Below are 115,343 nucleotides of genomic sequence, written 5' to 3' on the forward strand. Positions count from 1 at the left end.
GCACCGGGCAGTTGAATCTGTTGCTCAACACCGTCTACGACCTCGATACCACGCGACGCGCGGCCGACTACGAAGCCGCGGCCAACCAGTTGCTGGCTCGGCAGAAACGCCGGGCGCTGGTGATCGTGGTGAGTAACCTGCGGGATGAGGACGATGAGGCGCTGCTGACTGCGGTCAAACGCATCAGCCGGCAACACCGGGTACTGGTCGCCAGCCTGCGCGAAGAAGTACTCGACCAACTGCGCCTCTCGCCGGTGCAAACCCTGCCCGAAGCGCTGGCCTACAGCGGCACCGTCGACTACCTCAATCAACGCGACGAACTGCATGACCGCCTGAACGCCCATGGGTTGTCGGTACTGGATACGCGCCCCTCGGAGTTGGGCGCCGCTCTGGTGACACGTTACCTGGGCTGGAAAAAAGCCGGCGTTCTGTGAAAACAGCGCACACCCCGGCTTGGGTCGCCACACCCAAGCCGGGGCGACTGCGCGCTATGTCTAAGCGGACGCCTGTAAGGGGTCAAAGCTGAAATACTGCAGCAAGGCATTGATCAGTTGGCCGTATTCGACAGGCGCCTCAGCCACGCTGAAACCCGAGTCGTAATGCTGGGGATTGATGTCCTCGTGACTCCATAAACAGGTCGCGGTGAAATCAACTGCCTGGAAATCACCGTCGACCGTGGGAATCTTCAAGCGCAGCTCGAACGCCACGTCGACCATCATCGGCAATTGACTGATCAACATCAGTCCTTCTGCAGATACGTTACCCAAGTAACCAATGGGCTTATCCGTAAGCCGGTTGAACACTTGCAGGAAACAAGACAATTGATGCCGCTCAATTCGTCGGTCGGTAAACATGATGATATCGCCATCCATTGGCCATAACTCTGGCCGCGCCAGTGATTCGGAACGGGCTAAACACCCCCGCTCTCCCTGGAGATCGGTGTGACAACAGCTAGCGCTTTGCCACTCTACAGCCTGCCAATCCCAAGTGTTCCATCCGCTTGGACACAAACTTGTACAAACGGACATTCAAAGAATAGCTTAAGACTGGCAACGGGCCAGCTATGCAACGATAAATAGCATCACAACGACGCCGGACGTGGCTGCGCAACGCTCGCCCCGGAGTAGTGCCCCAGTTGTTGCAGGGTGTCGAGACGCGCACGGGCCCGGTAGGCGTACTCGCTGGACGGGTACTGGTTGATGATGAACTGATAGGTTTGCACCGCGTCGACGAACAGCTTCTGTCGCTCCAAACACTGCCCGCGCAACATCGAGACCTCCGGCTGCACATAGCGCCGGGTGCGACTTTCCCGGTCGACCTGGGACAATTCCAGGGTCACGCGCTCGCAGTCACCAACCCCGTACGCACGGTAGGCGTTGTTCAAATGGTGGTCCATCGACCAACGGGTACAGCCGACAACACTGACGGCCAGGGCAGCAATGAGCAAAATTCGCATGAGGGTTCTCCTGTCTTGTGCAGTGTATCGACCCCTCGTCAAAAATCTTCAAGGTTGTTCAGCTATTCAACCGGAGCGAAAAGCGAATCGCCGATAAGTAGTGCAAACGAACAATGACTACAACCAAAGAGCATAGTAGCCTTCCTCAGCGCTTGAACTCAGGAGTCTGTGCATGTCCGTCCGTCGTACCAAAATCGTCGCCACCCTTGGCCCGGCCAGTAACTCGCCGGAAGTCCTCGAACAGCTGATTCTGGCTGGTTTGGACGTTGCCCGTCTGAACTTCTCCCACGGCACCCCGGACGAGCACAAGGCTCGCGCCAAGCTGGTGCGCGACCTGGCCGCCAAACACGGTCGCTTCGTCGCATTGCTGGGTGACCTGCAAGGCCCGAAAATCCGCATCGCCAGATTCACCGACAAACGGATCGAGCTGAAGATCGGTGACACGTTCACCTTCTCCACCAGCCACCCGCTGACCGACGGCAACCAGCACGTCGTGGGTATCGACTACCCGGACCTGGTCAAGGATTGCGGCGTCGGCGACGAACTGCTGCTGGACGACGGTCGCGTGGTCATGCGAGTCGACACCGCCAGCGTCACCGAGCTGAACTGCACCGTGATCATCGGCGGCCCGCTGTCGGATCACAAAGGTATCAACCGTCGCGGTGGTGGCCTGACGGCGCCGGCCCTGACCGAAAAAGACAAGGCCGACATCAAGCTCGCCGCCGAAATGGAAGTGGACTACCTTGCGGTGTCCTTCCCACGCGACGCTGCCGACATGGAATACGCGCGCAAACTGCGCGACGAAGCCGGTGGTACTGCCTGGCTGGTGGCGAAGATCGAACGCGCCGAAGCCGTGGCCGATGACGAAACCCTCGACGGCCTGATCAAAGCGTCCGACGCGGTGATGGTTGCCCGTGGCGACCTGGGCGTGGAAATCGGTGATGCCGAGCTGATCGGTATCCAGAAAAAAATCATCCTGCACGCACGCCGCCACAATAAAGCGGTGATCGTGGCGACCCAGATGATGGAGTCGATGATCCAGAACCCGATGCCGACCCGCGCCGAAGTGTCCGACGTGGCCAACGCCGTGCTCGACTACACCGACGCCGTGATGCTCTCGGCTGAAAGTGCCGCTGGCCCGTACCCGCTGGAAGCCGTCCAGGCCATGGCGCGTATCTGCATCGGTGCCGAAAAGCACCCGACCAGCAAGACCTCCAGCCACCGCATCGGCAAAGTGTTCGAAAGCTGCGACCAGAGCATCGCCCTTGCCGCCATGTACACCGCCAACCACTTCCCTGGCGTCAAAGCGATCATCGCCCTGACCGAAAGTGGCTACACGCCGTTGATCATGTCGCGTATCCGCTCCTCGATACCGATCTACGCGTTCTCCCCGCACCGCGAAACCCAGGCCCGCGCGGCGTTGTTCCGTGGTGTCTACACCGTACCGTTCGACCCGGCGTCGTTGCCGCCTGAGCAAGTCAGCCAGGCTGCCATCGACGAACTGCTCAAGCGTGGCGTGGTGGAGAAAGGCGACTGGGTCATCCTGACCAAGGGCGACAGCTACCACACCATCGGCGGCACCAACGGCATGAAGATCCTGCACGTTGGCGACCCAATGGTCTGAGTGATCTGCTGAAAAAACAAAGCCCCGCCCTGTGAATGGCGGGGCTTTTTGCTTTGCGGCTCACAGTGATGGGCTTGCCTGTGGAAACGTCATCAGCACCCGCTGATCGACCTGGGCAGGAACACATCAGCCAACAGTTGATTGCGCGGCAGCCCCGCCAGGAACAGGCGCTTGGAGAACGCCTCGACGCTGGCCGGATGCCCGCAGAGCAAGGCCAGTGTTTGCCGGGAAACCAGCCGCAGTTGCGCCAAGGCCGGGGTCAACTGCGCCGCCGTCCACAGCTCCACCGTCAGGTTCGGATGGCGCTCGGCCAGCGCTGCCAGGGGCTCGGCCAAGTAGTGACCGCTGGCATCGTGGGCCAGGTGAATCAAGCGGATCGCGCCTTGGTGGTCCTGGCGCAACGCCTCACGCAACACGCCCCACAACGGGCCCAGGCCGGTGCCGGACGCCAACAGCCACAGCGGCCGGGTTTGCCAGTCGGGGTCGTACTGCAAAGCGCCACCGCGCAGTTCGCCCAGGCGCAGACGGTCACCGACGCGCAACTGTCGAGCGGCATCGCTGAATGCGCCGGGCTGACGGCAGTCGAGATGAAACTCCAGGAACGGATCTTCCTCAGGCAGGCTGGCCAAGGAATACGGGCGCGCCACCGGCCCCGCCCACAACACCAGATGCTGCCCGGCCCGGTAGCGCAGGCCGCGCTCCGGTTGCAGGCGCAGGCGCAGCACATGCGTGCTCAACCACTCCACGCCGACCACCGCGGCCGGCACGCCGTCACGGCTCGGGTCAAACGCTTCGACGTGCAGGTCCGCCGTCACCCGGCACTGGCAGGCCAGGCGCCAGCCGTTCTCGCGTTGCGCCGGGCTGAGGGCGTCGGGCTGCTGATCCTCGACCTCGCCCCGGCAATGCACCAGGCACGCATGGCAACTGCCGGCGCGGCAACTGTAGGGCACGGCAACGCCGGCCTGGTTCAGGGCATCCAACAGGTTGCTGCCGGTGGAGACCGACCAGTGGCGTTCGCCGACGTACAGTTCAGGCATACAAGGTCTCGGATCAAAAAAGCCTACACAGGGAATCACGCCCGGCAGAGTTTGACCATAGTCGGGTGTATCGGCCACCGTGCCGGGTTATACTGCCGCGCCTTTTTAGCGTCGCGCCAGCATCACTCGGCGTGCCTTGGAAAGGTGGTTTCAGCCGACCGATACACCCCACTGAAGCCACCTTTATTGAATGTTCCCTTATAGAGGAGCGCGACTCATGACCGTGATCAAGCAAGACGACCTGATTCAGAGCGTTGCCGACGCCCTGCAATTCATTTCCTACTACCACCCCGTTGACTTCATCCAGGCAATGCACGAAGCCTACCTGCGCGAAGAATCGCCGGCTGCCCGTGACTCCATCGCCCAGATCCTGATCAACTCGCGCATGTGCGCCACCGGCCACCGCCCGATCTGCCAGGACACCGGTATCGTCACCGTGTTCGTGCGCGTAGGCATGGACGTGCGCTGGGACGGCGCCACCATGGGCCTGGACGACATGATCAACGAAGGCGTGCGTCGCGCCTACAACCTGCCGGAAAACGTCCTGCGTGCTTCGATCCTCGCCGACCCGGCGGGCGCGCGTAAAAACACCAAGGACAACACCCCGGCGGTGATCCACTACTCCATCGTCCCGGGTAACACCGTGGAAGTGGACGTGGCCGCCAAGGGCGGTGGTTCCGAGAACAAGTCGAAAATGGCCATGCTCAACCCGTCCGACTCGATCGTCGACTGGGTGCTCAAGACCGTTCCGACCATGGGCGCCGGCTGGTGCCCACCGGGCATGCTCGGCATCGGCATCGGCGGCACCGCCGAGAAAGCCGCCGTGATGGCCAAGGAAGTGTTGATGGAATCCATCGACATCCACGAGCTGAAAAAGCGTGGCCCTTCCAACCGTATCGAAGAGATGCGCCTGGAGCTGTTCGAGAAGGTCAACCAACTGGGCATCGGCGCCCAGGGCCTGGGTGGCCTGACCACCGTGCTCGACGTGAAGATCATGGATTACCCGACCCACGCCGCCTCCCTGCCGGTGTGCATGATCCCCAACTGCGCCGCCACCCGTCACGCGCACTTCGTGCTCGACGGTTCGGGCCCGGCATCGCTGGAAGCGCCACCGCTGGACGCCTACCCGGAAATCGTCTGGGAAGCCGGCCCGTCGGCCCGTCGCGTCAACCTCGACACCCTGACCCCGGAAGACGTGCAGAGCTGGAAGCCGGGCGAAACCGTGTTGCTCAACGGCAAGATGCTGACTGGTCGCGACGCGGCGCACAAGCGCATGGTCGAGATGCTGAACAGGGGCGAAACCCTGCCGGTGGACCTCAAGGGTCGCTTCATCTACTACGTCGGCCCGGTTGATCCGGTGCGCGACGAAGTGGTTGGCCCTGCCGGCCCGACCACCGCGACGCGGATGGACAAGTTCACCCGTCAGATCCTCGAACAAACCGGCCTGCTGGGCATGATCGGCAAATCCGAGCGCGGCCCGACCGCCATCGAAGCGATCAAGGACTACAAGGCCGTGTACCTGATGGCCGTAGGCGGTGCTGCTTACCTGGTGGCGCAAGCCATCAAGAAGTCGCGCGTGGTGGCTTTCGCCGAACTGGGCATGGAAGCGATCTACGAGTTCGAAGTGAAAGATATGCCGGTCACCGTTGCGGTGGACAGCAAAGGCGAATCCGTCCACATCACCGGTCCTGCCATCTGGCAGAAAAAGATCAGTGAAAGCCTGGCGGTAGAAGTGCAGTAAGCGCTTCTTCGCACCGATAAAGGCGACTGCGGCTACACAGCCCAGTCGCCTTTTTTATCGCGCATGCTATGGTGCTCCCCCCTAATTGCAGCTGTTCATCTCCGTATGATCGCGATCCCTCGCCCCCTGCGCCTGACGTTCTACTCCCTGTTGATCATCGCCGGTGCGGTGCTGGCCGCTGCCCTGGCCACCCGCCATGCCGAACGCCAGGCCCTGGTGGACGATGCCGCCCGTGCCAATCAGCAATTAGCGCTGTACGCCAACTCGCTGCACACCCTGATCGAACGCTACCGCGCCCTGCCCGCCGTGCTGGCACTGGACTCGGAAATGATCAGCGCGTTGAAAGGCCCGCTGGATGCCGCGACCCAGGACCTGCTCAACCGTAAACTGGAACGTATCAACAGCGCCGCGCAGTCCTCCACATTGGAACTGATGGACCGCACCGGCCTGGCCGTGGCCGCGAGCAACTGGAAGCTGCCGAGCAGTTACGTCGGGCACAATTATGCGTTCCGGCCTTATTTCAGGCAGACCCTGAGCCAGGGCACCGGGCGCTTTTATGCGGTCGGGGTGACCACCGGCGTGCCGGGGTATTTCCTATCCAGCGCGGTGCTCGATGAACACGAGCAGTTCCTCGGCGCGATGGTGGTCAAACTGGAGTTCCCCGAACTCGAGCGCGAATGGGCCCAGGGCAACGACCTGCTGCTGGTCAGCGATGCACGCGGCATTGTGTTTATCGCCAACCAGCCGGGCTGGCGTTATCGCAACCTGCGCCCGCTGTCGGCCAGCGACCTCGCCGAACTCACGGCCACCCGCCAGTACGACAAGAAACAGCTGCAATCGCTGGAGACCCAGACCCTGCAGCGTTTCGACGAAAACAGCCACCTGATGCGCGTCAACGGCCCCGACGGCAACGCCCGGTACATCTGGGAATCCCTGCCGCTGAAGGGCGAAGGCTGGACCTTGCACCTGCTGCGCAAACCCCAGTTCGCCTTCGAAGACCAACGCAACGCCGGCCTCGCCGCCGCCGGTTCGTGGCTGGCGCTGGTGTTCCTGGTGCTGTTCCTGACCCAGCGCTGGCGCCTGGCCCGTATGCGCCAGCGCAGCCGCGAAGAGCTCGAACAGCTTGTCGAGGAGCGCACCCAGGCCCTGCGCACGGCCCAGGACGGTTTGGTGCAATCGGCCAAGCTGGCGGCGCTGGGGCAGATGTCTGCCGCCCTCGCCCATGAAATCAACCAGCCGCTGACCGCGCAGCGCATGCAATTGGCGACCCTGCGCCTGCTGCTCGACCATGGCCGCGTGGAAGATGCCTACAAGGCGCTCACACCACTGGACGACATGCTCACCCGCATGGCCGCGCTGACCGGCCACCTCAAGACCTTCGCCCGCAAAAGCCCCAGCGGCCTGCGCGAGCGCCTCGACCTGGCCAGTGTGGTCGACCAGGCCCTGCAACTGCTCGACGCGCGCCTGCGCGATGAAGGCATCGGCACCGTGCTGGACCTGACCCGCCCCGCCTGGGTCCGTGGCGACGCGATCCGCCTGGAACAAGTACTGATCAACCTGTTACGCAATGCCCTCGACGCCATGGCCAACAAGCCGCGCAAACGCCTGGAAATCCGCCTGCACGCCGATGAGCAACTGTGGCAACTGACCGTCAGCGACAGCGGCGGCGGCATCGCCGAAGAACACCTGAACAGCGTGTTCGACCCGTTCTTCACCACCAAGCCCGTGGGTGATGGACTCGGCTTGGGGCTGGCGGTGTCCTACGCTATCGTGCATGAACTGGGTGGACGCCTGTGCGTCGCTAACCGTGGCGACGGCGCGGTATTTACCCTGACCCTGCCTATCGCGCTGGAGACGCCGGAGCTATGTTGAATGCGGTGATTGTGGTCGATGACGAAGCCAGCATTCGCACAGCCGTTGAGCAATGGTTGAGCCTGTCGGGATTTGACGTGCAATTGTTCAGTCGCGCCGAGGCCTGCCTGGCGCAACTGCCCAAGGACTTTCCCGGGGTGGTGTTGAGCGACGTGCGTATGCCCGGCCTCAGCGGTCTGGAACTGCTGGCCGAAGTGCGGCGGCGCGACGCCGACTTACCGGTGATCCTGCTGACCGGCCATGGCGATGTGCCGATGGCCGTCGAGGCCATGCGCGACGGGGCCTACGACTTCCTGGAAAAACCCTTCAGCCCCGAAGCCCTGCTCAACAGCCTGCGTCGCGCCCTCGATAAACGTGGGCTGATCCTGGAAAACCGCCGCCTGCATCAACAGGCCGATCATCGGACACAACTGGAAAACAGCCTGTTGGGCGTGTCCCGCAGCATGCAGAACCTGCGCCGCCAGGTGCTCGACCTGGCGACGTTGCCGGTCAATGTGCTGATCCGCGGCGAGACCGGCAGCGGCAAGGAACTGGTCGCCCGCTGCCTGCACGACTTCGGCCCGCGGGCGAAGAAAGCCTTTGTCGCGCTCAATTGCGCGGCAATCCCCGAGCAGCTGTTTGAAGCCGAGCTGTTCGGCCACGAGAGCGGCGCGTTTACCGGCGCTCAGGGCAAGCGTATCGGCAAGCTGGAATACGCCCACGGCGGCACGCTGTTTCTGGATGAAATCGAAAGCATGCCCCTGGCCCAGCAAGTCAAATTGCTGCGGGTGTTGCAGGAGCAGAAGTTGGAGCGACTGGGCTCCAATCAGAGCATCCACGTCGATCTGCGCATCATCGCTGCGACCAAACCGGACCTGTTGGAAGAAGCCCGCGCCGGACGTTTTCGCGAAGACCTGGCCTATCGGCTGAACGTCGCACAACTGCGCCTGCCGCCCCTGCGCGAGCGCCGTGAAGATATACCGCTGCTGTTCGATCACTTTGCGCAAAGCGCCGCCGAACGCCTGGGCCGCACCGTTGAACCGCTGAGTGGCGCGCAACTGGGGCGCCTGCTCAGCCATGACTGGCCGGGCAACGTGCGCGAACTGGCCAACGTCGCCGAACGCCAGGTGCTGGGGCTGGGCGAACCGGAGCCCGAAGGCATCGAGGCCGGGCAATCATTGGCGGCGCAACAGGAAGCCTTCGAAGCCCACTGCCTGAAAGCCGCACTGACCCGACACAAAGGCGATATCAAGGCGGTACTGGCCGAGCTGCAACTGCCCCGGCGCACCTTCAACGAGAAAATGCAGCGGCATGGGTTGGTGCGCGAGATGTTTCTCTAGGGCGTTCTTTGTGGTGTTTTCAAAGACGCCATCGCGGGCACGCCATAAGCGGATTTCCGCTCACCCACCCCAGAACCATCGGCGGCTTTCCGCTCAAAAAAAGCTGCAAACCCTTCTAGATCGGGCCTTCCCCCACCTGGCACAGCTCCTGCTATAGCCCCAGTCAGGCTGTGCTCAGGCACGCTCCATAAAAACAACTATCTGAAGGTTCCTTCAATGGATAACTCCAATACTTTGCCTCTGGGGTCGGCGGCCGCGCCGGCGAAAGAACGCACCACCACCAGCCGCATCAAATCGATCTTCAGCGGATCGGTCGGCAACATGGTCGAGTGGTACGACTGGTACGTCTACGCGGCGTTCTCGCTGTACTTCGCCAAAGCCTTCTTCCCGAAAGGCGACACCACCGCCCAACTGCTCAACACCGCTGCGATCTTCGCCGTGGGCTTCCTGATGCGCCCGATCGGCGGCTGGCTGATGGGCCTGTATGCCGACCGCGCCGGTCGCAAGGCCGCGTTGATGGCCTCGGTGCTGCTGATGTGCTTCGGCTCGCTGATCATCGCCCTGAGCCCGGGTTATGAAACCATCGGCGTCGGCGCACCGATCCTGCTGGTGTTCGCCCGTCTGCTGCAAGGCTTGTCGGTGGGTGGCGAATACGGCACCTCGGCCACTTACCTGAGTGAAATGGCGACCAAGGAGCGTCGCGGTTTCTTCTCCAGCTTCCAGTACGTGACCCTGATCTCCGGCCAGCTCATAGCCCTGGCGGTGCTGATCGTGCTGCAACAAGTGCTCACCACCGAGCAACTCTACGATTGGGGCTGGCGTATCCCGTTCGCCATCGGCGCCCTGTGTGCAGTGGTCGCGCTGTACCTGCGTCGCGGCATGGAAGAAACCGAGTCGTTCACCAAGAAGGAAAAAGCCAAGGAAAGCGCAATGCGTACCTTGATGCGCCACCCCAAGGAACTGATGACCGTGGTCGGCCTGACCATGGGCGGCACCCTGGCCTTCTACACCTACACCACCTACATGCAGAAGTACCTGGTGAACACCGTCGGCATGAGCATTTCCGACTCCACCACCATCTCGGCGGCGACGCTGTTTCTGTTCATGTGCCTGCAACCCCTGGTCGGTACGCTGTCGGACAAAGTCGGCCGCCGTCCGATCCTGATCGCCTTCGGCATTCTCGGCACGCTGTTCACCGTGCCGATCCTGACCACCCTGCACACCATCCAGACCTGGTGGGGCGCGTTCTTCCTGATCATGGCGGCGCTGATCATCGTCAGCGGCTACACCTCGATCAACGCGGTGGTGAAGGCTGAGCTGTTCCCCACCGAAATCCGCGCGCTGGGCGTGGGCCTGCCGTATGCGCTGACCGTATCGATCTTCGGCGGCACCGCTGAATACATCGCGCTGTGGTTCAAGAGCATCGGCATGGAAACCGGCTACTACTGGTACGTGACCGCATGTATCGCGGTGTCGTTGGTGGTCTACGTGACCATGAAAGACACCCGCAAGCATTCGCGGATCACCACAAACTAACCGCCGAACGCAGTCACGAATGTGGGAGGGGGCTCGCTCCCGATCGCGGTGTATCAGTCAACTTGTCTCAAGCTGACCCACCGCCATCGGGAGCAAGCCCCCTCTCACATGTGGAACCAGGACAACTCTGGGCCGACTTATAGGGGGTGTCGACCGCGCGCGCAGACTGAACGGGACGCTGTGAAAAATAGGTGGGCGCTGAATGAAAATTCCATAGGGTCGATGGAAATTCGCCGCCATGGCTTGCACTATGACGGCCTCCCAGAAAAGCGCAGCAGGAACCCCAGCCATGTCTGACGACAGCTACTACTACGAACCCGCCAAGGGCCACGGCCTGCCCCATGACCCGTTCAACGCCATCGTCGGCCCGCGACCGATCGGTTGGATTTCGTCCCACGACAGTGAGGGCCACCTGAACCTGGCGCCCTACAGTTTCTTCAATGCGTTCAACTACATTCCGCCGATCATCGGGTTTTCCAGTGTCGGGCGCAAAGACAGCCTGAACAACATCGAACAGACCGGCGAGTTTGTGTGGAACCTGGCCACCCGTCCGTTGGCCGAGCAGATGAACCAGAGCTGTGCCGCCGTGCCGCCGCAGGTGAATGAGTTCGAGTTGTCCGGCCTGACGCCGGTGGCCTCGAAGATCGTCGGCGTGCCGCGGGTGGGCGAGAGCCCGGTGGCGTTCGAGTGCAAGGTCACGCAGATCATTCAGCTGCAGCGCGCCGACCATGTGCTGGTACCCAGCTGGCTGGTGCTGGGCGAGGTGGTCGCGGTGCATATTGCCAAGTGGTTGCTCAAGGATGGGATCTACGACACCGCCGCCGCCGAGCCGATCCTGCGTGGCGGCGGCCCGGCGGATTACTTCCAACTGGGCCCCGAAGCGCTGTTCAAAATGTATCGCCCAGGCGCCACCCAAGCCTGACTGCAATGCAATAAAAATGTGGGAGGGGGCTTGCCCCCGATAGCGGTGTTTCAGCTACAGATAGGCTGACTGACACACCTCCATCGGGGGCAAGCCCCCTCCCACATTAGATCAGCGGCGTGCGTTAGTTTGTGGCAGTTGCCCAGGTCAACTGACCTTCTGCGTCGACGTCGGTCAACAACTCAAGGTGCAGCGTCGCCGCATCATCGGCATCGGATGCCGTCTTGAACTTCTGTCCATCGAGGATCTTGTGAAACTGCGGTGCGCCCATGCCATCGAGTGCCTTGACGGCGACGGCGGCGCTGTAGCCCCCTTCGCCCGGTACTACGGCGGAAACGGCTTCGTGGTGGGCAAATTGTTTACGTGCCATGTTGCAGGTCCTGGCCAATGGAAAGTCGGCCATTCTAAACCCTAACCGGCGAGTTGCAGGTACTCGCCGTAAGCATTGGCGGCGGATGCATCGGTGAAGGTCTGGAAGTCCATGCTGCGCACGACTGCGTCGTTCAACAGCTCGGTGAAGATCATCAGGGCTGGCGAGTTGAAGTAGGCACTCATCGCCTGCTCGCTGCTCCAGAGGCCCGAGACCAGCCAGACATCGGGGTCGACCTGGGAATGCTGCAACGAAAATTGCAGGCAACCCTGAGCCTGACGGCCCGGTTCGATCAAACTGCTCAAACGAGCACCGAGTTCGGTGCTGCAGCCGCTACGGGCGCGGATAAAGGCCATATGGCTCGCGGGAATGGGGGTGGACATGTTCGACTCTCCCGTTGAGAAGTGATGCTCGGCAAGCACTGTGAGGGTGTGTTGCCACAGGATCAAAGATAACGGCGCGGGTCGAGGCGCGGTTAGTCGATTCCTGCCGGCTTATTGCACAATCCTGCGAAAAGCGTAGACAGGACGATTGCCCGCCGGTTTTATTCCACTGGCAAACGCCTTGTTTCAGGGACGTGACAGCCGCCGCGCTTGCCTGATTCACGCAGCTTCGCAGGATCAGGCAAGGATTGTGCAGAATCGACATAACACGGTTTGCACCGCCACCGCTAAGCTGAGCCCATCAAAGAAGCCTGCAGAGGACGCCCTATGTCGTCGCCCGAACCTAAGCCCGTGCCCCTCGATGCCGAGATGGAAAAACAGCGCGCCGAACTGGCCAGCATCGTGCGTCGGCATACCTGGGAAGACGGCTCCTACGGTACGGCGATCACGTCACTGTTCCTGAACCGCCACAACACCCCGCGCGACTTCAGCCCGGTGCTGGTGGAGCCCGCCTTGTGCATCCTGGCCAATGGCCGCAAGGAAGTGCGCCTGGCCGATGAAATCTTCGCCTATGACCCGCTCAATTACCTGGTGTTTTCGGTGTCGATGCCCGTGGCCGGGCGGATCATCGATGCCACCGAGCAAGACCCTAACCTGTCGATCCGCATCAACATCGACCCGGCGCAGCTCACCGCCCTGATCGCAGAAGCCGGGCCGATGGGCGTGCCATCGCGCCCGACTGCGCGTGGGATGTACGTCGACCGCCTCGACAACCAACTGCTCGACGCCGTACTGCGCTTGACGCGCTTGCTCGATTCGCCCAAAGACATTGCGATGCTGGCGCCGTTGATCAGCCGTGAAATTCTCTACCGCTTGTTACGTGGGCCGCAGGGCTATCGGCTGTATGAAATTGCCGTAGCCAACAGTCAGAGTCATCGGGTCAGCCAGGCGATCAAATGGCTCAATGGCAACTACGAACAACCGCTGCGCATCGATGACCTGGCCAGGGAAGTGAACCTGAGCGTCTCGACCTTGCACCACCGCTTCAAGGCCATCACCGCGATGAGCCCGCTGCAATACCAGAAGCAGTTGCGCTTGCAGGAGGCGCGGCGGCTGATGCTTGCCGAAGGGCTGGAAGCCTCGGCGGCGGGGTATCGGGTGGGGTATGAAAGCCCGTCGCAGTTCAGCCGCGAATACAGCCGGCTGTTTGGTGCGCCGCCGCTGCGGGATTTGGCCAGGTTGCGTCAGAGCGTGTGATTCACTGCCGATCAGATGTGGGAGGGGTGGTTCGACTTGCTCCCGATGGCAGTGAGTCAGCTAAAGATAAGCTGACTGTTGCACCGCTATCGGGAGCAAGCTCCCTCCCACATTTGATCGGCGGCGCTGCTTAGTCGAGGGTGCGGGGCAGTTGCAAGGTGACCCGCAAACCACCCTCGCGCAAATTCTGCAAACTCACTTCGCCGCCATGGCTGTGCGCTATGTTGCGCGCGATGCCCAGGCCCAGGCCGTAGCCCTGCTGCTGGCCGGCGAGGCGGAAGTGCGGTTCGAAGACTTGCTCCAGGCGCTGTTCCGGCACGCCGGGGCCTTCGTCGTCGACGTGCAGGATGAACTCCGCGCCATCGTCCTCGATATGCAAATGGGCGTTCTGCCCGTACTTCAATGCGTTGTCGATCAGGTTGCCGATGCAGCGCTTGAGCGCCAGCGGCTTGCCCGGGTACGGCGCCAACGCGCGCCCATGCTGGGTCACGCGGCCGTTGCCGTTGGGCGCCAGGTACGGTTCCACCAGGCAGTCGAGCACATGGTTGAGGTCCACCGGCTCGATGTTTTCGTGGATGTCGGTGTCTTTCACGCATTGCAGCGCGCCTTTGACCAGCAACTCCAATTCGTCCAGGTCGCGGCCGAATTTGGTTTGCAGGTTTTCATCTTCAAGCAATTCAACCCTCAGGCGCAGGCGTGTGATCGGTGTGCGCAAGTCGTGGGAAATTGCACTGAACAACTGGCTGCGTTCGGTGAGGTAACGGCTGATGCGCTCGCGCATGGCATTGAAGGCGCGCCCTACTTCGACCACTTCACTGCCGCCGCCTTCGGCCACCGGCTCCACGTCGGCGCCCAGCGACATGTCCCGCGCCGCCCGCGCCAGGCGCTTGAGCGGCCGGCTCTGCCAGTGGACCAACAGGCCGATGAACAGCAGCAAAAAGCCGCTGGTCAGCACGATAAACCACACTTGCTGCGACGGCAGGCCTTGTTCTTCGAGGCTGGTGTACGGCTCGGGCAACAGCGAGGCGATGTACAGCCATTCGCCGGGGGCGAGTTGGATCTGGGTGACCAGCACTGGCGGGTTCACCGGTTCCAGGGTCAGCGCGTAATGCGCCCAGGAGCGTGGCAGCTCATCGAGTTTCAACCCGGCATTGAAGATGCGCAGGTCTTCGGCGCTGACGAATTCCACCGAGATATGCACATCGGCGCCCAAGGTCTGGCGCAACACTTCATCGACCGCCTTGAGCACCGCTTGCTTGCGCGGGGTCTGCGGCAAGATCGCCATGTCCAGCGGGCGGTCGTTGAGCGTCACCACAAACCGTGTGCCGCCCATGCTGCGCAATTGGTCGAGGACCAACGGGCGGTAAGCCACCGGCAACGAACGGAAATAGCTCACGCTGGCGGTCATCGAATGCGCCAGGCTGCGGGCGCTGGTGACCAGGCCTTCGAGCTGGGTGGCGCGCAATTGCGAGACCCAGATCACGCTGGACAGCGCCTGGGCGAACAACACCGCGAGCAGCGTCAGCAGGAGCATGCGCCCGAGCAGCGAGCGCGGCACCGGGAAGCGGCGGCGACGTTCGCTCAGGTGTTCAGTGGACACTGCCGGCAACCACGCTGGCTGCCAGTTGATAACCGCTGCCGCGCACGGTGCGGATCAGCCTCGGTGGTTTTTCCGTGTCGCGCAGGCGTTGGCGCAGACGGCTGACGGCCATGTCGACGATCCGGTCGAGCGGCATCAGGTCGCGGCCACGGGTGGCGTTGCCGATGGTGTCGCGGTCGAGGATCTGTTGCGGGTGGTCGAGAAACAGCTTGAGCAGGGCAAAGTCGGCCCCGGAGAGGATCACCTCTTCACCGTCGACGTGAAACAGTCGGTGGCTGATCGTGTCCAGGCGCCATTCATCGAACACCAACACCTCGCCATTGCCGCCGCGCTCCTGGCCGAACTGGCAGCGGCGCAACAGTGCCTTGATCCGCGCCTGCAACTCGCGGGGGCTGAAAGGCTTGCCGATGTAGTCGTCGGCGCCCAGCTCCAGGCCGATCACACGGTCGGCTTCGTCGGAACTGGCGGTGAGCATGATGATCGGCACCTGCGCCTGGCGCGGGTGCTGGCGAATCCAGCGACACAGGCTGAAGCCGTCTTCGTCCGGCAACATCACATCGAGGATGACCAGGTCGCACGGCGCCTCGTCCATCGCCTGACGGAACCCCGCACCGTCCGGCACGCCACGCACCTGGAAACCGGCGCGACTGAGGTAGGTTTGCAGCAATTCGCGGATTTCCTGGTCGTCGTCGACGAGGAGAATCGATTTACTGATTACGCTCACGGGGTCCTCCTTGTTGTTATGGCCAAACTTGAGTCATCTGTTGTTCATCAGGGCCTCATCGGGGGCAAGCCCCCTCCCACATTTGGAATGCATTCCAAGTGTGGGAGGGGGCTTGCCCCCGATGGCGCGATCACTGCCTACGCGAATGCCTGTTCAAGCGCCACACCCGCCCCGGTCAACCCGGAATACGGCGCCGTCACCAGCCATACCGGAATGCCCTTGAAGTAGTCGCTCATGCAGCCTTTGTCACTGAAGCTCTTGGCAAAATCGCTGTGGATAAAGAAGTCGGCAAACCGCGGGATCACCCCGCCGACGATATACACACCGCCCCGTGCGCCGGTGGTCAGGACGTTGTTACCGGCTACGCGGCCCAGCCAGATACTGAACTGGTTCAACACTTCCATCGCGACCGGGTCGCCGGCCAGGCCTGCCGCCGTGATCGCTTCCGGCGTATCCAGCACCGGCGAGTGACCATCCACCGCACAGATCGCCCGATACACCCGTGGCAAACCTGCACCACTCAAGGCGCTTTCGGCGCTGACATGGCCGATCTCATTGTAAATGTGCTGCCACAGCTGGGCTTCCCGCGGGCTGCTCAGGGGCAGGTCGACATGGCCGCCCTCCCCCGGCAACGCGGCCCAACGGCCGCCGCCCAGGTCGAGCAAGGTGCCGACGCCCAGGCCGGTGCCCGGACCGATCACCACCGCCGGGCGCAACGGTTCCGGCGTGCCAGGGCAGACCACGCGGAATTCGTCGGGTTTCAAGCGGGTCATGCCCAGGGCCATGGCCGAGAAGTCATTGACCAGCAGCAGTTCATCCACCTGCAAGGTGTTGCAAAACGCAGTCTTACTCAGGCGCCAGTGGTTGTTGGTGAATTTAAATTCATCACCGCTCACCGGCCCGGCCACCGACAGGCACACCGCGCCGATGTCGCCGATCGCCAGGCCTTCTTCCTTGAGGTAGACCTTGATCGCGTCCTCAGGGCTTTTATGATCCGCGGTGGCCTGCACCCGGATCGAATGCAGTGCCTGATCCCGCCACAACGCAAACCGGGCGTTGGTACCGCCAATATCACCGACCAGCGCAAGCTTCACTTAAGCGTCTCCAAGGCACAGGTAAAGGCGCTGGCGCCTTGCTCTGCGGAGCTTGCGGCCAAGCGCATAAATGCAAACAGCTCGCGACCGGCCCCCACGTTATTGCCCAACAGGCCCGTGGCAGGTGTGCGCGCTGCAAATTCTTCGGCGTCCACCTTAAGCTCCAAGGTGCCTTTGACACCATCCACACGAATGATATCGCCATCGCGCACCCGTGCCAGCGGCCCGCCGCTCTGGGCTTCGGGGTTGACATGGATCGCGGCGGGGATCTTACCCGACGCGCCGGACATGCGCCCGTCCGTTACCAGCGCCACTTTGAAGCCACGGTCCTGCAACACGCCAAGGAACGGCGTCATCTTGTGCAATTCGGGCATGCCGTTGGAGCGCGGCCCCTGGAAGCGCATCACCGCGACAAAGTCTTTTTCCAACTGGCCGGCCTTGAACGCATCGGCCAGATCTTGCTGGTCCTGGAACACCACGGCCGGGGCTTCGACGACCTGGTGCTCGGGGGCCACGGCGGAGACTTTCATCACGCCACGGCCGAGGTTGCCTTGCATCACGCGCAAGCCACCTTCGGGCGAGAACGCACGGGCCACCGGGCGCAGGATGGCTTCGTCGAGGCTTTCGATCGGGCCGTCGCGCCAGATCAGTTCGCCGTCGACCAGGAACGGTTCCTGGATGTAGCGGCTCAGGCCTTTGCCGGCCACGGTGTTGACGTCTTCGTGAAGCAGGCCGGCTTCGAGCAGTTCACGAATCAGGAACGACATGCCGCCCGCCGCCTGGAAGTGGTTGATGTCGGCCTTGCCGTTTGGATAGACGTGGGACAGGGTCGGCACCACCTCGGAGAGGTCGGCCATGTCTTGCCAGGTCAGGATGATCCCCGCCGACATGGCGATGGCCGGCATGTGCAAGGTGTGGTTGGTGGAACCGCCGGTAGCGTTGAGCGCGACGATGGCGTTGACGATGGATTTTTCGTCGACGATCTCGCCGATCGGCGTGAAGTTGCCGTTGGCCTTGGTCAGGCGCGTGACCTGATGCGCGGCTTCGCGGGTCAGTGCGTCACGCAGCGGCGTGTACGGGTTGACGAACGAGGCGCCGGGCAAATGCAGGCCCATCACTTCCATCAGCAACTGGTTGGTATTGGCGGTGCCATAGAAGGTGCAGGTGCCGGGGCTGTGGTAGGACTTCATCTCCGACTCCAGCAGCTCTTCGCGGCTGGCCTTGCCTTCGGCGTAGCGCTGGCGCACGTCGGCCTTCTGCTTGTTGGAGATGCCCGACGGCATTGGCCCGCCAGGAACGAAGATCATCGGCAGATGGCCGTAGCGCAGGGCGCCCATCATCAGGCCGGGGACGATCTTGTCGCAGATGCCCAACATCAGCGCAGCGTCGAACATGTTGTGGGACAGCGCTACCGCCGTGGACATGGCGATGACTTCACGGCTGAGCAGGCTCAGCTCCATGCCCGGTTCGCCTTGGGTCACGCCGTCGCACATGGCAGGCGTGCCGCCGGCGAACTGGCCGACCGAGCCGACTTCGCGCAGGGCTTTTTTGATCTGGTCCGGGAAATGTTCATACGGCTGGTGCGCCGAGAGCATGTCGTTATATGACGAAACAATTGCCACGTTGGCGGCATTCATCATACGCAGACTATTTTTATCTTCGGTGCCGCAACCGGCCACGCCATGGGCAAAGTTGGCGCATTGCAGCTTGCCGCGCATCGGGCCGTCGCTGGCGGCGCCGCGAATGAGCGCAAGGTAAGCCTCACGGGTTGCACGACTGCGGGCGATAAGCCGTTCGGTGACCTCAAGAACGCGGGGATGCATGTGTAGAACTCCAGGCTAACGGATGTGGCGACCTGAGTGTCTATGCTGATCAAACGACCGCGGCACATGGGATGGCAGAGAGTCGTTTGGATCATCGGACCAGTTGATTCAGGTCACTCGTTGTAGATTGAACAAAATATTGCCACTAAAAAGGCTTGTTTTCTATTTTTATGCGAATAATCTTGTAATTCTTACAACAAATCGACGACAGGCACTCTCCAATGACTCTTCGAATCGCAATCAATGGTTTTGGCCGTATCGGCCGCAATGTCCTGCGCGCACTGTATACCCAAGGCTATCGCCAGGATTTGCAGATCGTCGCGATCAATGACTTGGGCGACAGCTCGATCAATGCCCACCTGCTCAAATACGACACCGTCCACGGTACTTTCGATGCAGAGGTCGCACACGATCAGGAAAGCCTGACCGTCAATGGTGACCGGATCGCCGTCAGCGCCATTCGCAACCCGGCCGACCTGCCCTGGGCTGCGCACAATATCGACGTGGTGTTCGAATGCACCGGCCTGTTCACCGACCGGGCCAAGGCTGCTGCCCATATTAGCGCCGGCGCGCGCAAGGTGATCATCTCTGCCCCGGCCAAAGGCGCGGATGCCACCGTGGTCTACGGGGTAAATCATGACATTTTGCGTCAATCTCACCAGATCATCTCCAACGCTTCCTGCACCACCAACTGCCTGGCGCCCGTGGCCCAGGTGCTGCACCGCGAGCTGGGCATCGAAAGCGGCCTGATGACCACCATCCATGCCTACACCAACGACCAGAACCTGACCGACGTCTACCACACCGACCCCTACCGCGCGCGCTCGGCCACCCAGAACATGATCCCGAGCAAGACCGGCGCCGCCGAAGCGGTCGGCCTGGTGCTGCCGGAACTGGCGGGTAAGCTGACCGGCATGGCCGTGCGGGTGCCGGTGATCAACGTATCGCTGGTGGACCTGACCGTGCAGTTGAAGAAAGACGCTACTGCCGAGGAAGTCAACGCGCTGCTCAAGGAAGCCAGCCAGCACTCGAAGATCCTCGGCTACAACACCCTGCCGCTGGTTTCCAGTGACTTCAACCACAACCCGCTGTCGTCGATCTTCGACGCCAACCACACCAAGTCCAGCGGCAAACTGCTGAAAGTGCTGGCCTGGTACGACAACGAGTGGGGCTTCTCCAACCGCATGCTGGACAACTGCCTGGCGCTCTGCAACGCCGAATAATCTTTTGTGGGAGGGGCGGTTCGACGGTTCGACTTGCTCCCGATGGCGGTGTATCAGTCATGCATGTGTTGACTGACATTCCGTAATCGGGAGCAAGCCCCTCCCACATTTGATCGGTAGAGGCCCAGAGAAACAGCCACTTGCCATTTGTGCTGATGATACGCATTATCATTAACTACAAATCGGTCCGGTATCGCTGTGAGCCAATCTCGCTTCAACCAAGTCTTTCTCACCCAACGGGTGATTCTGCTACGCACCTTGCAGCGGATGGTGAACAACCACAGCACCGCCGAGGACCTGTTGCAGGAAACCTACCTGCGCGTGACCCGGGCCCTGGGCGAGCGGCCGATCGATCACCTCGAACCCTTCGTCTACCAGACCGCGCGCAACCTCGCGCTGGATCACTTGCGTTCACGCAGGATACAGGCGCGCACACTGCAGGAAGATGTCCCGCTGGACGTCCTGCAAAGCGTCGCCGCCCCCATCAGCACGCCCGAAGACGCGACCCAGGCCGAGCAACTGCTTGAGCACCTGAGCATCAGCCTCGGCCAATTGAGTGCCCGCCAGCAACGGATTTTCATCCTCAGCCGCCTGCATGGTTGCAGCTACCAGGAGATTGCCGACCAATTGGAAGTGTCCTTGAGCACGGTGCAAAAGGAACTGAAATTGATCATGGCCATCTGTGTAGGTGTGGCCGAACGGCTGGATCAGCCTTAAGCTTCACCCGACAGGAATGTCGACCCAGGCTGTAGGAAAGATAAATAGAACGTGGCGAAGACCCGAGGCACACCGTGACCGACCCGAATAAACTGCGCCCCCACGCGCTGGCTCATGAGGTGTTGCAAGACCCGGCGATGGACCAGGCCCTCGACTGGCTGATCGCCTTGCAGTGCCCGCAACCCGGGCAGCAGGCCGCATTCGAAGCCTGGCTGGCCGGCGACCCGGCACGCGTCCGTGCCTTCGGCAAAGCCCAGGCCGCCTGGGGCGGGGCGCCCGTCCACAGCGCCGCCGTCGCGCTGGCCGCACCGCGCAAACCCGGGGCCTGGCGCCGTATCAAACCGCATTGGAAACCACTGGCCACCGCCGCCGTGTTGATGCTCGGGCTGTTCAGCTTCAGCAACCTGCCGGTACGCCTGCAAGCTGACCACCTCACCGTGGTGGGTGAGCGCCAGCGCCTGCAATTGGATGATGGCTCGAACGTCCTGTTGAACACCGATTCGGCGTTCTCCAGCACCACCCGGGATCACCAGCGCATCGCCCGCCTCTACCAAGGCGAAGCGTTTTTCGAGGTAACGCCCAACCGCGGCCTGCCCCTGGAAGTCGACGCCGGCCCGGTGCGCGCCAGCGTGCGCGACACCGCGTTCGCCGTGCGCTACCTCAACGGCGAAGCGCAGGTGCAGGTGCAGCGCGGCGACGTCGACCTGAGTAACACCTTCGACGATGCCCGCGTGCGCCTGAGCGCTGGGCAAAGCATCCGCATCGGTCCCAAGGGCTTCGGTCAACCCGCCAGGCTCGACGCCAACAAGGACCTGGCCTGGGTCCAGGGCCGGCTGATCTTCGAAAACCGCCCGATGAGCGAAGTGCTCGCCGAATTGCGCCGCTACTACCCCGGCTGGATCGTCAACACCAACGACCAACTCGCCAGCGTCGCCGTCACCGGCAACTACCGCCTCGACCAACCGTTGGACGTAGTGCGTTCCCTGGCCCACATCACCTCGGCCAAGCTCTCTGAATACCCGGCCTTGGTGATCCTGAACTAAATGAGAATTATTTTTACTCGATAGATCTCGGCTGTACGTCTCGTCTTAGCCAATGCAACTGATTCCTATTTGAACCAGTGCGCAACTATAAGACTCGTACTTCCGGAGCGCTCTCGATGTCCTCTCGTTTCAATCGCCGGTCTTCTTCACCCGTGCTGTCCTTGCTGACCGCTGCCCTCCTGCTGGCCGGTACCCCACTGACGGCCGCCGCCGCCGAACCGACCGCCCGCAGCCACGGCAACTACAGCTTCAGCATCGAACAGCAGCCACTGGTTTCGGCACTCAATGCCTTCACCGCCGTGACCGGCTGGCAAGTCGGCCTGCCGGCGGAGCTGGGCCAGGGCGTGTCGTCCCCTGGCGTGCGCGGTGCGCTGTCGCCGGAAAAAGCCCTGGAGCGCTTGTTGGTGGGGACCAACCTGGGCTACCGCAAACTCGGCAACAGCAACATCGTCCTGGAAAAGCGCGCTGCCGGCGGTGTCCTCAACCTGCAACAGGTGACCATCAGCGCCACCCGTAACGAGCAGGACGTCAACAGCGTACCGAACACCGTCAGCGTGCATGATCGCCAAACGCTGGACCGCCAGAACGTCAACACGATCCGCGAGCTGGTGCGTTACGAGCCCGGCGTCTCGGTCGGTGGCGCCGGCACCCGTGCCGGCAATGCGGGCTACAACATTCGCGGTATCGACGGCGACCGCATCCTCACCCAGGTCGATGGCGTGGAAGTGCCGGACAACTTCTTCAACGGCCCCTACGCCAAGACCCGTCGCAACTACGTCGACCCGGAAATCGTCAAGCGCGTGGAAATCCTACGCGGCCCGGCGTCGGCCCTGTACGGCAGCAGCGCCATCGGCGGCGCGGTGAGCTATTTCACCCTCGACCCGGACGACATCATCAAGCCCGGCCAGGACGTCGGCGCCCGCCTCAAGACCGGCTACAGCTCCGCCGACGAGAGCTGGCTGACCTCCGCCACCGTCGCCGGCCGCGTACAGGACGTCGACGGTTTGCTGCACCTGAGCCAGCGCAACGGCCATGAAACCGAAGCCTACGACGGCAACAACGCCACCGGCCTGGCCCGCACCGGCGCCAACCCCGAGGAGGCGCGCACCACCAACGTGTTGGCCAAACTGGGCTGGAACTATGGCGATGACAACCGTCTGGGCCTGACTTACGAGAAGTACAAGGACGATCGCGACGTCAACCTGAAGAATGCCGTGGGTGGCCCGTTCGTCGGTGGTCAAGGTTTCAATCTCTACCGTGACCGCCGGGGCAACGACACCATCACCCGCGAACGTTTCGGCCTGGAAAACACCTTCGCCCTCGACTCGCCCGTGACTGATCGCATCAAGACCAGCCTCAATTACCAGATCGCCAAGACCGACCAGAGCACCGCAGAAATCTACCAGGCCGGCCGTCGGGTATTGCGCACCCGCGACACGCTTTACGAAGAAAAACAGTGGGTATTCGATGCCCAGCTGGACAAGGCATTCAGCCTCGGCGAAACCGATCACCAAGTGACCTACGGCACCACGCTCAAGCAGCAGAAAGTCACCGGCTCCCGCGAGGGCGCAGCTACTTGCCTCGCCGTCGGCGCCGGTTGCACAGCCATTGGCGCGCCCAGCCCAACGGCCAGCGACAGCGTGAAGAAGGCCAGCGACTTCCCCGACCCGACCATCAACACCTATTCGCTGTTTGCCCAGGACCAGATTGCCTGGGACAAATGGACCTTCCTGCCCAGCCTGCGTTATGACTACACCCAGCTCAAACCCAAGCTGACTCAAGCGTTCCTCAGTACCGTCAACCCGACCGGCCAATACCCGGTGAGCGACAAGGAAAAAACCTGGCACCGTGTCACCCCCAAGTTTGGCCTGACGTATGCCCTGACCGATCACTACACCCTGTTTGGCCAATACGCCGAAGGCTTCCGCACCCCCTCGGCCAAGGCGCTGTACGGACGCTTTGAAAACCTGAACCTGGGCTACACCGTCGAGCCCAACCCCAACCTCAAGCCGGAAACCAGCAAAGGCATCGAAACCGGGATTCGCGGCAAGTTCGCCGCAGGCTCCTTCGACATCGCGGTGTTTTACAACAAATACCGCGATTTTATCGACGAAGACAACGCGGTCGTCGGCGGCACCGTCGAACAGTTCCAGGCCGTCAATATCAAGCGCGCAACCATCAAGGGCGCGGAAGCCAAGGGCCGCTTGAACCTCGACGCCTTCGGGGCGCCTCAGGGCCTGTATACCCAGGGGTCGATTGCCTACGCCTACGGGCGCAACGACGACAGCGGCGAGCCGCTGAACAGCGTCAACCCACTCAAAGGCGTATTCGGCCTGGGTTACGAACAGGACAACTACGGTGGCCTGCTGAGCTGGACCCTGGTGAAGAAACAAGACCGTGTAGACAGCAAGACCTTCTTCGCGCCCGACGGCGACAGCGCCAACGGCCCGTTCAAGACCCCAGGCTTCGGCATCCTCGACCTGACCGGCTTCTATAAAGTCACCCACGACGTGACCCTCAACGCCGGCCTCTACAACCTGACCGACAAGAAGTACTGGAACTGGGATGACGTGCGCAGCTACGACAGCGTCGGCGAAGCCGGTGTCACCGGCCCGGCCAACCTCGACCGCCTGACCCAGCCCGGTCGCAACTTTGCGATCAATGTGATCTGGGACATCTGATCAATCCGCCTCGCCTCGCCGGAATCAATCACCGGCGAGGTGAGGATTTTTTACTGTGCCGCGTCTTCTTGTTCGTCTAGTTACTAACCGCCCAGCCATGCCTCAGGGCAACACGGCGCTCCCTTCACAAGGACTTTGTCATGACCGCTTCGCCTTCCGCAGAACGCCCAAGCCTGCGCTCCCAGCGCCTGAACCAGATCACCAGCGAGCCGCACACCCGGCTCGATGCGCTGGTCAAGGCGCACGCGCCGTTTGAAACCCAGCCCAACTTCGCGCGCTTCGTGGTGGCGCAGTACCTGTTCCAATCGGAACTGGTGGCGCTGTACAACGATGCCGCGCTGATCAAGATCGTCCCCGACCTGGCCGAGCGCTGCCGCGCCGACGCCGCCAGACTGGACCTGGCCGACCTGGACACTGACGTGCCGGCCGCCGTCCCCGGCGCCGTGCAGAACCCGAGCCAAGCCGAGGCCCTGGGCTGGTTGTTCGTCTCCGAAGGCTCCAAGCTGGGCGCGGCGTTCCTGATCAAGCGCGCCGTGGCCCTGGGCCTGAGCGAAACCTTCGGCGCCCGCCACCTCGGCGAGCCGGCCGGCGGCCGCGCCGACGGCTGGAAGCGCTTCACCCGCACCCTCGACGGCCTGGAATTCAGCGCCGAAGAAGAAGCCGATGTGGAAAAAGGTGCGCTCAATGCGTTTATGCGCTTCACGGTGTTGCTCGAACAGGCATACGCTACCGCCCCTGAGCTGGCCTGATATTCGATTGAAATGCGTATTCGGTGGGAGGGGCGGTGCGACGATTCGACTTGCTCCCGATAGGGGTGGGTCAGCCATGAAAATGATGGCTGACACGCCGTCATCGGGAGCAAGTCGAATCGTCGCACCGCCCCCCCACACTTGGATCTCATGCCAAGCTGAATAATTGTTTTCCCCGACTTGCACACACCCATGACCGGCAAATCCCCATCCACCTCGAGAATCGCCCGGCTCCTCTTCGGCCTGCTGGCCTACGTCAGCCTGGGTATCGGGTTGGTGGCGATTGTCGTGCCGGGCTTGCCCACCACCGAATTCATCCTGCTGGCTGCCTGGGCCGCCACCAAAAGCTCGCCGCGCCTCAGCGCCTGGCTGGAAAAACACCGCCTGTTCGGGCCGATCCTGTTCAACTGGCGCAACGGCAAGATCATTGCGCGCCGCGCCAAAATCAGCGCCACCGTCAGCATGCTGCTCTGTGCCCTACTGATGCTGCTGACGCTCGATCACGGCTGGCCGATCTACCTGACCATCGCCGGAATGAGCCTGGGCAACCTGTGGATATGGTCCCGCCCGGAACGGCTCGCACGCCCCGTATAGCGCGGGATGTAGGCGTTTTCCTACCGTTCATCGCCTCCCTCTCATGAAACCCCTGGCTGCGCCGATGCTCCGGATAAGGCGCCGAATGGACTTGGCCCGGCTCGCATACCAACAAGCCCATCCGTGAGTGAACCTATGTTCGATACCCTCTCCATCCGCTTGAAAATCTTGCTGCTGTCCGGCCTCTGCCTGCTGGGAGTGATTGCGCTGGTGGTCGGCATGAATATTTACAATACCGCGCAGAACAATGCGCTGGTCAGCGACTCAAGCTCACGGATGCTCACCGCCAGTGTGCAACAACTGCTGCAAGCCAAGGCTGCCGAACAGGCGGTGCAACTGCAGCGAACCTTCGGCGACAGCCTGGTGGCGCTGACCGCCCTCGCCGACCAGGTCAAAGACCTGCGTACCCTGGCCGCCAAGCGCTCCCTCGAACCGGGCGCGCTGCGTGAAGAACTCAACCAGAGCCTGAAAACCGCGTTTGAACGCAACAGCAAGGTGCTGGGGATCTGGATGTCGTTCGAGCCCAATGCGCTGGATGGCAAGGACAGTGAGTTTATCGACGACAAGGCGCGTGTCTCCAACGATAAAGGCCGTTTCTCCAGCTACTGGAGCCGCGCCGGCGGCGAAGACTTGAACACCATCATGGTCGAAGAGGACCTGAACAAAACCACCCTCAACCTCAACGGCACCCCCTACAACATCTGGTACACCTGCCCACGGGACACCCGTCGCGCTTGCCTGCTGGACCCGTATGAAGACACGGTGGGCGGCAAGACTGTATTGATGACCACCATCGCCCTGCCGTTGCTGGTAGACGGCAAACTCATCGGCGTCCTGGGCGTCGACATTGCCCTCAATGCCTTGCAAGCCAGCACCGATGTTGCACAGAAAGACCTGTTCAACGGTATGGCGCAGTTGGAGATTATCTCCAGCACCGGTTTGATCGCCGCCTACAGTGGCGAACCGGCCAAGGTCGGCAAGAACCTGATCGACACCCTGGGCGCCGAAGGCAAAGAGATCGTGCAACTGCTGGGCAGCGACAACCGCACGATTCTCGAACAGGAAAACACCATTCGCGCGGTGTACCCGCTCAAACCGCTTGCCGACGCCAAGTCCTGGGGCATAGTGATCAAGCTGCCCAAGGCCGTACTGCTGGCCGACAACGTCAAGCTGCAAGCCGTACTCGACAAGGCCCAGGCCAGCGGCACGCTCAAGGCCTTGCTGGTCGCGGCCGTCGCCGCATTGCTCGGCCTGCTGCTGGTCTGGCTGACCGCCACCGGCGTGACCCGGCCGATCAACAGTGTGGCCGCCATGCTCAAGGACATCGCCAGCGGCGACGGCGACCTCACCCAGCGCCTGGCCTACTCCAAGAAAGACGAGCTGGGCGAACTGGTGACCTGGTTCAACCGTTTCCTCGACAAGCTGCAACCGACCATCGCGCAGATCAAGCAAAGCATCAGCGAAGCCCGTGGCACGGCGGACCAGTCTTCGGCCATTGCACGCCAGACCAGCGAAGGCATGCAGGTGCAGTTCCGCGAGATCGACCAGGTGGCCACGGCGTCCAATGAAATGAGCGCCACCGCCCATGACGTCGCCAACAGCGCCTCCAACGCCGCCAGCGCGGCGCGCGGGGCCGATCAGTCGGCGCGCGAAGGCATGTCGATCATCGAGCAGAGCACCCGCGATATCACCACCCTCGCCGACGAAGTCAGCAAGGCCGTAAGCGAAGTCGAAGCACTGGCCGTCAACAGCGAGCAGATCGGTTCAGTGCTGGAAGTGATTCGCAGCATTGCCGAGCAGACCAACCTGCTGGCGCTCAACGCTGCCATCGAAGCGGCACGCGCCGGGGAAAGCGGGCGCGGGTTTGCGGTAGTGGCCGACGAAGTACGCAACCTGGCCAAGCGCACCCAGGATTCGGTGGAGGAAATCCGCCAGGTGATCGAACGCATCCAGAGCGGCACCCGTGGCGTGGTGGCGACCATGCATTCGAGCCAACAGCAGGCCCAGAGCAATGCCGGGCAGATCCATCAGGCCGTGCAGGCGTTGGGCAAGATCAGCGACGCAGTGACGGTGATCAGCGACATGAACCTGCAGATCGCCAGCGCCGCCGAACAACAGAGCGCAGTGGCCGAAGAGGTCAACCGCAATGTGTCGGCGATCCGCACCGTGACCGAAACCCTCACCGGCCAGGCTACGGAATCGGCGGCAATCAGCAGCCAACTCAATGCACTGGCGACTCAACAGATGAAGTTGATGGACCAGTTCAGGGTGTAAACAACACTGTAGGAGCGAGCTTGCTCGCGAAGAACGTCAACGATCATGCGTGCATCCTGGATGAACGCGGTGTCCTTGAGTTTTTCGCGAGCAAGCTCGCTCCTACAGGCCGGTCCAGGCCGTGACAAACGCCGCTACATCCTCGATCATGCGTGCATCCCGAATGAACGCGGTGTCCTTGAGTTTTTCGCTGTAGGAGCGAGCTTGCTCGCGAAGAACGTCAACGATCACGCGTGCATCTTGGATGAACGCGGTGCCCTTGAGTTTTTCGCGAGCAAGCTCGCTCCTACAGGCCGGTCCAGGCCGTGACAAACGCCGCTACATCCTCGATCACGCGTGCATCTTGGATGAACGCGGTGTCCTTGAGTTTTTCGCGAGCAAGCTCGCTCCTACAGGCCGGTCCAGGCCGTGACAAACGCCGCTACATCCTCTTTCGGCGCGGTACGCGGCGGGTTCTGCGGGGTGCCCAGGTAGAGGAAGCCAATCACTTCCTCGCCCTCTTTCAGTCCCAGCCCCTTGGCCACATGGGCCGAGTAGGACAAGTCCCCGGTGCGCCACACCGCGCCAATCCCCTGGGCATAGGCCGCCAGCAGGATGCCATGGGCGGCACAAGCCGCCGCCAGCAGTTGCTCGGATTTCGGCACCTTGAAGTGTTCCTGCAGGCGGGCAATCACCACTACGACCAGCGGCGCGCGCAACGGGCCGTTCTGGGCCTTGTCGAGGACGGCCTGCGGCGCGTCGGGGTCTTGCAGGCGGGCGGCTTCGACCAGCAACGTGCCCATCTGCTCACGGGCCGCGCCTTCCACGGTGAGGAACCGCCAAGGACGCAACTGGCCGTGGTCGGGCGCACGCATGGCCGCGGCGAACAGCACATCACGCTGCTCCTGGGTCGGTGCCGGTTCCAGCAGGCGCGGCACGGAAACACGGTTGAGCAAAGCGTCGAGAGCCTGCATTGGCCACCTCCAGAAAAAAATGTGCGGTCATTCTAGCGGGAATGGACCGGGATGCCATCAAACGATAATTGCTCTTATTCAAACCGCCCCGCCCTGTTAGACTTTGCGACCTTATTTTCCGCCTTTGCTCAGGAAACTCGATGCTCCGTTCGCTTCTTCGCCTGTCTGCAGGACTGATGGCCATGAGCCTGGTTGCCTGCGATGACGCCCCCCGGTTTACCCAGGCTGAGCCGGGGGAAGCGCGGGCCGGCGGGGCAACGACGGTGAACAAACACGGCCAGAACGCCTTTTCCCTGCCCTCGGCCAACCTGTCGCCAACCCGCCGCCTGGATTTCAGCGTCGGCAACAGTTTCTTTCGCAGCCCCTGGGTGATCGCGCCTTCCACCACCACCGCGCGCGACGGCCTGGGGCCGCTGTTCAACACCAATGCCTGCCAGAACTGCCATATCAAGGACGGCCGTGGCCACCCGCCACTGGCCGACGCGCAGAACGCCGTGTCGATGCTGGTGCGCCTGTCGATCCCGGATGCGCCGCCGTATGCCAAGCTCATCGAGCAACTCGGCGTAGTGCCCGAGCCGGTCTACGGTGGGCAGTTGCAGGACATGGCCGTACCCGGCGTGGCGCCGGAGGGCAAGGTGCGGGTCGACTACACGCCGGTCAACGTCACGTTCACGGACGGCAGCGTCGTCGAACTGCGCAAGCCCAACCTGCAGATCACCCAACTCGGTTACGGCCCGATGCACCCGGACACGCGCTTCTCCGCACGCATCGCCCCGCCGATGATCGGCCTGGGCCTGCTCGAAGCGATTGCCGACGCAGATATCCTGCGCAACACCGACCCGAAGACCGCCGACAAAGACGCCATCGTCGGCCGCGCGAACTGGGTCTGGGATGACGCCCGGCAAAAAGCCGTGCTCGGACGCTTCGGCTGGAAAGCCGGGCAACCCAACCTCAATCAACAGAACGTTCACGCGTTTTCGGGGGATATGGGCCTCACCACGTCGCTGAGACCCGTCGATGACTGCACCGACGCCCAGGTCGCCTGCAAACAGGCGCCCAACGGCAATGGCCCCGATGGCGAGCAGGAAGTCAGCGATAACATCCTGCGCCTGGTGCTGTTCTATACCCGCAACCTGGCGGTGCCCGTGCGCCGCGACGTCGACGCACCACAGGTGCTGACCGGGAAGAACCTGTTCTACCAGGCCGGTTGCCAGGGGTGTCATACGCCGTCGTTCACCACGGCGGCCAATGCTGCCGAACCTGAACTGGCCAACCAGGTGATTCGCCCCTACAGCGACCTGCTGTTGCATGACATGGGCGACGGCCTGGCCGACCACCGCACCGAATTCAAGGCCAGTGGCCGCGACTGGCGCACGCCACCGTTGTGGGGCATCGGCCTGACGCAAACCGTCAGTGGCCACACCCAGTTCTTGCATGACGGCCGCGCCCGCAACCTGCTGGAAGCCGTGCTCTGGCACGGCGGTGAAGCACAAGCGGCGCAGCAGCATGTGTTGTCCTTCAATGCCGAGCAGCGCGCTGCACTGCTGGCGTTCCTGAACTCTTTATAAGCTTCGCCCCACTTACAGAAGGGAGCTCGACATGTTCCGTCCCAAGTTGTTGTTCACCAGCCTGGCCGCCCTCGCGCTCGGTGCCTGCTCGCCGCAAGACCCGCAAGCGATGACCTCGGCCGCCATCGCCAAGCAAGTGATCTTGCCGACCTACAGCCGCTGGGTGGAAGCCGACCGTCAACTGGCCGTCAGCGCCCTGGCGTACTGCCAGGGCAAGGAAAGCCTGGACACCGCTCGCGCCGACTTCCTTCACGCCCAAAAAGCCTGGGCCGAACTGCAACCGCTGCTGATCGGCCCGCTGGCCGAGGGTAACCGTTCGTGGCAGGTGCAGTTCTGGCCGGACAAGAAAAACCTGGTGGGTCGCCAGGTCGAGCAACTGGTCGCCGCCCAGCCGCAGATCGATGCGGCCGCCCTGGCCAAATCCAGCGTGGTGGTGCAGGGCCTGTCGGCCTATGAATACATCCTCTACGACGCCAAGACCGATATCGCCGACGCCGCCCAGAAAGCCCGCTACTGCCCGCTGCTGACGGCCATCGGCGAGCGCCAGAAAGCCCTGGCCGAAGAGATCCTGGCCAGTTGGAACAGCACCGACGGCATGCTCGCGCAGATGAGCAAGTTTCCCAACCAGCGCTACGCTGATTCCCACGAGGCCATTGCCGACCTGCTGCGCGTACAAGTGACCGCACTGGACACCCTGAAGAAAAAACTCGGCACGCCGATGGGCCGCCAGACCAAGGGCATCCCGCAGCCGTTCCAGGCCGACGCGTGGCGCAGCCAGTCGTCCCTGCGAAGCCTGGAAGCCAGCCTTGCCGCGGCCCAGACCGTGTGGGTCGGCGTCGACAACAAAGGCCTGCGTGGCTTGTTGCCGGCCGATCAAAAGGCCCTGGCCGAGAAGATCGACGCCGCCTATGCCGCGTCCCTGAAACTGTTCGCCAGCAACCAGCGCACCCTCAACGAATTGCTCGGCGATGACGCCGGACGCCAGCAGCTGAACGATCTCTACGACAGCCTCAACGTCGTCCACCGCCTGCACGAAGGCGAGCTGGCCAAGGCGCTGGGCATCCAACTGGGCTTCAACGCCAACGACGGTGACTGATGATGCTCAGGCGACAGGCTTTGGCCATTGGCAGCGCGTTGCTCGGCGCACTCACGCTGGGCGGCTGGACGTTGTTCAAGCAGAAAGACAAGGGCCCGCTGCTGCTGTCGGCGCGGGATGATGCAGACGGCAAACACTATGCTGTCGGTTATCGCCTGGACGGCCAGCGGGTGTTCGCCACCCAGGTCGGCCAGCGCTGCCACGACATCATCAACCACCCGACGCTGCCGATTGCGCTGTTTGTCGCCCGTCGCCCGGGCACCGAGAGTTACCTGATCGACCTGCGTGATGGCGCGCTGCTGCAAACCATCACCGCGAATGCAAACCGCCACTTCTATGGCCACGCGGTAATCCATAAAAGTGGCGACTGGCTGTACGCCACCGAAAACGACACCTCCGATCCGGGCCGTGGCCTGCTCGGGGTGTACCGGTTCGAAGGCGAACGGCTGGTGCATAGCGGCGAGATTTCCACCCATGGCATCGGCCCGCACCAGGTGGCGTGGATGCCCGACGGCGAAACCCTGGTGGTGGCCAACGGCGGCATCCGCACCGAAGCCGAAAGCCGCGTGGAAATGAACCTCAACGCCATGGAACCGAGCCTGGTGCTGATGCAACGCGATGGCAGCCTGATCAGCAAGGAAACCCTCGGCCAGCAGATGAACAGCGTGCGCCATATGGGCATCGCCAGCGATGGCACCATCCTTACCGGGCAGCAGTTCATGGGGCCGTCCCAGGAGCGCTCCGAGTTGCTTGCGATCAAGCGGCCGGGGCAGCCATTCATGGCGTTTGCGGTGGCCGACGAGCAGTTACAAGCGATGGCGCACTACACCGCCAGCGTCGCGGTACACAGCGAATTGCGCCTGGTCGCGTTGACCGCACCGCGCGGCAACCGCTTGTTTATCTGGCACATCGACAGCGGCGAGCTGCGCCTGGATGGGCCGTTGCCGGACTGTGCGGGCGTGGGTGCAGTGGCGGACGGGTTTGTCGTGACCTCCGGCCAGGGGCGCTGCCGGTTCTATGACTGCCGCCAGGCACAGCTGAGCGCAACACCGTTGGAATTGCCAGCCGGGCTTTGGGATAACCATCTGCATCTGGTCTGACGGTCAGGCTCGGCCCGCGCTGCGCCCGACGGCCAAATCGCTGGCGAAAAAAAAGGGCCTCGTCTCACAAGGCCCTTTTTGGGTGGTTTCGATCGTTTCAACTTTGTGGCCCCACCCCTCGAGACATCCCGAACATGAACAGCAGCAGGTCATGATCGGGCTTGACCGTCGCATTCGCCTTGGCGATGCGCGGCAGCAGGCATTGCCCGCTGCCTTGCACCGCACTGAGGACCTGTGTCCGAGGCTGTTCCCATGCAGCCAGGGCCAGGGCAGCAATGCCCAACGCCCCGACCAGAAACAGACCTCGAGCTATTTCTAGCTTCATTTGGTTAAACCCTTGATAGCGCTGCCAAACGCCGTCTCGTAAAAGTAGCTGAGTTTTGCCCAGTCGCCATCGCTCCACGACGAATGGCGGCGCAGTTGCAGCATGTCATGGGAGGCGGCTCGATAAGCGGTCAGGCGCTGGCGGCATTTCTCGAAGTCCAGCAGCGCGACTTCCACGTTGGCCGAGTCGGGCTCACCCGTAACGCGCACAAAGATATGCTTGATGTACAAGCAACCGTGTTGCCAGCGACCTTTGTGCATGCGCGCCAATGTCGCCGCCACCTCTTTGAGTACACGCTCGTGTACCGCTTCGCCGTACTGTTCACGGCCACCGGCGGCGTACCATTTTTCGATTTCGTCGAAACCGTCCAGCGAAGCCGTCACCAACAATGCTTTCCATTGGTGTTGCGGATCACGACGCGCCTCGCAGAACACCATCTCCGGCACCCGCACATTCAGCGCGCGCAGGCCTTTGAGAGCATCCCGTTCGCGCAACACGGTCGGGCGCCCAAACGGATGCAGCCAACTGCGGTAGATATGCCCGGTCTGACGTTTGCTGTAGAGCAAACGCCCGGTGGGCCCCATCACACGCTGCACGCCACTTTCACCGCCACGCCGACGATTAGGCTCTTCGACCCACTCGCCCTGCTGGCGCCAGAAATACTCAAATCGCTCTTCGGGAGCTACATGACTGCCTGCTACGCACTCAACTGCCATCCTGTTACCTCTTGCGCAATACATATACTCGCCACATGGCGTAGAGCGGAATGAAGTCCAGGGACTCCTGAACACGGAAACCGGCCTGCTCAAACTCTGCCTCGACAGTAGCAGCCGGTAACACGAACCGGTTTTGGTAACCTTCCTGCTCACCTTTCCTACGACGTTTTACTTCAGCACGCTTGCGTTTCCAGGCCTTGAAGTTGCCATCCACCCACAGCGAGATGATCACGCTGTCGCGGGTAACACGATGAAACTCCTGCAATATCGCCAAGCGGTGCTTAGGCTCACCAATGTGGTGCATCAGGCGCATGCAGAAGATGCTGTCGACCGCGTTATCAGGCAAATCGATATCAAAGGCGGATGTCTGCAAAGGGCGTACCCGTTTGACCACGTCCGCCGGCTGGGCGACCATCGCGACCTTCAACATCGACTCCGAATTATCGGCGCCGATGATCACCCGGTTGGGTTTTTCCGCCAGCAACGGCCAGAAACGCCCGGCCCCGCAAGGCAAGTCCAAGACCAGGCCAGGTTCACCGGCCATGGCCAACGCACCGCGCGCCAACTGCTCGTCACGTTTGTGGGACAGCCGGCGAGCTAAATTGTCCTGATGTTTGAGCAAATAACTCTGCGCATGCTCTTCGTCGTACTTATCGGAAAATTCGAGCTTGATCGGGGTAGGCATCTTACGTCTCCGTTTACTGATGCCTACGACCTTAAGTTGCAGACTGTGATCAATAGGTCAACTCGTTGTGAAAAACTTGTCCTGTCCAGATTCATACATGTCAAGACTTTACCGACACAAATGATAGCAACGGGCTATCTACGACGAATTACACTGATCGTTGCCAGCATAGCGGTAGCACACACGGTCAGGATTTGACCTGGCTCAGTTGGACGTGAAAGCGGCAACCATTGGGTTCCATGGTGCTCAGGCTGACGCTCCAGCCTTGGTTTTCGCAGATCCTCTGCACCAGCGACAGCCCCAGGCCAAGGCCCTCACCGCGTTTTTCGCTGCCGCGCACGAAGGGCTCGAACATGGCTTCGCGCTTGTCTTCGGGAATGCCGACGCCGGAGTCTTCCACCACAAAACCACTCGGTTCCAGGGTGAGCCGGATAAAGCCCTGCTCGGTGTAATGCAGTGCATTACGCAGCAGGTTACCCATCACCGCATGCAGGAAGGTGGTGTTATAGCGGGTATCCAGGGGGTTGCCCGGCTGGTAGATCAGTTGCAGGCCTTTTTGCTCGATCGGCTCACGCCAGATGCCGAGCAAATCATCCGCCACCTGGGTGAGGGTTACCCGGGGGGACATGGTGGCGTCGTTGTGTTGGGCGCGTGCCAGCATCAGGAAGGTCTGCACCAGTTCGCGCATTTCTTCACAGGCCCTGGCGATACGCAGCACCTGGTTGCGCCCACGCTCGTCGATGGCCGGGTTTTCCAGCAGCAGCTCGCAGGAACTGGCCAATACCATCAACGGCGTGCGCAATTCGTGGCTCACATCACTGGTAAACAACTGCTCGCGGGACAGCGCCTGGCGCAGACGGCCCAATGTGGCGTCGAAGGCCACGGCCAGCTCGCCCACTTCATCGGCGGCGTAATCCGGTGCCAGGGGCGGCGCCAGGCCGAGCAACTGGTCACGATGACGCACCTGGCGCGCCAGGCGCACCACCGGTGCCATCACCTTGCGGGCCAGCACCCAGCCGAGGAAAACCGCCAGCGCCAGGCTGAGCACGAAGCCTACCAGCACCACCGCGAACAGCACGCGCTCACGCTCTTCGAAATCGCTCTGGTCTTGCAGCAGCACGTAACGCCGACCATCGACCACTTCGACCATGGCGTGGTACGACAACGCCTCGCGGAACACTTCATGAAAACCCGGATCCAGGTGCCGCAGGTCCTTGGGCAGCTCGAAATCCCCGCGCCCGCCGCTGAAATAGAACAGTTGGTCCGGCTCGGGTCGGTGGCTCCAGTCCTCGACGCTGTCCATCAGCAGCAGGCGCTGCAAGTCGCCGCCCAAACCTGCCGAAATCAGCTTCTCTTCCACCAGATGCACCGTCGCGATGATCCCCATCGCGAAGGCGCCCGCCACCAATGCGCTCATCAAGGCAAAGGCGATGATGATCCGCTGGGCAAGGCTTTGCTTAAACTCCATCACGACCCTCGGCCAGGCGGTAACCCACACCGTGTACCGTTTGCAGCAATGGTTTGGCGAAAGGTTTATCGATCACTTGGCGCAACTGGTGGACGTGACTGCGCAGGCTGTCACTGTCGGGGCAATCATCCCCCCATAGGGCTTCTTCGAGAATTTCCCGACGCAGCACATGGGGACTTTTCTGCATCAACACCGCCAGCAGCTTCAGGCCCACCGGGTTGAGCTTGAGCAGGCGCCCTTCGCGGGTGACTTCCAGGGTATCGAGGTCGTAATGCAGGTCGGCCACCTGCAGGGCACGGCGTCCGCCCCCCTGGGCGCGGCGCAGCACGGCTTCGATGCGCGCGGCCAGTTCCGACAGGGCAAACGGCTTGAGCAAGTAGTCATCAGCGCCGGACTTGAAGCCCTGCAGGCGGTCATCCAACTGGTCGCGGGCGGTGAGCATGATCACCGGCGTATCGCGGCGCGCATCTTCGCGCAGGCGTTTGCACAGGGTGTAGCCATCGATGCCGGGCAGCATGATGTCGAGTACGATCAGGTCGTAGTGCTCGGTGGCGGCCAGGTGCAGGCCCGACAAACCGTCCTGCGCGCAGTCCACGGTGTAACCTTTGAGCCCCAGATAATCGGCCAGATTGGCCAAAATATCGCGGTTGTCTTCAACCAATAAAATTCGCATGGGCAGTGTCTCCGTACTTTCGTGCCAGCCGTGTGTTGGCTCGCGCAGCTTAAGGCCTAGTGGGGCTCAGGGATAGAGCTGAGCGCTGCGCAGATAAACGATTTCAACCGATTAAAGAGTTGAACGAGTTTTTCACTATAGCTTCACAAACTGACTACAGTGCCAGGCCGAAGATCGCCCCCATCGATCTAAGGAAGTTGGACATGGGGTTTCTCAAAACGGCGCCTATGCGCTATTTGCTGTTGGTAACCGGTGCCTGGCTGGTTGTTTTCCTGCTCACCCGCAGCGTACTGCTCATTACGCATCTGGATGAAGTCGGCGGCAATCTGCTGCCGGTGTTTGGCGTGGGCCTGCTCTATGACCTGGCTTTTCTAGCCTATGCCGCCCTCCCTCTGGGGCTGTACCTGTTGCTGTGCCCGCCCGCGCTGTGGCGTCGCCGTGGCCATCGCTGGTTCCTGCAGGCAGTGCTCACCGTCAGCCTGTTTGCAATGCTGTTCACCTCGGTGGCCGAATGGCTGTTCTGGGATGAATTCGGCGTGCGCTTCAACTTTATCGCCGTCGACTACCTGGTGTACTCCGACGAGGTACTGAACAACCTGCTGGAATCCTACCCCATCGGCAAATTGCTCAGTTTGCTGGCGATGCTGGCTGTCGTGCTGAGCCTGGCCCTGCGCAAGCCATTCAATGCGGCAATGAACGCCCCGCTGCCGCCCATGCGCGGCCGTTTGTTGAATGCCTTGGCGCTGTTGGTCGTCGCGGGCCTGAGCCTGCAACTGATCAGCCAGGACAGCCCACGCGCCCAAGGCGGCAATGCCTACAAGAACGAACTGGCGAGCAATGGCCCGTATCAGTTTTTCGCCGCGTTCCGTAACAACGAGCTGGATTACTCACAGTTCTACAAGAGCCTGCCAACCGAGATCGTGGCCAAGCAGTTGCGCGCCGAACTCAGCGAGCCCAATGCGCGCTTCATCGGCCAGGACCCACTGGATATCCGCCGTGCCATCACCCACCCGGGCACGCTGCGCAAACCCAACATCGTGCTGGTGACCATCGAAAGTTTCAGCGCCAAATACATGGGCAGCAATGGCGACGGGCGCAACCTCACGCCGAATCTCGACGCCTTGCGTCAACAAAGCCTGTACTTCAACAACTTCTACGCCACCGGCACCCGCACCGACCGTGGCCTGGAGGCGATCACCCTGGCCATCCCACCGACGCCGGGACGCTCCATCGTCAAGCGCATTGGTCGGGAGAGCGGCTTCGCCAGCCTGGGGCAACAACTCACGGCCATCGGTTACGACAGCGTGTTTGTGTATGGCGGGCGCGGTTATTTCGACAACATGAACGCGTTTTTCAGCGGCAACGGTTATCGCGTCGTAGACCAGAGCAGCGTGCCCGAGTCGGAAATCTCGTTCAAGAATGCCTGGGGCATGGCGGACGAGGATCTGTACAAACAGACCCTGAAGCTGGCCGATGCCGACTACGCCAAGCAGCAGCCGTTCTTGCTGCAACTGATGACCACCTCCAACCATCGCCCCTACACCTACCCGGACGGGCGCATCGATATCAAATCCGGCAATGGCCGCGACGGCGCGGTGAAGTATACCGACCATGCCATCGGCCAGTTCCTGGAAGCGGCGCGTCAGAAGCCATGGTTCGATAACACGATCTTCGTCTTCGTCGCCGACCACACCGCCGGTAGTGCAGGCCAGGAAGACCTGCCCATCACCAACTATCAGATTCCACTGTTCATCTATGCGCCGAAGCTGATCGACGCACGGGAATCGGCGCAACTGGCCAGCCAGATCGACCTGGCGCCGACCCTGCTGGGCCTGATCAACCTGAGCTATGAATCGACCTTCTTTGGCCGTGACCTGTTGCAGGACAACCCATTGCCCCCTCGGGTCGTGGTCGGCAACTACCAGCACCTGGGGCTGTTCGACGGCAAAAACCTGGCGATTCTCAGCCCACGCCAGGGCCTGCGTCGCCACGACGAGGCGCTGGGTAAAAGCCAGGAGTTGCGGGTCGGCAGCGATGACCCGCTGATCCAGCGGGCAATCACCTACTACCAGGCCGCCAGTTATGATTTCAAACAACAACTGCTGAGCTGGAAAGCGCCCAAGGAAGAGGCCCCGGCATTAAGCACGCGCTAACCAAAACGTCCCGTACAGCCAAGTACGGGACTTTTTTATCAGGGTTTACCATGCAATCCCCACCTGTTGTTCCGGTTTCCAAACCTCTCAATTTCTGGCTGTGCCTGGGCATCCCCGCCGGTGCTGTGCTGCTGATGCTATTGCTGCAGCTGACATCGCTGGACATGGACCTCACCAAGCAGTTCTACAGCGCTGCGGGTGGCGGCTTCATCGGGCGTTACAGCTTCTTCCTCGAAGACATCCTGCATGACCGCGCCAAACAGATGGTCATCCTGTTCTCGGTGCTGGCCATTCTGGGGTTTGCCGGTACCTTTATCCTCCAGCGCCTCAAGCCGTACCGCCGCGAACTGGGCTGCCTGGTGTTGTCCCTGGGACTGGCCACGGCGTTCGTCTCGCCGTTGAAAACCGTCACCGCCGTGCAATGCCCGTGGAGCCTCAAGGAGTTCGGTGGCCAGGAAACCTACAGCGAACTGCTGAGCCCTCGCCCGCCCACCGATAAACCTGGGCGCTGCTGGCCCGGCGGGCATGCGGCAACCGGGTTCGCCCTGTTCGCCTGGTTCTTTGCGCTACGGGATCGTCGGCCGCGGATGGCGCGCAAGGCGTTCATCTTTGCCGTGGCGCTGGGCAGCGTGTTTTCCGTGAGCCGCATGGCACAGGGCGCGCACTTCTTTTCCCACAATGTGTGGACGGCGATTTTCTGTTGGCTGATCTGCCTGGGACTGTACTGCCTGATACTCTATCGGCCATCGAAGGTCAGGGTGTCAGAAGTGCGTGCATTGAATACGTAGACCGGCCAACCACTTCAGTTACCTCCCTCCCTTTACGCACCCGCATAAAAAAACCCCGCCTGCATCGCTGCAGGCGGGGTTTTTCAGTCGCCGGGTAAGGCTGGCTTACATCATGCCGCCCATGCCACCCATGCCGCCCATGTCTGGCATACCGCCGCCAGCCGAGCCTTCTTTCTTCGGTGCTTCAGCAACAGCGGCTTCGGTGGTCAGGATCAGACCGCCGATGGAGGAAGCTGCTTGCAGCGCCGAACGAGTCACCTTGGTAGGGTCCAGGATGCCCATTTCGATCATGTCGCCGTATTCGCTGGTTGCCGCGTTGTAACCGAAGTTACCTTTACCGTTCTTCACAGCGTTAACCACAACGCTTGGCTCGTCGCCGCTGTTGGCAGCGATCTGACGCAGCGGTGCTTCAACGGCGCGACGCAGTACAGCGATACCCACGTCCTGATCGGCGTTGTCGCCTTTCAGGTCCAGGATGGCTTCCAGGGCGCGGATCAGTGCAACACCACCGCCAGGTACCACGCCTTCTTCAACGGCTGCGCGGGTTGCGTGCAGGGCGTCTTCAACGCGGGCTTTCTTCTCTTTCATTTCAACTTCGGAGCCAGCGCCAACCTTGATCACTGCAACGCCGCCGGACAGCTTGGCCAGACGCTCTTGCAGTTTTTCACGGTCGTAGTCCGAGGAAGTTTCGGCAACCTGGGCACGGATCTGAGTGATGCGCGACTGGATGTCCTGATCTACGCCAGCACCGTCGACGATGATGGTGTTTTCCTTGGAGATGGTCACGCGCTTGGCGCTGCCCAGGTTTTCCAGGGTGGCGCTTTCCAGGCTCAGGCCGATCTCTTCGGAGATAACGGTACCGCCGGTCAGAACGGCGATGTCCTGCAGCATGGCCTTGCGACGGTCGCCGAAGCCTGGAGCCTTGACGGCTGCAACCTTGACGATGCCACGCATGTTGTTCACAACCAGAGTCGCCAGGGCTTCGCCTTCAACGTCTTCGGAAACAATCAGCAGTGGGCGGCCGGCCTTGGCAACGGCTTCCAGCACCGGCAGCATTTCGCGGATGTTGGAGATCTTTTTGTCGACCAGCAGGATCAGCGGGCTTTCCAGCTCGGCAACCATGGTTTCTGGCTTGTTGACGAAGTACGGGGACAGGTAGCCGCGGTCGAACTGCATGCCTTCTACAACCGACAGTTCGTTTTCCAGGCCAGTGCCTTCTTCAACGGTGATCACGCCTTCTTTACCGACTTTTTCCATGGCTTCGGCAATGATGTCGCCGATGGAGTTGTCGGAGTTGGCGGAGATGGTACCCACCTGAGCGATAGCCTTGGTGTCAGCGCATGGCTTGGACAGGTTTTTCAGCTCTTTGACGATGGCGATGGTCGCCTTGTCGATGCCGCGCTTGAGGTCCATCGGGTTCATGCCGGCAGCGACGGCTTTCAGGCCTTCGTTGACGATCGACTGAGCCAGAACGGTAGCGGTGGTGGTGCCGTCGCCTGCGTCATCGTTGGCACGGGAGGCAACGTCTTTGACCAGCTGCGCGCCCATGTTCTCGAAACGGTCTTCCAGTTCGATTTCTTTGGCGACGGAAACGCCGTCCTTGGTGATGGTCGGAGCGCCGAAGCTCTTCTCGATGATCACGTTACGGCCTTTAGGGCCCAGGGTCGCTTTTACTGCGTCAGCCAGGACGTTGACACCGGTGAGCATTTTCTTGCGGGCGGAATCGCCGAATTTAACTTCTTTAGCAGCCATTATCGATATTCCTTAAATACTTTGTAGTAACGGGAAAATGAGCGGGGAAATCAGCCTTCCAGAACGGCGAGAATCTCGTTCTCAGCCATGACCAGCAGGTCTTCGCCGTCGACTTTCACAGTGTTGCTGCCGGAGTAAGGACCGAATACAACCTTGTCACCGACTTTAACGGCCAGCGCACGTACTTCACCGTTTTCCAGAGTCTTGCCTGGGCCTGCAGCGACGATCACACCGTGGTTGGCTTTTTCAGCAGCCGAACCTGGCAGAACGATACCGCCAGCGGTTTTCTTTTCTTCTTCGCTGCGACGGATAACGACGCGGTCGTGCAGAGGACGAAGCTTGCTCATTGTCGATCTCTCCTAATTGTGTTTTTCATCGGCCGGTGTCAGTACCGGCAGGTTAAATCCGGCGGGGCCGGTCGCGGTTCGCTGGGCGAAACGCGGAAGTCTGTCTGGTGTCGCCACCAGAAACCTTGCGGTGACCGTTACATAAGGGCGCATCAGCTTATTACAAGGGGCCGGCGATGAATTTTTTTGCGTCTGCCAGCCCTTAAAAACAACACAGCCCCCGAAGGGGCCGCGCCAGTGAAGCGGTTATTTGCTGTCGCGATGCTCGAACTCACCTTCGATCACATCACCTTCTCGCCCCAACGGCTGGCGCGGAGCCGGGCCGCCACGGGGTTGCAGGTCATCGGCGAATGCGCGTTGGCGAATCGCAGCCTCTTCGGCGCGCTGGCGCATCTTGCCCGCCAGCAGCTTGCGCGTGAACGGCAGCAACATGACCAGGCCGAGCACATCGCTGATGAAGCCTGGCAGGATCAACAGGCCACCGGCCAGAGCCATCATCAGCCCTTCGAGCATGGTTTGTGCCGGCAATTCGCCGCGATTCAGGCTTTCACGGGCACGCAGCGCCGTGGCCAGACCGGCGACGCGCAGCACCAGAACGCCGAGCATCGAGCCGAGAATGATCAGCAACAGTGCCGGGAAAAACCCGATCGCACCACTGACTTTTACGAATACGAACAGCTCCAACACCGGGAACAGCAGAAAGAGCAATAAAAAAGGGCGCATCAAATGGTTTCCTCAACGCAAGATTGCCTTGCCAGTCCACCTTAGATGACGTCGCCATTTCGTGAATTCAAGCTTCAGCGACGCTTTTTTTCGGCCAGACCTCAGCATGAGCCAAGGAAACCAGGGCCTCGCGCACTTGTGTCGGCGTGTTGCAAGACTCGGCGAACGGCAACCAGTGCAGCGCATGCCCTATGCGCAGGTGCATGCCTTCGCTGTCGATCCCGGCCAGTTGCGCCGGCTCGTGGGTGGGCAAACCGGCCAACTCGACGTAATGGGCGATGGCCTTGGAGTGGTCGGCGTTCATGTGCTCGACCATGCTGCGCTCGGCCGGGCCGGCGAACGGGTTGGCCAGGGTCAACCGGTCAAGCCAGTGAATCGCGCCAAAGCCGCCGATATAGCGGTGACGTACCGGCTTGAGTACCCAGAAGTCGAAGTCGTGGGCCTGGTGATAGTTGGCCGATTCGGGGAAGTAGCGGTAATAGCGTTCGGCGGCCGCTTCAATCGCGGTGGCATCGTGCAATTGCTCGGCTTCGGCCAGGTAGGTCAGGCGCCCCACTGCCTGCACGTCATCCGCTTCACGCTCACCGACCAGCAGCGAGCACTTGGGGTCTTTCTGCAGGTTATGGGTGTGTTGGGCAATCCGGCTGATCAGGATCAGCGGCCGGCCTTGCTCGTCCAGGCAATACGGCACGACCGAACCGAAGGGAAAACCGGGCATGGCTTTGGACAATGTGGAGAGGGCTCCACGGTATTCCTTGAGCAACAGCTCTCGGGCGTTCTTGGCAACGTGCGCGCTCAACGTATGACTCCTCGGGAATTCAGTCGCCCATAGCGTATGGGAATGGATCTCAAGCCAAGGTAATCAATATCCGCGCAGGTTGCCAGCGGGCACGAAGCGGATTACCAGGCCACGCCAAACCCTGCGGTGTAGCGGGTCTTGCTCAAGCTGCTTTCCGAGTCGCCGCTGATCACGTCACGCTCGGCCTTGAGATTGAGCGACGCCCACTCGGTGACCTTGTAGCGCAGGCCCATTTCCGCATCGAGGGCATACTCGGCCGGCCCGCCGATAGGCTTGCCCAACTCGCCGGAGGTGAAGAATTCAACTGTCTTGCCGATCAGGTAGCGGTTGTAGTCCCACTTCATGGCCAGGGAATAGAAGTTGTCCTTGCCGCCATCGAAATATTCGTAATCGGTGCGGTTGACCAACGAACCCAGGGAGAACGCGCCGAGCTCATCGTCCCAGAATTGGTAGCCCGGGCCGGTGCCGACAGTGCGTTGGCGGGACAGGTCTTCGACCCTGTCGCGCTTATAGGTCAAGCGGCCCTGCCAGAACCAGTGCTCGGTGATGAAGCGGTCGAGGTCGTATTCCAGGGACCAGTTGTCGGTGGTGGTGACGTCGTCCTGGAACTCGCGGTTGTACTCGCCCTGCCCGGTGTGGCGCCATTGGCCGTGGCGGGCGGAGGTCTTGAAGTCGATGTCGTAGTCGTTGGTGTCTTTCTCGGCGCGCTTGTAGTCCAGCGCCATGTCGACATTGCCTTTCCACACCAGGTCTTCGATCACCGGCGGGGGCTTGATGATCTGCTGGATGCTGGCCAGTTCCACGGTCTTGGGCGCTTCGCCATTGGCCAGCACCACTTTGCCATCCGCCGCAGCCTGCAAGGATTTGGCTTTCTCACCGGTGTAGGCATCCTGCTTGACCAGCAATTCCTGATCGCTCTCCAGGGTTTTCACCTGCTTCCAATCCACCGGGATAGCCCCCGCATAGTCGGTCTGGATCAGCAGCTTGCCACCGTCGAAGAGCTTGATCTTGCCGGACAGGCGGTCACCGTTCTTTAACCAGACGGTGTCGGCGAGCAAGGGGGTGGAAGCGCTGAAAACAGCAAGGCACAGCAAGGTTCTGGACAACATAAGCAGATAAGGGGCTCAGGATTGGCGAAATAGGGGCGTTATCGTGTTAGATAGCTAGGACTGACTCAATGAATTGTGTTGAGTTCAGTTCTCATCTGCATATTTACAGACGTTTCTTACAAGAAACCGACGATCTGAACGGATATATCCACCGTGAAGCAACCCGCCGAAGCCCCGCAAAGCCCTGCCGAGATGCGCCGCACCGCGCTGTACCTGACGCTGGCGCAAATCCCCGAAGGTTGCGTGGTGAGTTACGGCGAACTGGCCCACCTCGCTGGGCTGGGGCGCGCGGCGCGCTGGGTCGGGCGCACCCTGAGCCAACTGCCCGACGATACCCGCTTGCCCTGGCACCGCGTGCTGGGTGCCGGCGGTCGGATAAGCCTGCCGGCGGGCAGCGCCTCAGGCGACGAACAACGTGCGCGTTTACGCAACGAAGGTGTCGCTATCCTGAACAATCGCGTGGATATTCAGCGTCATGGCTGGCGCCCGGTAGAGCACAGCGGTTAGAGTGCGCGCTTTGTTTCCGTGAATCTGAGGCAGACTCCAGCCCATGCCCCGTAAAACCTGGCGCGCCGCGCTCGCCGCCTATGCCAGCCCCTCGACGTTAGTGCTGTTGTTGCTCGGCTTTGCCGCCGGCTTGCCTTACATGTTGGTGTTCTCGACGCTTTCGGTATGGTTGCGTGAGGCCGGTGTGGCCCGCGAGACCATCGGCTATGCGAGCCTGATCGGTTTGGCGTATGCCTTCAAATGGGTGTGGTCGCCATTGCTCGACCAATGGCGCCTGCCGCTGCTGGGCAAACTCGGACGTCGTCGCTCCTGGCTGGTACTGGCCCAATCGTTGGTGATCCTCGGATTGATCGGCATGGGCTTCTGCGACCCGCAAAAACACTTGTCCTGGCTGATCGCTATTGCGGTGATCGTCGCCTTCGCTTCGGCTACCCAGGATATTGCAGTCGATGCCTATCGCCTGGAAATCGCCGATGACAGCCGCCAGGCTGCCCTGGCCGCCAGCTACATGTCCGGTTACCGCATCGCCGCCCTGCTCGCCACGGCCGGCGCGCTGTTTTTTGCCGAAGGTTTCGGCTCTACCGGTTTCAACTATAAACACTCGGCGTGGACCGGCACCTATGTGCTGTTCGGCGTGCTGATGATTCCGGCGCTGCTGACCACCCTGTTCATGCGCGAGCCCAATGTGCCACTGCGCACCCAGTTGCAGGCCGGACGCTACAGTTTCGTGCATCAGTTGGTGTCGGTGTTTGTGCTGATCGTGCTGTTGGTGTCGGTGCCGGCGACGTTCACCCAGTTGTACAACACCGATTTCGCCAGCGTGCTGTTCCACGGTGTCAGCCTGTGGGAACTGTTAATGGAAGACCGCGCCTTCCTGCGCGCCATCCTCTATATCACCCTGACAACATTGTGTCTGTCGGCCATGGGCCGCCGAGGCCTGGCGCCGGTGCTGACGCCGGTCAACGACTTCATCCTGCGCTACCGCTGGCAGGCACTGCTGCTGCTCGGGCTGATCGCCACCTATCGCATGTCCGATACGGTGATGGGCGTGATGGCCAACGTGTTCTATATCGACCAGGGCTTCACCAAGGACCAGATTGCCGGGGTCAGCAAGATCTTCGGCCTGATCATGACCCTGGTCGGCGCCGGCATGGGTGGCCTGTTGATTGTGCGCTTCGGCATCCTCCCGATCCTGTTCATCGGCGGCATCGCCTCGGCCGGCACCAACCTGCTGTTCGTGATGCTCGCCGACATTGGCCCGGACCTGCAGATGCTGATCTTCACCATCTCCCTGGACAACTTCAGCTCAGGCCTTGCCACCTCGGCGTTTGTCGCCTACCTGTCGAGCCTGACCAACCTCAAGTTCTCCGCCACCCAATACGCGCTGCTGAGTTCGATCATGCTGTTGCTGCCGCGCCTGATCGGCGGGTATTCGGGGGTGATGGTGGAGAAGTTCGGTTATCACAACTTCTTCCTGATCACCTGCATGCTGGGTGTGCCGACCTTGCTGCTGATTGCGCTGCACTGGTATCAAGAGAATCGGCGGATTCGCTTGAATCCGCCGGCAGAAGACTGACAGAGCCTCCCCTTGTAGCTGTAGCGGGCTTGCTCGCGAAGAAGTCACAGACACCGCGTTTACCCCGGTTTCCCGCGTCATCGTTGACGATCTTCGCGAGCAAGCTCGCTCCTACAAACAGCTCTGCGTCCTGATGCCTGTACGGCGGCAGTTTGCGCCCGTACAATCCCAAGTCACTTCAAGTCCAAGCAACCGACAACGGCCTACCATGCGTACCAGTCAATATTTGCTCGCCACACTGAAAGAAACGCCTTCCGACGCGGTTGTGATCAGCCATCAGCTGATGCTGCGCGCCGGTATGATCCGCAAGCTGGCTTCTGGCCTGTACACCTGGCTGCCCATGGGCCTGAAGGTGATGCGCAAGGTCGAAGCCATCGTTCGCGAAGAAATGAACGCTGCCGGTTCTCTGGAAGTGTTGATGCCGAGCACCCAACCGGCCGAGCTGTGGCAGGAATCCGGGCGCTGGGAAGAGTACGGCCCTGAATTGCTGCGCTTCAAGGACCGTCATGGCCGCGACTTCTGCGCTGGCCCGACCCACGAAGAAGTGATCACTGACCTGATGCGCAACGAGTTGAGCAGCTATAAACAGCTGCCCCTCAACCTGTATCAGATCCAGACCAAGTTCCGTGATGAGATCCGCCCACGCTTCGGCTTGATGCGCGGCCGCGAGTTCATCATGAAGGACGCGTATTCGTTCCACGCCGACCAGGCGTCCTTGCAGGTCACCTATGACCGCATGCACACCGCCTACTGCAACGTGTTCACGCGCCTGGGCCTGAAATTCCGCCCGGTTGAAGCGGACAACGGCTCCATCGGCGGCGCCGGCTCCCACGAGTTCCACGTACTGGCCGAGTCCGGCGAAGACGATATCGTGTTCAGCAACGGTTCCGACTACGCGGCGAACATCGAGAAAGCCGAAGCCGTGCCACGGGAAACCGCCCGTCCAGCCCCGGCTGAAGAACTGCGCCTGGTGGACACCCCGGACACCAAGACCATCGCGGCCCTGGTGGAAAAATTCAATCTGCCGATTGAAAAGACCATCAAGACCCTGATCGTTCACGCCGAGGAAGCCGGCAAGCTGATCGCCCTGGTGATCCGTGGCGACCACGAGCTCAACGAAATCAAGGCCGCCCAGCAACCGGGCGTGGCCAGCCCGCTGGTCATGGCCTCCGATGCCGAACTGCGCGACGCCATTGGCGCCGGTGCCGGCTCCCTGGGCCCGCTGAACCTGCCGCTGCCGATCATCATCGACCGCTCGGTCGAGCTGATGAGCGACTTCGGTATCGGCGCGAACATCGACGACAAGCACTACTTCGGCGTGAACTGGGAACGCGACTTGCCGGTGCCGACCGTGGCCGACCTGCGTAACGTGGTCGCCGGCGACCCGAGCCCGGATGGCAAGGGCACCCTGGAAATCAAGCGCGGCATTGAAGTCGGGCACATCTTCCAGCTGGGCAACAAGTACAGCAAGGCGATGAAGTGCGAAGTGCTGGGCGAAAACGGCAAGCCGATCACCCTCGAAATGGGTTGCTACGGCATTGGCGTATCGCGCGTGGTTGCCGCTGCCATCGAGCAGAACAACGACGAGAAAGGCATTATCTGGAGTGACGCCCTGGCGCCGTTCCAGGTGGCCCTGGTGCCGCTGCGCTATGAAACCGAGCAAGTCCGTGAAGCCACCGACAAACTGTATGCCGAACTGACGGCCGCCGGTTTCGAAGTGTTGCTGGACGACCGCGACAAGAAAACCAGCCCGGGCATCAAGTTCGCCGACATGGAGCTGATTGGCATCCCGCACCGGATCGTGGTCAGTGACCGTGGCCTGGCCGATGGCAATCTGGAATACAAGAGCCGGACCGAAGCCGAAGCCCAACCATTGCCGGTGGCTGACGTGCTGTCTTTCCTTCAGGCGCGTATTCGTCGCTGAAAACCAGATCAAGAGAAGTCATGTTCAAGCGAAACACCAGAGCCCTGGGGGGCGCCGCCTTGTGCGGCGCCCTGCTGGTCAGCGGCTGCGCCAACCAGATGTCGCAACGCAGTGAGCACGAGGAGCGGGTCGAGCGTAAGTTGCTCGACCACAGCCTGCAGATCGATGTAGGCGAACCCAAAGTGCTGGAGCTGCCGCAACGCCTGGTTCGCATTCACGAGCAGAAGACCTTCGAGGTCACCGAATTCGAAGTCACCCGTCGTTACGACCGCTACACCCCCTACCAACCCTGGCGCAAACTCTATGAGATGCCGCTGGGCGCGGTCGCTTTGGTGGCCGGCGCGGGCGCCAACGTGGCGAATATCTTCGCCCTCGGCAACCTGCCGACCAGCATGACCCACGATTGGCTGAGCTACGGCATCGACGGCATCAACCCGTTCATGAACGTGCAATCCCACGGGCGTGCGCAACAGAACCTGGCGGGTATCGATGAAGTCCAGCGCGACAAGCGCGTGGAGTATTCGAGCCTGCCCTGGAGCGAACGCCCGGTGCAGGTCACCGCCGGCAGGCAAGTGTATGAAATGACCACCGACCGCAACGGCGTACTGCGCCTGAACCTGTTGGACAGCCCGTTTGCCGAGCAGGATCTGAACCGCATCAGCACCTTGAAGATCAGCGTGGAAGATGGCCGGGACGACGTACATTCGGACTCGACCCTGGCGGTGAGCCACACACTGCGCGGCAAGTTGCTCGAAGCCCACGGCCTGATCTACGACGACCTGGAAGACGACGAAGTCAGCCAGTGGGTCCACCGGGTCAAGCGCCTGTCGGAGCTGGGCCTGGAGGAAGAAGCCAGCGAACTGGAACAGAGCCTGATCGAACTGACCCACAATGATCCGGAGTTGCAGCAGGAATTCCTGCAAGCGCTGACCAAGGACGCGGGGCGACTCGTCGCAGATCCTGGCGCACGCTGATCCCTCGAAAACGCTGTAGATCTAAATGTGGGAGGGGGCTTGCCCCCGATAGCGGTGACACATTCAACACCTTAGTTGACTGACACACCGCTATCGGGAGCAAGTCGAATCGTCGCACCGCCCTCCCACATTTGGTTTCCGGGTTCTACCAGGAGAGTTCGAGTTGTTCATTGCCGCTGCTCAGGTCGAGCAACCGCACCCCAATCCCCAGCAACCGCACCGGCTTGCCACCGCGATTGAACGCCTGGGTCATCAGCTGTTGATAACTCTCCAGGTCCCGCCCTGCCCCCGCCTGCTCCAGGGTCGTCTGGGTAAAGTCATGAAACTTCACCTTCACGAACGGCTTCCCCGCGCGGTAACTGCTGTCGATGCGCGCGATGCGTCCAGCCAGGGTTTCCATCAGTTCAGGCAGTTTCGCCAGGCAACTTGAAAGATCTGGCAGGTCCACATCGTAGGTATTTTCCACACTGATCGATTGCCGACGACTGTCGTTCTGCACCACGCGCTCATCTATCCCACGCGCCAGGCTCCACAGTCGCTCGCCAAAACTGCCGAATTCGCGCACCAGCGCCAGCTTGTTCCATTCGCGCAACTGCAGGCAGTCTTCGATTCCCAGGCGCGCCAGCTTGTCGGCGGTCACCTTGCCCACGCCGTGCAGCTTTTTCACTGGCAATATCGACACAAAGTCTTCGACCTGGTCCGGGGTGATCACAAACAGGCCATTGGGTTTCTTCCAATCACTGGCGATTTTGGCCAGAAACTTGTTGGGCGCCACACCGGCGGACACGGTGATATGCAACTGATTGGAGACCCGGCGCCGGATGTCCTGGGCAATACGCGTGGCGCTACCGCCAAAATGCGGGCTGTCGGAAACATCCAGGTAAGCCTCATCCAGGGAAAGCGGCTCGATCAGGTCGGTATAGTCGCGAAAGATGCCGTGGATTTCCTTCGACGCTTCCTTATAGGCATCCATGCGCGGCTTGACGATGGTCAGGTCGGGGCAGAGCTTCAAGGCATGGCGTGATGACATCGCCGAACGCACCCCATAGGCCCGCGCTTCGTAGTTGCAGGTTGCGATCACCCCGCGCCGATCCGCCGAGCCGCCGACGGCCAGCGGTTTTTGCGCCAGGCTCGGGTCATCGCGCATCTCGATGGCGGCGTAGAAGCAATCACAGTCGACGTGGATGATTTTGCGCTGCGTCATATATAAGAAGGGGAGCAATCCAACGGATGGGCAGTATCGCACTCACCCCTGTATATAGCACCAGTAGTTTGAATCTTCCGCTTGAGCGGTAGGAAAACTCTCAGATGAATTTATTTTCTCAATCGAATTTAAGCTGCCAATAGAGCTGAAACCCTCGGCCAGACTGGCCCCGAAGGCTCAACCTGGCTCTGTTGGAGAGCTAACCGATTGAAGCACAAGCGCTTTTCTTCGATTCATAGGTTGACACCCCTGCGCTGCGCTGTAGAATGCCGACACACAGACGCGGGATGGAGCAGTCTGGTAGCTCGTCGGGCTCATAACCCGAAGGTCGTCGGTTCAAATCCGGCTCCCGCAACCAGTTTTAAGTACACGTCAAACACCGCCACGACCTCACCGTCGCGGCGGTGTTTTCGTTTGTGCTGATTTTAATGACTGCGACTGAGGGCGCTGGCCGCGCCCGGTTTCAGCTCGATTGCTTGATAAAAATCAACGTTGTGTGCAGCCTTTGGTTGGTAACGTTTACCCGGATGGGCAAGCATCGGAATTCACCTGCCGCAACGGATGAAATAACGCGCCCGCGTGTGCGTCTCGCGGCCTGACAGGTGCTGGTGTACGCCTCAATCGATCTTCACGCCTCCCCACTCAAGGATCGGATCATGACGGCCATCCCGAGTAACGATGCGAAGTGGTCTTGGCGGCGTGTCACAAGGATTGTTCTGATCCTGGTCATCGTCTTGGCAGCCGGTGCCGGTGGCGCCTGGTACTGGTGGCAAAGCCAGCAAGGCAAGTTGCCCGAGGGCATTGTCTCCGGGAACGGCCGCATCGAATCCGACCAAATCGACATCGCCGCGAAGCTGGCCGGACGCGTGCGCGAGGTGCTGGCCCGGGAAGGCGACCTCGTCACCGAAGGCCAGGTGCTCGCCCGCCTCGATACCACGGAGTTGCAAGCGCAACGCGCCAAATATGCCGCCGACGTGGCTTCCGAGGAGGCCTCGATGCTCGAGGCAAAGGCGACCGTCGTGCAACGGCAGGCAGAACTGACCCTCAAGGAAGCAAAGCTGCGCCGCGCCCTCAAGCTGATCGTCACCGGGGCGATCAGTGAGGACAACCGCGATGAGGCGCAGGGCGAACGCGATTCTGCGCGCGCCGTTCTCGACGCCGCGCAGCGGACCGTGACCGCGCGCGAGCGTTCGGTGGTGGCCGCACAAGCCCTGGTTAATCAGACCGACGCCCAGATCGCCGACACCATTCTTGTGGCGCCCGTGCAAGGGCGTGTTCTGTATCGTCTCGTCAACCCCGGGGAAGTCGTTTCGGCGGGCGGAAAGGTGCTGACGATCATCGACCTGTCCGAAATCTACATGGAGATTTATCTCCCCTCCGAACAGGCCATGCGCGTAACGATCGGGTCGGCCGCACGAATCGTGTTCGACGGTGCCGACTTCGCCGTGCCGGCCAAAGTGAGTTTCGTGTCGCCGGACGCGCAGTTCACGCCCAAGCAGGTCGAGACGCGCAGCGAACGCGACAAGCTTATGTTCCGGGTCAAGCTGCGCATCCCGCCGAGCCTCATCGCGCGCCACCTCAACCAAGTGAAAACGGGCACCCGCGGCATCGGCTATGTGCGCCTCGATCCGAACCCGCCCAATTGGCCGGACACCCTGCAAAAGCGCATTCAGGCCGATCCTGTCGACACTGAGGATTGATAATGGAGACTCGCGCAGCGCTGATTGCCGAGGTTTCCAACGCGAGCCATGTCTATGGCAAGGTTCTAGCGCTCGACAATGTCTCGCTCGCACTGCCAAGCGGCCAGATGACGGGCATCATCGGCCCTGACGCCGCCGGCAAGTCCACGCTGCTCGGCCTGATCGCCGGTGCGCGGAAGATGCAGAACGGATCGGTCGAGGTCCTCGGCGGCAGCATGAGCAATGCCCGGCACCGCCGCTCTGTCTGCACACGCATTGCCTATATGCCGCAAGGGCTCGGCAAAAACCTCTATCAGGAAATCAGCGTCCGCGAGAACCTGGCCTTCTTCGCCACCCTCTTCGGCCTGTCCGCATCGGAACGTGACGCACGCACCCGGCGCCTGGCGGCGGCGATCGGCTTACTCGCGTTTCTCGAGCGGCCGGCCGGAAAGCTGTCGGGCGGCATGAAGCAAAAGCTCGGCCTGTGCTGCGCGCTCATTCACGACCCCGACCTGCTCATTCTCGATGAGCCGACGACCGGCGTCGATCCGTTGTCGCGTCGACAGTTCTGGGACCTGATCAGCGAACTGCGGCGCGAGCGGCCGACGATGAGTGTCGTCATCTCCACCGCCTATATGGACGAGGCCGGCCAATGCGACTGGCTCATCGCGATGGATCACGCCCGCGTGCTTGCCTGCGGTACTGCGGATGAGCTGCGCGAGAAGACTGGCCAACAAGACATCGAAGCGGTGTTTGCCGCCCTGCAGCCGGGGCAAAAATCGACGGCGCAGCGCTTCGTCATTCCGCCGCGCCAACCAGGCAGCGAGGCGCCGGTCATTGTCGCGAGGAATCTGACACGCCGTTTCGGCAGTTTCACCGCGGTCGATAACGTCAGCTTCGCCATCGAGCGCGGAGAAATCTTCGGCTTCCTCGGTTCGAACGGCAGCGGCAAGACCACCACCATGAAGATGCTGACCGGACTGCTGGCGCCAAGCGAGGGAGAGGCCGAGGTCTGCGGCAAACCAGTCGATGCCAACGACCTGTCGGTCCGCCAGCGCGTCGGCTTCATGTCGCAATCGTTCTCGCTCTATGGCGAACTCACCGTGCGGCAAAACCTGCGTCTTCATGCGCGCCTTTTTCATCTGGCCGCGGACCACGCTAACGCGCGTATCGCCCAGCTCATGGTCGATGTCGGCCTTGTCGACTATGCCGACACCGAAGCGAACTCGCTGCCGCTCGGCGTGCGACAGCGCCTTTCGCTGGCCGTGGGGATCGTTCACGACCCCGAGTTGCTGATCCTTGACGAGCCGACCTCGGGCGTCGATCCGCTGGCACGCGATGAATTCTGGCGCTTGCTCGGCGATCTCTCGCGAACCCGCAATGTCACGATCTTCGTCTCCACGCATTTCATGAGCGAAGCCATGCGCTGCGACCGCATCTCATTGATGCACGCAGGTCGCGTCCTCGTCTGCGACACGCCGCAAAACGTCATTACCGCCAAGGGCAGCGCGAATCTCGAAGAGGCGTTCATCGCCTATATCGAGGATGCCGAGCCCCCTGCGCCCGCGCCCTCCGTGGCGGATGCCGAGGCGCAGACCCAGCGCGATGCAGCGGCGTTGTCGCCCAGCCGCTCGACCTTCATGCCGCTGCGCCGCCTCCTGGCCTTTACCAAGTGCGAGACGTTGTCGCTTATGCGCGATCCGGTGCGGCTCGCCTTCGCCTTCCTCGGCTCCTTCATCATGCTGTTGATCTTCGGCTTCGGCGTCTCCAGCGATGTGACCAACCTCACCTATGCGGCGTTCGACCACGACGACACGCCGGAGAGCAGAGCCTATCTCGCCAACTACTCGAGCTCCCGATATTTCACCGAAAAGACGCCGATCCACAGCGTCGACGAAATGCAAAGGCGCCTGAAGTCGAACGACATCACGCTGGCCATCGAAATCCCACCTGGCTTCGGGCGCCTGGTAAAGCGCGACTCGGATTGGCAGGTATCGGCCTGGATCGACGGCGCCAACACCTCGCGCGCCGCCACCATCGAGGGTTACGTCGAGTCGGCGCACAACCTCTTCGCCGAAGAGAGAAAGCGCCAGTCCAGCGACGTAGCGAGCAAGAAACCGACGACCAGCATCGTGATCCGCAACCGTTACAACCCGACGGCCGAGAGCATTTATGCGATCGGGCCGGCCGTGCCGGCGATGCTGCTCATGATGTTTCTCGCCATTCTCACAGCCGTCAGCGTTGCCCGTGAAAAGGAGATCGGCACGATCACGAACTTCTACGCCACGCCCACGACGCGCCTGGAGTTCCTGATCGGCAAACAACTGCCCTACATTGGCGTCGGCATGATCAATTTCTTCATCATGACCGTGACCGTGCGGTTCCTCTTCGATGTTCCGCTCAAGGGCGACGGCCTCACGCTGACCCTGGGCGCGCTGTTCTATGTGGCGGCGGCCACCGGCTACGGGCTGTTCATCTCGACGTTCACCTCAAGCCAGGTCGCAGCGGTGTTCGCCGGAGCAGTGCTGTCGATGCTGCCGACCATGCAGTTCTCCGGCATGCTGCAGCCCGTCTCGACGCTGGAGGGCGGCGCGCGCCTCATGGGGTACCTCTGGCCGACGAGCTATTACATGCACATGAGTGTCGGTGCGTTCACCAAGGGGCTTGGCTTCACCGACATGGTGACCGACCTGCTCGCGCTGAGCCTGTTTTGCCCGGCCTTCTTATTGCTGTCCGCGCTGCTCCTGCGCAAACAGGAGAAATAAGATGCAGAGTCTCTCCAACATTTTCTGGCTCGGCGTCAAAGATCTGCGCACCCTCTCGAAGGACCTGATGATGATCCTCTTCATCATCTATTCCTTCGGCCTCAGCATTTACATGCAGTCGACCGGAGCCGGCGAGACCGTCAACAATGCCTCCGTGGCGATCGTCGACGAGGACCACTCCAGCCTGTCTCGATCGATTGCCGGACTGTTCTATCCGCCGTACTTCCAGGCAGCCAAGATGATCAGCGCCGCCGACATCGATCGCGGCATGGACAACGGCCTTTACACCCTCGTCATCGTGATTCCTCCGCACTTTGAAGCGGATGTGCGAAAGGGCCGCGATATCGAAGTCCAGGTCAACGCAGACGCCACCGCAGTCCAGCAGGCGTCCCTGGGGTCGGGCTATATCCAGAACATGGTGACCGACGAAGTCACGCGCTACCGACAGGAGGCGCAGCAAACCACCGGGCTGCCCTCCGATCTCGTCGTGCGCCGCGCCTTCAATGCCAACGGCACACAATCCTGGTTCCGCGCGATCGTCGGCCTTGCCGATCAGTTGTCGATGCTGATCATTATCCTGACCGGCGCGGCGCTCTTGCGCGAGCGGGAGCACGGCACGATCGAGCACCTGCTGGTGATGCCGTTGACGGCCTTCGAGATAGCGCTCGCCAAAGTGTGGTCGAGCGGGCTGGTGATCTTCATCGGCTTCATCTGTTCCCTGTTGTTCGTGGTCGAGGGCCTTCTCGACGTCCCGATTGCCGGCTCGCGCGGTGTGCTGCTGCTCGGCACCCTCATCTATATCTTCGCCACGGCAGCGATCGGCATCTTCCTCGGCACCCTCGCCCGCACCATGGCGCAATTTGCCCTACTGATGATGATGGCCGTCATGCCGATGATGATGCTGTCGGGCGGCATGTCGCCCATCGAGAGCCAGCCGCAATGGGTCCAGTACGTGACGTGGTTTTTCCCGTCGCGGCACTATGTGAGCTTCATGCAGGCGATCGTGTATCGAGGCGCGGGCCTCGACATCGTGTGGAAAGAGTTCGTGACGGTCCTGGTGATGGGCGTGACATTTATCGCGATGAGTTTGCTGCTGTTCCGTCAGTCTGTTGCGACCTTGCGTTAAGGCTTTTTTGCGCCTGCCCGCGTCAGGCGTGGACGATTGTCCGACAAAAAACCTTGTCCGAGCGCGCACTTAGCGCATTTCGTTGAGATTCAACGGCAAATTCGCACTTATTTGACCCAACGGCCCATTAACGGTTGACACTCCGCCGCTGGGCTGTAGAATGCCGGCCACAGACGCGGGATGGAGCAGTCTGGTAGCTCGTCGGGCTCATAACCCGAAGGTCGTCGGTTCAAATCCGGCTCCCGCAACCAAACATCAAAAAAGGCTACTCGAAAGAGTGGCCTTTTTTGTATCTGGCAAAAAAGTTCTTCTGAAACAATGACATGGCATCTTTCATGAAACCCTAGACGTTTCGTGGAGTCCATTTCATCGCACCCTATGCTTGATCCTTCTACGACCAATGGCCGCAGTCGCCGCATCCGGTGATCCGCGTTAATATTTGTAATTATTTTGTCCATAGGGATTGGTAACTTGGCTGGATACCCCCATCCTGTCGCGCACAATCCACGAGGTGATTGATGCGCGCCAACTCGTCTGAACCACAAGACCCTGTCACAGCGACACAACCGATCACTCCCACCCGTTTGCGCTGGCTGGATCTGTTAAGCAAGTATCGGCAACCCATCGGGTTGGCCGTGACGCTGTTGCTGTTCGCAATCGCCCTGATCGCCTGCCGACACCTGCTGCTGGAACTGGATCTCTACGCCCTCCACGACTCGATCCTGGAAGTACCCAAACCGGCGTTGCTGGGCGCGTTCGTCGCCGCCATCGCCGGCTTCGTCATTCTATTGGGCTATGAGTTCTCCGGCGCACGCTACGCCGGGGTGAAACTGCCCCGCAAGACCCTCGCCCTCGGCGGCTTTACCGCCTTTGCCATCGGCAACGCCATTGGCCTGTCGATGCTCTCGGGCGGTTCGGTGCGTTACCGTTTATATGCGCGCCATGGCATCGGGGCTTCGGAAGTCGCCCGCATGACCGTGTTCGCCAGTCTCTCCCTGGGCTGCGCCCTGCCGCCGCTGGCGGCCTTGGCCACCTTGAGCAACTTGCCCGCCGCGTCCATTGCCCTGCATGTGTCGCAAGGCTTGCTGGGGGCGATTGCCGGCGTCGTGTTGCTGCTGTCGGCCGCGCTGTGCATCGGGATTTATCGCCGTCGCTTGCCGGAACAGCCCTACACGGACAACCTGCTGGTCAAGGTCGGCCGCCGCACCCTGCGCCTGCCCGGTCGACGCCTGACGTTCCTGCAACTGATCATCACCGCGCTGGACGTCGCCGCTGCCGCCACCGTCCTTTATATGCTGCTGCCGGAAGCGCCACCGTTCGGCCCGTTCCTGCTGGTGTACCTGCTGGCGCTGGCCGCTGGCGTACTCAGCCATGTGCCGGGTGGCGTCGGGGTGTTCGAGGCGATCCTGCTCGCGGCCTTTGCCGATAAGCTCGGCGCCGCGCCATTGGCCGCCGCCCTGCTGCTGTACCGCATGATCTATGTGGTGCTGCCGCTGCTGATCGCCTGTGTGTTCCTGCTGGTCAACGAGGCCCAGCGCCTGTTCCAGACCCAGCAGAGCCTGCGCGTGGCATCGGGCTTCGCCGCGCCGGTGCTGGCCTTACTGGTTTTTTTGTCCGGCGTGGTCCTGCTGTTTTCCGGCGCCACGCCGGAGATCGACTCACGCCTGGAAAACATCGGCTTCCTGATTCCCCACCGCCTGATTGACGCCTCGCACTTTGGCGCGAGCCTGATCGGCGTGTTGTGTCTGTTGCTGGCCCAAGGCCTGCGTCGACGCTTGTCGGCGGCCTGGATGTTGACCATGGTGCTGCTGCTGACCGGCGCCCTGCTCTCGCTGCTCAAGGGCTTCGACTGGGAAGAAGCCAGCCTGATGACCATGACCGCCGTGCTGCTGGCGATCTTCCGCCGCTCCTTCTACCGCGCCAGCCGACTGACCGAATTGCCGTTCTCGCCGCTGTATCTGGTAGCCAGCGTGTGCGTGCTGGGGGCTTCGATCTGGCTGCTGCTGTTTGCCTATCAAGACGTCCCGTATAGCCACCAACTGTGGTGGCAGTTCACCCTCGACGCCAACGCCCCGCGCGGCCTGCGCTCGCTGTTGGGGGCCGCGGTGCTGCTGGTGATCGTGTCGCTGACCTGGCTGCTGCGTACCGCGCGCCCGGTGATCCACCTGCCGACAGCCGAAGAACTGGAACGCGCCACCAAGATCCTGATGGCCTCATCGCAACCCGACGGCGGCCTGGCGCTGACCGGCGACAAGGCGCTGCTGTTCCACCCCAACGACGAAGCCTTCCTGATGTACGCCCGTCGCGGGCGCAGCCTGGTCGCCCTGTACGACCCGATCGGCCCGACCCAACCCCGCGCCGAGATGATCTGGCAGTTCCGCGACCTGTGCGACATCCACCATGCGCGCCCGGTGTTCTACCAGGTACGCGCGGAAAACCTGCCGTACTACATGGACATCGGCCTGACCGCGATCAAGCTGGGCGAAGAAGCCCGCGTCGACCTGAAACGCTTTGACCTGGAAGCCAAGGGCAAAGAGATGAAGGATTTGCGCTACACCTGGAACCGTGGCACCCGGGATGGCTTGTCCCTGGAAATCCATGAACCGGGCACGGCGCCGATGGACGAACTCAAGGTTATTTCCGACGCCTGGCTGACCGGCAAGAACGTGCGGGAGAAGGGGTTTTCCCTGGGACGCTTCAGCGACGACTACCTCAAGCACTTTCGCATCGCGATCATTCGCTTCGAAGGGCACCCGGTGGCCTTCGCCAACCTGCTCGAGACCCACAGCCACGACCTGGCCAGCCTCGACCTGATGCGCGCCCACCCCGATGCGCCCAAGCTGACCATGGAATTCATGATGGTCGGCCTGATTCAACACTATAAGAGCCACGGTTATGCTCGCTTCAGCCTCGGCATGGTGCCATTGTCTGGCCTGCAACCGCGTCGTGGCGCGCCGCTGACCCAACGCCTGGGCTCGATGGTGTTCCGCCGGGGCGAGCAACTGTATAACTTCCAAGGTTTGCGCCGCTTCAAAGACAAGTTCCAGCCTGACTGGGAACCCCGTTACATGGCCGTGCCCGCAGGACTTGATCCGCTGGTGGCACTGGCCGATACCGCCGCCCTGATCGCAGGCGGCTTGACTGGATTGGTGAAACGCTGATGATTCGACGCTCCTGGCGGTATGTATTAGCCTTTGTGGTGCTGCTCGCCGTGGTCCTGGGTGGCGGCTATTGGTACTGGAACCGCCCCGCCCCACAGCCGACCCTGGAGCAACTGCCCCAGGCCGATGGCTCGGTGATGACCCGCGTCACCCCGGCCGGCACCCCCAAAGCCCGCGTGGCCGTGGCGGTGATGGCCGACGAGACCCTGACCGACAGCCAACTGATTGCCCTCAGCCAGGGCGGCAAGGCGCAGATCGTGCAGGTGATCCTGCCCAAGGATGACTGCACGCAGCAGCAACAGGCACTGCAAGGCGCCCTGAGCCAGCTCAAGGGCCCTGCGACGCTGGTCAGCGGCATCGGCCCTGGCGCCGCCCTCGCCTGGCGCTGGCTGGCCACACAGAACGACGACAAGGCCAATGCCATCTCCGTCGGCTTCGCCCTGGTGCAGGAAGGCTGCAAAGACCCGCTGCCGAAAACCGCCGCCCACGGCAGCTGGCTGGTGGCGTGGAACGACAACCCTGACGATGAAAGCGCCAGTTTCGTGCGCGACACCCCCCGCGCCACCACCAGCATCAGCGACTACGACATTCACTACCCACAAGTGCTGAATAACGAACTGCGCAAGCAACTGGTCGGTTCGGACAACGGCGGCCTGGCGATTCCAGTCGTGGAAGTCCCGGCTGGCCAGGCCAAGGACACCGTGACCCTGTTCCTCTCCGGTGACGGCGGCTGGCGTGACCTCGACCGCGACGTGGCCGGTGAAATGGCCAAGATCGGCTACCCGGTCGTGGGCATCGACACCCTGCGCTACTACTGGCAGCACAAGACCCCGGAACAAAGCGCCAAGGACCTCAGCGAGCTGATGCAGCACTATCGGCAGAAATGGGGCACCAAGCGCTTCGTACTGACCGGCTATTCGTTCGGCGCCGACGTGTTGCCGGCCATCTACAACCGCATGCCGGAAAGCGAGCAGCAGCGCGTCGACGCAATCATCCTGCTGGCGTTCGCACGCACCGGCAGCTTTGAAATCGAAGTGGAAGGTTGGCTGGGCAACGCCGGCAAAGAAGCCGCGACCGGCCCGGAAATGGCCAAGCTGCCAGCGGCCAAGGTGGTGTGCATCTACGGTGCCGAAGAGGTCGACGAAAGCGGCTGCACCGACAAGACCGCCGTCGGCGAAGCGATCGAGCTGCCGGGCGGGCACCACTTCGATGAGAACTACCCGGCGCTGGCCAAGCGTTTGGTGGATATCATCGTCAAGCACCAGGCCAAGGCCGAGTAATTCCGCGCTGTACGCAAAACCTAATGTGGGAGGGGGCTTGCCCCCGATAGCGATAGGTCAGTCATACCGCTATCGGGGGCAAGCCCCCTCCCACATTGGGGTTGGAACTAGCGCGGCTCGATATGCGCAATCATCAACTGCACGGTTTCCTGCCCACGGAACTCGTTAACATCCAGCTTGTAGGCCAACTCCACCCAACGCACGGTCGGGTTCGGCCAGACTTCACGGTCCACCCCAAACGCAATGCCATCGAGCTTCACAGAGCCGCATTCGCTCTTGAGCACCACTTTCAGGTGCCGCTCCCCCACCACACGCTGCTCGACCAACTGAAACACCCCGTGAAACAACGGCTCGGGGAAGTGCTGCCCCCAGGGGCCGGCATGCCGCAGCGCGCGCGCCAGCTCCAGGTGAAACTCTTCCACCGCCAGGGTGCCGTCGGACAACAGCCGGCCGGTCAAGTCTTCTTCGCGCAGTTGCCGACGCACTTCGGCATCGAAGGCCTGGGCAAACAACGGGAAATTCGCCTCGGGCAATGTCAGGCCGGCCGCCATGGCGTGACCGCCGTATTTGCTGATCAGGTTGGGATGCTGACTCGCCACCACCGCCAGCGCATCGCGGATGTGAAAGCCCTGCACCGAGCGGCCCGAGCCCTTGAGCAAGCCATCACCGGCGTCGGCAAAGGCGATGGTCGGGCGGAAATAGCGCTCTTTCATGCGCGACGCCAGGATCCCGATCACACCTTGGTGCCACTCCGGGTCGAACAGGCACAAGCCATACGGCATCGACTCCAGCGGCAAGTCCTTGAGCTGGGCCAGCGCCTCGCGCTGCATGCCTTGTTCGATGGATTTGCGGTCCTGGTTCATGCCGTCCAGTTGCGCGGCCATCTCCCGTGCGGCGGCGAAATCCGTGGTGAGCAGGCATTCGATGCCCAGGCTCATATCGTCCAGGCGCCCGGCGGCATTGAGCCGTGGCCCGAGGATAAACCCGAGGTCGGTGGACGTGAGGCGAGCGTGGTCACGCTTGGCCACTTCGAGGATCGCCTTGATCCCCGGCCGCGCGCGACCGGCACGGATACGCTCCAAGCCCTGGTGGACCAGGATGCGGTTATTGGCGTCCAGCGGCACCACGTCGGCAACGCTGCCCAGGGCGACCAGGTCAAGCAACTCGCCAATGTTAGGCTGCTGCGTGTTCTCGTACCAACCCAGGCTGCGCAAACGGGCACGCAGGGCCATCAAGACATAAAAGATCACCCCGACCCCGGCCAACGCCTTGCTGGGAAACTCACAGCCGGGCTGGTTCGGGTTGACGATGGCATCCGCCGCCGGCAACTCATCCCCCGGCAAGTGGTGGTCGGTGACCAGCACCTTGAGCCCCGCCGCTTTCGCTGCCGCCACGCCTTCGACGCTGGAGATGCCGTTATCCACGGTGATCAGCAACTGCGGCTCGCGCTGCAGCGCTACGGCGACGATTTCCGGCGTCAGGCCGTAGCCGTATTCGAAACGGTTGGGCACCAGGTAATCAACATGGGCCGCACCGAGCAAGCGCAGGCCCAGGGTGCCCACCGTACTGGCAGTGGCGCCATCGGCGTCGAAGTCGCCGACGATCAGGATGCGCTGGCGTTGCTCCAAGGCCGTCACCAGCAGGTCTACCGCGGCGTCGATGCCCTTGAGCTGCTGATAAGGGATCAACCGCGCCAGGCTCTTGTCCAGCTCAGCCTCCGAGCGCACCCCGCGCGCGGCGTAGAGGCGGGTCAACAGCGGTGGCAATTCACCGAGAAACGGCAGGACAGCAGGCAACGGGCGGGGATCGATACGCATGGGACGCTGGGAAATTCTCTGTAGGGGAAATATTAGCGGCAAGCTACAAGCGCTAGCTCAACCGCGCTCGCCGATCAGCCATTGCAGTTGCACTTCATGCTGGCCACGATCATCGGTGACGAAGATCGTGCCTTCGCTGATCATCACGTCCCACTTGATCACGCGGGGCATGTCCTTGGCCAGGGTCTCGAGGACTTCCTGCGGCACGGCGGCGATGTGGACGTTCTTCAGGGTTTTCGCCACCGGAATCACCTTGCCTTCCCACACGCGCAGGCTGCCGTAAGCCAGCAGACTGGTACGCTCGGCACGACGCGAGCACCAGGTCAGGCGGTCGGCATCGGGCTGGCCGACTTCGATCCAGTGCAAAACCCGATCATCCAGACTTTTTTCCCACAGGGCTGGCTCGTCTACATCTGACAGTCCACGGCCAAACGACAGCTGCTCGCTGTACCAAAGGGCGTAGGCCAGCAGACGCACGGTCATGCGCTCTTCGGTTTCCGAAGGGTGGCGGGCAATGGTCTGTTTGACGCTCTCGTACACCGAGCGATCGAGGTCGGTGAGGTTGAGTTCGAACTTGTAGGTCGTGGACGGCTGGGCCATGAACGGGCTTCTAGAGACAGGGAAAGGCGGGCAGTCTAACCGATGGTAGGGCTATTCAACGAATCCTGCGCTGCATCATCCTTATCCCTGCGCGACTCGCCTATGTTAAAAGGCATTACACCACTGTGCTGCGTATGAAAGGTTCCTCATGTCGTTTAACGCCAAACCGCTTGCCGGCCTGAAAGTCATCGAACTCGGCACCCTGATCGCCGGCCCGTTCGCTTCACGCATCTGCGCCGAATTCGGCGCCGAAGTGATCAAGGTTGAATCCCCGGACGGCGGCGACCCGCTGCGCAAATGGCGCAAGCTGTACGAAGGCACCTCGCTGTGGTGGTTCGTGCAGGCGCGCAACAAAAAATCACTGACGCTGAACCTCAAGCACCCCGACGGCCTGGCCATCCTCAAGCAGTTGCTGACGGACGCCGACATCCTGATCGAAAACTTCCGCCCCGGCGTCCTGGAAAAGCTCGGCCTGAGCTGGGACACCCTGCACGCGCTGAACCCCAAGCTGGTGATGGTGCGCCTCTCGGGCTTTGGCCAGACCGGCCCGATGAAAGACCAGCCGGGGTTTGGCGCGGTCGGCGAATCGATGGGCGGGCTGCGTTACATCACCGGCTTTGAAGACCGCCCGCCGGTACGCACCGGGATTTCCATCGGCGACTCCATTGCCGCCCTGTGGGCGGTGATCGGCGCGCTGATGGCGTTGCGTCACCGCGAGGTCAACGGCGGGCTGGGCCAGGTGGTGGATGTGGCACTGTATGAGGCCATCTTCGCCATGATGGAAAGCATGATCCCGGAGTTCGATGTGTTCGGGTTCATCCGCGAACGCACCGGCAACATCATGCCCGGCATCACACCGTCCTCGATCCACACCAGCGCGGACGGCAAGCATGTGCAGATCGGCGCCAACGGCGATGCGATCTTCAAGCGTTTCATGTCCGCCATCGGCCGTGAGGATCTGGCCAACGACCCGCAATTGGCCAGTAATGACGGGCGTGACGAGCGCCGCGACGAGCTGTATGGCGTGATTGATCGCTGGGTCAATTCGCTGCCGCTGGAACAGGTAGTCGAGCAGCTCAACAAGGCCGAGGTGCCGGCCAGCCGCATCTATAGCGCCGAAGACATGCTCGGGGACCCGCAATTCCTGGCGCGGGAAATGTTCCTCAAGGCGCAACTGCCCGACGGCAAGGACTTCAAGATGCCAGGCATCGTGCCCAAGCTCTCCGACACCCCTGGCAGTTGCGAGTGGGTGGGGCCGCAACTGGGCGAACACAACAGCGTGGTACTCGGTGAGCTGGGCTATGACGCGGCGGCCATCATCCGCTTACGTGAGCAAGGGGCGATCTGATGGCGCGTTCAAGATAATGACTCGCCGCTGGCTATTGCACCTGTGCGCGCCCTTGCTGGCGCTATTGCCGCTACCTACCCAGGCGGCGCAGACCTTGATCTGGCTGGTTCGCGACCTGCCGCCGCTGACGATCTTCGAAGGCCCGCAAAAAGGCCAGGGCGCCATCGACGAATTGTTGCCGATGCTGATGGAGCACCTGCCGGAGTATCAGCACCAGATCCAGCACGTCAACCGTGCGCGGGGCATGCAGATGCTCCAGGCGCCCTCCCTCACCTGCGACCCTACCCTGCTGTGGACGCCGGAGCGGACCCAATGGATTGTGTATTCCGACCAGGCGTTTCCCGTGGTGAGCAATGGCGTGGTCGTCCGCCAGCAAAACCGTGAAGTCCTGGCGCCCTTTGTCGTGCAAGGCAAGGTCGACCTGGACGCGATGCTACGGGACAAGAGCACACGCCTGGGCATCATCGCCGAGCGCAGCTACGGGCCATTCATCGACGGTATGTTGCAGCAAGGCGACACGCACAATCGGGTGATGCACTACGGCACCGACGCCTTGGGCAGCCTGCTGCAAATGCAGCGTCTGGGACGCCTGGAAGGCGTACTGGGTTACTGGACCGAAATTCGCTATCACGCATTGCGGCAAGGTATCGATCCCGAAGGGCTGGCGTTCTATCCGATTGCCGGCACCGCGCCCTATCAGCACATCCATATCGGTTGTTCGGATACGCCCGAGGGGCGCGAGGTCATGGCGCGTATCAACCAGTTGCTGGGCGACCTGCCGCAGGCGCAGTTGCTGCGTTCCTACGCGTCATGGCTCGACCCGGCCCTGCGCGAGCAATACCTGCTGGACCATTCGCGATTCTATGAAGAAGTGCCCACCCCGTGATAAATCGCGAGCAAAAAGAAACCCCGAAGAGTGGGGAGACACTTCGGGGTTAAACGTGGCCTACAAAGACCAGTACAGCAAGTCACAAACACCGGAGCACAATGTCTGCTCTTGCTGTTACTAAATCTGACCGGCCACGCCGTAGGAAGTTTCCGCGGATAAACAATTCTTCATGCGAGGGCGCTGCTGCGGGTCTGGGCCGCATTGCGCAAGGCAGCGATGACCGAGGGCTCCAGGCGCCCTTCGGCGATTTTCAGATCGCGCAGCAAGCAATCCACGACATCCACCAGGACGCGCTTGTCGGTCAGTTGCGCCCGGTCGACTTCACGCTCGACCACGATGGCACCAGCAGGGTTCTTTACGGTTACCAGGCACTCGCCCTGCACACCAGCGGTGGTCAGCGTAACCTGATAAGGGCTCAGCGCTTCTTCGAGCAATAGGCTGATACTTTCCATTTCGATCACCACTCAATAGTTCGGGAACAATCGTTTCAATGGGGGTTGCCTCTCTCCTAAGTGACTGTTTGTAACGTAGGAAAGTTCGCTTTTTCGTGTTTATGGAGCCGTCAGGGAGTGACTTGATCCAGCATGCGCTTGCAACATGACAACGAAAAAACGGCCGCACATAACTGCTTACGCAATGGGCGGCCGTTTCAGGGTTCGCCCTGCAGCGCGGCGGAGTGTGAACCCTATATTCGGTAAGCGCTGATCACGCTGTCACGCAGCTAGAAGTGCATGTCAAAGGCCCTTATTGCTAAGGATGAACATGATGGTGGAACACAACGAACAACAAGCGTCGATGGAGAAGATGCATGCTGACGTATCTCGCATCTATGCCGAGATTTCACGCATGCATGCCGAGCGAGGCAAGCTCAACGCGGAGTCCTTGAAGATAACCTGTGAGACTTTCTGGTACCCCGTGGGTATCGCCACGGGTTTCTACGCCGCTGTCGGCACCGTGATTGTCGTGGCGCAGAAACTACTCTCATAACGCTCAGCAACCCGGGCCTGCCTGAAACGAAAAACGCCGCTGACCCACGGAAGGGAAAGCGGCGTTTTTGTCTGCGCCAGGGCGCCAGCAGTTTGCCTTACAGCGGCTTACCGCGATTGCCATGCTGGCTGACAAACGCCTGCATCGCCTTCAGGTCATTCGGCAGCACGGTGCAACGCTCTTCACGCTCGAACAGGTCGGACAGATGCGCCGGCAACTCCAGCGCCTTGCCAACGCCGGCCTTCTCCACCGCTTCCGGGAATTTGACCGGGTGCGCGGTGCCGAGGATCACCATCGGGATATCCAGGCTGCGACGGCATTCGCGTGCAGCCCTCACGCCGATAGCGGTGTGCGGGTCGAGCAGTTCGCCGGTCTGGGCATAGACTTCTGCGATGGTTTCGCAGGTCTGTGCATCGTCCACGGCCAGGGAGTCGAACAGCTTGCGGGTTTCGGTCCAGCGCTCTTCATCGACACTGAAACCGCCACCGCTTTTGAAGGTGTCCATCAAGCCGGCAATCGCCGCACCGTTGCGGCCGTGCATGTCGAACAGCAGGCGTTCGAAGTTCGACGACACCATGATGTCCATCGACGGCGACAAGGTGGCGTGCAGGGTTTCCTTGACGTACTGGTTGCCGCTCATGAAGCGGTGCAGGATGTCGTTGCGGTTGGTGGCGACGATCAACTGGTTGATCGGCAGGCCCATGTTGCGCGCCAGATAGCCGGCGAAGATGTCGCCGAAGTTGCCGGTCGGCACCGAGAACGACACCGAACGCGCCGGCCCGCCCAGCTGCAGCGCGGCGTGGAAGTAGTAGACGATCTGGGCCATGATCCGCGCCCAGTTGATCGAGTTCACCGCAACCAGGCGCGTGCCCTTGAGGAAGCTCTGGTCAGCGAAGCTGTTCTTGACCATTTCCTGGCAGTCGTCGAAGTTGCCTTCGATGGCGATGTTGTGGATGTTCTCACCGAAGATGGTGGTCATCTGCCGACGCTGTACTTCCGACACGCGCTTGTGCGGGTGCAGGATGAAGATGTCGACGTTTTCGCAGTGCTTGCAGCCTTCGATGGCCGCCGAGCCGGTATCACCGGAAGTGGCGCCGATGATCACCACGCGCTCGCCGCGCTTCTCCAGCACGTAATCGAGCAGGCGCCCCAGCAGTTGCAGAGCGAAGTCCTTGAACGCCAGGGTCGGGCCATGGAACAGCTCCAGGACCCACTCATTGCCATTCAGCTGGCGCAGAGGCGCGATGGCGTTGTGGGAAAACACGCCGTAGGTCTCTTCCAGGATCTTTTTGAAATCCGCATCCGGAATGCTGCCGGTGACGAACGGGCGCATCACCCGGAACGCCAGTTCGTGATACGGCAGGCCGGCCCAGGAAGCGATTTCTTCCTGGGTGAAGCGTGGCAGGTTTTCCGGCACGTACAGGCCGCCGTCGGTGGCAAGACCTGCCAACAAAACGTCTTCGAAATTCAGGGCCGGTGCCTGGCCGCGGGTGCTGATGTAACGCATGACTGGCTCCTCTAAAACATTCTCGAACAGGGGCCGCCGATCACACGGGGCCCCTGGAACAAATCGGTTAGTTCAGGTGTTCGACGCGAATCCGTACCACCGGGCCCACTACGCCTTGCAAGGCTTCCAGGGCTTTGATGGCATCGTTGATGTGCTGCTCGAGCACGCGGTGAGTCAGCAGGATCATCGGCACCTGGCCGTTCTGCTCCTCGACTTCCTTCTGCATGATCGACTCGATGTTGATGCCACGTTCCGACAGGATGCTGGCAACCTGGGCCAATACGCCCGGATGATCCTTGGCCTGGATGCGTAGGTAGTAGGCGCTTTCGCACGCCTCGATCGGCAGGATCGGGTGGGCCGACAACGAATCCGGCTGGAAGGCCAGGTGCGGCACGCGGTTTTCCGGGTCGCTGGTCATGGCGCGAACCACGTCCACCAGGTCGGCGATCACCGACGAAGCGGTCGGCTCCATACCGGCGCCGGCACCGTAGAACAGGGTCGAACCGGCGGCGTCACCGTTGACCATCACGGCGTTCATCACGCCATTGACGTTGGCGATCAGGCGGTCGGCCGGGATCAGCGTCGGGTGTACGCGCAACTCGATACCGGCCGCGGTGCAGCGCGCCACGCCCAGGTGCTTGATGCGATAGCCCAGGGCTTCGGCGTAATTCACGTCGGCAGTGGTCAGTTGGGTGATGCCTTCGGTGTAGGCCTTGTCGAACTGCAGCGGGATGCCAAAGGCAATGGACGCAAGGATGGTCAGTTTGTGCGCCGCGTCGATGCCTTCAACGTCGAAGGTCGGGTCGGCTTCGGCGTAACCCAGGGCCTGGGCTTCGGCCAGCACGTCTTCGAAGGTGCGGCCCTTCTCGCGCATTTCGGTGAGGATGAAGTTACCGGTGCCATTGATGATGCCGGCCACCCAGTTGATGCGGTTGGCGGACAGGCCTTCACGGATCGCCTTGATCACCGGGATACCACCGGCCACCGCGGCTTCGAACGCGACGATCACGCCCTTCTCACGCGCCTTGGCGAAGATCTCGTTGCCGTGGACGGCGATCAGCGCCTTGTTGGCGGTGACCACGTGCTTGCCGTTTTCGATCGCCTTGAGCACCAGCTCGCGGGCAATGGTATAGCCGCCCACCAGCTCGATGACGATATCGATTTCTGGGTTGGTCGCCACGGCGAAGACATCGTTGGTAATCGCAATACCGGTCGTTTCGAACTGAGGCTTTGGCGAACGCGTGGCAATTTGCGCCACTTCAATCCCGCGCCCTGCACGGCGGGAAATTTCTTCAGCATTACGCTGAAGTACGTTGAAGGTGCCGCCACCGACGGTCCCTAACCCACAGATGCCTACTTTGACCGGTTTCACTGAAGAACTCCCCATGAAACGGCCGACGCGAGGTCGGCCGTGGAAAACAGCCGCACAACCGCGGCTTTCAATTAATGGCCCATCGACTTATCGAAGGGCCATGATCGTCAAAGGTTCGACGATGCTGGTTTATTTGGCACTCAGCGCCAGTTTCGCAACTTGCGGTGCCGGCTGATAGCCCGGAATCACCTGGCCGTCAGCCAAAACGATGGCCGGTGTACCGTTCACACCAATGGACTGGCCCAGGGCGAACTGCTTGGAAACCGGATTGGCGCACTTGGCCGCTTTGATTTCCTTGCCGTCGACCATCTTGTCCATCGCCGCTTTCTTGTCGGCCGAGCACCAGACCGCCTGCAACTGCTCGTCGCCCGGCGAACCGAGGCCCTGGCGCGGGAACGCGACATAGCGCACTTCCACACCGAGCTTGTTCAGCGCCGGCACTTCGGCGTGCAGCTTGTGGCAGTACGGGCAGGTGGTGTCGGTGAACACGGTGATGTGCGTCTTGGTCTCGCCGATAGCCGGGTAGACCACGGTTTCTGCAACCGGAATGCCGTTGATCAGCTTGGACACGCCCAGGCGCTCGGCTTTCTCGGTCAGGTTGACCGGCTTACCGTCCTTCAACTGGAACAGGTAGCCCTGGACAATGTACTGGCCGTCGGCACTGGCATACAACACGCGGCTGCCCTTGAGCTTGACTTCGTACAGGCCGGCCATCGGGCTGGCACTGATGCTTTCGATCGGTGTGTCGAGTTGCAGGTTGGCCAGGCTCTTGCGAATAGTCTGCTCGGCAGCGTCATCGGCGACGGCAAAGGTGGAAACCAACGCAATGGCTGCGGCGGCAATAATCTGGGTCAAGCGCATGGGAACTCCTGAAGGCAGATGCAGGGACGGGTGTGTCGAACACCGATCTGGAAACACGGCACTGTAATCACAAGTCACGCCGTCCCCTTTGCTAACCGGCAAAGCCTACCACAGTTGGGCCGCAGGGCAGCCCGTGGCGGGATAATTTGGCGGTTTTCAGCCTCGCGGATGGTGCTTGGCGTGCATATCCTGCAAGCGCGCCCGTGCCACATGGGTGTAGATCTGGGTTGTGGATAAGTCACTGTGGCCAAGGAGCATTTGCACCACGCGCAAATCCGCGCCGTGGTTGAGCAAATGCGTGGCAAATGCATGGCGCAGGGTATGCGGCGACAGGCTCTTGCCGATCCCCGCCACCTTGGCCTGGTGCTTGATGCGATGCCAGAAAGTCTGGCGAGTCATCTGCTCACCGCGCTGGCTGGGGAACAGCACATCGCTGGGGCGCCCACCGAGCAGTTCGCCGCGCGCATCGCGCATGTAGCGCTCGACCCACACAATCGCTTCTTCGCCCATCGGCACCAGCCGCTCCTTGCTGCCCTTGCCCATCACCCGCAGCACGCCCTGGCGCAGGTTGACTTGCTCGAGGGTCAGGCTGATCAGCTCGGTCACCCGCAAGCCGCAGGCGTACAGCACTTCGAGCATGGCACGGTCGCGCTGGCCGATGGCTTCGCTCAAGTCCGGGGCGGCGAGCAAGGCGTCGACATCGGCTTCCGACAAGGACTTGGGCAACGGCCGACCCAATTGCGGCATGTCGACCTGTAACGTCGGGTCGAGGGCAATGAGCTTTTCCCGCAGCAGGTAGCGATAAAAGCCACGCACACCGGAAAGGAAGCGTGCCGTGGAGCGCGGCTTGTAGTTCTGCTCCAGGCGCCAGGCCAGGTGATCGAGGATCAACTCACGGCCAGCATTGATCAGCTCGAGGTTTTTTTCCTGCAGCCAGCCGTTGAACAGCGCCAGGTCGCTGCGGTAGGCCTGGCGGGTGTTGTCCGACAGGCCTTTTTCCAGCCAGAGGGCGTCGAGGAAGCGGTCAATCAGAGGGTGGTCGATGGCGGGCATGGGGGCTCAGGCAGATGACGGAGGTGTCTGGTAGATCCTATCGCAGGCAAGTCGGCTCCCACATTGGATTTGTGTCGTGCATCGATTTTATGACCACTAATGATCAAGTGTGGAAGCTGGCCCGCCTGCGATAGCCGCGCCGCCGACCCGGACCCGTCAATAAATCCCAGGCACAAAAAAAGCAGCCCGCAGGCTGCTTTTTTTCTGCATCGGGAAGCTGGACTTAAGCCAGTTTTTCCTTGATGCGAGCTGCTTTACCGGACAGGTCACGCAGGTAGTACAGCTTGGCTTTACGCACGTCACCGCGACGCTTAACGGCCATGCTGTCGATTTGCGGGCTGTAGGTCTGGAAAGTACGCTCTACGCCAACACCGTTGGAGATTTTACGAACAGTGAAAGCACTGTTCACACCACGGTTACGCTTGGCGATTACCACGCCTTCGAACGCTTGCAGACGCGAACGGTCGCCTTCCTTCACTTTCACCTGAACGACAATGGTGTCGCCCGGGGCAAAGGTAGGGATCTCTTTGGTCATCTGCTCTGCTTCGAGTGCAAGGATGATTTTGTTAGTCATGCTGTGCTCCTAAGGTAAGTCAATGGACCTACCATCGATACGTTGTTAACTATCGTCCCGCGCGAGGATGTATTCCTCGAGCAGCTTCTTCTCTTCTCCAGAAAGCGAGCGGCTTTCCAGAAGATCGGCGCGTCGTTCATAGGTCCGACCAAGGGACTGCTGTAAACGCCAACGCCGGATGTGTGCGTGATTGCCACTTAGCAATACGTCGGGAACACGCTGATCCGCATACACCTCCGGTCGGGTGTAGTGCGGGCAATCCAGCAAACCATCCGTGAAGGAATCTTCCTCCGCGGAGTCCGCATGCCCTAAAGCTCCAGGCAGCAGTCGTGTAACCGCATCTATCAGGACCATCGCCGGCAGCTCACCGCCAGACAGGACATAGTCCCCAATCGACCACTCTTCATCGACATGAGCTTCAATGAAACGCTCGTCAATGCCTTCATAGCGACCGGCAATCAGGATCAGTGCTTCCTCATTCGCCAGTTCGCGTACCGCCGCCTGTTTCAGCTGACGGCCTTGAGGGGACAGGTAAATTACCTTCGCCTTCTCCCCGGCGGCAGCCTTGGCCTGAGCCAACGCGTCTTCCAGGGGCTTGATCTTCATCACCATGCCCGGGCCACCGCCAAATGGGCGATCGTCCACAGTGTGATGTCGATCCGTCGTGTAGTCTCGCGGGTTCCAACAGGTGAGCTGCAAGAGCCCCTGTTTCACCGCCCGACTGGTGATGCCGTACTCGCTGATGGCGGAGAACATCTCGGGAAACAAACTGATCACTTCAATGCGCAAATTAGCCACGCTTAGAAGTCCGCGTCCCATTCCACCTTCATCTCGCCCGCGGCCAGGTCGACGGCCAACACGCATTGCTCGGTATAGGGCAACAGGCGTTCGCGATCATCCAGGCTGCCAGCGCAAGGCTTGACCACCATTACATCATTGGCGCCGGTTTCCAGAAGATGATCGATTTTCCCGAGCAATTGCCCGAGTTGATCAATAACCTTCAAACCTTCCAGCTGGTACCAGTAGTACTCGCCGTCGGTCAATTCAGGGAACAGGTTGCGCGGCACGCAGATCTCATAACCGGCCAGAAGACGAGCTTCTTCACGATCATCAAGACCCTTGAGCTTTGCGACCAGGAACTTATCGTTCCCGCGTCCACTGACCAGCTCGACCTGTTTCACATTCCCCTCGCGCTTGAGCGTCCAGGTTTTGTACTGCAACAGGTTTTCAGTCGGATCAGTAAAGGAATACACCTTCACTTCGCCGCGAACGCCATGAACAGAGTAAATCTTGCCGATAACGATCAAATCATCAGCAACAGCTGGCGTCGCGTTCATATTGCTCAGGCTGCGGCCTTAGCCGAGTCCTTCAACAACTTGGCAACACGCTCGGAAGGCTGTGCACCAACGCTCAGCCAGTAGGCTACGCGCTCTTGGTTCACGGACAGACGAACTTCTTGACCACGAGCAACAGGGTTGAAGAAACCAACCTGTTCCTTGTGCGAACCGTCACGCGGGTTGCGGCTGTCGGTTACGGTCAAGTGGTAAAACGGGCGCTTTTTGGAGCCGCCAAGGGCAAGACGGATTGTTAGCATGTGAACATCGTTCCTGTAGTCGGTGCTGCAAATCTAAATGCACAGCGGGCATAGGTGCCCGAAAGGCCGCATATTCTAAGGAATATCCGGACTTTTGCAAATGTCTTTTTCTGGCGCCTATCAGCGTGCCATTCAGATCTGCTATAGAGCCGTCGGTTAAAACGGCAAGTCAGCTCCCGCCAGACGGCGGGTTTGCTGGAGATCCCACATCCCTGTGGGGCGGAGCAGGAGCACGCTCCCGCTCGAATACTTTACATTTTCGGCATGCCGCCGCCGGGCAACATACCGCCCATGCCGCGCATCATCTTGGCCATTCCGCCCTTGGCGGAGAATTTCTTCATCATCTTCTGCATCTGCTTGTGCTGCTTGATCAAGCGGCCGATGTCCTGCACCTGGGTGCCGGAGCCCATGGCGATCCGACGCTTGCGCGAACCGCTGATCAGCTCAGGGTCGCGGCGCTCGGCCGGGGTCATGGAGTTGATGATGGCTTCCATCTGCTTGAACTGTTTCTCTGCCGCGCCCTGGGCATTGCCCATTTGCGCCAGGTTCACACCGCCGATGTTCGGCAGCTTGTCCATCAGGCCGCCGAGGCCGCCCATGTTCTTCATTTGTTGCAACTGATCGCGGAAGTCTTCGAGGTCGAAGCCCTTGCCCTTCTTCAGTTTCTTGGCCAGTTTATCGGCCTTGTCCTTGTCGAGCGTCGCTTCGGCCTGCTCGATCAGGCTGAGCACGTCGCCCATGCCGAGGATACGCGAAGCGATACGTTCAGGGTGGAACGGTTCGAGCGCGTCGCTCTTCTCGCCCATACCGATGAATTTGATCGGCTTGCCGGTGATGGCGCGCACCGACAGCGCGGCACCGCCACGGGCGTCGCCGTCGACCTTAGTCAGGATCACGCCGGTCAGCGGCAGTGCGTCACCAAAGGCCTTGGCGGTGTTGGCCGCATCCTGGCCGGTCATGGCGTCGACCACGAACAGCGTCTCGACCGGGTTGATCGCGGCATGCAGCGCCTTGATCTCGCCCATCATCTCTTCGTCGATGTGCAGGCGACCGGCGGTATCGACGATGACCACGTCGATGAACTTCAGCCTGGCTTCTTTGATCGCCGCATTGGCGATGTCGACCGGCTTCTGGCTCAGGTCGGACGGGAAGAAGGTCACGCCCACTTCGCCCGCGAGCATTTCCAGCTGCTTGATGGCCGCCGGACGGTATACGTCGGCCGACACCACCATCACGGTTTTTTTCTTGCGCTCTTTAAGGAAGCGCGCCAGCTTGCCAGCGGTGGTGGTCTTACCCGCACCTTGCAGACCGGCCATCAGCACGACGGCCGGCGGCACGGCGCTGAGGTTCAGGTCTTCGTTGGCCGCGCCCATCAGGCTTTCGAGCTCGGCCTGGACGATCTTCACAAAAGCCTGGCCCGGCGTCAGGCTGCGGGACACTTCGGTGCCGACCGCGCGCTCCTTGACCGAGTTGACGAAGTCCTTGACCACAGGCAAGGCCACGTCGGCTTCCAGCAACGCCATGCGTACTTCACGCAGGGTGTCTTTGATATTGTCCTCGGTCAGCTTGGCCTTGCCGGTTACATGGCGCAGCGTCTGCGAGAGACGGTCAGTCAAGTTTTCAAACATGCGCGATCCTTTCAGGCCCTATGGTAGACCGAGGTAATGGCGGCCCAGGCTGTGATAAATCGCTATTAAAAACAGCGCTCGGCGAGCCTGCGGCGTGGGCAGGTCGCGGATTATAGCGAAGACTGCGCCCATGCACACCCGCTGTCTGGCCCTGAAGTCTTTCGTGGAACGCAGGTGTATGCCAAACTCAGCGCCTTTCGGGCTTGCCTAACAGGATTTATGCTCCCTTTGTCACCCAGTTTGCTACCCAGTCTCGCCGCCGCCTTTTTATATGCCGCTGCGACCCTCTACCAGGGCACTCGCCTGGCGCAAGGCGCCAAGGCCGACACTCGCCTGCTGGCAGGCCTTGGCGTCCTCGCCCTGCTGGCCCATGCCGCGAGCCTGTTCACCCACTTGATGACGCCGGTCGGCCTGGGCCTGGATTTTTTCAGCGCCGCCAGCCTGATCGCCGCCGCAGTGATCGCCCTCACGCTGATCGCCTGCGCACGCATCCCGGTGGAAAACCTGCTGGTGCTGCTATTCCCCCTGGGCATGCTGACGGTGCTGCTGGCGCAATTCGCCCCCACCGGCACGGTGCAGGTGATCGACGAAGAGCCGGGCATCCTTGCGCATATCCTGCTGTCGATCCTGGCCTATGGCATGTTCACCATCGCGGTGTTCCAGGCGTTGCTCCTGCTCGTGCAGGACCATCAGCTCAAGCACAAGCATCCGTCGGGCCTGATCAAGAACTTCCCGCCGCTGCAAACCATGGAAAGCCTGCTGTTCAGCTTCCTGTGGGCCGGCTGGACGCTGCTGTCGCTGTCGCTGATCTCTGGCTGGCTGTTCGTCGAGAACCTGTTCGCCCAGCACCTTGTGCATAAAACCCTGCTGGCGTGCCTGGCGTGGGTGGTGTTCAGTGTGCTGCTGTGGGGCCGCAACCGCCTTGGCTGGCGCGGGCACAAGGCGATCCGCTGGACCCTGGCCGGTTTCTGCCTGCTGATGCTGGCCTACTTCGGCAGCAAGCTGGTTCGCGAATACATCCTGCATATCTGACGGGCAGCGATCATGGACAACTTGCCCTTAGGGCCGATGCTCGCGGTAATCGCCTTGCTGATTTTGTGGGCGGCGCTGTTTACCGCCATCGAAGCCGCACAACAACACCTGCTGGCCCTGCGCCCCGGTACCCGCCAGGGCGACAAAGCCGCCGCCCGCCTGCACTTCCCACGCCCCAGCATGATCCTCTGCAACACCCTGTGCCGTGCTGGCGTGGTGATCCTTTGCACCCTGCTGGCGATCTACGCCTGGGCGCAAAACGGCGCGTGGCTGGGCTGGCTGGTTTCCTGCACGATCCTGCTGGTGCTGGCCGATTACCTGCCGCGCGCCCTGGCCACCCGCCATCCGCAAGCGGTGCTGGGCTTCGGCAACGCCCTGCTGGGCGTGCCGCTGAAAATTATCTACCCCCTCGCCTGGCTGCTCAATGGCATCAGCCTGCTGTTACTGCGCCCCTTTGCCCGCCCGCCGGGCATGGTGAAAAAAAGCGACGACCCGCAGCCCGACCATGATGACGAACCCGAGCCAGAGGGAGATGAACGTCGCACGCCCGGCATGCCCGGCATCCACGCGCTGGACAACATCACCGTCAACGACATCCTGGTGCCGCGCAGCGAAGTGGACGGCATCAACCTGGACGACTCGCTCGACGCGATCCTCGAGCAACTGCGCAACTCCCAGCGCACCCGCCTGCCGGTGTTCCACAGCGACATCAACCAGGTCGAAGCCGTGCTCAACACCCGGCTGATCCAGCACCTGCTACCGGATGCCAGCCTGACCAAGGAGACCTTGCTCGAGGCCTGCTACGAACCCTACTTCGTCCCGGAAAGCACGCCCCTGCAACTGCAACTGCTGAACTTCCACAAGCAACAGCGGCGCCTGGGCATGGTGGTGGACGAGTATGGCGAAGTGCTGGGCATCGTCACCCTGGAAGACATTCTCGAAGAAATCGTCGGCGAATTCGAAAGCGAACAAAGTGCCGACAACCCGCATATCGAAGCGCAACCGGACGGCCGCTACATCGTCGACGGCACCGCCTCGATCCGCGAATTGAACAAGAGCCTGGCCTGGCACCTGCCCAGCGACGGGCCCAAGACCCTCAACGGCCTGGTGACCGAAGCGCTGGAAACCATTCCCGATTGTGCGGTGTGCCTGAAGATCGGCCGCTACCGCCTGGAAATCCTCGAGACGGAAGACAACCGCGTGAGCAAGGTGCTGATCTGGCACACCAGCCGCGTGCCGGTTGCCACGTAGCCTCGCCGACGGAACACACTTCGAATCGTCGCATCGCCCCTCCCACACTGATCCACTGTGTGCAGACGATCAGATTTTCCCCCTTGTTGGATGCGCAAACCCCTTCCTATAATCGGGTCGGCTTACCCAAGCCGCGCCCGACCGCGTGCTATCCGCACGGACCGCGTCCAGGCACTGCCTTGCCCTGTACGACCGGTGTCCGCTCTCATCCCGAGCCGCTCCGCCCACAACCCTGATCCATGGGTGTTCGACCAATAATAATCCGCGTCCAAACGCGCACTGCCCCTCAGGGATACCGCCATGAGCACCACCTATAACGAGGCTGCGACCGCCGCCCCGACCAACTCGACCGCCCGCGTCGCCACCGCCAGCATCGTCGGCACGGCCATCGAGTTCTACGACTTCTATATCTATGCCACTGCGGCCGCGCTGGTGATCGGCCCGGTGTTCTTCCCGCAAACCTCCGGCACGGCGCAGATGCTCGCGTCGTTCCTGACCTTCGGCATCGCGTTCATCGCCCGCCCGCTGGGTTCGGCGCTGTTCGGCCACTTTGGCGACCGTATCGGCCGCAAATCGACGCTGGTGGCTTCGTTGCTGCTGATGGGGGTGTGTACCACGCTGATCGGCTTGCTGCCGGGGTATGACAGCATCGGCGCCTGGGCACCGATTCTGTTGTGCGTGCTGCGTTTCGGCCAGGGCCTGGGACTGGGCGGGGAATGGGGCGGTGCGGCGCTGCTCGCCACCGAGAACGCGCCGAAGGGCAAACGCGCGTGGTTCGGCATGTTCCCGCAACTCGGTCCTTCGATTGGCTTCCTGGCGGCCAACGGCCTGTTCCTGATCCTGGCCATGAACCTGAACGACGAGCAATTTCGCAGTTGGGGCTGGCGCATCCCGTTCATCCTCAGCGCGGCGCTGGTGATGGTCGGCCTGTATGCGCGGCTGAAGCTGCATGAAACCCCGGTATTCGCCAGTGCGGTAGCGAAGGAAGCGCCGGTAAAAGTGCCGTTGGTGGAACTGTTCAGCCAGCATTGGCTGCCGGTGCTGCTGGGTGCCGCGTCGATGGTGGTGTGTTATGCGCTGTTCTATATCACCACGGCGTTTTCTCTGAGCTACGGCGTTTCGACCCTGGGCTACAGCCGCGAGACATTCCTCGGCTTGCTGTGTTTTGCCGTGTTGTTCATGGGCCTGGCGACGCCGCTGGCAGCCTTGGCCAGCGATCGATTCGGGCGCAAGCCGGTGCTGATTGTCGGTGCGCTGCTGGCGATTCTGTCGGGCTTCACCATGGAGCCGTTGCTGACCCATGGTTCGACCTGGGCCGTGGCGCTGTTCCTGGCCCTGGAGCTGTTCCTGATGGGTGTGACCTTCGCGCCGATGGGCGCGTTGCTGCCGGAACTGTTCCCGACCCGCGTGCGTTATACCGGCGCTTCGGCGGCGTATAACCTGGGCGGGATCGTCGGCGCGTCGGCGGCACCGTTCTTCGCGACCAAGCTGGTGGCGATGGGCGGGCTGAGTTATGTCGGCGGGTATGTGTCGGCGGCAGCGTTGCTGAGCTTGATTGCGGTGCTGTGCCTGAAAGAGACGCGGGATAACGATTTGAACAAGGTTGCCTGATAGATCGCTATCGGGGGCAAGTCGAATCGTCGCACCGCCCCTCCCACACTTAACCGCGTTTAATCTGTAGGAATGCGGTCAAAATGTGGGAGGGGGCTTGCCCCCGATAGGCACGACGCGGTTTAGAGCTCTACAACAACCGCCTGAGCCGCACGGGTCGCCTTGGCGCGAGCCGCTTCAATCGACTCATCCCGCGCCAACGCCACGCCCATGCGGCGCTGGCCGTTGACTTCCGGCTTACCGAACAGACGCAACGCCGTGTCCGGCTCGCTCAGGGCCGCGCCGAGGTTGGCGAAGGCGGTCTGGGTCGATTGCCCTTCCACCAGGATCACCGCCGATGCCGAAGGCCCGAACTGACGGATCAATGGGATCGGCAGGCCCAGGATGGCGCGCGCGTGCAGGGCGAACTGCGACAGGTCCTGGGAAATCAAGGTGACCAGGCCGGTGTCATGCGGGCGTGGCGACACTTCGCTGAACCACACCTGATCGCCCTTGATGAACAACTCCACGCCAAACAGGCCGCGGCCGCCCAGGGATTCCGTGACGGCCTTGGCCACGCGCTCGGATTCCGCCAGGGCAATCGGGCTCATGGCCTGAGGCTGCCAGGATTCCTGGTAATCGCCTTTCTCCTGACGGTGGCCGACCGGCGCACAGAAGGTCGTGCCGCCGATGTGGCGCACGGTCAGCAGGGTGATTTCGTAGTCGAAGTCGATAAAGCCTTCGATGATCACCCGGCCCTTGCCGGCACGCCCGCCTTCCTGAGCGTAATCCCAGGCTTTCTGCACGTCGTCGGCACTGCGCAGCAGGCTCTGGCCCTTGCCCGACGAACTCATCACCGGCTTGACCACACACGGGAAGCCCAGGTCTTGCACGGCCTTGCTGTAGTCTTCGAAGGTATCGGCGAAGTGGTACGGCGAGGTCGGCAGGTCCAGCTCTTCGGCGGCCAGGCGCCGGATGCCTTCGCGGTTCATGGTCAGCGACGCGGCGCGCGCGGTCGGGATCACGGTGAAGCCTTCGGCCTCCAGCTCCACCAGGGTGGCGGTGGCGATGGCTTCGATTTCCGGCACGATGAAGTGCGGTTTTTCCGCCTCGATCACCGCACGCAGGGCCGCGCCGTCGAGCATGTTGATCACATGGCTGCGATGAGCCACCTGCATCGCCGGCGCGTTGGCGTAGCGATCCACGGCAATCACTTCAACGCCCAGGCGTTGCAGTTCGATTACCACTTCCTTGCCCAGCTCACCGCAGCCACACAGCAAAACGCGGGTCGCGGTTGGCGACAATGGAGTTCCGATTCGGGTCATCTCAGGTCCTCAGGGGAGCGGATCATGGGGAGAAAGGCCGGCATTTTACATGAACTGCACAGATTGGCTTCAGTTGGCGACGGCACGTTTGCGGATACGCCAGGCCATGATCAGCCAGACCGCCGTGACCCCGGCGAATTTCGACGCCAGCGCGGTGCCCACCACGGCAGGCGTAAGCGCGCCGATCAAGCCGAAAAAGATAAAGGTATCGAGGGGAATGCTCAGCGCCGAACTTATCCACAGGCGATCGTGGAGCGGGCGCTTGGTGATGCTGAACACCAGCCAGTCAATGCACTCGGACACCGCAAACGCGGTGGCGCTGGCCAGCGCGATGGACGGGTCGGAGGTGATATACGACAGCGCCAGCGCCGCCAGCATGGCAAGAATCGCGCCGTGGCCGAAGCGGGTTTGCACCATGTCGCGCAGGATAAACACCAGGCCACCCCAGGCGGACCAGATCACATCCAGGTGCGGCGCGGTGGAGAAGGCGAAGTTGATCAGCACGACGCTGCTGATGTAGGCGATCAGGAAGAGCATGGGGGGGATGGACCTGTGGGTAATGCCGCACAGGGTACACAATTACAGGGATGTCGTCTGGGATGGCGCCATCGGGGGCGAGCCCCCTCCCACATTCGACCGCGTTCCTACAGTTTAAACGCGGTCGAATGTGGGAGGGGGCTTGCCCCCGATAGCGATGATTCAGCCAACGGATTTACCGGACGCCATAAACACCAACCCACCCGCCAGCGCCCGCTCATGACACAACCCCAGCACCACCCGACGCTCAGCGTTGTCCATGCGGCTCCAACGCGTGATTTCTTCCACGGTACGCTGGCAGCCGGTGCAAATGTCGTCGTCATCCAGCGCGCAAATGCTCACGCACGGCGAGGCGACGGGGCGCTCTGGCGGCTTCATTCTTCCTGCTCGACCAGATCCCGCGCATAACGCTGGGCGTTATGCACATAGTGCGCAGCGCTGGCCTCGAGCATCTTCTTCTGCGCGTCAGTCAATTCGCGCACGACTTTGCCCGGCGAGCCCATGACCAGGGAGCCATCGGGAATCTCCTTGCCTTCTCCGATCAGCGAATTGGCGCCGATGATGCAGTGCTTGCCGATCTTCGCGCCGTTGAGGATCACCGCGTTGATGCCGATCAGGCTGTAGTCGCCGACGGTGCAGCCATGCAGCATGGCGTTATGGCCGATGGTCACGCCGGTGCCCAGGGTCAGCGGGTAACCCATGTCGGTGTGCATCACGCTGCCGTCCTGCACATTGCTGTTCTTGCCGATCAGGATCAGTTCGTTGTCGCCACGCAACACCGCGTTGAACCAGACATTGGCGCCCTCCTCCAGCTTGACCTTGCCCACCAGCGTGGCATTCGGCGCCACCCAGCTGTGTGGGTGCGTCTCGACGCGGGCGTCGCCCAGGCGGTATTTCATGATATGTCCTCACGACTGGCCATTTAAACGATGGCTTATAGATGGATGAAGCTCTTGGGCGGCTGGTGCAGGCTGATGTTGGCATCGTCATAGAGCAAATTGATCAGCTCGACGATCATGATTGCCGTCAGCCCCCAGATCTTGTATTCGCCGAACCGATAGCTCGGCACGTACCAACTGCGGCCCTGGTAATCGATGCGGTGCGTATGTTCGCGCGGGTCCTGGCGGAAAAACTCCAGGGGCACGCTGAAGACGGCGGCGATTTCGGCGTCGTTGGCCAGGTAGTCGACGTAGTCCGGGATGACGCCAACGTAGGGCGTGACCCGAATGCCATGCAGGGAAATCAGCGGGCTCAACGGGCCGATCACCTCGACCAGGCCGGGCGGCAGGCCGATTTCTTCTTCGGCTTCGCGCAGGGCGGTGAAGATCAGGTCCGGGTCTTCGGGGTCGCGACGCCCGCCGGGAAAGGCCACTTCGCCACCATGGGTCGACAGGCCGCTGGCGCGCAGGGTCAGGATCAGCTCAGGTTCGTCACTGCGGGTAATCGGCACCAGCACGGCGGCCTCGGGGAAACGCCCGTCGGTCTCAAGCCGTTGCGGTGTGTGATTGCTTACCCGGCGAAGTAGCTCGTCCAGCATGAGTCATCTCGGTCTGTTGGCTACTTTGCATCATGCACCAAAGCGCGCGGGCGCCCAACCCCAAAACCGAAGGGCTGTCGCGAAACGACAACTTGCAGGGCCCTGCCGCCCACGCCAAGATAGGCAGACTTTCCAGGAACCCCAGCATGAATTTCTGCAGCCAGTGCGGTAAACCGGTCACCCAACGCATTCCCGAAGGCGACGCACGCCTGCGTTTTGTATGCGATCACTGTCATACCATTCACTACCAGAACCCCAATATCGTCGCCGGCACCGTGCCGGTGTGGGGCGATCAAGTGTTGTTGTGTCGCCGCGCCATCGAGCCACGCCTGGGTTACTGGACCCTGCCCGCCGGTTTCATGGAGAACGGCGAGACCGTGGAACAGGCCGCCATGCGCGAGACCATGGAAGAAGCCTGCGCCCATGTACGCAACCTGAGCCTCTACACCCTGATCGACGTGCCGCATATCAGCCAAGTGCATGTGTTCTACCGCGCCGAGCTGATTGACCTGAACTTCGCCGCTGGCCCCGAAAGCCTGGAAGTGCGACTGTTCGACGAAGCCGATATCCCTTGGTCCGAGCTGGCTTTCCGCACAGTCGGGCGTACCTTAGAATACTTCTTCGCCGACCGTCGCCTACGGTCGTTCCCGGTGCGCAACGAAGCTGTGCCGCCGCTGTCCCAGCCCGCCCAATAACAAACCGGCAGATCGTCGTCCAAGGGAAATCGTTTTAATGCGTTGGTTGCTTGCTTTGCTCTGCCTGTCGTTCGCCACATTGTCCTCAGCCACCACCCTGGAAACCCTGGGCGGCAAGACGGTCGAGAAAATTCTGGTCCTCAAGTCCGCCCATCAGTTGCAACTGATCAACGATGGCAAACCCCTCAAGACCTACCGTATCTCCCTGGGCAAAAACCCCAAGGGCACCAAGCTGATCGAGGGCGACCGTCGCACGCCGGAAGGCTTGTATTGGATCGACTGGCGCAAAACCAGCGACCGCTACAACCTGTCCATGCACATCTCCTACCCCAATATCAGCGATTCGGCCCGTGCCCGCCGCCAAGGCGTGAACCCCGGCAGCATGATCATGATCCACGGCACGCCCGACACCGCGGAGTACCCGGAGCAGTGGTTTCACACCCTGGACTGGACCGACGGCTGCATCGGCATGCGTAACGTCGACATGCGCGAAGTCTGGAACCTGGTCAAGGACGGCACCCTGGTCGAGATCCGCCCGTAACCTTCGCCCCTCGGTCAATTAACTAAAAAAAGTTTCCTGCCCTCGACAGCGCCTGCCGGTGAATACCAATTTACCCCGCAGGCTGCGCAGCTCTGCGCGCCTTAAAGACCTCTCTAATACCACTTGATACCAGACACCGTTAGTGCGCCCTGAAACCAGGGGCCTAAGCGTTTTGGCAGCATTGACATGGTATTTAAGTGGTATTAGTTTCCGGCCAATACCGGGCGACAACACACTAATAACCGCATCGGAAACCTGACAGATGAACCCCATCCTGACGCTGCGTCCCGACGACAAGCAATCCACGCCGCTGTACCTGCAACTGGCCCGCAACCTGGAAGCGGCGATCCACGCCGGCCAATGGAAATCCGAACAGGCCCTGCCGTCGGAACGCGCCCTCAGCGAGCAGTTGAACATCTCGCGCGTCACCGCCCGCAAGGCGCTGGAAGTCTTGTTTGCCCAAGGCCTGATCCGTCGCAGCCAAGGCTCCGGCACCTTTATCACGCCACGCCTGGAACAACCGCTGTCGCGCCTGTCGGGCTTCAGCGAGATGCTGCGACTCAAGGGGTTTGTGCCCAGCTCCCAGTGGCTGGAACGCGACATCAGCGCGCCGACCCACGAAGAGCTGATCCGCCTGGGCCTGTCGCCGACCGACAAAGTGGCGCGGCTCAAGCGCCTGCGCAAGGCGGACGACACGGTGATGGCCATCGAAATGACCACCATGCCCGCCGCGGTGCTGCCGCATCCGCAAGCCATCGGCCAGTCCCTCTACGAGTACCTCGAAGGCATCGGCAAACCCATCGTGCGCGCCCTGCAGCATATCCAGGCGATCAACGCCTCGGACGAGTTCGCCGCGCTGGTCGGCATCGCCCCCGGCACCGCCATGCTGCTGATGACCCGTGTCGGCTACACCGCCGACAACACACCGATCGAAATCACCGACACCTACTGCCGCAACGACTACTACGACTTTGTCGCCGAGCTGCGTCGATAGGCCTTTGCCGCGCACCGCGGCCTTAGAGAACTGCCCATGTCCGAAGACAATATCCTCACACCCCATGGCTGGATTCGCGGCCGCCTGGTGCATGAACACGGCAAGGTGATCGCCATTGAAGGCGCACCTTGCGACCCGGCCGACAACGACCTGCCCTACCTGCTGCCGGGTTTTATCGACCTGCACGTCCACGGCGGTGGCGGCAAAGACATCATGGAAGGTGCCGACGCCTTCGAAACCATCACCCGCACCCACGTGCGCTTTGGCACCACGTCGCTGCTGGCCACCACCATGACCGCGCCGGTGGATGAAATCTCCAGTGTGCTCGGCCAGCTCGGCAGCTTCTGCGCGCAGCGCCCAAGCGGCAGCGCCCGGGTCCTCGGCGTACACCTGGAAGGGCCCTACATCAATCCGGGCAAACTCGGCGCGCAACCCAACTTCGCCCACACCGCATTGATGGAAGAAGTGGAAGCCTACCTGCGCCTGGCGCCGATCCGGGTGATCACCATCGCCCCGGAAATCGCCGGGCATGACCGCCTGATCCGCGCCCTCAGTACACGCGGCGTGCGTATGCAGATCGGCCACACCCTGGGCAGCTATGAAGAAGGCGTCGCCGCCCTCGCCGCCGGCGCCACCAGCTTCACGCATTTGTATAACGCCATGAGCCCGCTGCATCACCGCGAGCCCGGCATCGTTGGCGCGGCGCTGGCCCACGCGCAGTACGCGGAATTGATCCCGGATTTGCTCCACGTACATCCCGGCGCCATGCGCGTGGCCCTGCGCGCGATCCCGTGCCTGTACTGCGTCACCGATTCCACCGCCGCCGCCGGCATGCCCGACGGCGAATACAAGCTGGGCAGCCACACCGTGACCAAATGCCTGGGCGGCGTGCGCCTGGCCGACGGCACCCTGGCCGGCAGCACCCTGACCATGGATCAGGCGCTGCGCAACCTGGTGAAGATCGGCCTGCCCATCAGCGAAGCCTCACAACGCCTGTCGCAATTTCCGGCGGACTACCTGGGCCTGGAACAACGCGGCCGCCTGCAACCCGGCAGCTTTGCCGACTGCGTGCGCCTGGACCGCTCCCTGCACCTCACCGACGTCATGGTCGAAGGAGAAACCATTGTCTTCAAAAATGCTTGAAGAGGCCCTCGCCTCCAGCGACGCGGTCGCGGCGCAGCTGCAACGCCTGGCCCCGCGCCTGCAAGACATCGCCGAGCGCCTGCGCCGTCAGCCGCCGCACGTGGCGATGACTGTCGCTCGCGGCAGTTCCGACCACGCCGCGAGCTACTTCGCCTACCTGGCCATGCAGCACGTGGGCATTCCGGTGGCGTCGTTGCCGATGTCGGTGGTGACCCTGCTGCACGCGCCGTTGAAGGTCAGCGGCCAGGTCGCATTCGGCTTCTCTCAGTCGGGCCAGAGCCCGGACCTGGTCGACAGCCTGCGCCTGCTGCGCCAACGCGGCGCCTTGAGCATCTCGCTGGTGAATGCCGAAGACTCGCCCCTGGAAGCCGCCTGCGAATTCCACGTGCCGCTGTGCGCCGGGCCGGAACTCAGCGTGGCCGCGACCAAGAGCTTTATCGCGACCCTCAGCGCCAGCGCGCTGTTGATCGGCCACTGGAACCAGGAAACCGACCTGCTGCACGCCTGCCGTGCGTTGCCCGATGGCCTGCGCGAGGCGGCCAAACAGGATTGGACGAACGCCATCGACGCCCTGCGCGACTGCCAGCAGTTGATGGTCATCGGCCGTGGCGCTGGTTTTGCCATCGCCCAGGAAGCCGCGCTCAAGCTCAAGGAAACCTCGGCGATCCAGGCCGAAGCCTTCAGCAGCGCCGAGGTGCGTCATGGGCCGATGGCCTTGATCGACGACAACTACCCGCTGCTGATATTCGCCCCACGCGGTGCCGAGCAAGCCGGCCTGTTGAGCCTGGCCGCCGATATGCGCCAACGCGGCGCCCGCGTGTTGCTGGCGGCGCCGGACGATATCGCCGAACGCGACCTGCCGCTGAGCCGCGCCGAACACCCGAGCCTGGACCCGATCCTGGCCATCCAGAGTTTCTATGTCATGGCCGCCGGCCTGGCGCTCGCCCGTGGCATGAACCCGGACCAGCCGCGCCACCTGAGCAAAGTGACCCGCACCCACTGAGTGGCGTGCCGCGATTTCCTGATGAGTACCGTGCCCATGTCCAACAACAATAATGCATTGACCCTCGGCGCCCCCCTCAGCGGGCCGGTGCTGGCCCTGGGCAACGTCCCCGACGAAGTATTCGCCAGCGGCGCCATGGGTGACGGCCTGGCCATCGATCCGCTGAACGATAGCCTGTACGCACCGTGCGACGGCGAGATCATCCATGTCGCGCGCACCGGGCATGCACTGACGCTTCGCGCGCAGAACGGCGCCGAGCTGTTGATGCATGTGGGCATCGACACCGTGGCGTTGAACGGCGAAGGGTTTGCCCTGCTGGTGAAGAACGGTGCGCAGGTGAGCAAGGGCCAGGCGCTGATGCAGTTCGATCTGGACCGGATTGCGCGCCAGTGCAAAAGCCTGGTCAGCCTGATCATTCTCACCAACAGCGAGCGCTTCGAACTGACACCGCTGCCGCTGCGCTCAGTCAAACACGGTGAACCGCTGGCGCGCGTGGCGCTGCGTTCCGGCGCGGCGCTGCAAACCGCTGTGGATAACTCCGTCGCGCAAGCCAGCGCCAACGTGCGGATCACCCATCGCGGCGGCTTGCATGCGCGTCCGGCGGCATTGATCCGCAAGACCGCACAAGCGTTCAGCAGCCAGACGCAGTTGCACTTCGCCGGCAAGTCGGCGGCGTGCGACAGCTTGATCGGCCTGATGGGGCTGGGCATCGGTGAGGGCGATGAGGTGTGTGTCACCTGTCGCGGCAAGGATTGTGCGGCGGCGTTGCAGGCGCTGGTCGCCGCGCTGTCTGTCGCCATCGGCGAAGAACCTCACACGCCGATGGCGGCTGCTCCACGCCGCGCGAATACCGAGGTCGGTGTGTTGCAAGGTGTTTGTGCGGCACCGGGCCTGGTGTGCGGGCCGCTGTTCCGCCTGAGCACGATCGAGTTGCCGGCCGATACAGGTAACCACTGCGCCGACGAACAGTTGCAACGGCTGGACGCGGCCCTTGAGCAAGTGCGCGGCGAAATCCGCACCACCCTGGACCTCGCCCGCCAACGCCGAAATACCGAAGAAGAAGACATCTTCGCCGCCCACCTCGCCTTGCTGGAAGACCCGGCCCTGCTGGACACCGCCACCCGCGCCATCGAGCACGGCAGCGCCGCGACCCACGCCTGGCGCGATGCGATCCAGGCGCAATGCGCGGTGTTGCTGGGCCTGGGCAAGCCGTTGCTGGCCGAGCGCTCCAACGACCTGCGCGACCTGCAACAACGGGTACTGCGCGTGCTGCTCGGCGAAGCATGGCACGTCGAGTTGCCTGCCGGGGCGATTGTCAGCGCCCACGAGCTGACCCCGTCGGACCTGCTCCAACTGAGCGCGCAACACGCCGCCGGCCTTTGCATGGCCGAGGGCGGCGCCACCTCCCATGTCGCGATCCTGGCCCGCGGGAAAGGCTTGCCGTGCGTGGTGGCATTGGGCGCCGAAGTGCTCGATGTGCCCCAAGGCCAACGCGTGGTGCTCGACGCGGCTAACGGTCGCCTGGAGCTGGCACCCAGCGCGGCGCGCCACGCCGAAGTCGAGCGGATTCGCGACACGCAGAACCTGCGTCGCCAGGAACAACAGACCCAGGCCCGACTGCCAGCGAACACCCGCGATGGCATGACCATCGAAGTCGCCGCCAATGTCGCCTCCAGCGCCGAGGCCCAGGTGGCGTTTGAAAACGGCGCCGACGGCATCGGCCTGCTGCGCACCGAGTTCCTCTTCGTCGACCGCCGCACCGCGCCGGATGAACAGGAACAACGCCAGGCCTATCAAGCCGTGCTGGATGCGATGGGCGACAAGTCGGTGATCATCCGCACCATCGACGTGGGCGGCGACAAACAGCTCGACTACCTGCCGCTGCCGGTCGAGGCCAACCCGGTGCTGGGCCTGCGCGGCATTCGCCTGGCCCAGGTGCGCCCCGACGTGCTCGACCAGCAACTGCGCGCACTGCTGCAAGTCAGCCCGCTGGCGCGCTGCCGCATCCTGCTGCCGATGGTCAGCGAAGTCGACGAACTGCTGCAGATCCGCCAACGCCTGGATGAACTGTGCGCCGAGCTGCAACTGACCCAACGCCCGGAACTGGGGGTGATGATCGAAGTGCCCGCCGCCGCGCTGATGGCCGAACAACTGGCCAGGCATGCGGACTTCCTGTCCATCGGCACCAATGACCTGTCCCAGTACACCCTGGCCATGGACCGCGACCACGCCGGCCTCGCCGCGCGGGTCGATGCGCTGCACCCGGCGCTGCTGCGGCTGATCGCCCAGACCTGCACGGGCGCGGCCAAACACGGGCGTTGGGTCGGCGTGTGCGGCGCCTTGGCATCCGACCCGCTGGCGACGCCGGTGTTGGTCGGGCTGGGGGTCAGCGAGCTGTCGGTCAGCCCGCCGCAGATCGGCGAAATCAAGGACCGCGTCCGCCACCTGGACGCGGCGCAATGCCGGCAACTGAGCCTGGGCCTGCTCGACCTGAGCAGCGCCAAGGCGGTACGCCAAGCCTGTCAACACCACTGGCCGCTGAGCTGACAACAACAAGAAAAGGGAGACACGCCATGTACCAACACCTTATCGAAGGCCTGCAACGCCTGGGCCGTGCGCTGATGCTGCCGATCGCGATCCTGCCGATCGCCGGCCTGCTGCTGCGCCTGGGCGACACCGACCTGCTCAACATCGCGGTGATGCACGACGCCGGGCAGGCGATCTTCGCCAACCTTGCGCTGATCTTCGCCATCGGCATCGCCGTGGGCTTTGCCCGCGACAATAACGGCACGGCCGGTTTGGCCGGGGCCATCGGTTACTTGGTGATGATCTCGACGCTCAAGGTGATGGACTCGACCATCAACATGGGCATGCTTGCCGGGATCGCCAGCGGCCTGATGGCGGGCGGGCTGTATAACCGCTTCAAGGACATCAAGCTGCCGGAGTACCTGGCGTTCTTCGGCGGGCGGCGATTCGTGCCGATTGTCACCGGGTTCAGCGCGGTCGGCCTGGGCGTGATCTTTGGCCTGATCTGGCCGCCGATCCAGCACGGCATCAACAGCTTCGGCGTGTTGCTGATGGAAAGCGGCAGCCTGGGGGCCTTCGTGTTTGGCGTGTTCAACCGCCTACTGATCGTCACCGGCCTGCACCATATCCTCAACAACATGGCGTGGTTCGTGTTCGGCAGCTTTACCGACCCGGTGACCGGCGCGGTGGTGACCGGCGACCTGACCCGCTACTTCGCCGGTGACCCGAAAGGTGGCCAGTTCATGACCGGCATGTTCCCGGTGATGCTGTTCGGCCTGCCCGCCGCATGCCTGGCGATGTACCGCAACGCCCTGCCGGAACGACGCAAAGTGATGGGCGGGATTTTCCTGTCGATGGCGCTGACCTCGTTCCTGACCGGCGTGACCGAACCGATCGAATTCGCCTTCATGTTCCTCGCGCCGTTCCTGTACCTGCTGCATGCGCTGCTGACCGGGCTGTCGATGGCGGTCACCAACCTGCTGGATATCCACCTCGGGTTTACTTTCTCCGGCGGCTTTATCGACATGGTGCTGGGCTGGGGCAAGTCCACCAACGGTTGGCTGGTCGTACCGGTCGGCCTGGCTTATGCGGCGATTTACTACAGCGTGTTCAGCTACTGCATCCGCCGCTTCAACCTGAAGACACCGGGCCGCGAAGATATCCCGGTGGCGCAGGCCGAAGCGATGAGCGATAACCAGCGCGCCACGGCTTACATCCACGCGCTGGGAGGGGCGGACAACCTGCTCAGCGTCGGGGCTTGCACCACGCGCCTGCGCCTGGACATGGTCGACCGCAACAAAGCGGTGGATGCACAGTTGAAAGCCCTCGGCGCGATGGCCGTGGTGCGGCCGGGCAACGGCGGCAGTTTGCAGGTGGTGGTCGGGCCGATGGCCGACAGCATTGCCGATGAGATTCGCCTGGCGATGCCAGCGTTTGTGGCCGGCGCGCCGGTGGATAAACCGGTCGCGGTCAATGTGCAGGAAGCCGAGCAATGGCTGAGCGCATTGGGCGGCCGGGGGAATGTGCGCCAGCTGGAAGCGGTGGCGATGACCCGGTTGCGGGTGGAATTGGGGGATGATTCGGTGGTGTCCGAGGCTCAACTGACGGCACTTGGTTGCCAAGGCGTCAGCCAACTTGATAGCGGTGTTTGGCACCTGCTGATTGGTGACAAGGCCTCGGGCTTGAGTGAGGTATTGGAGCGACTGGTCAGCGTCCATGAGGTCGGCGCCAGGGTTTAAGAGAGGTAGTGGTTGTTCTGGCCTCATCGCGGGCAAGCCCCCTCCCACATTTGACCGAGTTCCAACGCTGGAATGCGGGTAAATGTGGGAGGGGGCTTGCCCGCGATGAGGCCCTTACAGCCAACAAAAAACCCACTGCCCAAACTGGCCCAGCGGGTTTCTCGTTCATGCAATCAACGAATCAGAAATCCGCCAACCGCCACACCTCATACGCCGGTGTCTCATAGGGATGGCTCAGCTTCAACGCAGCCACAACAGCCACGATCAGCTCATCCGCCACCACCAGCTCAACCTTCCACTCTTCAACCACTTCAACCTGGCCGACTTGCCCGAGAAACGGCTGGCTGCCGTCCAACGCGCGGAATTGGCCCTGGCCCAGCACTTGCCAGGCGCAGCTGTCGTAGTCGCCGATGCGCCCGCCGCCGGCTGCGAAGACGGCGGCTTTCACCGCCTCCACATGGCTGCCGGGCACGAAGAAGCTGAGCTTGTACACCGCCTTAGTTCACCCACACGCGCGCGTTGCGGAACATCCGCATCCACGCGCCGTCTTCGTTCCACTCTTCCGGGCGCCACGAGTTCTGCACGGCGCGGAATACACGCTCCGGGTGCGGCATCATGATGGTGACGCGACCGTCGCGGCTGGTGAGGCCGGTGATCCCGCGCGGTGAGCCGTTCGGGTTGGCCGGGTAGCTTTCGGTAACCTTGCCGTGGTTGTCGACGAAACGCATGGCGACGCAACCGGACACATCGGCTTCGAGCAAGGCTTCTTCGCTGGCGAACTCGGCATGGCCTTCACCGTGGGCGATGGCGATTGGCATACGCGAACCGGCCATGCCTTGCAGGAAGATCGAGTTGGACTCCTGCACCTGCACCATGGCGACACGGGCTTCGAACTGCTCGGAACGGTTACGCACGAAGTGCGGCCAGAACTCGCTGCCCGGGATCAGTTCGTGGAGGTTGGACATCATCTGGCAACCGTTGCACACCCCCAGGGTGAAGCTGTCGTTGCGCTCGAAGAAGCCCTGGAACGCGTCGCGGGCACGGCTGTTGAACAGGGCCGACTTGGCCCAGCCTTCACCGGCACCCAGCACGTCGCCGTAGGAGAAACCGCCGCAGGCCACCAGGCCTTTGAACTCATTGAGGTCGACGCGACCGGCGAGGATGTCGCTCATGTGTACGTCGATCGCATTGAAGCCGGCGCGGTCGAATGCGGCCGCCATTTCCACCTGACCGTTGACGCCCTGCTCACGCAGTACGGCAACCTGTGGGCGAATGCCTTTCTTGATGTACGGCGCGGCGATGTCCTGGTTGACGTCGAAGCTGAGCTTGGTGCTCAGGCCCGGGTTGTCTTCTTCCAGGATCACGTCGAATTCCTGCTCGGCGCAGTCGGCGTTATCGCGCAGGCGCTGGATCTGGTAGCTGGTCTCGGCCCACTGGCGTTGCAGCAGACGGCGCTGGCCTTCGAACACGGTGTCGCCGTTGAAGACGATGTCGATCTGACCGTTGTTGATCGGCTGGCCGATTACGGCTACGCAATCGCCCAGGCCGGCGGCGCTGAACTGTGCCAATACGTTTGGCGTCGCGTCCTGGCGCACCTGGATCACCGCACCCAGCTCTTCGTTGAACAGGATGCCGTTGAGTTCAGAGGCGTCCTCGGCAACGCTGTCGAGCACCAGGTTCAAGCCGCAGTGACCGGCGAAGGCCATCTCGACCACGCTGGTCAACAGACCACCGTCGGAACGGTCGTGGTAGGCCAGCAGGTGGCCGTCGGCGTTGAGGCCCTGGATCACGGCGAAGAAGGCTTTCAGGTCTTCGGCGTCATCGACGTCCGGCGCGTGTTTGCCGAGCTTGCCATGGGTTTGCGCGAGGATCGAAGCGCCCATGCGGTTCTGGCCACGGCCCAGGTCGATCAGGATCAGATCGGTGGTGCCCTTGTCCATGCGCAGTTGCGGGGTCAGGGTCTGGCGGATGTCGGTGACCGGCGCGAAACCGGTGACGATCAACGACAGCGGCGAGGTGACGCTCTTGTCCACGCCTTCGTCGTTCCAGCGGGTGGCCATGGACATGGAGTCCTTGCCCACCGGAATGGTGATCCCCAGTTCCGGGCACAGCTCCATGCCGACAGCCTTGACGGTGTCGTACAGGCGCGCGTCTTCGCCGGGGTGACCGGCAGCGGACATCCAGTTGGCCGACAACTTGATGTCGGACAGCTTGCCGATACGGGACGCGGCGATGTTGGTGAGGGTCTCACCAATGGCCATGCGGCCCGACGCCGGAGCGTCCAACAGGGCCAGCGGCGTGCGTTCGCCCATGGCCATGGCTTCACCGGTGTAGACGTCGAAGCTGGTGGCGGTGACGGCAACGTCGGCCACCGGCACTTGCCATGGGCCGACCATTTGGTCACGGGCAACCAGGCCGGTGATGGTGCGGTCGCCGATGGTGATCAGGAAGCTTTTGCTCGCGACCGCCGGGTGGTGCAGCACGCGTTCGATGCTGTCAGCCAATTCCAGTGTGCTTGGGTCGAAGTCATCGCCCAGCTCGGTTTCACGTACCGCCGAGCGGTGCATGCGCGGGGCTTTGCCCAGCAGCACTTCGAGCGGCATGTCCACCGGGCTGTTGCCGAAGTGGCTGTCGGTGACCGTCAGTTGCGGCTCGGCAGTGGCTTCGCCGACCACGGCAAACGGGCAACGCTCACGTTCGCAGATGGCCTGGAAGCGCGCGAAGTCTTCAGGGCCGACGGCCAGGACGTAGCGTTCCTGGGACTCGTTGCTCCAGATTTCGTGCGGGGCCATGCCCGGCTCGTCGTTTGGAATGTTGCGCAGTTCGAAACGGCCGCCACGCTCGCCATCGTTGACCAGTTCCGGGAAGGCGTTGGACAAACCGCCAGCGCCGACGTCGTGGATGAAGCTGATCGGGTTCTTGTCGCCCAACTGCCAGCAACGGTCGATGACTTCCTGGCAGCGGCGCTCCATCTCTGGGTTTTCGCGCTGTACGGAAGCGAAGTCCAGGTCCGCCGAGCTGGTGCCGGTGGCCATGGAGGAAGCCGCGCCGCCGCCCAGGCCGATCAGCATCGCCGGGCCGCCGAGCACGATCAGCTTGGAGCCGACCAGGATCTCGCCTTTCTTGACGTGTTCTTCACGGATGTTGCCCATGCCGCCGGCCAACATGATCGGCTTGTGGTAACCGCGCACTTCGTCGCCACGCGGGGTGGTGATGGACTGTTCGAAGGTACGGAAATAACCGGTCAGCGCCGGACGGCCGAATTCGTTGTTGAACGCGGCGCCGCCCAGCGGGCCTTCGATCATGATGTCCAGCGCGGTGACGATGCGCTCCGGCTTGCCGTAGGGCACTTCCCACGGCTGTTCGAAGCCCGGGATCTGCAGGTTGGACACGGTAAAACCGGTCAGCCCGGCCTTGGGCTTGGCGCCACGGCCGGTAGCACCTTCGTCGCGGATCTCGCCGCCGGAACCGGTGGCTGCGCCCGGGAACGGGGCAATCGCGGTCGGGTGGTTGTGGGTCTCGACTTTCATCAGGATGTGTACCGGTTCCTGCACCGCGCCGTACTGGCGGGTTTCAGGGTCCGGGAAGAAACGGCCGGCGACGCTGCCGACGATGACCGAAGCGTTGTCCTTATAAGCCGACAGAACGCCTTCGCTGTGCATCACGTAGGTGTTCTTGATCATGCCGAACAGGCTTTTTTCCTGGCTTTCGCCGTCGATGTCCCAACTGGCGTTGAAGATCTTGTGACGGCAGTGCTCGGAGTTGGCCTGGGCGAACATCATCAGTTCGATGTCGTGCGGGTTGCGCTTCAAGCCGTTGAAGGCGTTGACCAGATAATCGATCTCGTCTTCGGCCAGGGCCAGGCCCAGCTCGGTGTTGGCCTTCGCGAGGGCGGCGCGGCCACCGCCGAGCACGTCAATCGCGGTCAGCGGCTTGGGCTCGGCGTGGCTGAACAGAGCACCGGCCTGTTCCAGCTGGCTGACGATGATCTGGGTCATGCGGTCGTGCAGGCTGCCGGCGATCAGCTCGGCTTCGGCCTCGCTGAACTGGCCCGCGACATAGAAGGCAATACCGCGTTCCAGGCGCTGGATTTTTTCCAGGCCGCAGTTGCGGGCGATATCGCTGGCCTTGCTCGACCAGGGCGAGATGGTGCCGAACCGCGGCAGAACCAGGAACAAGCGGCCAGTCGGCTCTTGAACGGGAACGCTTGGGCCGTACTTCAGAAGGCGTGCCAGCACTTGCTGTTCGTCGGCGGTCAAGACGCCGGTCACGTCGGCGAAATGAGCAAATTCAGCATACAGGCCTGTAACAGCTGGAACCTTCTGGCTCAGTTGCTCAAGGAGTTTGCTGTGGCGAAAGGCAGAAAGGGCAGGAGCGCCGCGCAGGATCAACATCTTCGGGACAGCCTCGGGAAGGGGTGTGCTTTGAGGCCGTGCATTCTAACGTAAACCGTCGTCAACGGCACCCGAAACACTAACGCTGGCCGCTGCCGAACGTCAGTTGGCTGGGTTTGTAAGGTGTCGGGGCGTTATCCGGGGCGGCGGGCACAGTTATTTTAACCGTCACAATCGCTCGCCAAGCCACGTTTCTGCGGGCTGCAGCACAGTTTCAAGGCGGCTAGCAGACAAGTCCCCCGCTGTCGAGATATGGCGCCGTGGGCCGTTTGCGTATACTGCGCAGATGTTCTCCCCAACTGCTTTGCGCCCGCGATGCGCCAAATGGCTCATCGCCACCGGACTCTTCCTGATGCTCAGCGCCTGTGTTGATAAGCCCAGCACGCTCGAGCGAATCAAGGAGGATGGCGTATTGCGGGTGATTACCCGGAACAGCCCGGCCACGTATTTCCAGGACCGCAACGGTGAAACCGGTTTCGAATACGAACTGGTCAAGCGCTTTGCCGACGACCTGGGGGTGAAGCTGGAAATCGAGACCGCCGACAACCTCGACGACCTGTTCGGCCAGTTGGGCAAACCCAACGGCCCGGTCCTCGCCGCCGCCGGCTTGGTCAGCAGCGAGCGACGCAAGCAGCAGGTACGCTTTTCCCACCCGTACCTGGAAGTTACCCCGCAGATCATCTACCGCAACGGCCAGTCGCGCCCCACCAACGCGGCAGACCTGGCGGGCAAGAAGATCATGGTGCTCAAGGGCAGCACCCACGCCGAACAACTGGCCGAGCTTAAAAAGCAGAACCCTGCGATCGAATACGAAGAATCCGACGCCGTTGAAGTGGTCGACCTGCTGCGCATGGTCGACGAGGGCCAGATCGACCTGACCCTGGTGGACTCCAACGAAGTGGCGATGAACCAGGTGTACTTTCCCAACGTGCGCGTGGCGTTCGACCTCGGCGATGCCAGCAACCAAAGCTGGGCCGTGGCCGCCGGCGAAGACAACAGCCTGCTCAACGAGGTCAACAGCTACCTGGACAAGGTCGGCAAAAACGGCACCTTGCAGCGCCTGAAAGATCGCTATTACGGGCACGTCGATGTACTCGGCTACATGGGCGCCTACACCTTCGCCCAGCACTTGCAGCAGCGCCTGCCCAAGTACGAGAAACACTTCAAGACCTTCGCCAAGGAAGAAAAGGTCGACTGGCGCCTGTTGGCCGCCATCGGCTATCAGGAATCACTCTGGCAACCGGCGGTCACCTCCAAGACCGGCGTGCGCGGCCTGATGATGCTGACCCAGAACACCGCCCAGGCGATGGGCGTGTCCAACCGCCTGGACGCCAAGCAAAGCATCATGGGCGGCGCCAAGTACCTGGCGAAGATCAAGGACGAGCTGGACGACGATATCGCCGAGCCGGACCGCACCTGGTTTGCCCTGGCCGCCTACAACGTGGGCACCGGGCATCTGGACGACGCGCGCAAGCTGGCGCAGAAGGACGGCCTGAACCCGAACAAGTGGCTGGACGTGAAGAAAATGCTGCCGCGCCTGTCGCAGAAGCAGTGGTACAGCAAGACCCGCTACGGCTATGCACGGGGCGGCGAGCCGGTACACTTCGTGGCGAACATCCGGCGCTACTACGACATCCTCACCTGGGTGACCCAGCCACAACTGGAAGGCAACCAGGTAGTCGAAGGCAACCTGCATGTGCCAGGGGTCAACAAGACCAAGCCGCCGGAAGAGAACCCGCAGCTGTAAACCCGAAGCCCCCAAACACCACCGCCCAATGTGGGAGGGGGCTTGCCCCCGATAGCGGTGTGACAGTCAGCTTGTTTATAACTGACCCACCGCCATCGGGGGCAAGCCCCCTCCCACATTTGAATCGCTACTGGCCTTGAAGACCAGTGATCAGATGCACGATCCCACCCGCCAGCACCATCACTCCCGACACTCCCGCTGCCTTTAACGCCGCCGCATCCACCCGCGCCGCATCCCGCAGTTGCACACGCACCCGCGTCAGCGCCACGCGCTGTTGCGACTGGAGGTTATCCGCGCCACCGAGGGCATTCAGCACATCGGCGGACAACAGGTTCTCCGCCGCCGGCACAGGCGCCGCGACGGTTTCGGCGATCAAGTCCGGGGTCAGGGCTTTCCAGAACGCCCGCTGCAATTTCTCGAACATGCTCAGTGCTCCACGACAGGTGAGGTTTCAACGGTGGCCGCGTGGTACAGGCGCAAGGCCTCGCGCACCTGCGCGGCTTCTTCAAGGCCGAGCACCTGATGGGCGATGATCTGGCAGTCCGCCAGGTCCAGCTCGCGCACGGTGGCCTTGATGGTCGGGATCAGCGGTACGCTGACCGACAGCTCGTCCACCCCCAGCCCGATCAACACCGGCACCGCCGACGCTTCAGACGCCAGCGCCCCGCACACGCCAACCCACTTGCCATGGGCATGGGCGGCCTTGACGGTGGTGGCGATCAGACGCAGCACCGCCGGGTGAAAGCTGTCGGCCTGGCTGGCCAGGCGCGGGTGATCGCGGTCCATCGCCAGGGTGTATTGGGTCAGGTCGTTGGTGCCGATGGAGAAAAAGTCCACATGGGGCGCGAACACGTCCGCCATCAAGGCCGCGGACGGCACTTCGATCATGATGCCCAGCTTCGGCAGCTCGGTGAGCCCCAGCGCCAACGCTTCCTCTTCAAGCATCGTGCGCGCCAGGCGCAGCTCCGAGAGCAGGCTGACCATCGGCAGCATGATGTGCAGCCGCGTCAACCCGGCACTCGCGAGGATCGCGCGGAACTGTTCGCGCAACAACTCGGGGCGCTCCAGGCACAAACGAATACCGCGCAAGCCCAGGAACGGGTTGGTCTCGGCATCCATCGGCACATAGGCCAACGGCTTATCGCCGCCGACATCCAACGTGCGTACCACCAGGTTGCGCTCCGGGCCCAGGGCGCGGGCGATGGCGTTGTAGGTGCCGGCTTGCTCCTCGGGGCTCGGTGCGCGATGGCGGTCCAGGTACAGAAACTCTGATCGCAGCAGCCCCACGCCTTCGCCGCCCAGGCTCAGGGATTGCTCGACCTCCTGAAGCGACGCGACGTTGGCCGTGACTTCGACGTGATGACCATCGCGGGTGATGGCCGCCAGGCGTGCCTGCGCGACATCGCGTTGGCGCCGCGCTATTTGCTCCCGGTGGGTGGCCTGCAATTGCTCGATCTCGGCCAGGTCCGGGTCCAGGTGCAACTCGCCCTTGTCGGCGTCCAGCAACACCTGCCGACCGTCGGCCAACGCCAGCACCTGCGGCGGCACCCCGCAAATCGCCGGCAGCCCCAGCGCCCGGGCGAGGATCGCGACGTGGCTGGTCGCCCCGCCGCCGACGGTGACGAACCCGAGCACCTTGTGCGTGTCGAGGCTGGCGGTCTGCGACGGCGTCAGTTGCTCGGCGATCAGGATCGCGCGCTCGGGCAGTTCCCAGGCGCGGTCGTGAATGCCGAGGATCAGTTTCAGCACGCGCTGGCCGACGTCGGCCAGGTCCGCCGCACGTTCGGCGAGCAGGGCATTGCCCAGGCCCTGGAACAGTTGGGCGGTGGCGAGCGTGGCGCTGTTCCAGGCAAAGGCGGCGCTTTTGCCGACGGCCAGCAGGTCGTGGGCTTGCTCCAGCAGGGTCGGGTCTTCGAGCAGTTCCTGATGGGCGCGGAAGATCTGCGCCTGGGCACTGCCGACCGCCTTGGCCTGCAAGCTCTGCAAGGCCTCGGTAGCGGCGTGCAGGCCACGGTCCAACGCCGCGCGTTCGAGTGCTTCGCCGCCGCCCGTTTCGGGAATGCTCAGCGCCGGCTCTGCCACCTGGACCACCTGGCCAAACGCCGAGCCCGGCGACGCACACACGCCCCGCAGCAGGCTCGTGGACGCCAGCGACACACGCGGTTCGACGCCCTCGACCGGCGCCGCGACGCTCTCGCCGCACCCCTCGGCCAACAGCGCCACCAACGCCTTGATCGCCGCGGCGGCATCCTCTCCCGCCGCGCTCACCTGCAAGGTGTCGCCCTGCACGGTTTGCAGTGCCATGATCGCCACCAGCGACTTGGCGTTGGCGCTCTGGGTTTGCTTGTGCAGGTAAATACTGGCGTCGAACCCCTTCGCCGCCTGGGCAAACACCGCCGCCGGGCGCGCGTGCAAACCGTTGGCATTGGGCAACGTCAACGGTTTGGAGAACAGTGCGTCGCCCTCCTCTTCGTCCTCGGTTTCAGCCGTCTCGCCTGGCGACAGGCGCACCAGCGGCTGGCCCAGCGTGACCGGGCCGCTGTCCGACGCCAGCAGCGCAAACGGCTCGCCGCTGACCACCAGCATCAAGGTCAACAGGCTCCGGGCATTGAGCGCTACGTAGTCGGCGTCGAACTCGATCAACGGCTGCCCGGCCTCCACCCGCTGGCCTTCCCCGACCAAACGGCTGAACCCCTTGCCCGCCAGGTTCACGGTGTCCAGGCCGATATGCAGCAGCACCTGGACGCCATTGTCAGCCGTGATGCTCACCGCATGGCCAGTGTCCTGGATATTGCTGATCACCCCGGCCAACGGTGCGCAGAGGGTCTGCGAGGTCGGGTCGATGCACAGGCCGTCGCCGATCAGGCGGCTGGAGAATACCGGGTCGGGGACCTTGTCCAGTGCCAGCAGCACGCCCGACAAGGGCGCAAGCAATTCCAGGGGTTGAGTTGCGGTCATGACTTCACCTGCTGTTTTGTTCTGTAAAAATCATTGGGTGGATACACATCCCGAGGTGACAAAGATCAAATGTGGGAAGGGCTTGCCCCCTGCCACGTTTAAGCCTGTCTACATCCGAAGATTCACTTCCACCAGTACTCGACTTGCACACCGATATTCGAGCCATGCCGCGCGGTGCCGTAGGCGCCGGTGTCAGACAACGCCGACCCAGCCGCCAGCTCATTCGCCGCGCGTTTGGCCGCTGCGTTCCAGCTCGCATAGGTGTAGTACAGACGCACTTCCGGGCGCGCCCAGAAATCCGGGCCCTTGGGCGACCAGGTCGGGGCGAAGGTGAATTTGCTCAGTTTGCGCGTACCGCCGGTGGCGTCGACCTGATCATGACCAAGCTCGGTGACCAGTTTGAACTGTTCACTGATGGCATAGGCCGGGCGCACACCGATGGACATCCAGGTCTGGTCCTGGCTGCCGGGGCGAATGTCTTTCTGGTACACGGCCTCGATCTGCCCACCGAAACGCGGGGTCACCTGCCAGTCGAAAAACTCCACGGCGCGGTAGCTTTTGCTGCTGTTATCCAGGGCCGTATTGCCGGTGTAGCCAAGGCCGGTGCCGGGACCTTCGCCATACTGCAGGGCGAACTTGTTCTTGCCGCCGAGGAAAGGTTTTTGCACATGTTGCGCGGTCAGCGCCCAACCGCTGTTGGCATCACGCCCACCGGCTTTTTCGATGTAGCTCAAGCCCAGTTCCAGCTCGCCGCCGGGGTTGGTCTTGAAGCCGGCCACGTTGAAGTCGTGGCGCGTGGCGTATTCCTTCTGGTACAGGTTGTCCTTGCGCGAAAGCGCGTAGCTGTATTTCAGGTCGCCAATCAGCACATCCTCGATGCCGCCGCCCGTGGCGCTCTGGTTCCAGTAGTAGAAATCGGAGATATGGATGTCGTTACGCTTGTAGTAACGCCGCCCTGCCCACAGCGAGCCGCCGTTGAGGCTGGGCAGGTTGGACCACTGTGCATACATCTGCGGCATGCGCGCCGAGCCGTTGTCTTCGCCCTGGAATTTAAGCGCGCGGTCGTACTTGTTGTAGAGCGAAGCCATGGCGTCGACGCTGAGCACGGAGCCGTCGTCGAGGGTCAGCAGGTCCTGGCGCAGTTCCAGTTCGGCGTACTGTTCGCATTCGTTGCCCAACCGGTATTTGGATTGCGCGCCCGGCAGTTGGAAGCATTGCTGCTTGCCACTGCCGGTCGACGTCCCCGCGCCGCTACGCAAGTAACCGGCAAACTCCAGGGCCTGAGCGCCGAACGGCAGGCTCAGACACGATGCAACGAGGCCCAGCTTTATTGTTGTTTTCATGAAGTACTCCGATATTTTTATTATGTTTGTGTGAAGCGCCCGGTGCTCCCACACCGGGAATTGACCTTCTGCTTCGCGTCGCGCGGGGCAGTTGCAACGACGTTCCAGCCGTCAGTCCTTGAGGTGCAGCACGAAGGATTCGTAAGGCCGCAACAGCAGCGGGCCCGTGCTGACCTGGCAATCGGGGTAGTTGCTGATCAGCAGGCGTTGTCGGGTAGCGGCGTTGAGGACGTGATCGGGCAGCTGGATTTCGCAGGGTTTGCCGTAGAAGTTGTTCAGCACCAGCAGGCGCTCGCCATGGCCTTCGCGCAGGTAGGCCCAGACCTGGAGGTGGCCCAGCAACAGTTCGCAGTAAACGCCGTCTTGAATCAGCGGTTCCTGGCGACGCAGGGCGATCAGGCTGCGGTAGTGATGCAGCACCGAATCCGGGTCATCCCGTTGGCTGTCGACGTTGATCTGCGCCGCGTTGGCCGGGATGCCGATCCACGGTTCGCCGCTGCTGAAACCGGCATGCTGGCGGGCATTCCACTGCATCGGCGTGCGCCCGTTGTCCCGCGACTTCTGCATAATCGCCGCCATGCTCGACGCCTCGGACTCACCGGCATCGCGCTTGAGGCGGTAGATGTTGAGAGTTTCGACATCGCGGTACTGCTCGATCGTGTCGAAACCCGGATTGGTCATGCCCAACTCCTCGCCCTGGTACACATACGGCGTGCCCTGCAGGAAGTGCAGCGCCGTGGCGAGCATCTTGGCCGAGACCACACGATGCTCACCGTCATCCCCAAAGCGCGAGACCACCCGTGGCTGGTCGTGGTTACACCAGAACAGCGCGTTCCAACCGCCGCCGGCCTGCATGCCCAGTTGCCAGTCGGAAAAGATCTGCTTGAGCTGCAGGAAATCGAAGTCGGCCTTCACCCACTTCTGCAGGTTCGGGTAGTCGACTTTCAGGTGGTGGAAGTTGAAGGTCATCGACAGTTCTTTGGACTCCGGCCGCGAGTAGCGGATGCAGTGTTCCAGGCTGGTGGATGACATCTCGCCGACGTTGATCAGGTCATGGCCTGCGAAGACTTCGCGGTGCATTTCCTGCAGGTACGCGTGTACGTTCGGACCGTCGGTGTAGAAACGCCGACCGTCGCTGGCGTCCTCGGGGAAATCGGCGGGCTTGGAGATCAGGTTGATCACATCCAGGCGGAAACCGCCGACGCCTTTGTCGCGCCAGAAACGCATCAGCTTGAACACCTCGGCGCGCACCTTGGGGTTGTCCCAATTCAGGTCGGCCTGGGTGTGATCGAACAGGTGCAGGAAGTACTGGCCGGTTTGCGCTTCGTATTCCCAGGCCGAGCCGCCGAATTTGGATTCCCAGTTGTTCGGCTGGTCGCGCCAGATATAGAAGTCGCGGTACGGGTTGTCGAGGCTGCTGCGCGCCTGCTGGAACCACTCGTGCTCGATGGAGGTGTGGTTGACCACGATGTCGAGCATCAACTTGATGCCGCGCTTGGCCGCTTCGCTGATCAGCCGGTCGCAATCGGCCATGGTCCCGTAGCTCGGGTCGATGGCGTAGTAGTCGCTGATGTCGTAGCCGTTGTCGCGCTGCGGCGAGCGCAGGAACGGGGTGATCCACAGGCAGTCAACGCCCAGCCATTGCAGGTAGTCGAGTTTGTCCACGATACCCAGCAGGTCACCGGTGGCGTTACCCGCGTGGCTGTGAAAGCTTTTGGGGTAGATCTGGTAGATCACCGAGTGTTGCCAGTTTTGCATGGTGGGTTCCTTCAGTAAAATTGTGTACCCGCCGCTCGGGCCTCATCGGGAGCAAGCCCCCTCCCACAGGGGGAACGCATTCAACTGTGGGAGCGGGCTTGCTCGCGAACGCGGTAATTCAGGCAACGCGATACCCAGGCCGCACGATCTTCATGCTCAATGCACAGGTCAGAACAAACGGCACGACCATCGCGATGACCATCCCGATCACAAACATCGGGATGGCATGCGGCACGATCGAGATAAACCCGGGCAAGCCGCCGACCCCGATGGCCGAGGCCTGCACCTTGTTCAGCGACAGGAAAATGCTGCCCAGTGCCGAGCCCAGCAGCGCGGCATAAAACGGGAACTTGAAGCGCAGGTTCACGCCGAACATCGCCGGTTCAGTGATGCCGAAATACGCGGAGACGGCGGAAGTCGAGGCCATGCTTTTGTCCCGCGCATTGCGCGCCATGTAGAACACCGCCAGCGCGGCGCTGCCCTGGGCCAGGTTGGACATGACGATCATCGGCCAGATAAACGTGCCGCCCTGGGTGGAGATCAGTTGCAGGTCCACCGCCAGGAACATGTGGTGCATGCCGGTGATCACCAGCGGCGCATACAACAGACCGAAAATCGCCCCGCCGAGCATCGGCGCCAGGTCAAACAGCGTGACCACGCCCTGGGTGATCAGGATGCCGAGGTGACGGGTCACCGGGCCGATGATCGCCAGCGCGAGCACGCCGGTGACGACGATGGTGGTGATCGGCACGACCAACAGTTGGATGGCATTCGGCACCCGCGCGCGCAGCCATTTCTCGATGACGCTCATCACATACGCCGCCATCAGGATCGGCAGGATCTGCCCCTGGTAGCCAACTTTCTCGATCTTGAACCAACCGAAAATATCGAAGTACGGCAGGCTCTGGCCATCGAGGCCGGCCACCGCCTTGCCGTAGTTCCAGGCGTTGAGCAGGTCCGGGTGGACCAGCATCAGGCCAAGCACGATGCCGAGGATTTCACTGCCGCCAAAACGCTTGGCCGCCGACCAGCCCACCAGCGCCGGCAGGAACACGAACGAGGTGTTGGCCATCAGGTTGATCAGGCTCCACAGGCCATCCAGGTTCGGGTAGGCCTCCAGCAGCGTCTTGCCCTCGATGAACATGCCCTTGGCGCCCATCAGGTTGTTCACGCCCATCAACAGGCCGGCGATGATCAACGCGGGCAGGATCGGCATGAACACATCGGAGAACACCCGCACCAGACGCTGCATGGCGTTGGTCTTGTCGGCGCCCTTCTTCTTGACGTCGGCGATGGTGGCGGCGGCGAGGCCGGTCTGTTCGCGCAGGGCGGCATAGACCTTTTCCACTTCGCCGGGGCCGATCACCACCTGGAACAGCCCACCGGTAAAGAACGAGCCCTTGACCAGGTCGACTTGGTTCAACGCGCTGCCGTTGACCAGGCTCGGGTCCTTGAGCGCCAGGCGCAGGCGGGTCACGCAATGGGCGGCTTGCTCAAGATTATCGCGGCCCCCGAGGTGCTCGAGAATTTCGCGGGCGATGTTCGAATAGTCGTGGCTCATGCTTGGTTTCCACTTTGATTTTTTTATTTGGGGGGCAGTCATTGGCAGCACGCCGAAGGCAAAACTACTCGTACAGACGAGTTAAAGCAACAACTCGTCTGTACGAGTTACATATTGTCTATTTTTTCTGGATCAGGCCCCGCCACAGCCCACAGATTTCCGTGGGCCCAATGGACAAACCCCAGCCGTGCCACTAAGGTTCCTGCCTTGAACGCAAACGCGGCACAGAGCCATCCCCATGAGCAAATACAACCAGATCTATACCGATCTGCTTGCCAACATCACCACCGAACGCCTGCAACGCGGCACCCGTCTTCCCTCTGAAACCGAACTGATGGATGCCTACCAGGCCAGTCGTGGCACCGTGCGGCGGGCCATCGAGCAGCTGCAGGAGCGTGGGTTTGCGCAGAAAATCCATGGCAAAGGCACGTTTGTGTTATCGCCCAACCCCATCGAGTTCCAACTGGGCGGCATCGTCAGCTTCCACGAAACCCACGCCGACCTGGGCGATGACGTCCACACCGACGTCGTCGAATTCACCCAGTTCCCGCTGGAAGGCTCACTGCTGCAGCATATCGAGGCCGAACCCGGCACCCTGATCACCCGCATCAAACGGGTGCGGCGCATCGGCGGCAAACGGGTGATCCTCGACATCAACCACTTCGTCGCCGACCTGATCCCCGGCCTGGACCGCACCATCGCCGAGCAGTCGATCTACGCCTTCATCGAACAGACGTTGCAACTGCACATCAGCTACGCCCAACGCACCATCGAAGCCCTGCCCCGCGGCAAAGACGACCAGGCACACCTCGACCTTGAGGGGCAAAGCCATGTGATCGTGGTAAGCAACCAGACGTTTCTGCAGGACGGGCGGCAGTTCGAGTACACCGAGTCGCGGCATACGTTGGATAAGTTCTACTTTTCGGATATTGCGCGGCGCTAAGGCCGAGTGAAGCTCAAACGTAGCCGCGGGCCGCTATCGCGAGTAAGCCCGCTCCCACACTTTTGCTGCGGCGTTTGATTTATCGTGTTTCAGATGCGCAGAACCCCGGCACATGGCCGGGGTTCTGTTATTCAGCATCTACCTGCTAGGGCAGGATCATTCCCACTCAATCGTCGCTGGCGGCTTGCTCGACACGTCATACGTCACGCGCGAGATGCCTTCGATTTCATTGATGATACGGCCGCTGACGGTTTCCAGCAGTTCGTAAGGCAGGTGTGCCCAACGGGCGGTCATGAAGTCGATGGTTTCCACCGCACGCAGGGCCACGACCCAGGCGTAACGACGGCCGTCACCGACCACGCCCACCGATTTCACCGGCTGGAACACTACGAACGCCTGGCTGACTTTGTGATACCAGTCGGCCTTGCGCAGTTCTTCGATGAAGATGTGGTCGGCGCGACGCAGCAGGTCGGCGTATTCCTTCTTCACTTCACCGAGGATCCGCACACCCAGGCCCGGGCCCGGGAATGGGTGGCGGTAGACCATGTCGTAGGGCAGGCCCAGTTCCAGGCCGAGACGGCGGACTTCGTCCTTGAACAGCTCACGCAGCGGTTCGACCAGCTTGAGGTTCATTTCCTCGGGCAGGCCACCCACGTTGTGGTGGGACTTGATCACGTGGGCCTTGCCGCTCTTGGCGCCGGCCGACTCGATCACGTCGGGGTAGATGGTGCCCTGGGCGAGGTACTTGATGTTGTCCAGTTTGTTGGACTGGGCATCGAATACGTCGATGAAGGTGCGGCCGATGATCTTGCGCTTCTTCTCCGGGTCGGACTCGCCGGCCAGGTTGTTCAGGAACTGATCTTCAGCGTTGGCGCGGATCACCTTGACGCCCATGTTCTCGGCGAACATGGCCATCACTTGCTCGCCTTCGTGCAGGCGCAGCAGGCCGTTGTCGACGAATACGCAGGTCAGTTGATCACCGATGGCCTTGTGCAGCAGCGCAGCAACCACGGAGGAGTCAACGCCGCCGGACAGGCCGAGCAGGACGTTGTCGGTGCCGACCTGGGCACGCACGTTGGCGATGGCGTCTTCAGCGATTTTCGACGGGGTCCACAGGGCTTCACACTCGCAAATGTCGAGGATGAAGCGCGACAGGATGCGCCCGCCTTGCTTGGTGTGGGTCACTTCCGGGTGGAACTGCACGCCGTAGTAACCACGCTCGTCGTTGAACATGCCGGCGATCGGGCAGCTCGGGGTGCTGGCCAGGATGTGGAAGTCTTGCGGCATCTTGGTGACTTTGTCACCGTGGCTCATCCACACGTCGAGGCCGAACAGGCCGTCGGCGTCGACGTGGTCTTCGATGCCGTCCAACAGGCGGCTCTTGCCGACCACGTCGACACGGGCATAACCGAATTCACGCAGCTCGGAACCTTCAACCTTGCCGCCCAACTGCTCGGCCATGGTCTGCATGCCATAGCAGATACCGAACACGGGCACGCCCAGGTCGAATACGGCTTGCGGGCAGCGCGGGCTGTTGGCTTCGTGTACCGACTCGGGGCCGCCGGCGAGGATGACGCCTTTCGGTGCGAATTCGCGGATCGCTGCGTCGTCCATGTCGAACGGATGCAGTTCGCAGTACACACCGATTTCACGCACGCGACGGGCGATCAGTTGGGTGTACTGGGAACCGAAATCGAGGATCAGGATACGGTGGGCGTGAATGTCGAGGGCCATGAGATCAGTCTCGTCTAATGAATCAGAAACAACTCGGGGCTGAATAAGACAGCCCCGGTTACTTAACTTTATGCTGGAAGCCTCAACCTACGCGGTAGTTTGGCGCTTCCTTGGTGATCTGCACGTCATGGACGTGGGATTCGGCCATACCGGCGCCGGTGATCCGCACGAACTCTGGCTTGGTACGCATTTCGTCGATGTTGGCGCTACCGGTGTAGCCCATCGAGGAACGCAGGCCGCCCATCAGTTGATGGATGATCGCGCTCAGGGTGCCTTTGTACGGCACACGGCCTTCGATGCCTTCCGGAACGAGTTTCTCGGCGCCTGCCGAAGAGTCCTGGAAGTAACGGTCGGAAGAACCTTGCGCCTGGGACATGGCGCCCAGCGAACCCATGCCGCGGTAAGCCTTGTACGAACGACCCTGGAACAGTTCGATCTCGCCCGGGGCTTCTTCAGTACCGGCGAACATCGAGCCCATCATCACGCAGGAAGCACCGGCGACGATGGCCTTGGACAGGTCACCGGAGAACCGGATACCGCCGTCGGCGATCAACGGAACGCCCGTGCCTTCGAGGGCCTCGGCGACGTTGGCGATGGCGCTGATTTGCGGCACGCCCACGCCGGCGACGATACGCGTGGTGCAGATCGAGCCAGGGCCGATACCGACCTTGACCGCATCCGCGCCCGCTTCGGCCAGGGCCTTGGCGGCAGCGCCGGTGGCGATGTTGCCGCCGATCACCTGGACTTCAGGGAAATTCTGTTTGACCCAGCGAACGCGGTCGATCACGCCCTTGGAGTGACCGTGGGCGGTGTCGACCACCACCACGTCCACACCGGCAGCAACCAGGGCCGCTACGCGATCACCAGTGTCTTTACCGGTGCCGACTGCCGCGCCGACACGCAGACGACCTTGGTCATCCTTGCTGGCCAGCGGGTAAGCCTTGGCTTTTTCGATGTCGTTGACGGTCATCATGCCCTTGAGGGCGAATTTGTCGTCGACGATCAGCACGCGCTCGATGCGGTGCTTGTGCAGCAATTCGCGCACGTCGTTCTTGTTGGCGCCTTCCTTGACCGTGACCAGACGCTCTTTAGGCGTCATCACTTCGCGGACGGTGACTTCAAGACGGTTCTCGAAACGCACGTCACGGGAGGTGACGATGCCGACGAGGTCGCCATTGTGCAGCACCGGAACGCCGGAGATGTTGTGCAGACGGGTCAGTTCGAACAGGTCGCGCACGGTGGCGTCAGCGTCGATGGTGATCGGATCTTTCACCACACCGGCTTCATAACGCTTGACCTTGCGCACTTCGGCAGCTTGCTGCTCGACGGTCATGTTCTTGTGGATGATGCCGATACCGCCTTCCTGAGCCATGGCGATGGCCAGACGGGCTTCGGTGACGGTATCCATGGCAGCGGAAACCAGGGGAATATTCAGCTCGATGCCACGGGTTAGGCGGGTCTTGAGACTGACTTCGTTAGGAAGCACCTCGGAATAACCGGGCACTAGGAGAATGTCGTCGAATGTCAGAGCTTCTTGGCTGATACGCAGCATCGCGGGGGCTCCCGAGCGGGAAAATGGAAGCGCGCCATTATACTCAGACACCCCTCAGGTCTCAACGTAAAACTCTGACAAACTTGGTAATACTGATAGATGGAGAAAAGATGCTGCTTTTCTGTAGGAGCGAGCTTGCTCGCGAAGAACACCAAGGCACCGCGTTTAACCAGACTACCCGGATTGTCGTTGACGATTTTCGCGAGCCAGCTCGCTCCTACAAAGGGTTGAGCTTGCAGCCTACAACTCGACTTTGACCCAACTGATCTTCTGGTCCAACCAATCGGCAAATTCGTCGATAAAGCTCTGCTTGAACCCCGCCTCCGCCCAGTTGTTGAAGATGAATCCGAGGTTGGAAAACCCACATTCCTGCAGGAACAGAAAACCGTTGATGTCATCCTCATGCCCACACAGCGGGCAGGTGAAGTTGTCGGTGTGGCCGGGCATCCACTCTTCCAGGCTGTCGAACAGCGCCTCGCCGATTTCCTTGAGGCATTCCGGGCAGCCGGCTTCTTCGAGAAAACCCTTGGCCGGTGTATAGATGCAACGCTTGTAGATGATTTCCAGGCCATTGACGGGTTCGTTGAACGGCAGCGCATCCGGGTGCAGCACCACGGCGCGGGCGCCGTCGGCCAGGGCGTAGGCCATGCGGTTGCCGGTGCGCCCGCAGGTGGTCAGCTCTTCCTTGATGATGTTCTTGCGCACCAGCCAGCGCACGATCGCCCGGGCACGGGGTTCGTGGACGGGCAAGGTGGAGATTTTCGGGACAAGGATGCTTTGGGAATTCATGGGAGCCCTGCGGTATGACGTCTGGCGCCGTCGCGGGCAAGCCCGGCTCCCACCTTGCAATGCGATCGACTGTGGGAGTGGGCTTGCTCGCGAAGAAGCCCTGAAGGCAGGCAGCTTAATCCCTGCCCGACACAGGTCAAGTACTCAGGTACCGCCCAATCAAGGCAATGCCGCTGGCCAGCACCAGCCACGTGACCAATCGCACAAACGCCTCACGGGACATGCGCAACGTCAGCCGCCGCCCACACCACAACCCCAGGGCCATCGCCGGCAGCAGGCAAACCGCCAGCAGCAACAGCGGCATGTCGGCATACACCCCGGCAATCAGGAACAGGCTCAGGCGCACCACGGTGCTGCAACTGATCAACGCGCTTTGCGTGGCGCGCGCGGCGTCCTTGGGCAAACGACTGCTCAAGTAGATCGCATATAGAAAGCCGCCACTGCCGAACAACGCACCGAACAAACCGCCGACGGTGCCCATGGGAACCGCCCAGCCCGCCGCCAGTTGCGCCGGCCGGGCCTTCACCGCCAAGGTGTAAATCGCGTAGGCGCTGATAAACAGCCCCATCAACAACAGCAACAGATCCGAATGCAGGTTGAGCAAAAACACCACGCCCAGGGTGCAACCGATCGCCATGCACGGCAGCAGTCGCAACAGCTCCGGCTTGTTCACATCCCGTCGCGATTGCAGCAGGTTGCCGAAGGCCGCGATGAAATCCAGCAACACCAGCAGCGGGATGACCTTCGACAGCGGCATGAATATAAGCAGGATCGGCCCCGCCACCAGCGCCGTACCGAACCCGGCGATGCCAAACACGATATAGGCCACGGCAACGCCCAGGCCGATCACCAGCCAATCTGTACCGCCAAACGACCACTGACTCATCAGCTCAACCGGGCTCATGGGCAATTCCTTGAAAGAGAGGTGCATCACTTTAGCCACGGGTGAGAGTTGCGACTAATATCTTCAAAGCCCTCTACCCATCTCGAAAAGGCATGACGTGTGATTTCCACCCGCCAACTGCGCTACTTCGTCGAAATCGCCGACAGCGGCAGCTTCAGCGCCGCCGCCGAGCGCCTGTTTGTCGCGCAATCGGCCCTGAGCCGGCAGATCAAAGAACTGGAAAACCAACTGCACACCCCATTGTTCGAACGCACCGCGCGCCTGCCTCGGCTGACCGCCGCCGGTGAAGCCTTCTACCCGCGGGCGCGCAATCTGCTGAGTGAACTGCACAAGGCCAGCGAGATGGCGACGCAAGTGGGTAACGGCCAGGTCGGCACTCTGCGCTTGAGCCATTCGAGCACCGTGCCGATGAGCGGCGCGCTGCTGCGCGGCATCAGCACCTGGCTGGAGCGCTGCCCCGGCGTATCGATGGATATCGCCAAACTGTCCTCCGAAGCCCAACTCGAAGAAATTGCCGACGGTCGCCTGGACGTCGGCCTACTGCGCCTGCCGGTGCTACGCCAGCGCGAAGGCGTGCGTGTGGTGCCTTTATACAGCGAGCAGTTACTGCTGGCCGTACCGCCGAACCACGCGCTAGCCCGCTGCCAGGCACCGGTCGAATTGGCCCAACTCAAGGACGAAGCGTTTATCTCGGTCCCCCACCCCCAGCGCGGCGGGCTGAGCTATCTGTCGGCCGAGTTGTGCATGCGTGCCGGATTTTTCCCCAAGGCTGCACGGGTCATGTCGCGCAAGACCACGCAGTTGCAGTTGATCCAGGCCGGCTTCGGTATTGCCTTGTTACCAAAATCGATGCAGGACATCGCCCCGGCCGCCGTGCATTTTTTACCCCTGGCCGACCCGGACTGCCTGAGTACCGTAGCCCTGGCCTGCCCGCACACACCGAGCGCGTTGGTGGAGCAATTCTGCCAAACCTTGCGCGAATGCCTATAAACTGCCGCCCATGATTAAAGATCCCTCTCCATGATTAAAGATCCGTTCGCCCGCCTGGGCCTGGACCGCGAGGTCCTGACTGTCAGCCAACTCAACGGCCGTGCGCGGGTGTTGCTGGAAGACGTGTTCACCAATATCTGGGTCGAAGGCGAGATCTCCAACCTCGCCCGCCCGGCTTCCGGCCATGTGTACTTCACCCTCAAGGACAGCGGCGCCCAAGTGCGTTGCGCGCTGTTCCGGCAGAACGCCGCGCGGGTGCGCCAGGCCTTGAAGGACGGCCTGGCGGTGAAAGTGCGCGGCAAGGTCTCGCTGTTCGAGGGCCGTGGCGACTATCAACTGATCCTCGACACTGTCGAGCCCGCCGGCGATGGCGCGCTGCGCCTGGCCTTCGATGCGCTGAAGGAAAAACTCAGCGCCGAAGGCCTGTTCAGCGCCGACCGCAAGGTGGCGTTGCCGGCCCATCCGCAGCGCATCGGCATTATCAGCTCGCCGACCGGCGCGGTGATCCGCGACATCATCAGCGTGTTCCGCCGCCGCGCGCCGCAGGTGCAACTCACCTTGATCCCCACGGCCGTACAGGGCCGCGAAGCGGTGGCGCAGATCGTGCGCGCGCTGAAGCTGGCCGACGCGCGTGGCTTCGACGCATTGATCCTGGCCCGTGGCGGCGGCTCGCTGGAAGACCTCTGGTGCTTCAACGAAGAAGCCGTGGCCCGGGCGGTGGATGCGTGCGTGACGCCGATCGTCAGCGCCATCGGCCATGAGACCGATGTGTCGATCAGCGACTTTGTCGCCGACGTGCGCGCGCCGACACCGTCTGCCGCCGCAGAACTGCTCGCTCCGGACGCCAGCAACCTGGTGCGCCAGGTCGACAGCCTGCACCGCCGCCTGGTGATGCTGATGCGCAACCGGCTAAGCCACGACCGCCTGCGCCTCGAAGGCATGGCCCGCCGCCTGCGCCACCCCGGCGAACGTCTGCGCCAACAGGCCCAGCGCCTGGACGACCTGGACATGCGCCTGCGCCGCGCTTTCGAACGCAGCCTCAATACCCGCCGCGAACGCTTGATCCGCCTGGAAACCCGCCTCGCCGGCCAACACCCCGGCCGCCAACTGGCCTTGCTGCGCCAACGCCTGGACAGCCTCGCCGAACGCCTGCCCCGCGCCATGCGCGAAGGCCTCAAGGCGCGCCGCCTGCAACTGCAAAGCCAGGTGCAGACGCTGCAAGTGGTCAGCCCGCTGGCGACTCTCGGCCGCGGCTACAGCATCCTGCTCGACGAACGCGGCCAGGCGATTCGCAATGCCGCGCAGACCCACACCGGCCAGCGTCTGACTGCGCGCCTCGGTGAAGGCCAATTGCAAGTGCGGGTGGAAGACAACCACCTGACACCCGTCACCCTTTCGTTATTGGATTGATCGATGCCACGTTTTTTCAGCCTGTTGATGCTGCTGTGCCTGACCGTCAACGCCCACGCCGACAGCTTCATCATCCGGGCCTTGAACAAGCCGGTGCCCGGCGGTGTGGCGGTCGTCGACCTGGGCCCCGCGGCGGCCGCGCCGAAAGCCACCTACCAGGGCAAGCCGGTCCTGGTGGTCAAGGAGCAGGCCAACTGGCTGGCGATTGTCGGCATTCCGTTGACGGTCAAACCCGGCAACGAACGCATCAGCAGCGGCGGGCGCAACCTGCCGTTTATCGTCGGCTACAAGCAGTACCCGGAACAGCGCATCACCCTGAAGAACAAAAGCCAGGTCAACCCCGCCCCGGCGCAACTCAGACGCATCGAGGCCGAGCTGGCGGTGCAGATCAAGGCTTACCGCCGTTTCAGCCCTAACCTGCCAAGCAACCTGCTGCTGGACAAACCGGTCAACGGCCCGCTGTCGAGCAAGTTCGGCGTGCGTCGCTTCTTCAACGGCGAAGAACGCAATCCGCATTCAGGCCTGGATTTCGCCGTCCCCGCCGGCACACCGATCAAGACCCCGGCGGCGGGCAAGGTGATCCTGACCGGCAACTACTTCTTCAACGGCAACACCGTGTTCGTCGACCACGGCCAGGGCTTTATCAGCATGTTCTGCCATATGTCGAAGATCGATGTCAGTGCGGGCCAGCAACTGGCACGCGGCGCGGTGGTGGGCAAGGTCGGCGCGACGGGTCGCGCGACCGGGCCGCATATGCACTGGAATGTCAGCCTGAACGATGCACGGGTGGATCCCGCGATCTTTATCGGCGCATTTCAACCTTGACCGACTCGATTGCGCAGCCGATAGAGGCTGCGCAATTAAAACCAGCCCCAGACTATTTACCAAGCATAAAATCTCGTTTCCTACGCCCACAGAAGAACTTATCTCAATTTTTCTGGACTACTTGCCATCTTTCACCCCGGCGGTTAGGGTTGAGCTTATGAAAACCTCTCACACACTCATTTTGCTCCGCCAGCACCGCAGCCTGTGCCTTGTCAGCGCACGACTGCCAGGCTGAATCGATCTGCCTCGTCCCTTGTTTTATACCCCATAACAGTTTTCCGGCAGGCCGCCCTTTTTCGGCCCCTCCACCAAAGGATTTCCCGATGAGCATGCTCAAAGACCCGTCTTCGAAGTACCGCGCGTTTCCGACCATCGATATTCCGGACCGCACCTGGCCGTCGAAAACCATCACCACCGCGCCGATCTGGTGCAGCTCCGACCTGCGTGATGGCAACCAGTCGCTGATCGAACCGATGGATGCAGTGAAAAAACTGCGCTTCTGGAAGACCCTGGTCGCCGTCGGCGTGAAGGAAATCGAAGCCTCGTTCCCGGCCGCTTCGCAAACCGACTTCGACTTCGTCCGCACCCTGATCGAAGGCAACCACATCCCCGAGGACACCACCATCCAGGTGCTGACCCAGGGCCGTGAAGACTTGATCGAGCGCACCTTCGAATCCCTGCGCGGCGCGAAAAAAGCCATCGTCCACCTGTACAACGCCACCTCGCCGTCCTTCCGTCGCATCGTGTTCAACCAGGACAAGGACGGGATCAAGGCCATCGCGGTCAACGCGGCCAAGCTGTTCGTCAAATACGCCGCCCAGCAGCCGGAAACCCAGTGGACGTTCGAATACTCGCCAGAGACCTTCAGCGCCACCGAGCTGGAATTCGCCAAGGAAGTGTGTGACGCAGTGATCGAGGTGTGGAACCCGACGCCCGAGCACAAGATGATCCTCAACCTGCCGGCCACCGTTGAATGCGCCACGCCGAACATCTATGCCGACCAGATCGAGTGGTTCGGTCGTCATGTCAACCGTCGTGACAGCGTGATCATCAGCCTGCACACCCACAACGACCGTGGCACCGGCGTAGCCGCCACCGAATTGGGCCTGATGGCCGGCGCCGACCGTGTCGAAGGCTGCCTGTTCGGCAACGGCGAGCGTACCGGTAACGTCGACCTGGTCAACGTGGCGTTGAACCTCTACACCCAGGGCGTGAACCCTGAACTGGACTTCTCCGACATCGACGGCGTGCGCAAAGTGGTCGAGGAATGCAACCAGATCCAGGTGCATCCACGTCACCCGTATGTCGGCGACCTGGTACACACAGCATTCTCCGGCTCCCACCAGGACGCAATCCGCAAGGGCTTCGCCCAGCAGAAACCCGACGCCCTGTGGGAAGTGCCGTACTTGCCGATCGACCCGGCCGACATCGGCCGCAGCTACGAGGCGGTGATCCGGGTGAACAGCCAGTCGGGCAAAGGCGGCATCGCCTACCTGCTGGAGCAGGAATACGGCATCAGCTTGCCGCGTCGCATGCAGATCGAGTTCAGCCAAGTGGTTCAGGCCGAAACCGACCGCGTGGGCCTGGAGATGAGCGCTTCGCAGATTCACGCGCTGTTGCAGCGTGAATACCTGCAAGCCAACACGCCCTACGCGCTGGTCAGCCATCGTCTGCAGGAAGAAAACGGTAACAGCACCGTGGAAGTGGAAGTCTCGGGCAAAGGCCAGGGCGAAACCAACCTGCACTGGCACGGCAAGGGCAACGGTGCGCTCGAAGCCCTGGTCGCCAGCCTGCCGATTGGC

Annotated in this window: 98 protein-coding genes and 2 tRNA genes (2 of these 100 only partly in view); 50 read left to right on the forward strand and 50 right to left on the reverse strand. The window is 62.0% G+C overall.

Annotated elements, in window-relative coordinates:
- Positions 1–434, forward strand: partial view of a DUF58 domain-containing protein gene (locus INT12_RS00525; protein WP_126585440.1) — the 3' portion only. It extends 898 nt beyond the left edge of the window; the window shows 434 of its 1,332 coding nt (coding positions 899–1,332); its start codon lies off the left edge, out of view; it ends in the stop codon at positions 432–434.
- 60 nt (positions 435–494) lie between these two features.
- Here INT12_RS00525 and INT12_RS00530 read toward each other — a convergent pair whose 3' ends face one another.
- Positions 495–854 (reverse strand): PilZ domain-containing protein, encoded by a 360-nt coding sequence (locus INT12_RS00530; protein WP_026139915.1) that lies wholly within the window; start codon positions 852–854, stop codon positions 495–497.
- Positions 855–1,081: 227 nt separating this feature from the next.
- Positions 1,082–1,456 carry a tetratricopeptide repeat protein gene (locus tag INT12_RS00535; RefSeq protein WP_017139782.1) on the reverse strand — a complete coding sequence of 125 codons (375 nt, stop codon included), beginning with the start codon at positions 1,454–1,456 and terminating at the stop codon, positions 1,082–1,084.
- A gap of 172 nt (positions 1,457–1,628) precedes the next feature.
- On the opposite strand from INT12_RS00535, the gene pyk reads away from it, so the two are divergent.
- Positions 1,629–3,080 (forward strand): pyruvate kinase, encoded by a 1,452-nt coding sequence (gene pyk, locus INT12_RS00540; protein ID WP_017846080.1) that lies wholly within the window; start codon positions 1,629–1,631, stop codon positions 3,078–3,080.
- Positions 3,081–3,172: 92 nt separating this feature from the next.
- Here the strand turns inward: pyk and INT12_RS00545 are convergent, their stop codons facing one another.
- Positions 3,173–4,117: an iron-sulfur-binding ferredoxin reductase gene (locus INT12_RS00545; RefSeq protein ID WP_046490038.1), complete on the reverse strand. Its 945-nt coding sequence runs from the start codon at positions 4,115–4,117 to the stop codon at positions 3,173–3,175.
- A 217-nt stretch (positions 4,118–4,334) separates the two neighbouring features.
- Here INT12_RS00545 and INT12_RS00550 point away from each other — a divergent pair, with 217 nt between their 5' ends.
- The 5 genes from INT12_RS00550 (at position 4,335) to INT12_RS00570 (ending at position 11,507) form a co-directional block, all read left to right on the forward strand.
- Positions 4,335–5,858, forward strand: coding sequence for a fumarate hydratase (locus INT12_RS00550; RefSeq protein ID WP_017846082.1), 1,524 nt, complete (start codon positions 4,335–4,337; stop codon positions 5,856–5,858).
- A 105-nt stretch (positions 5,859–5,963) separates the two neighbouring features.
- Positions 5,964–7,730, forward strand: coding sequence for an ATP-binding protein (locus INT12_RS00555; protein ID WP_046490035.1), 1,767 nt, complete (start codon positions 5,964–5,966; stop codon positions 7,728–7,730).
- A complete protein-coding gene (locus INT12_RS00560; RefSeq protein ID WP_193039586.1) occupies positions 7,724–9,049 on the forward strand; it encodes a sigma-54-dependent transcriptional regulator in 1,326 nt (441 codons plus the stop codon). Before INT12_RS00555 ends, INT12_RS00560 begins: the two co-directional genes overlap by 7 nt.
- 216 nt (positions 9,050–9,265) lie before the next feature.
- Positions 9,266–10,585, forward strand: coding sequence for an MFS transporter (locus INT12_RS00565; protein ID WP_017846085.1), 1,320 nt, complete (start codon positions 9,266–9,268; stop codon positions 10,583–10,585).
- Positions 10,586–10,874: 289 nt separating this feature from the next.
- Complete coding sequence (locus tag INT12_RS00570; protein WP_046490032.1) at positions 10,875–11,507, forward strand: flavin reductase family protein; 633 nt, start codon at positions 10,875–10,877, stop codon at positions 11,505–11,507.
- Between the two features lie 124 nt (positions 11,508–11,631).
- Here the strand turns inward: INT12_RS00570 and INT12_RS00575 are convergent, their stop codons facing one another.
- On the reverse strand, positions 11,632–11,877 hold the full coding sequence (locus tag INT12_RS00575) for a hypothetical protein (RefSeq protein WP_017846087.1): 246 nt from the start codon (positions 11,875–11,877) through the stop codon (positions 11,632–11,634).
- 41 nt (positions 11,878–11,918) lie between these two features.
- Complete coding sequence (locus INT12_RS00580) at positions 11,919–12,260, reverse strand: antibiotic biosynthesis monooxygenase family protein (RefSeq protein ID WP_017846088.1); 342 nt, start codon at positions 12,258–12,260, stop codon at positions 11,919–11,921.
- 327 nt (positions 12,261–12,587) lie between these two features.
- Here INT12_RS00580 and INT12_RS00585 point away from each other — a divergent pair, with 327 nt between their 5' ends.
- Positions 12,588–13,517: an AraC family transcriptional regulator gene (locus INT12_RS00585; RefSeq protein WP_017846089.1), complete on the forward strand. Its 930-nt coding sequence runs from the start codon at positions 12,588–12,590 to the stop codon at positions 13,515–13,517.
- Between the two features lie 130 nt (positions 13,518–13,647).
- Here the strand turns inward: INT12_RS00585 and INT12_RS00590 are convergent, their stop codons facing one another.
- From INT12_RS00590 to edd, 4 genes are all read right to left on the reverse strand, one after another.
- The gene (locus tag INT12_RS00590) at positions 13,648–15,075 is read right to left on the reverse strand and encodes an ATP-binding protein (protein ID WP_162231530.1); all 1,428 of its coding nucleotides are present in this window, start codon (positions 15,073–15,075) and stop codon (positions 13,648–13,650) included.
- Between the two features lie 31 nt (positions 15,076–15,106).
- Entirely contained in the window at positions 15,107–15,841 is a 735-nt protein-coding gene (locus INT12_RS00595; RefSeq protein WP_017846091.1) for a response regulator, read from the reverse strand.
- Positions 15,842–15,978: 137 nt separating this feature from the next.
- Positions 15,979–16,935, reverse strand: a complete 957-nt coding sequence (locus tag INT12_RS00600) for a glucokinase (protein WP_017846092.1) — start codon at positions 16,933–16,935, stop codon at positions 15,979–15,981.
- Entirely contained in the window at positions 16,932–18,758 is a 1,827-nt protein-coding gene (edd, locus tag INT12_RS00605) for a phosphogluconate dehydratase (RefSeq protein WP_017846093.1), read from the reverse strand. The genes INT12_RS00600 and edd overlap by 4 nt, the downstream gene beginning before the upstream one ends.
- A gap of 221 nt (positions 18,759–18,979) precedes the next feature.
- On the opposite strand from edd, the gene gap reads away from it, so the two are divergent.
- From gap to INT12_RS00640, 7 genes are all read left to right on the forward strand, one after another.
- Complete coding sequence (gene gap / locus INT12_RS00610) at positions 18,980–19,981, forward strand: type I glyceraldehyde-3-phosphate dehydrogenase (protein ID WP_046490029.1); 1,002 nt, start codon at positions 18,980–18,982, stop codon at positions 19,979–19,981.
- A gap of 198 nt (positions 19,982–20,179) precedes the next feature.
- Entirely contained in the window at positions 20,180–20,698 is a 519-nt protein-coding gene (locus INT12_RS00615; protein WP_017846095.1) for an RNA polymerase sigma factor, read from the forward strand.
- A 74-nt stretch (positions 20,699–20,772) separates the two neighbouring features.
- Positions 20,773–21,741, forward strand: coding sequence for a FecR family protein (locus INT12_RS00620; RefSeq protein ID WP_193039585.1), 969 nt, complete (start codon positions 20,773–20,775; stop codon positions 21,739–21,741).
- 116 nt (positions 21,742–21,857) lie between these two features.
- A complete protein-coding gene (locus tag INT12_RS00625) occupies positions 21,858–24,422 on the forward strand; it encodes a TonB-dependent receptor (RefSeq protein ID WP_193039584.1) in 2,565 nt (854 codons plus the stop codon).
- A gap of 140 nt (positions 24,423–24,562) precedes the next feature.
- Positions 24,563–25,171: a biliverdin-producing heme oxygenase gene (locus tag INT12_RS00630; RefSeq protein WP_046382224.1), complete on the forward strand. Its 609-nt coding sequence runs from the start codon at positions 24,563–24,565 to the stop codon at positions 25,169–25,171.
- A 192-nt stretch (positions 25,172–25,363) separates the two neighbouring features.
- Positions 25,364–25,765, forward strand: coding sequence for a YbaN family protein (locus tag INT12_RS00635; protein WP_017846099.1), 402 nt, complete (start codon positions 25,364–25,366; stop codon positions 25,763–25,765).
- A gap of 135 nt (positions 25,766–25,900) precedes the next feature.
- On the forward strand, positions 25,901–28,039 hold the full coding sequence (locus INT12_RS00640) for a methyl-accepting chemotaxis protein (RefSeq protein WP_141123210.1): 2,139 nt from the start codon (positions 25,901–25,903) through the stop codon (positions 28,037–28,039).
- Positions 28,040–28,141: 102 nt separating this feature from the next.
- On the opposite strand, the gene INT12_RS31605 is transcribed toward INT12_RS00640, so the two are convergent.
- Together INT12_RS31605 and INT12_RS00645 are read right to left on the reverse strand one after the other, a co-directional pair.
- Positions 28,142–28,270, reverse strand: a complete 129-nt coding sequence (locus tag INT12_RS31605; protein ID WP_264294511.1) for a hypothetical protein — start codon at positions 28,268–28,270, stop codon at positions 28,142–28,144.
- 158 nt (positions 28,271–28,428) lie between these two features.
- Positions 28,429–28,992 carry an NAD(P)H nitroreductase gene (locus INT12_RS00645; RefSeq protein ID WP_017846101.1) on the reverse strand — a complete coding sequence of 188 codons (564 nt, stop codon included), beginning with the start codon at positions 28,990–28,992 and terminating at the stop codon, positions 28,429–28,431.
- A gap of 140 nt (positions 28,993–29,132) precedes the next feature.
- Here INT12_RS00645 and INT12_RS00650 point away from each other — a divergent pair, with 140 nt between their 5' ends.
- Genes INT12_RS00650 through INT12_RS00660 form a run of 3 tightly spaced genes read left to right on the forward strand, consistent with a single transcriptional unit; the run spans position 29,133 to position 32,756 of the window.
- On the forward strand, positions 29,133–30,560 hold the full coding sequence (locus INT12_RS00650; protein WP_102617321.1) for a di-heme oxidoredictase family protein: 1,428 nt from the start codon (positions 29,133–29,135) through the stop codon (positions 30,558–30,560).
- 31 nt (positions 30,561–30,591) lie between these two features.
- Positions 30,592–31,656 carry an imelysin family protein gene (locus tag INT12_RS00655; RefSeq protein WP_193040797.1) on the forward strand — a complete coding sequence of 355 codons (1,065 nt, stop codon included), beginning with the start codon at positions 30,592–30,594 and terminating at the stop codon, positions 31,654–31,656.
- Between the two features lie 2 nt (positions 31,657–31,658).
- Positions 31,659–32,756 (forward strand): DUF1513 domain-containing protein, encoded by a 1,098-nt coding sequence (locus INT12_RS00660; protein WP_046385189.1) that lies wholly within the window; start codon positions 31,659–31,661, stop codon positions 32,754–32,756.
- Positions 32,757–32,853: 97 nt separating this feature from the next.
- Here the strand turns inward: INT12_RS00660 and INT12_RS00665 are convergent, their stop codons facing one another.
- From INT12_RS00665 to colR, 5 genes are all read right to left on the reverse strand, one after another.
- Entirely contained in the window at positions 32,854–33,081 is a 228-nt protein-coding gene (locus INT12_RS00665; RefSeq protein ID WP_193040796.1) for a hypothetical protein, read from the reverse strand.
- Complete coding sequence (locus tag INT12_RS00670; RefSeq protein WP_026139920.1) at positions 33,078–33,797, reverse strand: lipopolysaccharide kinase InaA family protein; 720 nt, start codon at positions 33,795–33,797, stop codon at positions 33,078–33,080. Before INT12_RS00670 ends, INT12_RS00665 begins: the two co-directional genes overlap by 4 nt.
- A gap of 4 nt (positions 33,798–33,801) precedes the next feature.
- Positions 33,802–34,482, reverse strand: a complete 681-nt coding sequence (locus INT12_RS00675) for a class I SAM-dependent methyltransferase (RefSeq protein WP_017846107.1) — start codon at positions 34,480–34,482, stop codon at positions 33,802–33,804.
- A 187-nt stretch (positions 34,483–34,669) separates the two neighbouring features.
- Complete coding sequence (locus INT12_RS00680; protein WP_017846108.1) at positions 34,670–35,950, reverse strand: sensor histidine kinase; 1,281 nt, start codon at positions 35,948–35,950, stop codon at positions 34,670–34,672.
- Entirely contained in the window at positions 35,940–36,623 is a 684-nt protein-coding gene (gene colR / locus INT12_RS00685) for a two-component system response regulator ColR (RefSeq protein ID WP_016975511.1), read from the reverse strand. Before colR ends, INT12_RS00680 begins: the two co-directional genes overlap by 11 nt.
- Positions 36,624–36,826: 203 nt before the next feature.
- On the opposite strand from colR, the gene INT12_RS00690 reads away from it, so the two are divergent.
- Together INT12_RS00690 and INT12_RS00695 are read left to right on the forward strand one after the other, a co-directional pair.
- Positions 36,827–38,776, forward strand: coding sequence for an LTA synthase family protein (locus INT12_RS00690; protein WP_193040795.1), 1,950 nt, complete (start codon positions 36,827–36,829; stop codon positions 38,774–38,776).
- Positions 38,777–38,826: 50 nt separating this feature from the next.
- Positions 38,827–39,564 carry a phosphatase PAP2 family protein gene (locus INT12_RS00695; protein ID WP_017846110.1) on the forward strand — a complete coding sequence of 246 codons (738 nt, stop codon included), beginning with the start codon at positions 38,827–38,829 and terminating at the stop codon, positions 39,562–39,564.
- 105 nt (positions 39,565–39,669) lie between these two features.
- On the opposite strand, the gene groL is transcribed toward INT12_RS00695, so the two are convergent.
- From groL to INT12_RS00720, 5 genes are all read right to left on the reverse strand, one after another.
- Positions 39,670–41,316, reverse strand: a complete 1,647-nt coding sequence (gene groL / locus INT12_RS00700; RefSeq protein ID WP_017846111.1) for a chaperonin GroEL — start codon at positions 41,314–41,316, stop codon at positions 39,670–39,672.
- A gap of 50 nt (positions 41,317–41,366) precedes the next feature.
- Entirely contained in the window at positions 41,367–41,663 is a 297-nt protein-coding gene (gene groES / locus INT12_RS00705) for a co-chaperone GroES (protein ID WP_017846112.1), read from the reverse strand.
- Positions 41,664–41,909: 246 nt separating this feature from the next.
- Positions 41,910–42,386 carry an FxsA family protein gene (locus INT12_RS00710; RefSeq protein ID WP_017846113.1) on the reverse strand — a complete coding sequence of 159 codons (477 nt, stop codon included), beginning with the start codon at positions 42,384–42,386 and terminating at the stop codon, positions 41,910–41,912.
- A 67-nt stretch (positions 42,387–42,453) separates the two neighbouring features.
- A complete protein-coding gene (locus INT12_RS00715; protein WP_169883622.1) occupies positions 42,454–43,185 on the reverse strand; it encodes a HugZ family protein in 732 nt (243 codons plus the stop codon).
- A gap of 101 nt (positions 43,186–43,286) precedes the next feature.
- A complete protein-coding gene (locus INT12_RS00720) occupies positions 43,287–44,294 on the reverse strand; it encodes a DUF481 domain-containing protein (RefSeq protein ID WP_193058737.1) in 1,008 nt (335 codons plus the stop codon).
- A 192-nt stretch (positions 44,295–44,486) separates the two neighbouring features.
- On the opposite strand from INT12_RS00720, the gene INT12_RS00725 reads away from it, so the two are divergent.
- The 4 genes from INT12_RS00725 (at position 44,487) to INT12_RS00740 (ending at position 49,275) form a co-directional block, all read left to right on the forward strand.
- Positions 44,487–44,801 carry an MGMT family protein gene (locus INT12_RS00725; RefSeq protein WP_186352037.1) on the forward strand — a complete coding sequence of 105 codons (315 nt, stop codon included), beginning with the start codon at positions 44,487–44,489 and terminating at the stop codon, positions 44,799–44,801.
- Positions 44,802–44,844: 43 nt separating this feature from the next.
- Positions 44,845–46,377 carry an AmpG family muropeptide MFS transporter gene (locus INT12_RS00730; RefSeq protein WP_017846117.1) on the forward strand — a complete coding sequence of 511 codons (1,533 nt, stop codon included), beginning with the start codon at positions 44,845–44,847 and terminating at the stop codon, positions 46,375–46,377.
- A gap of 208 nt (positions 46,378–46,585) precedes the next feature.
- Positions 46,586–48,301 carry a proline--tRNA ligase gene (locus INT12_RS00735; RefSeq protein WP_017846118.1) on the forward strand — a complete coding sequence of 572 codons (1,716 nt, stop codon included), beginning with the start codon at positions 46,586–46,588 and terminating at the stop codon, positions 48,299–48,301.
- A gap of 20 nt (positions 48,302–48,321) precedes the next feature.
- A complete protein-coding gene (locus tag INT12_RS00740; RefSeq protein ID WP_193039582.1) occupies positions 48,322–49,275 on the forward strand; it encodes a hypothetical protein in 954 nt (317 codons plus the stop codon).
- 145 nt (positions 49,276–49,420) lie between these two features.
- On the opposite strand, the gene dinB is transcribed toward INT12_RS00740, so the two are convergent.
- Entirely contained in the window at positions 49,421–50,479 is a 1,059-nt protein-coding gene (dinB, locus tag INT12_RS00745; RefSeq protein ID WP_017846120.1) for a DNA polymerase IV, read from the reverse strand.
- Positions 50,480–50,760: 281 nt separating this feature from the next.
- Here dinB and INT12_RS00750 point away from each other — a divergent pair.
- From INT12_RS00750 to INT12_RS00780, 7 genes are all read left to right on the forward strand, one after another.
- Positions 50,761–50,837, forward strand: a tRNA-Met gene (locus INT12_RS00750).
- A 298-nt stretch (positions 50,838–51,135) separates the two neighbouring features.
- A complete protein-coding gene (locus tag INT12_RS00755; protein ID WP_046490009.1) occupies positions 51,136–52,179 on the forward strand; it encodes an HlyD family secretion protein in 1,044 nt (347 codons plus the stop codon).
- A 2-nt stretch (positions 52,180–52,181) separates the two neighbouring features.
- Positions 52,182–54,923 carry a ribosome-associated ATPase/putative transporter RbbA gene (rbbA, locus tag INT12_RS00760; protein ID WP_193039581.1) on the forward strand — a complete coding sequence of 914 codons (2,742 nt, stop codon included), beginning with the start codon at positions 52,182–52,184 and terminating at the stop codon, positions 54,921–54,923.
- 1 nt (position 54,924) lies between these two features.
- On the forward strand, positions 54,925–56,049 hold the full coding sequence (locus tag INT12_RS00765) for an ABC transporter permease (protein ID WP_046382207.1): 1,125 nt from the start codon (positions 54,925–54,927) through the stop codon (positions 56,047–56,049).
- 174 nt (positions 56,050–56,223) lie between these two features.
- Positions 56,224–56,300, forward strand: a tRNA-Met gene (locus INT12_RS00770).
- A gap of 267 nt (positions 56,301–56,567) precedes the next feature.
- Entirely contained in the window at positions 56,568–59,210 is a 2,643-nt protein-coding gene (mprF, locus tag INT12_RS00775; RefSeq protein WP_017846124.1) for a bifunctional lysylphosphatidylglycerol flippase/synthetase MprF, read from the forward strand.
- A complete protein-coding gene (locus INT12_RS00780) occupies positions 59,210–60,490 on the forward strand; it encodes a virulence factor family protein (RefSeq protein WP_193039580.1) in 1,281 nt (426 codons plus the stop codon). Before mprF ends, INT12_RS00780 begins: the two co-directional genes overlap by 1 nt.
- A gap of 107 nt (positions 60,491–60,597) precedes the next feature.
- Here the strand turns inward: INT12_RS00780 and recJ are convergent, their stop codons facing one another.
- Entirely contained in the window at positions 60,598–62,307 is a 1,710-nt protein-coding gene (recJ, locus tag INT12_RS00785; protein ID WP_046382204.1) for a single-stranded-DNA-specific exonuclease RecJ, read from the reverse strand.
- 57 nt (positions 62,308–62,364) lie between these two features.
- Positions 62,365–62,907 carry a YaeQ family protein gene (locus INT12_RS00790; RefSeq protein WP_017846127.1) on the reverse strand — a complete coding sequence of 181 codons (543 nt, stop codon included), beginning with the start codon at positions 62,905–62,907 and terminating at the stop codon, positions 62,365–62,367.
- A 148-nt stretch (positions 62,908–63,055) separates the two neighbouring features.
- On the opposite strand from INT12_RS00790, the gene INT12_RS00795 reads away from it, so the two are divergent.
- Both INT12_RS00795 and INT12_RS00800 read left to right on the forward strand, forming a co-directional pair.
- Positions 63,056–64,255 (forward strand): CaiB/BaiF CoA transferase family protein, encoded by a 1,200-nt coding sequence (locus tag INT12_RS00795; protein ID WP_017846128.1) that lies wholly within the window; start codon positions 63,056–63,058, stop codon positions 64,253–64,255.
- A 16-nt stretch (positions 64,256–64,271) separates the two neighbouring features.
- Positions 64,272–65,141 carry a TIGR02285 family protein gene (locus INT12_RS00800; RefSeq protein ID WP_193039579.1) on the forward strand — a complete coding sequence of 290 codons (870 nt, stop codon included), beginning with the start codon at positions 64,272–64,274 and terminating at the stop codon, positions 65,139–65,141.
- A gap of 170 nt (positions 65,142–65,311) precedes the next feature.
- On the opposite strand, the gene INT12_RS00805 is transcribed toward INT12_RS00800, so the two are convergent.
- Positions 65,312–65,596 (reverse strand): DUF3509 domain-containing protein, encoded by a 285-nt coding sequence (locus tag INT12_RS00805; RefSeq protein ID WP_017846130.1) that lies wholly within the window; start codon positions 65,594–65,596, stop codon positions 65,312–65,314.
- A 313-nt stretch (positions 65,597–65,909) separates the two neighbouring features.
- On the opposite strand from INT12_RS00805, the gene INT12_RS00810 reads away from it, so the two are divergent.
- Positions 65,910–66,131 carry a hypothetical protein gene (locus INT12_RS00810; RefSeq protein WP_017846131.1) on the forward strand — a complete coding sequence of 74 codons (222 nt, stop codon included), beginning with the start codon at positions 65,910–65,912 and terminating at the stop codon, positions 66,129–66,131.
- Positions 66,132–66,228: 97 nt separating this feature from the next.
- On the opposite strand, the gene thrC is transcribed toward INT12_RS00810, so the two are convergent.
- From thrC to ffh, 9 genes are all read right to left on the reverse strand, one after another.
- Entirely contained in the window at positions 66,229–67,638 is a 1,410-nt protein-coding gene (thrC, locus tag INT12_RS00815) for a threonine synthase (protein WP_017846132.1), read from the reverse strand.
- A gap of 67 nt (positions 67,639–67,705) precedes the next feature.
- Positions 67,706–69,010 (reverse strand): homoserine dehydrogenase, encoded by a 1,305-nt coding sequence (locus INT12_RS00820; protein ID WP_017846133.1) that lies wholly within the window; start codon positions 69,008–69,010, stop codon positions 67,706–67,708.
- 129 nt (positions 69,011–69,139) lie between these two features.
- Positions 69,140–69,871 (reverse strand): thioredoxin fold domain-containing protein, encoded by a 732-nt coding sequence (locus INT12_RS00825; protein ID WP_003175893.1) that lies wholly within the window; start codon positions 69,869–69,871, stop codon positions 69,140–69,142.
- A gap of 156 nt (positions 69,872–70,027) precedes the next feature.
- Entirely contained in the window at positions 70,028–70,924 is an 897-nt protein-coding gene (gene xerD, locus INT12_RS00830; protein WP_017846134.1) for a site-specific tyrosine recombinase XerD, read from the reverse strand.
- Positions 70,925–71,147: 223 nt separating this feature from the next.
- Entirely contained in the window at positions 71,148–71,498 is a 351-nt protein-coding gene (gene rplS / locus INT12_RS00835; RefSeq protein WP_003175895.1) for a 50S ribosomal protein L19, read from the reverse strand.
- Positions 71,499–71,543: 45 nt separating this feature from the next.
- A complete protein-coding gene (gene trmD, locus INT12_RS00840) occupies positions 71,544–72,317 on the reverse strand; it encodes a tRNA (guanosine(37)-N1)-methyltransferase TrmD (protein WP_169864091.1) in 774 nt (257 codons plus the stop codon).
- Entirely contained in the window at positions 72,299–72,835 is a 537-nt protein-coding gene (gene rimM / locus INT12_RS00845) for a ribosome maturation factor RimM (RefSeq protein ID WP_008014731.1), read from the reverse strand. Before rimM ends, trmD begins: the two co-directional genes overlap by 19 nt.
- A gap of 5 nt (positions 72,836–72,840) precedes the next feature.
- Complete coding sequence (gene rpsP / locus INT12_RS00850; protein WP_003175899.1) at positions 72,841–73,092, reverse strand: 30S ribosomal protein S16; 252 nt, start codon at positions 73,090–73,092, stop codon at positions 72,841–72,843.
- A 251-nt stretch (positions 73,093–73,343) separates the two neighbouring features.
- Positions 73,344–74,720, reverse strand: a complete 1,377-nt coding sequence (gene ffh / locus INT12_RS00855) for a signal recognition particle protein (protein ID WP_017846136.1) — start codon at positions 74,718–74,720, stop codon at positions 73,344–73,346.
- Positions 74,721–74,939: 219 nt separating this feature from the next.
- Between ffh and INT12_RS00860 the strand changes: the two genes are divergently transcribed.
- The 3 genes from INT12_RS00860 to INT12_RS00870 all read left to right on the forward strand — a co-directional run bounded on the left by INT12_RS00860 (position 74,940) and on the right by INT12_RS00870 (position 78,614).
- On the forward strand, positions 74,940–75,752 hold the full coding sequence (locus tag INT12_RS00860) for an inner membrane protein YpjD (protein ID WP_026139922.1): 813 nt from the start codon (positions 74,940–74,942) through the stop codon (positions 75,750–75,752).
- A gap of 12 nt (positions 75,753–75,764) precedes the next feature.
- Entirely contained in the window at positions 75,765–77,003 is a 1,239-nt protein-coding gene (locus INT12_RS00865) for a transporter associated domain-containing protein (protein ID WP_026139923.1), read from the forward strand.
- A 300-nt stretch (positions 77,004–77,303) separates the two neighbouring features.
- A complete protein-coding gene (locus tag INT12_RS00870) occupies positions 77,304–78,614 on the forward strand; it encodes an MFS transporter (protein ID WP_017846139.1) in 1,311 nt (436 codons plus the stop codon).
- 122 nt (positions 78,615–78,736) lie between these two features.
- Here the strand turns inward: INT12_RS00870 and purT are convergent, their stop codons facing one another.
- From purT to INT12_RS00895, 5 genes are all read right to left on the reverse strand, one after another.
- Positions 78,737–79,918, reverse strand: a complete 1,182-nt coding sequence (gene purT, locus INT12_RS00875) for a formate-dependent phosphoribosylglycinamide formyltransferase (RefSeq protein ID WP_026139924.1) — start codon at positions 79,916–79,918, stop codon at positions 78,737–78,739.
- 69 nt (positions 79,919–79,987) lie between these two features.
- A complete protein-coding gene (locus tag INT12_RS00880) occupies positions 79,988–80,455 on the reverse strand; it encodes a VUT family protein (RefSeq protein ID WP_017846141.1) in 468 nt (155 codons plus the stop codon).
- 162 nt (positions 80,456–80,617) lie between these two features.
- Positions 80,618–80,833, reverse strand: a complete 216-nt coding sequence (locus INT12_RS00885; protein WP_046382197.1) for a DUF1289 domain-containing protein — start codon at positions 80,831–80,833, stop codon at positions 80,618–80,620.
- The gene (locus INT12_RS00890; RefSeq protein WP_017846143.1) at positions 80,830–81,354 is read right to left on the reverse strand and encodes a gamma carbonic anhydrase family protein; all 525 of its coding nucleotides are present in this window, start codon (positions 81,352–81,354) and stop codon (positions 80,830–80,832) included. The genes INT12_RS00885 and INT12_RS00890 overlap by 4 nt, the downstream gene beginning before the upstream one ends.
- Positions 81,355–81,389: 35 nt before the next feature.
- Positions 81,390–81,992, reverse strand: coding sequence for a CoA pyrophosphatase (locus INT12_RS00895; RefSeq protein ID WP_017846144.1), 603 nt, complete (start codon positions 81,990–81,992; stop codon positions 81,390–81,392).
- Between the two features lie 146 nt (positions 81,993–82,138).
- Between INT12_RS00895 and INT12_RS00900 the strand changes: the two genes are divergently transcribed.
- The 7 genes from INT12_RS00900 (at position 82,139) to nagE (ending at position 90,633) form a co-directional block, all read left to right on the forward strand.
- Positions 82,139–82,687, forward strand: a complete 549-nt coding sequence (locus INT12_RS00900; RefSeq protein WP_017846145.1) for an NUDIX hydrolase — start codon at positions 82,139–82,141, stop codon at positions 82,685–82,687.
- A gap of 37 nt (positions 82,688–82,724) precedes the next feature.
- The gene (locus INT12_RS00905) at positions 82,725–83,228 is read left to right on the forward strand and encodes a L,D-transpeptidase family protein (RefSeq protein ID WP_017846146.1); all 504 of its coding nucleotides are present in this window, start codon (positions 82,725–82,727) and stop codon (positions 83,226–83,228) included.
- A 262-nt stretch (positions 83,229–83,490) separates the two neighbouring features.
- A complete protein-coding gene (locus INT12_RS00910) occupies positions 83,491–84,222 on the forward strand; it encodes a GntR family transcriptional regulator (RefSeq protein ID WP_193039578.1) in 732 nt (243 codons plus the stop codon).
- Between the two features lie 36 nt (positions 84,223–84,258).
- Entirely contained in the window at positions 84,259–85,365 is a 1,107-nt protein-coding gene (gene nagA / locus INT12_RS00915; protein WP_017846148.1) for an N-acetylglucosamine-6-phosphate deacetylase, read from the forward strand.
- Complete coding sequence (locus INT12_RS00920) at positions 85,358–86,368, forward strand: SIS domain-containing protein (protein ID WP_017846149.1); 1,011 nt, start codon at positions 85,358–85,360, stop codon at positions 86,366–86,368. Before nagA ends, INT12_RS00920 begins: the two co-directional genes overlap by 8 nt.
- Before the next feature lie 36 nt (positions 86,369–86,404).
- Entirely contained in the window at positions 86,405–88,915 is a 2,511-nt protein-coding gene (gene ptsP / locus INT12_RS00925) for a phosphoenolpyruvate--protein phosphotransferase (RefSeq protein WP_193039577.1), read from the forward strand.
- A gap of 26 nt (positions 88,916–88,941) precedes the next feature.
- On the forward strand, positions 88,942–90,633 hold the full coding sequence (gene nagE / locus INT12_RS00930) for an N-acetylglucosamine-specific PTS transporter subunit IIBC (protein WP_104904513.1): 1,692 nt from the start codon (positions 88,942–88,944) through the stop codon (positions 90,631–90,633).
- A gap of 181 nt (positions 90,634–90,814) precedes the next feature.
- On the opposite strand, the gene INT12_RS00935 is transcribed toward nagE, so the two are convergent.
- Together INT12_RS00935 and purL are read right to left on the reverse strand one after the other, a co-directional pair.
- Positions 90,815–91,126 carry an NIF3 1 gene (locus tag INT12_RS00935; RefSeq protein ID WP_017846152.1) on the reverse strand — a complete coding sequence of 104 codons (312 nt, stop codon included), beginning with the start codon at positions 91,124–91,126 and terminating at the stop codon, positions 90,815–90,817.
- A 4-nt stretch (positions 91,127–91,130) separates the two neighbouring features.
- Entirely contained in the window at positions 91,131–95,027 is a 3,897-nt protein-coding gene (purL, locus tag INT12_RS00940) for a phosphoribosylformylglycinamidine synthase (protein ID WP_017846153.1), read from the reverse strand.
- A gap of 286 nt (positions 95,028–95,313) precedes the next feature.
- On the opposite strand from purL, the gene mltF reads away from it, so the two are divergent.
- Positions 95,314–96,774 carry a membrane-bound lytic murein transglycosylase MltF gene (gene mltF, locus INT12_RS00945; protein ID WP_026139926.1) on the forward strand — a complete coding sequence of 487 codons (1,461 nt, stop codon included), beginning with the start codon at positions 95,314–95,316 and terminating at the stop codon, positions 96,772–96,774.
- A gap of 127 nt (positions 96,775–96,901) precedes the next feature.
- Here mltF and INT12_RS00950 read toward each other — a convergent pair whose 3' ends face one another.
- From INT12_RS00950 to treP, 5 genes are all read right to left on the reverse strand, one after another.
- The gene (locus INT12_RS00950) at positions 96,902–97,198 is read right to left on the reverse strand and encodes a PTS transporter subunit EIIB (RefSeq protein WP_046382190.1); all 297 of its coding nucleotides are present in this window, start codon (positions 97,196–97,198) and stop codon (positions 96,902–96,904) included.
- Between the two features lie 2 nt (positions 97,199–97,200).
- Positions 97,201–99,732, reverse strand: coding sequence for a phosphoenolpyruvate--protein phosphotransferase (ptsP, locus tag INT12_RS00955; protein WP_193039576.1), 2,532 nt, complete (start codon positions 99,730–99,732; stop codon positions 97,201–97,203).
- Positions 99,733–99,854: 122 nt separating this feature from the next.
- Positions 99,855–101,075 (reverse strand): maltoporin, encoded by a 1,221-nt coding sequence (locus INT12_RS00960; protein WP_126588814.1) that lies wholly within the window; start codon positions 101,073–101,075, stop codon positions 99,855–99,857.
- Positions 101,076–101,186: 111 nt separating this feature from the next.
- Complete coding sequence (gene treC / locus INT12_RS00965) at positions 101,187–102,833, reverse strand: alpha,alpha-phosphotrehalase (protein WP_193039575.1); 1,647 nt, start codon at positions 102,831–102,833, stop codon at positions 101,187–101,189.
- A gap of 118 nt (positions 102,834–102,951) precedes the next feature.
- The gene (gene treP, locus INT12_RS00970) at positions 102,952–104,394 is read right to left on the reverse strand and encodes a PTS system trehalose-specific EIIBC component (protein WP_017846159.1); all 1,443 of its coding nucleotides are present in this window, start codon (positions 104,392–104,394) and stop codon (positions 102,952–102,954) included.
- A 238-nt stretch (positions 104,395–104,632) separates the two neighbouring features.
- Between treP and treR the strand changes: the two genes are divergently transcribed.
- On the forward strand, positions 104,633–105,337 hold the full coding sequence (treR, locus tag INT12_RS00975; protein ID WP_017846160.1) for a trehalose operon repressor: 705 nt from the start codon (positions 104,633–104,635) through the stop codon (positions 105,335–105,337).
- A 156-nt stretch (positions 105,338–105,493) separates the two neighbouring features.
- Here treR and guaA read toward each other — a convergent pair whose 3' ends face one another.
- The 4 genes from guaA to INT12_RS00995 form a co-directional block, all read right to left on the reverse strand.
- A complete protein-coding gene (gene guaA, locus INT12_RS00980; RefSeq protein ID WP_046382186.1) occupies positions 105,494–107,071 on the reverse strand; it encodes a glutamine-hydrolyzing GMP synthase in 1,578 nt (525 codons plus the stop codon).
- Between the two features lie 82 nt (positions 107,072–107,153).
- Positions 107,154–108,623, reverse strand: a complete 1,470-nt coding sequence (gene guaB / locus INT12_RS00985) for an IMP dehydrogenase (protein WP_017846162.1) — start codon at positions 108,621–108,623, stop codon at positions 107,154–107,156.
- Between the two features lie 240 nt (positions 108,624–108,863).
- A complete protein-coding gene (locus INT12_RS00990) occupies positions 108,864–109,412 on the reverse strand; it encodes a hypothetical protein (RefSeq protein ID WP_017846163.1) in 549 nt (182 codons plus the stop codon).
- 136 nt (positions 109,413–109,548) lie between these two features.
- Positions 109,549–110,316, reverse strand: a complete 768-nt coding sequence (locus tag INT12_RS00995; RefSeq protein ID WP_169883651.1) for a sulfite exporter TauE/SafE family protein — start codon at positions 110,314–110,316, stop codon at positions 109,549–109,551.
- 99 nt (positions 110,317–110,415) lie between these two features.
- Here INT12_RS00995 and INT12_RS01000 point away from each other — a divergent pair, with 99 nt between their 5' ends.
- From INT12_RS01000 to leuA, 4 genes are all read left to right on the forward strand, one after another.
- Positions 110,416–111,306 (forward strand): LysR family transcriptional regulator, encoded by an 891-nt coding sequence (locus INT12_RS01000; RefSeq protein ID WP_046382184.1) that lies wholly within the window; start codon positions 110,416–110,418, stop codon positions 111,304–111,306.
- Between the two features lie 30 nt (positions 111,307–111,336).
- Positions 111,337–112,716, forward strand: a complete 1,380-nt coding sequence (xseA, locus tag INT12_RS01005; RefSeq protein ID WP_017846166.1) for an exodeoxyribonuclease VII large subunit — start codon at positions 111,337–111,339, stop codon at positions 112,714–112,716.
- Between the two features lie 3 nt (positions 112,717–112,719).
- On the forward strand, positions 112,720–113,541 hold the full coding sequence (locus INT12_RS01010; protein WP_193039574.1) for a M23 family metallopeptidase: 822 nt from the start codon (positions 112,720–112,722) through the stop codon (positions 113,539–113,541).
- 323 nt (positions 113,542–113,864) lie between these two features.
- Positions 113,865–115,343, forward strand: partial view of a 2-isopropylmalate synthase gene (gene leuA, locus INT12_RS01015; RefSeq protein ID WP_017846168.1) — the 5' portion only. 201 nt of this gene lie beyond the right edge of the window; the window shows 1,479 of its 1,680 coding nt (coding positions 1–1,479); it begins with the start codon at positions 113,865–113,867; its stop codon lies off the right edge, out of view.

The sequence above is a fragment of the Pseudomonas sp. K8 genome, from assembly GCF_014889455.1.
Classification (GTDB): Bacteria; Pseudomonadota; Gammaproteobacteria; order Pseudomonadales; family Pseudomonadaceae; genus Aquipseudomonas; species Aquipseudomonas veronii.

What these genes read in the sequence shown, in the direction of transcription:
- INT12_RS00530 (WP_026139915.1), bottom strand. Translation starts at nt 854, where the DNA reads ATGTTTACCGACCGACGAATTGAGCGGCATCAATTGTCTTGTTTCCTG.
- INT12_RS00535 (WP_017139782.1), bottom strand. Translation starts at nt 1,456, where the DNA reads ATGCGAATTTTGCTCATTGCTGCCCTGGCCGTCAGTGTTGTCGGCTGT.
- pyk (WP_017846080.1), top strand. Translation starts at nt 1,629, where the DNA reads ATGTCCGTCCGTCGTACCAAAATCGTCGCCACCCTTGGCCCGGCCAGT.
- INT12_RS00545 (WP_046490038.1), bottom strand. Translation starts at nt 4,117, where the DNA reads ATGCCTGAACTGTACGTCGGCGAACGCCACTGGTCGGTCTCCACCGGC.
- INT12_RS00550 (WP_017846082.1), top strand. Translation starts at nt 4,335, where the DNA reads ATGACCGTGATCAAGCAAGACGACCTGATTCAGAGCGTTGCCGACGCC.
- INT12_RS00555 (WP_046490035.1), top strand. Translation starts at nt 5,964, where the DNA reads ATGATCGCGATCCCTCGCCCCCTGCGCCTGACGTTCTACTCCCTGTTG.
- INT12_RS00560 (WP_193039586.1), top strand. Translation starts at nt 7,724, where the DNA reads ATGTTGAATGCGGTGATTGTGGTCGATGACGAAGCCAGCATTCGCACA.
- INT12_RS00565 (WP_017846085.1), top strand. Translation starts at nt 9,266, where the DNA reads ATGGATAACTCCAATACTTTGCCTCTGGGGTCGGCGGCCGCGCCGGCG.
- INT12_RS00570 (WP_046490032.1), top strand. Translation starts at nt 10,875, where the DNA reads ATGTCTGACGACAGCTACTACTACGAACCCGCCAAGGGCCACGGCCTG.
- INT12_RS00575 (WP_017846087.1), bottom strand. Translation starts at nt 11,877, where the DNA reads ATGGCACGTAAACAATTTGCCCACCACGAAGCCGTTTCCGCCGTAGTA.
- INT12_RS00580 (WP_017846088.1), bottom strand. Translation starts at nt 12,260, where the DNA reads ATGTCCACCCCCATTCCCGCGAGCCATATGGCCTTTATCCGCGCCCGT.
- INT12_RS00585 (WP_017846089.1), top strand. Translation starts at nt 12,588, where the DNA reads ATGTCGTCGCCCGAACCTAAGCCCGTGCCCCTCGATGCCGAGATGGAA.
- edd (WP_017846093.1), bottom strand. Translation starts at nt 18,758, where the DNA reads ATGCATCCCCGCGTTCTTGAGGTCACCGAACGGCTTATCGCCCGCAGT.
- gap (WP_046490029.1), top strand. Translation starts at nt 18,980, where the DNA reads ATGACTCTTCGAATCGCAATCAATGGTTTTGGCCGTATCGGCCGCAAT.
- INT12_RS00625 (WP_193039584.1), top strand. Translation starts at nt 21,858, where the DNA reads ATGTCCTCTCGTTTCAATCGCCGGTCTTCTTCACCCGTGCTGTCCTTG.
- INT12_RS00630 (WP_046382224.1), top strand. Translation starts at nt 24,563, where the DNA reads ATGACCGCTTCGCCTTCCGCAGAACGCCCAAGCCTGCGCTCCCAGCGC.
- INT12_RS00635 (WP_017846099.1), top strand. Translation starts at nt 25,364, where the DNA reads ATGACCGGCAAATCCCCATCCACCTCGAGAATCGCCCGGCTCCTCTTC.
- INT12_RS00640 (WP_141123210.1), top strand. Translation starts at nt 25,901, where the DNA reads ATGTTCGATACCCTCTCCATCCGCTTGAAAATCTTGCTGCTGTCCGGC.
- INT12_RS00645 (WP_017846101.1), bottom strand. Translation starts at nt 28,992, where the DNA reads ATGCAGGCTCTCGACGCTTTGCTCAACCGTGTTTCCGTGCCGCGCCTG.
- INT12_RS00650 (WP_102617321.1), top strand. Translation starts at nt 29,133, where the DNA reads ATGCTCCGTTCGCTTCTTCGCCTGTCTGCAGGACTGATGGCCATGAGC.
- INT12_RS00655 (WP_193040797.1), top strand. Translation starts at nt 30,592, where the DNA reads ATGTTCCGTCCCAAGTTGTTGTTCACCAGCCTGGCCGCCCTCGCGCTC.
- INT12_RS00660 (WP_046385189.1), top strand. Translation starts at nt 31,659, where the DNA reads ATGCTCAGGCGACAGGCTTTGGCCATTGGCAGCGCGTTGCTCGGCGCA.
- INT12_RS00665 (WP_193040796.1), bottom strand. Translation starts at nt 33,081, where the DNA reads ATGAAGCTAGAAATAGCTCGAGGTCTGTTTCTGGTCGGGGCGTTGGGC.
- INT12_RS00670 (WP_026139920.1), bottom strand. Translation starts at nt 33,797, where the DNA reads ATGGCAGTTGAGTGCGTAGCAGGCAGTCATGTAGCTCCCGAAGAGCGA.
- INT12_RS00675 (WP_017846107.1), bottom strand. Translation starts at nt 34,482, where the DNA reads ATGCCTACCCCGATCAAGCTCGAATTTTCCGATAAGTACGACGAAGAG.
- INT12_RS00680 (WP_017846108.1), bottom strand. Translation starts at nt 35,950, where the DNA reads ATGGAGTTTAAGCAAAGCCTTGCCCAGCGGATCATCATCGCCTTTGCC.
- colR (WP_016975511.1), bottom strand. Translation starts at nt 36,623, where the DNA reads ATGCGAATTTTATTGGTTGAAGACAACCGCGATATTTTGGCCAATCTG.
- INT12_RS00690 (WP_193040795.1), top strand. Translation starts at nt 36,827, where the DNA reads ATGGGGTTTCTCAAAACGGCGCCTATGCGCTATTTGCTGTTGGTAACC.
- INT12_RS00695 (WP_017846110.1), top strand. Translation starts at nt 38,827, where the DNA reads ATGCAATCCCCACCTGTTGTTCCGGTTTCCAAACCTCTCAATTTCTGG.
- groL (WP_017846111.1), bottom strand. Translation starts at nt 41,316, where the DNA reads ATGGCTGCTAAAGAAGTTAAATTCGGCGATTCCGCCCGCAAGAAAATG.
- groES (WP_017846112.1), bottom strand. Translation starts at nt 41,663, where the DNA reads ATGAGCAAGCTTCGTCCTCTGCACGACCGCGTCGTTATCCGTCGCAGC.
- INT12_RS00710 (WP_017846113.1), bottom strand. Translation starts at nt 42,386, where the DNA reads ATGCGCCCTTTTTTATTGCTCTTTCTGCTGTTCCCGGTGTTGGAGCTG.
- INT12_RS00720 (WP_193058737.1), bottom strand. Translation starts at nt 44,294, where the DNA reads ATGTTGTCCAGAACCTTGCTGTGCCTTGCTGTTTTCAGCGCTTCCACC.
- INT12_RS00725 (WP_186352037.1), top strand. Translation starts at nt 44,487, where the DNA reads ATGCGCCGCACCGCGCTGTACCTGACGCTGGCGCAAATCCCCGAAGGT.
- INT12_RS00730 (WP_017846117.1), top strand. Translation starts at nt 44,845, where the DNA reads ATGCCCCGTAAAACCTGGCGCGCCGCGCTCGCCGCCTATGCCAGCCCC.
- INT12_RS00735 (WP_017846118.1), top strand. Translation starts at nt 46,586, where the DNA reads ATGCGTACCAGTCAATATTTGCTCGCCACACTGAAAGAAACGCCTTCC.
- INT12_RS00740 (WP_193039582.1), top strand. Translation starts at nt 48,322, where the DNA reads ATGTTCAAGCGAAACACCAGAGCCCTGGGGGGCGCCGCCTTGTGCGGC.
- dinB (WP_017846120.1), bottom strand. Translation starts at nt 50,479, where the DNA reads ATGACGCAGCGCAAAATCATCCACGTCGACTGTGATTGCTTCTACGCC.
- INT12_RS00755 (WP_046490009.1), top strand. Translation starts at nt 51,136, where the DNA reads ATGACGGCCATCCCGAGTAACGATGCGAAGTGGTCTTGGCGGCGTGTC.
- rbbA (WP_193039581.1), top strand. Translation starts at nt 52,182, where the DNA reads ATGGAGACTCGCGCAGCGCTGATTGCCGAGGTTTCCAACGCGAGCCAT.
- INT12_RS00765 (WP_046382207.1), top strand. Translation starts at nt 54,925, where the DNA reads ATGCAGAGTCTCTCCAACATTTTCTGGCTCGGCGTCAAAGATCTGCGC.
- mprF (WP_017846124.1), top strand. Translation starts at nt 56,568, where the DNA reads ATGCGCGCCAACTCGTCTGAACCACAAGACCCTGTCACAGCGACACAA.
- INT12_RS00780 (WP_193039580.1), top strand. Translation starts at nt 59,210, where the DNA reads ATGATTCGACGCTCCTGGCGGTATGTATTAGCCTTTGTGGTGCTGCTC.
- recJ (WP_046382204.1), bottom strand. Translation starts at nt 62,307, where the DNA reads ATGCGTATCGATCCCCGCCCGTTGCCTGCTGTCCTGCCGTTTCTCGGT.
- INT12_RS00790 (WP_017846127.1), bottom strand. Translation starts at nt 62,907, where the DNA reads ATGGCCCAGCCGTCCACGACCTACAAGTTCGAACTCAACCTCACCGAC.
- INT12_RS00795 (WP_017846128.1), top strand. Translation starts at nt 63,056, where the DNA reads ATGTCGTTTAACGCCAAACCGCTTGCCGGCCTGAAAGTCATCGAACTC.
- INT12_RS00800 (WP_193039579.1), top strand. Translation starts at nt 64,272, where the DNA reads ATGACTCGCCGCTGGCTATTGCACCTGTGCGCGCCCTTGCTGGCGCTA.
- INT12_RS00805 (WP_017846130.1), bottom strand. Translation starts at nt 65,596, where the DNA reads ATGGAAAGTATCAGCCTATTGCTCGAAGAAGCGCTGAGCCCTTATCAG.
- INT12_RS00810 (WP_017846131.1), top strand. Translation starts at nt 65,910, where the DNA reads ATGGTGGAACACAACGAACAACAAGCGTCGATGGAGAAGATGCATGCT.
- thrC (WP_017846132.1), bottom strand. Translation starts at nt 67,638, where the DNA reads ATGCGTTACATCAGCACCCGCGGCCAGGCACCGGCCCTGAATTTCGAA.
- INT12_RS00825 (WP_003175893.1), bottom strand. Translation starts at nt 69,871, where the DNA reads ATGCGCTTGACCCAGATTATTGCCGCCGCAGCCATTGCGTTGGTTTCC.
- xerD (WP_017846134.1), bottom strand. Translation starts at nt 70,924, where the DNA reads ATGCCCGCCATCGACCACCCTCTGATTGACCGCTTCCTCGACGCCCTC.
- rplS (WP_003175895.1), bottom strand. Translation starts at nt 71,498, where the DNA reads ATGACTAACAAAATCATCCTTGCACTCGAAGCAGAGCAGATGACCAAA.
- trmD (WP_169864091.1), bottom strand. Translation starts at nt 72,317, where the DNA reads ATGGGACGCGGACTTCTAAGCGTGGCTAATTTGCGCATTGAAGTGATC.
- rimM (WP_008014731.1), bottom strand. Translation starts at nt 72,835, where the DNA reads ATGAACGCGACGCCAGCTGTTGCTGATGATTTGATCGTTATCGGCAAG.
- rpsP (WP_003175899.1), bottom strand. Translation starts at nt 73,092, where the DNA reads ATGCTAACAATCCGTCTTGCCCTTGGCGGCTCCAAAAAGCGCCCGTTT.
- ffh (WP_017846136.1), bottom strand. Translation starts at nt 74,720, where the DNA reads ATGTTTGAAAACTTGACTGACCGTCTCTCGCAGACGCTGCGCCATGTA.
- INT12_RS00860 (WP_026139922.1), top strand. Translation starts at nt 74,940, where the DNA reads ATGCTCCCTTTGTCACCCAGTTTGCTACCCAGTCTCGCCGCCGCCTTT.
- INT12_RS00865 (WP_026139923.1), top strand. Translation starts at nt 75,765, where the DNA reads ATGGACAACTTGCCCTTAGGGCCGATGCTCGCGGTAATCGCCTTGCTG.
- INT12_RS00870 (WP_017846139.1), top strand. Translation starts at nt 77,304, where the DNA reads ATGAGCACCACCTATAACGAGGCTGCGACCGCCGCCCCGACCAACTCG.
- purT (WP_026139924.1), bottom strand. Translation starts at nt 79,918, where the DNA reads ATGACCCGAATCGGAACTCCATTGTCGCCAACCGCGACCCGCGTTTTG.
- INT12_RS00880 (WP_017846141.1), bottom strand. Translation starts at nt 80,455, where the DNA reads ATGCTCTTCCTGATCGCCTACATCAGCAGCGTCGTGCTGATCAACTTC.
- INT12_RS00885 (WP_046382197.1), bottom strand. Translation starts at nt 80,833, where the DNA reads ATGAAGCCGCCAGAGCGCCCCGTCGCCTCGCCGTGCGTGAGCATTTGC.
- INT12_RS00890 (WP_017846143.1), bottom strand. Translation starts at nt 81,354, where the DNA reads ATGAAATACCGCCTGGGCGACGCCCGCGTCGAGACGCACCCACACAGC.
- INT12_RS00895 (WP_017846144.1), bottom strand. Translation starts at nt 81,992, where the DNA reads ATGCTGGACGAGCTACTTCGCCGGGTAAGCAATCACACACCGCAACGG.
- INT12_RS00900 (WP_017846145.1), top strand. Translation starts at nt 82,139, where the DNA reads ATGAATTTCTGCAGCCAGTGCGGTAAACCGGTCACCCAACGCATTCCC.
- INT12_RS00905 (WP_017846146.1), top strand. Translation starts at nt 82,725, where the DNA reads ATGCGTTGGTTGCTTGCTTTGCTCTGCCTGTCGTTCGCCACATTGTCC.
- INT12_RS00910 (WP_193039578.1), top strand. Translation starts at nt 83,491, where the DNA reads ATGAACCCCATCCTGACGCTGCGTCCCGACGACAAGCAATCCACGCCG.
- nagA (WP_017846148.1), top strand. Translation starts at nt 84,259, where the DNA reads ATGTCCGAAGACAATATCCTCACACCCCATGGCTGGATTCGCGGCCGC.
- INT12_RS00920 (WP_017846149.1), top strand. Translation starts at nt 85,358, where the DNA reads ATGCTTGAAGAGGCCCTCGCCTCCAGCGACGCGGTCGCGGCGCAGCTG.
- ptsP (WP_193039577.1), top strand. Translation starts at nt 86,405, where the DNA reads ATGTCCAACAACAATAATGCATTGACCCTCGGCGCCCCCCTCAGCGGG.
- nagE (WP_104904513.1), top strand. Translation starts at nt 88,942, where the DNA reads ATGTACCAACACCTTATCGAAGGCCTGCAACGCCTGGGCCGTGCGCTG.
- purL (WP_017846153.1), bottom strand. Translation starts at nt 95,027, where the DNA reads ATGTTGATCCTGCGCGGCGCTCCTGCCCTTTCTGCCTTTCGCCACAGC.
- mltF (WP_026139926.1), top strand. Translation starts at nt 95,314, where the DNA reads ATGTTCTCCCCAACTGCTTTGCGCCCGCGATGCGCCAAATGGCTCATC.
- INT12_RS00950 (WP_046382190.1), bottom strand. Translation starts at nt 97,198, where the DNA reads ATGTTCGAGAAATTGCAGCGGGCGTTCTGGAAAGCCCTGACCCCGGAC.
- ptsP (WP_193039576.1), bottom strand. Translation starts at nt 99,732, where the DNA reads ATGACCGCAACTCAACCCCTGGAATTGCTTGCGCCCTTGTCGGGCGTG.
- INT12_RS00960 (WP_126588814.1), bottom strand. Translation starts at nt 101,075, where the DNA reads ATGAAAACAACAATAAAGCTGGGCCTCGTTGCATCGTGTCTGAGCCTG.
- treC (WP_193039575.1), bottom strand. Translation starts at nt 102,833, where the DNA reads ATGCAAAACTGGCAACACTCGGTGATCTACCAGATCTACCCCAAAAGC.
- treP (WP_017846159.1), bottom strand. Translation starts at nt 104,394, where the DNA reads ATGAGCCACGACTATTCGAACATCGCCCGCGAAATTCTCGAGCACCTC.
- treR (WP_017846160.1), top strand. Translation starts at nt 104,633, where the DNA reads ATGAGCAAATACAACCAGATCTATACCGATCTGCTTGCCAACATCACC.
- guaA (WP_046382186.1), bottom strand. Translation starts at nt 107,071, where the DNA reads ATGGCCCTCGACATTCACGCCCACCGTATCCTGATCCTCGATTTCGGT.
- guaB (WP_017846162.1), bottom strand. Translation starts at nt 108,623, where the DNA reads ATGCTGCGTATCAGCCAAGAAGCTCTGACATTCGACGACATTCTCCTA.
- INT12_RS00990 (WP_017846163.1), bottom strand. Translation starts at nt 109,412, where the DNA reads ATGAATTCCCAAAGCATCCTTGTCCCGAAAATCTCCACCTTGCCCGTC.
- INT12_RS00995 (WP_169883651.1), bottom strand. Translation starts at nt 110,316, where the DNA reads ATGAGCCCGGTTGAGCTGATGAGTCAGTGGTCGTTTGGCGGTACAGAT.
- xseA (WP_017846166.1), top strand. Translation starts at nt 111,337, where the DNA reads ATGATTAAAGATCCGTTCGCCCGCCTGGGCCTGGACCGCGAGGTCCTG.
- INT12_RS01010 (WP_193039574.1), top strand. Translation starts at nt 112,720, where the DNA reads ATGCCACGTTTTTTCAGCCTGTTGATGCTGCTGTGCCTGACCGTCAAC.